The 113,469-nt window shown below is 71.5% G+C and carries 101 protein-coding genes, 1 tRNA gene and 1 riboswitch (1 of these 103 running past the window's edge); of the genes, 54 read left to right on the top strand and 48 right to left on the bottom strand.

Annotated elements, in window-relative coordinates:
* Both ABZV42_RS19010 and ABZV42_RS19005 read left to right on the top strand, forming a co-directional pair.
* Positions 1-1,457, top strand: partial view of a tetratricopeptide repeat protein gene (locus ABZV42_RS19010; protein ID WP_355985313.1) — the 3' portion only. The gene continues 394 nt to the left of window position 1, outside the view; the window shows 1,457 of its 1,851 coding nt (coding positions 395-1,851); its start codon lies beyond the left edge, outside the window; it ends in the stop codon at positions 1,455-1,457.
* Positions 1,458-1,815: 358 nt separating this feature from the next.
* Positions 1,816-1,889, top strand: a tRNA-Met gene (locus ABZV42_RS19005).
* Between the two features lie 226 nt (positions 1,890-2,115).
* On the opposite strand, the gene ABZV42_RS19000 is transcribed toward ABZV42_RS19005, so the two are convergent.
* From ABZV42_RS19000 to hisN, 3 genes are all read right to left on the bottom strand, one after another.
* Positions 2,116-2,538 carry a Fur family transcriptional regulator gene (locus ABZV42_RS19000; protein ID WP_355985315.1) on the bottom strand — a complete coding sequence of 141 codons (423 nt, stop codon included), beginning with the start codon at positions 2,536-2,538 and terminating at the stop codon, positions 2,116-2,118.
* A 211-nt stretch (positions 2,539-2,749) separates the two neighbouring features.
* Positions 2,750-3,142, bottom strand: a complete 393-nt coding sequence (locus ABZV42_RS18995; protein WP_355985317.1) for a CBS domain-containing protein — start codon at positions 3,140-3,142, stop codon at positions 2,750-2,752.
* A 353-nt stretch (positions 3,143-3,495) separates the two neighbouring features.
* Positions 3,496-4,296: a histidinol-phosphatase gene (gene hisN / locus ABZV42_RS18990; RefSeq protein ID WP_355985319.1), complete on the bottom strand. Its 801-nt coding sequence runs from the start codon at positions 4,294-4,296 to the stop codon at positions 3,496-3,498.
* A 227-nt stretch (positions 4,297-4,523) separates the two neighbouring features.
* Here hisN and ABZV42_RS18985 point away from each other — a divergent pair, with 227 nt between their 5' ends.
* The gene (locus tag ABZV42_RS18985) at positions 4,524-5,129 is read left to right on the top strand and encodes a TetR/AcrR family transcriptional regulator (RefSeq protein WP_356052789.1); all 606 of its coding nucleotides are present in this window, start codon (positions 4,524-4,526) and stop codon (positions 5,127-5,129) included.
* 39 nt (positions 5,130-5,168) lie between these two features.
* On the opposite strand, the gene ABZV42_RS18980 is transcribed toward ABZV42_RS18985, so the two are convergent.
* The 4 genes from ABZV42_RS18980 to ABZV42_RS18965 form a co-directional block, all read right to left on the bottom strand.
* On the bottom strand, positions 5,169-5,492 hold the full coding sequence (locus ABZV42_RS18980; RefSeq protein WP_355985323.1) for a multidrug efflux SMR transporter: 324 nt from the start codon (positions 5,490-5,492) through the stop codon (positions 5,169-5,171).
* Between the two features lie 123 nt (positions 5,493-5,615).
* Positions 5,616-6,629, bottom strand: coding sequence for a ribosome small subunit-dependent GTPase A (gene rsgA, locus ABZV42_RS18975; RefSeq protein ID WP_355985325.1), 1,014 nt, complete (start codon positions 6,627-6,629; stop codon positions 5,616-5,618).
* Positions 6,630-6,645: 16 nt separating this feature from the next.
* A complete protein-coding gene (gene aroA, locus ABZV42_RS18970; RefSeq protein ID WP_356052787.1) occupies positions 6,646-7,986 on the bottom strand; it encodes a 3-phosphoshikimate 1-carboxyvinyltransferase in 1,341 nt (446 codons plus the stop codon).
* A gap of 201 nt (positions 7,987-8,187) precedes the next feature.
* Complete coding sequence (locus ABZV42_RS18965; protein WP_355985329.1) at positions 8,188-8,919, bottom strand: M50 family metallopeptidase; 732 nt, start codon at positions 8,917-8,919, stop codon at positions 8,188-8,190.
* 50 nt (positions 8,920-8,969) lie between these two features.
* On the opposite strand from ABZV42_RS18965, the gene ABZV42_RS18960 reads away from it, so the two are divergent.
* The 10 genes from ABZV42_RS18960 (at position 8,970) to ABZV42_RS18915 (ending at position 19,191) form a co-directional block, all read left to right on the top strand.
* Entirely contained in the window at positions 8,970-9,785 is an 816-nt protein-coding gene (locus ABZV42_RS18960; protein WP_355985330.1) for an SOS response-associated peptidase, read from the top strand.
* Between the two features lies 1 nt (position 9,786).
* Positions 9,787-10,440, top strand: coding sequence for an alpha/beta family hydrolase (locus ABZV42_RS18955; RefSeq protein WP_355985332.1), 654 nt, complete (start codon positions 9,787-9,789; stop codon positions 10,438-10,440).
* 255 nt (positions 10,441-10,695) lie between these two features.
* Positions 10,696-11,388 (top strand): RNA polymerase sigma factor SigR, encoded by a 693-nt coding sequence (gene sigR / locus ABZV42_RS18950; protein ID WP_339131371.1) that lies wholly within the window; start codon positions 10,696-10,698, stop codon positions 11,386-11,388.
* Positions 11,385-11,687, top strand: coding sequence for a mycothiol system anti-sigma-R factor (rsrA, locus tag ABZV42_RS18945; RefSeq protein WP_328448430.1), 303 nt, complete (start codon positions 11,385-11,387; stop codon positions 11,685-11,687). The genes sigR and rsrA overlap by 4 nt, the downstream gene beginning before the upstream one ends.
* Before the next feature lie 216 nt (positions 11,688-11,903).
* Complete coding sequence (locus ABZV42_RS18940; RefSeq protein ID WP_355985334.1) at positions 11,904-13,262, top strand: HD-GYP domain-containing protein; 1,359 nt, start codon at positions 11,904-11,906, stop codon at positions 13,260-13,262.
* Positions 13,259-14,557, top strand: coding sequence for an HD domain-containing protein (locus ABZV42_RS18935; protein ID WP_355985337.1), 1,299 nt, complete (start codon positions 13,259-13,261; stop codon positions 14,555-14,557). The genes ABZV42_RS18940 and ABZV42_RS18935 overlap by 4 nt, the downstream gene beginning before the upstream one ends.
* Positions 14,558-14,710: 153 nt before the next feature.
* On the top strand, positions 14,711-15,691 hold the full coding sequence (locus ABZV42_RS18930; protein ID WP_356052785.1) for a hypothetical protein: 981 nt from the start codon (positions 14,711-14,713) through the stop codon (positions 15,689-15,691).
* A 59-nt stretch (positions 15,692-15,750) separates the two neighbouring features.
* A complete protein-coding gene (gene def / locus ABZV42_RS18925; RefSeq protein WP_356052783.1) occupies positions 15,751-16,401 on the top strand; it encodes a peptide deformylase in 651 nt (216 codons plus the stop codon).
* A gap of 343 nt (positions 16,402-16,744) precedes the next feature.
* Complete coding sequence (gene cyc1 / locus ABZV42_RS18920; RefSeq protein ID WP_356052781.1) at positions 16,745-17,824, top strand: epi-isozizaene synthase; 1,080 nt, start codon at positions 16,745-16,747, stop codon at positions 17,822-17,824.
* Positions 17,821-19,191 (top strand): cytochrome P450, encoded by a 1,371-nt coding sequence (locus ABZV42_RS18915; RefSeq protein WP_356052779.1) that lies wholly within the window; start codon positions 17,821-17,823, stop codon positions 19,189-19,191. The genes cyc1 and ABZV42_RS18915 overlap by 4 nt, the downstream gene beginning before the upstream one ends.
* A gap of 134 nt (positions 19,192-19,325) precedes the next feature.
* Here the strand turns inward: ABZV42_RS18915 and ABZV42_RS18910 are convergent, their stop codons facing one another.
* The 8 genes from ABZV42_RS18910 to ABZV42_RS18875 form a co-directional block, all read right to left on the bottom strand.
* Positions 19,326-19,784 carry a hypothetical protein gene (locus ABZV42_RS18910; protein ID WP_356052777.1) on the bottom strand — a complete coding sequence of 153 codons (459 nt, stop codon included), beginning with the start codon at positions 19,782-19,784 and terminating at the stop codon, positions 19,326-19,328.
* Positions 19,785-19,887: 103 nt separating this feature from the next.
* Positions 19,888-21,978, bottom strand: coding sequence for a putative Ig domain-containing protein (locus ABZV42_RS18905; protein WP_356052775.1), 2,091 nt, complete (start codon positions 21,976-21,978; stop codon positions 19,888-19,890).
* Between the two features lie 378 nt (positions 21,979-22,356).
* Positions 22,357-23,391 (bottom strand): ribonucleotide-diphosphate reductase subunit beta, encoded by a 1,035-nt coding sequence (locus ABZV42_RS18900; protein WP_356052773.1) that lies wholly within the window; start codon positions 23,389-23,391, stop codon positions 22,357-22,359.
* Positions 23,391-25,772, bottom strand: coding sequence for a ribonucleoside-diphosphate reductase subunit alpha (locus ABZV42_RS18895; protein WP_355985352.1), 2,382 nt, complete (start codon positions 25,770-25,772; stop codon positions 23,391-23,393). The genes ABZV42_RS18900 and ABZV42_RS18895 overlap by 1 nt, the downstream gene beginning before the upstream one ends.
* Positions 25,773-25,903: 131 nt before the next feature.
* A riboswitch (cobalamin riboswitch) is annotated at positions 25,904-26,060 on the bottom strand.
* A gap of 45 nt (positions 26,061-26,105) precedes the next feature.
* Positions 26,106-26,624 (bottom strand): GNAT family N-acetyltransferase, encoded by a 519-nt coding sequence (locus ABZV42_RS18890; protein WP_356052771.1) that lies wholly within the window; start codon positions 26,622-26,624, stop codon positions 26,106-26,108.
* A 152-nt stretch (positions 26,625-26,776) separates the two neighbouring features.
* The gene (gene mctP / locus ABZV42_RS18885; RefSeq protein WP_355985356.1) at positions 26,777-28,387 is read right to left on the bottom strand and encodes a monocarboxylate uptake permease MctP; all 1,611 of its coding nucleotides are present in this window, start codon (positions 28,385-28,387) and stop codon (positions 26,777-26,779) included.
* The gene (locus ABZV42_RS18880; protein WP_355985358.1) at positions 28,384-28,647 is read right to left on the bottom strand and encodes a DUF3311 domain-containing protein; all 264 of its coding nucleotides are present in this window, start codon (positions 28,645-28,647) and stop codon (positions 28,384-28,386) included. The genes mctP and ABZV42_RS18880 overlap by 4 nt, the downstream gene beginning before the upstream one ends.
* 252 nt (positions 28,648-28,899) lie before the next feature.
* Positions 28,900-29,664, bottom strand: coding sequence for a GntR family transcriptional regulator (locus tag ABZV42_RS18875; protein ID WP_355985360.1), 765 nt, complete (start codon positions 29,662-29,664; stop codon positions 28,900-28,902).
* 437 nt (positions 29,665-30,101) lie between these two features.
* Here ABZV42_RS18875 and ABZV42_RS18870 point away from each other — a divergent pair, with 437 nt between their 5' ends.
* The 4 genes from ABZV42_RS18870 to ABZV42_RS18855 all read left to right on the top strand — a co-directional run bounded on the left by ABZV42_RS18870 (position 30,102) and on the right by ABZV42_RS18855 (position 35,058).
* Entirely contained in the window at positions 30,102-31,385 is a 1,284-nt protein-coding gene (locus tag ABZV42_RS18870) for an extracellular solute-binding protein (protein ID WP_356052768.1), read from the top strand.
* Between the two features lie 143 nt (positions 31,386-31,528).
* On the top strand, positions 31,529-32,518 hold the full coding sequence (locus tag ABZV42_RS18865) for a sugar ABC transporter permease (protein ID WP_355985365.1): 990 nt from the start codon (positions 31,529-31,531) through the stop codon (positions 32,516-32,518).
* Positions 32,515-33,390, top strand: coding sequence for a carbohydrate ABC transporter permease (locus tag ABZV42_RS18860; protein WP_355985367.1), 876 nt, complete (start codon positions 32,515-32,517; stop codon positions 33,388-33,390). Before ABZV42_RS18865 ends, ABZV42_RS18860 begins: the two co-directional genes overlap by 4 nt.
* A 9-nt stretch (positions 33,391-33,399) precedes the next feature.
* Complete coding sequence (locus ABZV42_RS18855) at positions 33,400-35,058, top strand: glycoside hydrolase family 3 protein (RefSeq protein WP_356052766.1); 1,659 nt, start codon at positions 33,400-33,402, stop codon at positions 35,056-35,058.
* 110 nt (positions 35,059-35,168) lie between these two features.
* Here ABZV42_RS18855 and nagB read toward each other — a convergent pair whose 3' ends face one another.
* A complete protein-coding gene (gene nagB / locus ABZV42_RS18850) occupies positions 35,169-35,954 on the bottom strand; it encodes a glucosamine-6-phosphate deaminase (RefSeq protein WP_356052763.1) in 786 nt (261 codons plus the stop codon).
* Between the two features lie 663 nt (positions 35,955-36,617).
* On the opposite strand from nagB, the gene ABZV42_RS18845 reads away from it, so the two are divergent.
* Entirely contained in the window at positions 36,618-38,084 is a 1,467-nt protein-coding gene (locus tag ABZV42_RS18845; RefSeq protein ID WP_355985396.1) for a PAS domain-containing sensor histidine kinase, read from the top strand.
* 256 nt (positions 38,085-38,340) lie between these two features.
* Here the strand turns inward: ABZV42_RS18845 and ABZV42_RS18840 are convergent, their stop codons facing one another.
* Together ABZV42_RS18840 and ABZV42_RS18835 are read right to left on the bottom strand one after the other, a co-directional pair.
* Positions 38,341-38,598 (bottom strand): WhiB family transcriptional regulator, encoded by a 258-nt coding sequence (locus ABZV42_RS18840; RefSeq protein ID WP_006380970.1) that lies wholly within the window; start codon positions 38,596-38,598, stop codon positions 38,341-38,343.
* Between the two features lie 317 nt (positions 38,599-38,915).
* The gene (locus tag ABZV42_RS18835) at positions 38,916-39,884 is read right to left on the bottom strand and encodes a diacylglycerol kinase family protein (protein ID WP_356052762.1); all 969 of its coding nucleotides are present in this window, start codon (positions 39,882-39,884) and stop codon (positions 38,916-38,918) included.
* 170 nt (positions 39,885-40,054) lie between these two features.
* Between ABZV42_RS18835 and ABZV42_RS18830 the strand changes: the two genes are divergently transcribed.
* Complete coding sequence (locus ABZV42_RS18830; RefSeq protein ID WP_355985379.1) at positions 40,055-40,507, top strand: hypothetical protein; 453 nt, start codon at positions 40,055-40,057, stop codon at positions 40,505-40,507.
* A 33-nt stretch (positions 40,508-40,540) separates the two neighbouring features.
* Here ABZV42_RS18830 and ABZV42_RS18825 read toward each other — a convergent pair whose 3' ends face one another.
* The 3 genes from ABZV42_RS18825 to ABZV42_RS18815 form a co-directional block, all read right to left on the bottom strand.
* On the bottom strand, positions 40,541-41,743 hold the full coding sequence (locus ABZV42_RS18825) for a SigB/SigF/SigG family RNA polymerase sigma factor (RefSeq protein WP_355985381.1): 1,203 nt from the start codon (positions 41,741-41,743) through the stop codon (positions 40,541-40,543).
* On the bottom strand, positions 41,740-42,153 hold the full coding sequence (locus ABZV42_RS18820; protein ID WP_054228129.1) for an anti-sigma regulatory factor: 414 nt from the start codon (positions 42,151-42,153) through the stop codon (positions 41,740-41,742). The genes ABZV42_RS18825 and ABZV42_RS18820 overlap by 4 nt, the downstream gene beginning before the upstream one ends.
* A gap of 284 nt (positions 42,154-42,437) precedes the next feature.
* Entirely contained in the window at positions 42,438-42,698 is a 261-nt protein-coding gene (locus tag ABZV42_RS18815) for a UBP-type zinc finger domain-containing protein (protein ID WP_355985383.1), read from the bottom strand.
* Positions 42,699-42,760: 62 nt separating this feature from the next.
* Between ABZV42_RS18815 and ABZV42_RS18810 the strand changes: the two genes are divergently transcribed.
* Complete coding sequence (locus ABZV42_RS18810; RefSeq protein ID WP_355985385.1) at positions 42,761-44,356, top strand: Na+/H+ antiporter; 1,596 nt, start codon at positions 42,761-42,763, stop codon at positions 44,354-44,356.
* A gap of 4 nt (positions 44,357-44,360) precedes the next feature.
* Here ABZV42_RS18810 and ABZV42_RS18805 read toward each other — a convergent pair whose 3' ends face one another.
* Both ABZV42_RS18805 and ABZV42_RS18800 read right to left on the bottom strand, forming a co-directional pair.
* The gene (locus ABZV42_RS18805; RefSeq protein ID WP_355985398.1) at positions 44,361-45,308 is read right to left on the bottom strand and encodes a pyridoxal-phosphate dependent enzyme; all 948 of its coding nucleotides are present in this window, start codon (positions 45,306-45,308) and stop codon (positions 44,361-44,363) included.
* A gap of 209 nt (positions 45,309-45,517) precedes the next feature.
* Positions 45,518-46,108: an N-acetylmuramoyl-L-alanine amidase gene (locus ABZV42_RS18800; protein ID WP_355985387.1), complete on the bottom strand. Its 591-nt coding sequence runs from the start codon at positions 46,106-46,108 to the stop codon at positions 45,518-45,520.
* Positions 46,109-46,367: 259 nt separating this feature from the next.
* Here ABZV42_RS18800 and ABZV42_RS18795 point away from each other — a divergent pair, with 259 nt between their 5' ends.
* The 8 genes from ABZV42_RS18795 to ABZV42_RS18760 all read left to right on the top strand — a co-directional run bounded on the left by ABZV42_RS18795 (position 46,368) and on the right by ABZV42_RS18760 (position 52,721).
* On the top strand, positions 46,368-47,774 hold the full coding sequence (locus ABZV42_RS18795) for a family 2B encapsulin nanocompartment shell protein (RefSeq protein ID WP_355985389.1): 1,407 nt from the start codon (positions 46,368-46,370) through the stop codon (positions 47,772-47,774).
* Between the two features lie 220 nt (positions 47,775-47,994).
* Complete coding sequence (locus ABZV42_RS18790; RefSeq protein ID WP_355991705.1) at positions 47,995-49,041, top strand: family 2 encapsulin nanocompartment cargo protein polyprenyl transferase; 1,047 nt, start codon at positions 47,995-47,997, stop codon at positions 49,039-49,041.
* A 211-nt stretch (positions 49,042-49,252) separates the two neighbouring features.
* Positions 49,253-49,912, top strand: coding sequence for a GNAT family N-acetyltransferase (locus tag ABZV42_RS18785; RefSeq protein ID WP_355991684.1), 660 nt, complete (start codon positions 49,253-49,255; stop codon positions 49,910-49,912).
* Between the two features lie 180 nt (positions 49,913-50,092).
* Positions 50,093-50,305, top strand: a complete 213-nt coding sequence (locus ABZV42_RS18780; protein ID WP_355991686.1) for a hypothetical protein — start codon at positions 50,093-50,095, stop codon at positions 50,303-50,305.
* A 158-nt stretch (positions 50,306-50,463) separates the two neighbouring features.
* Positions 50,464-50,877, top strand: coding sequence for a YciI family protein (locus tag ABZV42_RS18775; RefSeq protein WP_355991688.1), 414 nt, complete (start codon positions 50,464-50,466; stop codon positions 50,875-50,877).
* A gap of 5 nt (positions 50,878-50,882) precedes the next feature.
* The gene (locus tag ABZV42_RS18770; protein WP_356052760.1) at positions 50,883-52,109 is read left to right on the top strand and encodes a DUF6596 domain-containing protein; all 1,227 of its coding nucleotides are present in this window, start codon (positions 50,883-50,885) and stop codon (positions 52,107-52,109) included.
* A gap of 10 nt (positions 52,110-52,119) precedes the next feature.
* Positions 52,120-52,467 (top strand): DUF952 domain-containing protein, encoded by a 348-nt coding sequence (locus ABZV42_RS18765; RefSeq protein WP_355991692.1) that lies wholly within the window; start codon positions 52,120-52,122, stop codon positions 52,465-52,467.
* Positions 52,464-52,721, top strand: a complete 258-nt coding sequence (locus tag ABZV42_RS18760; protein WP_355991694.1) for a hypothetical protein — start codon at positions 52,464-52,466, stop codon at positions 52,719-52,721. Before ABZV42_RS18765 ends, ABZV42_RS18760 begins: the two co-directional genes overlap by 4 nt.
* Here the strand turns inward: ABZV42_RS18760 and ABZV42_RS18755 are convergent.
* The 5 genes from ABZV42_RS18755 to ABZV42_RS18735 all read right to left on the bottom strand — a co-directional run bounded on the left by ABZV42_RS18755 (position 52,718) and on the right by ABZV42_RS18735 (position 56,156).
* Entirely contained in the window at positions 52,718-53,509 is a 792-nt protein-coding gene (locus ABZV42_RS18755) for a VOC family protein (RefSeq protein ID WP_356052758.1), read from the bottom strand. The genes ABZV42_RS18760 and ABZV42_RS18755 overlap by 4 nt on opposite strands.
* Entirely contained in the window at positions 53,506-54,342 is an 837-nt protein-coding gene (locus ABZV42_RS18750) for a hypothetical protein (RefSeq protein ID WP_356052756.1), read from the bottom strand. The genes ABZV42_RS18755 and ABZV42_RS18750 overlap by 4 nt, the downstream gene beginning before the upstream one ends.
* Before the next feature lie 183 nt (positions 54,343-54,525).
* The gene (locus tag ABZV42_RS18745; RefSeq protein WP_355991703.1) at positions 54,526-54,945 is read right to left on the bottom strand and encodes a VOC family protein; all 420 of its coding nucleotides are present in this window, start codon (positions 54,943-54,945) and stop codon (positions 54,526-54,528) included.
* A 257-nt stretch (positions 54,946-55,202) separates the two neighbouring features.
* The gene (locus tag ABZV42_RS18740; protein ID WP_339135756.1) at positions 55,203-55,583 is read right to left on the bottom strand and encodes a helix-turn-helix transcriptional regulator; all 381 of its coding nucleotides are present in this window, start codon (positions 55,581-55,583) and stop codon (positions 55,203-55,205) included.
* A 150-nt stretch (positions 55,584-55,733) separates the two neighbouring features.
* A complete protein-coding gene (locus tag ABZV42_RS18735; RefSeq protein WP_355981326.1) occupies positions 55,734-56,156 on the bottom strand; it encodes an SHOCT domain-containing protein in 423 nt (140 codons plus the stop codon).
* 267 nt (positions 56,157-56,423) lie between these two features.
* On the opposite strand from ABZV42_RS18735, the gene ABZV42_RS18730 reads away from it, so the two are divergent.
* Positions 56,424-56,660 (top strand): hypothetical protein, encoded by a 237-nt coding sequence (locus tag ABZV42_RS18730; protein WP_355981328.1) that lies wholly within the window; start codon positions 56,424-56,426, stop codon positions 56,658-56,660.
* Positions 56,661-56,860: 200 nt separating this feature from the next.
* On the opposite strand, the gene ABZV42_RS18725 is transcribed toward ABZV42_RS18730, so the two are convergent.
* Positions 56,861-58,189: a DUF2254 family protein gene (locus ABZV42_RS18725; protein ID WP_356052754.1), complete on the bottom strand. Its 1,329-nt coding sequence runs from the start codon at positions 58,187-58,189 to the stop codon at positions 56,861-56,863.
* Positions 58,190-58,661: 472 nt separating this feature from the next.
* Here ABZV42_RS18725 and ABZV42_RS18720 point away from each other — a divergent pair, with 472 nt between their 5' ends.
* Positions 58,662-58,859, top strand: a complete 198-nt coding sequence (locus ABZV42_RS18720; RefSeq protein WP_328671357.1) for a hypothetical protein — start codon at positions 58,662-58,664, stop codon at positions 58,857-58,859.
* Positions 58,860-58,999: 140 nt separating this feature from the next.
* Here ABZV42_RS18720 and sodN read toward each other — a convergent pair whose 3' ends face one another.
* A complete protein-coding gene (gene sodN, locus ABZV42_RS18715; protein WP_053662116.1) occupies positions 59,000-59,395 on the bottom strand; it encodes a superoxide dismutase, Ni in 396 nt (131 codons plus the stop codon).
* Between the two features lie 145 nt (positions 59,396-59,540).
* Here sodN and sodX point away from each other — a divergent pair, with 145 nt between their 5' ends.
* Positions 59,541-59,975, top strand: coding sequence for a nickel-type superoxide dismutase maturation protease (gene sodX, locus ABZV42_RS18710; RefSeq protein ID WP_356052752.1), 435 nt, complete (start codon positions 59,541-59,543; stop codon positions 59,973-59,975).
* On the opposite strand, the gene ABZV42_RS18705 is transcribed toward sodX, so the two are convergent.
* Positions 59,879-60,508: a CGNR zinc finger domain-containing protein gene (locus tag ABZV42_RS18705; protein ID WP_355981338.1), complete on the bottom strand. Its 630-nt coding sequence runs from the start codon at positions 60,506-60,508 to the stop codon at positions 59,879-59,881. The two genes, sodX and ABZV42_RS18705, sit on opposite strands and share 97 nt — an antisense overlap.
* A 100-nt stretch (positions 60,509-60,608) precedes the next feature.
* Here ABZV42_RS18705 and ABZV42_RS18700 point away from each other — a divergent pair, with 100 nt between their 5' ends.
* Positions 60,609-61,367 (top strand): class I SAM-dependent methyltransferase, encoded by a 759-nt coding sequence (locus tag ABZV42_RS18700; RefSeq protein ID WP_355981341.1) that lies wholly within the window; start codon positions 60,609-60,611, stop codon positions 61,365-61,367.
* Between the two features lie 445 nt (positions 61,368-61,812).
* On the opposite strand, the gene ABZV42_RS18695 is transcribed toward ABZV42_RS18700, so the two are convergent.
* The 3 genes from ABZV42_RS18695 to ABZV42_RS18685 are packed head-to-tail and all read right to left on the bottom strand — an operon-like array spanning position 61,813 to position 64,518.
* Positions 61,813-62,574 (bottom strand): amino acid ABC transporter ATP-binding protein, encoded by a 762-nt coding sequence (locus ABZV42_RS18695; protein ID WP_356052750.1) that lies wholly within the window; start codon positions 62,572-62,574, stop codon positions 61,813-61,815.
* Positions 62,571-63,536 carry an amino acid ABC transporter permease gene (locus ABZV42_RS18690; RefSeq protein WP_356052748.1) on the bottom strand — a complete coding sequence of 322 codons (966 nt, stop codon included), beginning with the start codon at positions 63,534-63,536 and terminating at the stop codon, positions 62,571-62,573. Before ABZV42_RS18690 ends, ABZV42_RS18695 begins: the two co-directional genes overlap by 4 nt.
* Positions 63,537-63,564: 28 nt before the next feature.
* Positions 63,565-64,518 (bottom strand): ABC transporter substrate-binding protein, encoded by a 954-nt coding sequence (locus tag ABZV42_RS18685; RefSeq protein ID WP_356052746.1) that lies wholly within the window; start codon positions 64,516-64,518, stop codon positions 63,565-63,567.
* Between the two features lie 539 nt (positions 64,519-65,057).
* Here ABZV42_RS18685 and ABZV42_RS18680 point away from each other — a divergent pair.
* The 4 genes from ABZV42_RS18680 (at position 65,058) to ABZV42_RS18665 (ending at position 68,592) form a co-directional block, all read left to right on the top strand.
* The gene (locus ABZV42_RS18680; RefSeq protein ID WP_355981350.1) at positions 65,058-66,281 is read left to right on the top strand and encodes an NADP-dependent malic enzyme; all 1,224 of its coding nucleotides are present in this window, start codon (positions 65,058-65,060) and stop codon (positions 66,279-66,281) included.
* Between the two features lie 392 nt (positions 66,282-66,673).
* On the top strand, positions 66,674-67,639 hold the full coding sequence (locus tag ABZV42_RS18675; protein WP_355981353.1) for a zinc-binding dehydrogenase: 966 nt from the start codon (positions 66,674-66,676) through the stop codon (positions 67,637-67,639).
* A 147-nt stretch (positions 67,640-67,786) separates the two neighbouring features.
* Positions 67,787-67,996 (top strand): helix-turn-helix domain-containing protein, encoded by a 210-nt coding sequence (locus ABZV42_RS18670; RefSeq protein ID WP_010984411.1) that lies wholly within the window; start codon positions 67,787-67,789, stop codon positions 67,994-67,996.
* On the top strand, positions 67,996-68,592 hold the full coding sequence (locus ABZV42_RS18665; protein ID WP_356052745.1) for a Clp protease N-terminal domain-containing protein: 597 nt from the start codon (positions 67,996-67,998) through the stop codon (positions 68,590-68,592). Before ABZV42_RS18670 ends, ABZV42_RS18665 begins: the two co-directional genes overlap by 1 nt.
* A 102-nt stretch (positions 68,593-68,694) precedes the next feature.
* Here ABZV42_RS18665 and ABZV42_RS18660 read toward each other — a convergent pair whose 3' ends face one another.
* Positions 68,695-69,771, bottom strand: coding sequence for a helix-turn-helix transcriptional regulator (locus ABZV42_RS18660; protein WP_356052744.1), 1,077 nt, complete (start codon positions 69,769-69,771; stop codon positions 68,695-68,697).
* A 1-nt stretch (position 69,772) separates the two neighbouring features.
* On the bottom strand, positions 69,773-70,837 hold the full coding sequence (locus tag ABZV42_RS18655) for a DUF4097 family beta strand repeat-containing protein (protein WP_356052742.1): 1,065 nt from the start codon (positions 70,835-70,837) through the stop codon (positions 69,773-69,775).
* A gap of 164 nt (positions 70,838-71,001) precedes the next feature.
* On the opposite strand from ABZV42_RS18655, the gene ABZV42_RS18650 reads away from it, so the two are divergent.
* Positions 71,002-71,835: a hypothetical protein gene (locus ABZV42_RS18650; RefSeq protein ID WP_356052740.1), complete on the top strand. Its 834-nt coding sequence runs from the start codon at positions 71,002-71,004 to the stop codon at positions 71,833-71,835.
* A gap of 36 nt (positions 71,836-71,871) precedes the next feature.
* Here the strand turns inward: ABZV42_RS18650 and ABZV42_RS18645 are convergent, their stop codons facing one another.
* On the bottom strand, positions 71,872-72,057 hold the full coding sequence (locus ABZV42_RS18645) for a DUF6104 family protein (RefSeq protein ID WP_007266501.1): 186 nt from the start codon (positions 72,055-72,057) through the stop codon (positions 71,872-71,874).
* 154 nt (positions 72,058-72,211) lie between these two features.
* Here ABZV42_RS18645 and ABZV42_RS18640 point away from each other — a divergent pair, with 154 nt between their 5' ends.
* From ABZV42_RS18640 to fxsT, 8 genes are all read left to right on the top strand, one after another.
* Positions 72,212-72,658: a CU044_2847 family protein gene (locus tag ABZV42_RS18640; RefSeq protein ID WP_355981368.1), complete on the top strand. Its 447-nt coding sequence runs from the start codon at positions 72,212-72,214 to the stop codon at positions 72,656-72,658.
* The gene (locus ABZV42_RS18635) at positions 72,655-74,778 is read left to right on the top strand and encodes a trypsin-like peptidase domain-containing protein (protein ID WP_356052737.1); all 2,124 of its coding nucleotides are present in this window, start codon (positions 72,655-72,657) and stop codon (positions 74,776-74,778) included. The genes ABZV42_RS18640 and ABZV42_RS18635 overlap by 4 nt, the downstream gene beginning before the upstream one ends.
* 157 nt (positions 74,779-74,935) lie before the next feature.
* Positions 74,936-75,964: a MoxR family ATPase gene (locus ABZV42_RS18630; RefSeq protein ID WP_355981373.1), complete on the top strand. Its 1,029-nt coding sequence runs from the start codon at positions 74,936-74,938 to the stop codon at positions 75,962-75,964.
* A gap of 7 nt (positions 75,965-75,971) precedes the next feature.
* Entirely contained in the window at positions 75,972-79,277 is a 3,306-nt protein-coding gene (locus ABZV42_RS18625; RefSeq protein WP_356052735.1) for an SAV_2336 N-terminal domain-related protein, read from the top strand.
* 216 nt (positions 79,278-79,493) lie between these two features.
* Positions 79,494-79,889 (top strand): FxSxx-COOH cyclophane-containing RiPP peptide, encoded by a 396-nt coding sequence (fxsA, locus tag ABZV42_RS18620; RefSeq protein ID WP_356052733.1) that lies wholly within the window; start codon positions 79,494-79,496, stop codon positions 79,887-79,889.
* A gap of 423 nt (positions 79,890-80,312) precedes the next feature.
* The gene (locus tag ABZV42_RS18615; protein WP_356052840.1) at positions 80,313-81,485 is read left to right on the top strand and encodes an FxsB family cyclophane-forming radical SAM/SPASM peptide maturase; all 1,173 of its coding nucleotides are present in this window, start codon (positions 80,313-80,315) and stop codon (positions 81,483-81,485) included.
* Entirely contained in the window at positions 81,485-82,963 is a 1,479-nt protein-coding gene (locus ABZV42_RS18610) for an HEXXH motif-containing putative peptide modification protein (protein ID WP_355981720.1), read from the top strand. The genes ABZV42_RS18615 and ABZV42_RS18610 overlap by 1 nt, the downstream gene beginning before the upstream one ends.
* A 273-nt stretch (positions 82,964-83,236) precedes the next feature.
* Positions 83,237-86,248, top strand: coding sequence for an FxSxx-COOH system tetratricopeptide repeat protein (gene fxsT / locus ABZV42_RS18605; protein WP_356052731.1), 3,012 nt, complete (start codon positions 83,237-83,239; stop codon positions 86,246-86,248).
* A 102-nt stretch (positions 86,249-86,350) separates the two neighbouring features.
* On the opposite strand, the gene ABZV42_RS18600 is transcribed toward fxsT, so the two are convergent.
* The 4 genes from ABZV42_RS18600 to ABZV42_RS18585 form a co-directional block, all read right to left on the bottom strand.
* The gene (locus ABZV42_RS18600) at positions 86,351-90,157 is read right to left on the bottom strand and encodes a multifunctional oxoglutarate decarboxylase/oxoglutarate dehydrogenase thiamine pyrophosphate-binding subunit/dihydrolipoyllysine-residue succinyltransferase subunit (protein WP_355981385.1); all 3,807 of its coding nucleotides are present in this window, start codon (positions 90,155-90,157) and stop codon (positions 86,351-86,353) included.
* A 281-nt stretch (positions 90,158-90,438) separates the two neighbouring features.
* Positions 90,439-91,590 carry a HAMP domain-containing sensor histidine kinase gene (locus ABZV42_RS18595; RefSeq protein WP_355981388.1) on the bottom strand — a complete coding sequence of 384 codons (1,152 nt, stop codon included), beginning with the start codon at positions 91,588-91,590 and terminating at the stop codon, positions 90,439-90,441.
* Between the two features lie 63 nt (positions 91,591-91,653).
* Complete coding sequence (locus ABZV42_RS18590; RefSeq protein ID WP_339131445.1) at positions 91,654-92,391, bottom strand: response regulator transcription factor; 738 nt, start codon at positions 92,389-92,391, stop codon at positions 91,654-91,656.
* A gap of 113 nt (positions 92,392-92,504) precedes the next feature.
* Positions 92,505-93,182 (bottom strand): spermidine synthase, encoded by a 678-nt coding sequence (locus ABZV42_RS18585; protein WP_355981723.1) that lies wholly within the window; start codon positions 93,180-93,182, stop codon positions 92,505-92,507.
* Positions 93,183-93,676: 494 nt separating this feature from the next.
* Between ABZV42_RS18585 and ABZV42_RS18580 the strand changes: the two genes are divergently transcribed.
* Entirely contained in the window at positions 93,677-94,471 is a 795-nt protein-coding gene (locus tag ABZV42_RS18580) for a rhomboid-like protein (RefSeq protein ID WP_356052729.1), read from the top strand.
* 267 nt (positions 94,472-94,738) lie between these two features.
* On the opposite strand, the gene ABZV42_RS18575 is transcribed toward ABZV42_RS18580, so the two are convergent.
* The gene (locus ABZV42_RS18575) at positions 94,739-95,017 is read right to left on the bottom strand and encodes a hypothetical protein (RefSeq protein ID WP_355981393.1); all 279 of its coding nucleotides are present in this window, start codon (positions 95,015-95,017) and stop codon (positions 94,739-94,741) included.
* A gap of 179 nt (positions 95,018-95,196) precedes the next feature.
* On the opposite strand from ABZV42_RS18575, the gene lon reads away from it, so the two are divergent.
* Entirely contained in the window at positions 95,197-97,611 is a 2,415-nt protein-coding gene (gene lon, locus ABZV42_RS18570; protein ID WP_355981396.1) for an endopeptidase La, read from the top strand.
* 284 nt (positions 97,612-97,895) lie between these two features.
* Here the strand turns inward: lon and ABZV42_RS18565 are convergent, their stop codons facing one another.
* On the bottom strand, positions 97,896-98,894 hold the full coding sequence (locus ABZV42_RS18565; protein ID WP_355981399.1) for a LuxR C-terminal-related transcriptional regulator: 999 nt from the start codon (positions 98,892-98,894) through the stop codon (positions 97,896-97,898).
* A gap of 257 nt (positions 98,895-99,151) precedes the next feature.
* Between ABZV42_RS18565 and ABZV42_RS18560 the strand changes: the two genes are divergently transcribed.
* Positions 99,152-101,902, top strand: coding sequence for a M4 family metallopeptidase (locus ABZV42_RS18560; protein ID WP_356052838.1), 2,751 nt, complete (start codon positions 99,152-99,154; stop codon positions 101,900-101,902).
* A gap of 87 nt (positions 101,903-101,989) precedes the next feature.
* On the opposite strand, the gene ABZV42_RS18555 is transcribed toward ABZV42_RS18560, so the two are convergent.
* Positions 101,990-102,808, bottom strand: a complete 819-nt coding sequence (locus tag ABZV42_RS18555; protein ID WP_356052727.1) for a lysozyme — start codon at positions 102,806-102,808, stop codon at positions 101,990-101,992.
* A 301-nt stretch (positions 102,809-103,109) separates the two neighbouring features.
* Here ABZV42_RS18555 and ABZV42_RS18550 point away from each other — a divergent pair, with 301 nt between their 5' ends.
* Positions 103,110-103,628, top strand: a complete 519-nt coding sequence (locus tag ABZV42_RS18550; protein WP_355981404.1) for a MarR family transcriptional regulator — start codon at positions 103,110-103,112, stop codon at positions 103,626-103,628.
* A 26-nt stretch (positions 103,629-103,654) separates the two neighbouring features.
* Here ABZV42_RS18550 and ABZV42_RS18545 read toward each other — a convergent pair whose 3' ends face one another.
* Positions 103,655-104,443, bottom strand: coding sequence for a protein phosphatase 2C domain-containing protein (locus tag ABZV42_RS18545; protein ID WP_356052725.1), 789 nt, complete (start codon positions 104,441-104,443; stop codon positions 103,655-103,657).
* 369 nt (positions 104,444-104,812) lie between these two features.
* On the opposite strand from ABZV42_RS18545, the gene ABZV42_RS18540 reads away from it, so the two are divergent.
* From ABZV42_RS18540 to ABZV42_RS18520, 5 genes are read left to right on the top strand one after another with little or no spacing between them, the layout of a single operon-like run.
* Positions 104,813-108,133: a nitrate- and nitrite sensing domain-containing protein gene (locus tag ABZV42_RS18540; RefSeq protein ID WP_356052722.1), complete on the top strand. Its 3,321-nt coding sequence runs from the start codon at positions 104,813-104,815 to the stop codon at positions 108,131-108,133.
* Complete coding sequence (locus ABZV42_RS18535; protein WP_355981413.1) at positions 108,130-108,630, top strand: roadblock/LC7 domain-containing protein; 501 nt, start codon at positions 108,130-108,132, stop codon at positions 108,628-108,630. The genes ABZV42_RS18540 and ABZV42_RS18535 overlap by 4 nt, the downstream gene beginning before the upstream one ends.
* Positions 108,630-109,040 carry a DUF742 domain-containing protein gene (locus tag ABZV42_RS18530; RefSeq protein WP_355981416.1) on the top strand — a complete coding sequence of 137 codons (411 nt, stop codon included), beginning with the start codon at positions 108,630-108,632 and terminating at the stop codon, positions 109,038-109,040. The genes ABZV42_RS18535 and ABZV42_RS18530 overlap by 1 nt, the downstream gene beginning before the upstream one ends.
* Positions 109,021-109,659: an ATP/GTP-binding protein gene (locus tag ABZV42_RS18525; protein ID WP_355981419.1), complete on the top strand. Its 639-nt coding sequence runs from the start codon at positions 109,021-109,023 to the stop codon at positions 109,657-109,659. Before ABZV42_RS18530 ends, ABZV42_RS18525 begins: the two co-directional genes overlap by 20 nt.
* A 29-nt stretch (positions 109,660-109,688) precedes the next feature.
* Positions 109,689-110,951, top strand: coding sequence for a styrene monooxygenase/indole monooxygenase family protein (locus ABZV42_RS18520; RefSeq protein WP_355981422.1), 1,263 nt, complete (start codon positions 109,689-109,691; stop codon positions 110,949-110,951).
* Here ABZV42_RS18520 and ABZV42_RS18515 read toward each other — a convergent pair.
* From ABZV42_RS18515 to ABZV42_RS18505, 3 genes are all read right to left on the bottom strand, one after another.
* Positions 110,915-112,072 (bottom strand): C40 family peptidase, encoded by a 1,158-nt coding sequence (locus ABZV42_RS18515; RefSeq protein WP_356052720.1) that lies wholly within the window; start codon positions 112,070-112,072, stop codon positions 110,915-110,917. The genes ABZV42_RS18520 and ABZV42_RS18515 overlap by 37 nt on opposite strands.
* A 109-nt stretch (positions 112,073-112,181) precedes the next feature.
* Positions 112,182-112,502 (bottom strand): hypothetical protein, encoded by a 321-nt coding sequence (locus ABZV42_RS18510; protein WP_355981428.1) that lies wholly within the window; start codon positions 112,500-112,502, stop codon positions 112,182-112,184.
* Positions 112,503-112,512: 10 nt separating this feature from the next.
* Positions 112,513-113,238: a TetR/AcrR family transcriptional regulator gene (locus tag ABZV42_RS18505; RefSeq protein WP_355981431.1), complete on the bottom strand. Its 726-nt coding sequence runs from the start codon at positions 113,236-113,238 to the stop codon at positions 112,513-112,515.
* Between the last annotated feature and the right edge of the window lie 231 nt (positions 113,239-113,469).

Here is a 113,469-nt window from a genome sequence, read left to right as displayed (position 1 = left end):
GCGGTGACGAGCCCGCCGCCGAGTACTGGCTGCGCCAGTCCGCCGAGCAGGGCCACCCCCTGGGTGCCTACGCGCTCGCCGATCTGCTGGAGCATCGTAGCGACGTGGGTGCCGAGCAGTGGATGCGGGCCGCCGCGGAGCGAGGGCACCGCGAGGCCGCGTACCGGCTGGCGCGCACGCTCGACCGCAAGGCCCTGGACTCGGGCGAGGCCGTGGGCGACAACGGTGTCATCGGCGCCGCCGGGCAGGCCGCCGAGCAGTGGTACCGGCAGGCCGCCGCGCGCGGGCACCGAAGGGCCGCGCTGCATCTCGGGGCGATCCTGGAGAAGCGCGGCGATCTCAAGGAGGCCGGGCGCTGGTATCTGACGTCCGCCAAGGACGGGGAGGCGCGCGCCGCGTGCGCCCTCGGGTTCCTGCTGCGCGACGCCGGGGACCCCGACAGCGCCGCCGTCTGGTGGCTGCGGGCCGCCCAGGACGGGGACGGGAACGCCGCCAACGCGCTGGGCGCGCTGCATGCCGAGCGGGGCGAGACCCAGACCGCGGAGCGGTGGTACCGGGCCGCGATGGACGCCGGCGACGTGAACGGCGCGTACAACCTCGGGCTGCTCTGTGCCGAGCAGGGACGGACCGCGCAGGCCGAGCAGTGGTACCGCAGGGCCGCGTACGCCGGTCACCGCGAGGCCGCCAACGCCCTGGCGATCCTGCTGCTCCAGGTCGGCGACGCGGCCGGAGCCGAGCCGTGGTTCTCCAAGGCCGCGGAGGCCGGGAGCGTGGACGCCGCGTTCAACCTCGGCATCCTGCACGCAGGACGCGCCACCGAGGGCGACGACGCCGCCGCGCTGCGGTGGTACGAGCGCGCGGCCGCCGCCGGGCACACGGAGGCGGCGCTTCAGGTGGGCATCGCGCGGCTGCGGGAGGGCGACGAGCCGGCGGCCGAGCGGCATCTGCGGTGCGCCGCGGGAGGGGGCAGCGCCGAGGCCGCGTACCGCCTCGCCGCCGTGCTCGACGCCCGGCGGCCCCCGGCGCCCGCGCATGAACTCGGGGAGCCGGCGCAGGAGAAGAGCGAGTGCGAGGAGTGGTACGAGCGGGCCGCGTCCCAGGGGCACCGGCGTGCGCAGGTACGGGTCGGGATGCTGGCCGCGGCGCGGGGCGACGTGGTGGAGGCGGCGCGTTGGTACCGCGAGGCCGCCGAGGCCGGGTCGCGCAACGGTGCCTTCAACCTCGGGCTGCTGCTGGCCCGCGAGGGGAGCGAGCCGGAGGCGGCGCTCTGGTGGACCCGCGCGGCCGACGCGGGCCACGGCCGGGCGGCGCTTCGGCTGGCGCTCGTGTACGCGCGGCGCGGGGAACTCGCGGAGGGCCAGGGGTGGGCCGACCGGGCCGTGTCGCTGGGGCCCGCGGAGGTCTCCGAGCGGGCAGCGCGACTGCGGGACGCCTTGCGGGAGGAACTGTCCGCGTGAGGGGCCGGCGGCGGGAGTGAGGCTGGGCAGGGGGCGGCCGGGTGACTTCTCGTCCGGGTCGGCCCCTGTGTGGGCTTGCCGGGGCTCGGGCCTGTACGGGGCACAGAGTCCAGTCCGGGACCGGCTCCGTTCGACGCACCGTCCGGGTAGGGGATGGTCGGACAGCGGGTGGTCGGACAGGGGGTGGCCCGGTGCCGTCACCGTTCGGGGGTCGCTTCCGGGGCCCTGTGCGGGCAGTCCTGCCGGGGGAACCGTGTCGCCGGACGGTCGGGCTCGAAGGGCTGCCGGGGCCGCATCGGGGCGTGTGGTCAATGGATTTGCGCGAGCCACCGTCTTGACGTACTGTTCAGTTCATCGACGCGGGGTGGAGCAGCTCGGTAGCTCGCTGGGCTCATAACCCAGAGGTCGCAGGTTCAAATCCTGTCCCCGCTACTGAAGGCCGAGGGCCGGAATCCGAAAGGGTTCCGGCCCTCGGTTCGTTTGCGGCCCCGACGCGGAAGCGTTGCAGCGAACGGTGAATCGTGAACGGCGAACAGGGAACGTCGAACGGCGTTCGTCTGCGGGCCGGTCGTCCCTGATCGCGGGAGAGCCCCGGCGCGCGCGGCGTGCCGGGGCTCTCGTGTCCGTTCATATGCGTTTCACGTGCGTTCGCGGGGCTCTACGCCGCCATGGCCGCGCAGTCCGGGCAGACGCCCCGGTAGGTCACTACGACGTCGGAGACGGCGAAACCGAAGCGCTCCGAGTCGGGGAGGTCGCCGAGCGGGTTGCCGACGGGGTGGACGTCGCGGATCGCCCCGCATCGGGCGCAGACCAGGTGGTGGTGCGGACGGTGCGCGTTCGGGTCGTAGCGCTTGGCGCGCTTGTCCGTGGCGACTTCCAGCACCTCGCCGAGCGAGACCAGCTCGCCCAGCGTGTTGTAGACCGTCGCCCGGGAGATCTCGGGCAGCTTGGCCACGGCGCGGGCGTGCACCTCGTCGGCCGTCAGATGGACGTGGTCGCCGTCGAGGACCTCGGCCACGACACGTCGCTGCGCGGTCATCCGCCATCCACGTCCGCGCAGTCGTTCCAACAGGTCACTCATACAGGTCAGCGTAACAGCAGGTGAACCAGATCCCGAATGGGTGTGATTTTAGATTGAACCTTGATTTGGACAAGATCCATCATGAATCGAGTCCGGCACGGGGTCAGGGAGCCGCGCCTCTCGGGGGCGGGCCGGGGGCGGGCGTGAACCCCCGGGATCGATCCGGGAGTTCACGCCCGCCGACGTGCTGGGGCCGGGGTGACCGGCCCGCTCAGGCCGGTACGTGCTGTCGGGCAGGTGCCCAGCAGCGGATGATGTCGCGGACCGAGACGATGCCCACCGGGCCGCCGCCGTCGAGCACGATCAGGTGCCGGAAGCCGCCGTGCGACATCGCGGCCGCGGCTTCCTCCAGGGTCCAGGTGGGTGCCGCGAAGACGACGTCGGTCGTGGTGTGGCTGCCTGCGGTCTCCGAGTCCGGGTTCTGGCCGTGGGCGAGGGAGTTGAGGATGTCGCGCTCGGTGAGAATGCCGAGGCCGGAGGAGTCCTCGTCGAGGACCACCGCCGCGCCGACGTGGCGCGCGGACATCAGGCGGGCCGCCTGCCGGAGGGTGTGTGCCGGGCCGATGGTGAGGACCACCGTGCTCATGGCGTCGCGGACGAGCATGGGCTGGAGCCACCTCCTCGGTGAGCCGTGTGCTCCCCGGCCCCTGATCGGAGCGCAAAGAGAAACGGTTCACAAGTTCACAAGTGGGGGAGCTCTCAGAGTCGCAGTTAAAGAGAGGGTCAACAAGGGGGCGCGTGCCGTGAGTTCGGGGGCGCCCGGGGTTGCTCACCAGTCCCGGGCCCGGCAGGACTGCTCAGCGGTCCCGGCGGTACTGCCGGTGCCGCCGGTGCCGAGCTCCACGACCGGGTTCCGGTTCGGGCCTCCACCACGGCATGGCGCCGGGCGGCAGCCGGGTGGGCCACAGTCACGCCGCAGCCGCAGCCGCAGCCGCAGCCGCAGCCGCAATCCGCACCTCAGTAGCGCTGGTTCAAATAACCCAGCATCTCGTCATGGAGAAGACCGTTGGACGCGGCCGCGTTGCCACTGTGCGGGCCGGGGCGGCCCTCGAGGCCGGTGAACGTGCCGCCCGCCTCGGTCACGATGATCGCGTTCGCGGCCATGTCCCAGAGCGACAGCTCGGGTTCGGCGCAGATGTCGACCGAGCCCTCGGCGACCATCATGTACGGCCAGAAGTCGCCGTAGCCACGGGTGCGCCAGACCGCCTTCGTGAGGTCGAGGAAACCGTCGAGGCGGCCCTGGTCCTCCCAGCCGGACAGCGAGGAGTACGCGAAGGACGCGTCGGTCATCCGGGAGACGCTGGACACCCGCAGCCGGGTCGCGGAGGACAGGCTGCGGCCGGTGAAGGCGCCGTGTCCCTTCGCCGCCCACCAACGACGGCCCAGCGCCGGCGCGGAGACGACACCGACGACCGGCTGGTAGCCGCCCTCGCCCGCCTCCATCAGGGAGATCAGCGTGGCCCACACGGGCACGCCCCGGACGTAGTTCTTGGTGCCGTCGATCGGGTCGACGACCCAGCGGCGCGGGCCTGTGCCCTCGATGCCGTACTCCTCGCCGAGGACCGCGTCCCGCGGCCTGGCCCGCTGGAGATGCCCGCGGATGAGTTCCTCGGCGGCCTTGTCCGCCTCACTCACCGGTGTCATGTCCGGCTTCGTCTCGACCTTCAGGTCGAGCGCCTTGAAGCGGTCCATCGTCGCGGCGTCGGCGGCGTCCGCCAGGACATGGGCGAGGCGCAGGTCATCGCGGTAGTCGGGCATGGGTGAACCGTATCTGCCCGCGTCGGGACGGGGCTACAACAGGGCGAGGGAGATCGCCGGACCGGACCGCGCCGGGTACGCCCGCCGGGACCGGCCCCGGGGCTCATGCCCGCTCAGGGCGCGCACAGCCGTGAGTTCGCGCCCCCTCGGAGCCGCCGCGAACCCTTGACAGTGCTCCCGCACGCGTCAAATCTGGCTCCAGAGCCGCTCGCCCCAGGGAGGCTAAGATGCCCGCAGCGCGCGAATCGCTCTTGGACGCCGCCTATACGGCACTCGCGCGCAGGCCGTGGTCCGCGGTGCGGATGGTCGATGTGGCCGCGGTGGCCGGGGTGTCACGCCAGACGCTCTACAACGAGTTCGGCAGCAAGGAAGGGCTCGCGCGTGCTCTCGTACGGCGGGAGGCCGACGCCTATCTCGCGGGCATCGACCGGGCACTGGCCGCTCACACGGACGCCCGGGAGCGGCTGGCCGCGACCGCCGAGTGGACCACCTCGACGGCTCGCAGCAACGCGCTGGTGCGGGCGATGCTGACCGGATCCTGGAGCGAGCGGCTGCCCTCGCTCGCGCTGTCCGCCGTGCCTTCGTCGTCCGCGGTGCCGGCGCAACGGCGGGCCGACGGACCGCTGCCCTCGCCCGCCGACTTCGTGGCGCTGGTCCGCGACCGCGCGGTCGCCGCGCTCGCCGTGTCCCGGCCGGACACCCCCGAAGTCGCCCGGGTCTGCGAACTGGTGGCCCGGCTCGCGATGTCGTGCGTGGTCGCTCCGCCCGCCCGGGGCGGTGTCACGGAGCTGGTCAGGACCGCGCTGGCACCGGCCCACCGGCTCGGGGCGTGAGACGCGGAAGGCGCGTCAGGGCTCAGTGGGTTCGGGGGCTCAGTGGGCCGACCCCGACAGCTGGAGTCCGATGACGCCGAGGATGACCAGGCTGATCGAGACGATCTTGAGGATCGAGACCAGGTCGTCCAGGAAGATCATCCCGTAGATGGCGGTGCCGGCCGCGCCGATGCCGGTCCACACCGCGTAGGCGGGACCGACGTCGAGCTTCTTCAGGGACAGGGTCAGCAGACCGAAGCTGCCGAGGGCGAAGACGCAGAAGGCGACGGTTGGCCAGAATCTGCTGAAGCCGTGCGAGAGCTTCAGACAGACGGCGAAGCCGGTTTCGAGCAGTCCCGCCACAACGACCAGCAGCCACGCCATGTCTTGTCCTCCCACATCGCACGTCGACTGCTTCGGCCGGCCCGGATCCGGCTCGGTGCGATTATGCATTCACCGGCCCGCAGAAGCCCTTACCGACGGCGGGCGCACGCAAACACGGAGACGTCAGTCGCCCTCGCGGCGCTCGCGCGTGGCGAGCAGACGGCGCAGCGAGTACAGCCGCTGGGGGTCCGCGTGGCCGTCGGCCACCCATCCGTCGAGCGCACAGTCCGGTTCGTCGTGACTGCACGCCCGGGGGCAGCCCTCGGTGCCGGGTTCGAGATCGGGGAAGGCGTGGATGACCCGGGACGGATCGACGTGGTTGAGGCCGAAGGAACGTACACCCGGCGTGTCGATCACCCAGCCTCCGGCGCTGCCCGCCAGGGGCAGCGCCAGCGCAGAGGTGGTCGTGTGCCGGCCGCGGCCCGTGACCGCGTTGACATGGCCGGTCGTCCGCCGCCGCTCGGGCGGTACCAGCGCGTTCACCAGGGTCGTCTTGCCGACGCCCGAATGGCCGACGAACGCCGTGACCCTGCCGTTCAGTTGTTCGCGCACCCGGTCGGCGGCGGCCTCGCTGCGCAGCTCCTCACGGCTGGTCACCACGTACGGGATGTCCAGCGCGCCGTACAGCTCCAGGAACTTGTCCGGCGGCGCCAGGTCCGACTTCGTCAGTACGAGGAGCGGGGTCAGACCGCCGTCGAAGGCCGCGACCAGACAGCGGTCGATCAGCCGGGGGCGGGGCTCGGGGTCCGCGAGGGCCGTGACGATGGCGAGCTGGTCGGCGTTGGCGACGACCACGCGCTCGTACGGGTCGTCGTCGTCGGCCGTGCGGCGCAGCACCGAGTCGCGCGGCTCGATGCGGACGATGCGGGCGAGGGTGTCCTTCTCGCCGGACAGGTCGCCGACGATGGCCACCCGGTCTCCGACGACAGCGGCCTTGCGGCCCAGTTCGCGGGCCTTCATCGCCATCACGACGCGGTCCTCGACGAGGCAGGTCAGCCGGCCGCGGTCGACCGTGAGGATCATGCCCTCGACGGCTTCCTCGTGCTTGGGGCGGATGTTCGTACGCGGACGGTTGCCCTTGCGGTTCGGCCGCTGGCGGATGTCGTCCTCGTCGGTGTTCTTGTTGTAACGGCGCATGATCCAGGTCCGCCCGTCAGTTCCCGAGCATTCCGGTCCACAGATCGGGGAAATCGGGCAGGGTTTTCGCCGTCGTCGCCACGTTCTCGATCTCGACGCCCTCCACCGCCAGCCCGATGATCGCCCCGGCCGTCGCCATGCGGTGGTCGTCGTACGTGTGGAAGATGCCGCCGTGCAGCCGGCGGGGCCGGATGTGCAGGCCGTCGGCGGTCTCGGTGACGTCGCCGCCGAGTTCGTTGATCTCCTTGGTGAGCGCGGCCAGCCGGTCCGTCTCGTGCAGCCGCAGATGGGCCACGCCCCGCAGGGTGGAGGGGGAGTCCGCGAGCGCCGCGACCGCCGCGATGCCCGGGGTCAGCTCACCGACCTCGCCCAGGTCCACATCGATACCGTGAATGGCACCCGAACCGGTGAACTGAAGTCCGCTCTCGGTCAGTTCGCAGGAGCCACCCATCTCGGTGAAGATCTCCCGGAGCCGGTCACCGGGCTGGGTGGTGCGGGCCGGCCAGTCAGGGATCACGACCGTGCCGCCGGTCACGAGCGCCGCCGCCAGGAACGGCTGGGCGTTCGACAGGTCGGGCTCGATGATCAGGTCGCGGCCGAGCAGCGCGCCGGGCGTCACCCGCCAGACGTTCGGCTCGCCGCCCGACTCCGGGGTGTCCACCTGGGCGCCCACCGCGCGCAGCATGTCCACGGTCATCCGGATGTGCGGCATGGACGGGAGCGTGGAGCCGGTGTGCCGGACCTCGACGCCCTGGTTGAAGCGGGGGGCGGAGAGCAGCAGGGCGGACACGAACTGGGAGGACGACGAGGCGTCGATCTCCACCGGGCCGCCGTCCAGCGCGCCGCCGCCGTGCACCGTCAGCGGCAGCGCGCCGCGGGAGTCGTCGTCGATCCGGGCGCCGAGCAGGCGCAGCGCGTCGATCACGCCGTGCAGCGGACGTTCGTACGAGCGCAGGTCGCCGTCGAAACGGATGGGGCCGTCCGCGAGCGCGGCGACGGGCGGCAGGAAGCGCATGACGGTGCCGGCGTTGCCGACGTCGACCGTGGCCGGGCCGCGCAGGCCCGAGGGGATGACCCGCCAGGCCTCGCCGGAGGCGTCCGGGCCCGCCGCGACCGTCGAGCTGGAGGCGACCGTCTCCTCGATGCCCACGCCCATCGCGCGCAGCGCGCCGGCCATCAGCAGGGTGTCGCGGGAACGCAGCGGGCGGCGCAGCCAGCCCGGCTCCGAGGCCAGCGCGGCAAGGACGAGGGCGCGGTTGGTGACCGACTTGGACCCCGGCACGTGAACCGTCGCGTCGACGGCTCCGCTTGCGTGCGGGGCTGGCCAGAGGGCGGTGTGGGCGGGGTTCACGGTCATGCGCCCCACTTTAGTGGCAGGGCACCGGGCGACCGCGGCTCCGTCACCGCCGGTGCCGCCCGCGCGGGTGAGCCTGACCGGTGCGTTCCGCGGACCCCGCATGCCCGGCCGCGGCCCGGCTCAGGGCTCTGCGGGCGGCGGCTCGGGGATGGTCCAAGCAACCCAGGTCCAAGCAACCCCGGCCCGGGCGGCAGCCCCCGCTCACAGCCCCAGCAGCCACCGTCCGCCGCCCATCAGCGAGCACAGCGACACGGCGTGGAAGAGGAACAGCCACAGGCCGGCCGGTACGTGCGTCAGCCGCGACAGCTGGTCCGCGTCGGAGTCGCCCGCGTTGCCCCGGGTCCGCTTCGCCTGGAGTTCGAAGGCCGGGCGGACGCCGCCGAGGAGCAGGAACCACACCACGGCGTAGGCGAACGCGGCCTGCACCTGGGGTCCGGCGAGCCAGGACACCAGCAGGAAGGTGCCGCCGGTGAGGATCACGGTCAGCGCGCCGTACGCGTTGCGGATCATCACCAGCATGGCTATGAGCAGGGCCGTGGCGACCCACAGCAGCAGGGTGATGTGGCCCGCGCCGAGCAGTGCGGCGCCGCCGAGGCCGAGCAGCGGGGGCGCGGTGTAGCCCGCCGCCGCCGTGAGGATCATGCCGAGGCCGGTCGGCTTGCCGCGGCTGACCGTGAGGCCGCTGGTGTCGGAGTGCAGCCGGATGCCGCTGAGGCTGCGCCCGGTGAGCAGGGCGACCAGACCGTGGCCGCCCTCGTGGGCGATGGTGATGGCGTTGCGGGAGAGGCGCCAGACCCCTTGCGGGACGATCGCCGCGAGGGCCGCGACCATGGTGGCGATCACCACCCACAGATCGGGGTCCGGCTGCGTGCCGAAGACCTCGTCCCACAGGGAGCTGAGCGAGGCCAGCGAGGTGGATGCGGTGCTGTCCATTGTCGGCGGTGGCTCCCTTTCGTGGCGCGGAATCTGGCAGTGTTGCACGTATGTGCGGACGGTATGCAGCCAGTCGTGGACCCGAGGATCTCGCAGCAACCTTTGAGGTCGAGAAGTGGGACGCGGAGGAGACTCTGGCTCCCGACTACAACGTGGCCCCGACCAAGGAGGTCTACGTCGTCCTCGACCGTCCTGTGAAGGACGCGGACAGCCCGAGGCCGGTTCGCCAGCTGCGCAAGCTCAAGTGGGGGCTGGTCCCGTCCTGGGCCAAGACGCCCGAGGGCGCCGCCCGGATGATCAACGCGCGCGCCGAGACGGTGCACGAGAAGCCCTCGTACCGCCGCGCCTTCACCACCCGGCGCTGTGTCGTCCCCGCCGACGGCTACTACGAGTGGGTCACCTCCGGCGCCGAACGCGAGCTGGAGGTCGAGGGCAGGAAGAAGCGGCCGCGCAAGCAGCCGTACTTCGTGACGCCGGCGGACGGCTCGGTCTTCGCGATGGCGGGGCTGTACGAGTTCTGGCGGGACCGGACACTGCCGGAGGAGCATCCGCTGGCCTGGTGGGTGACCTGCTCGGTCATCACCACCGAGGCGGAGACGGCACCCCTCGCGGTGGCCCCGGCCGAGGGCCCGCGCGCGCTGGCCGACATCCACCCCCGGATGCCCCTGATGCTCACCCCCGACCGCTGGGACGGCTGGCTCGACCCGTCCCGTACGGACCCGGCCGAACTGCGCGACCTGCTCGCGCCGCCGCCCACCGGGCTGATGCGCGCGTACCCCGTCTCCGTCGCGGTCAGCAACGTCCGCAACAACGGGGCGGAGCTGCTGAAGGAGTTGGAGGGGCCCGAGGAGGGCACACTCTTCTGACGTGAGGGAGATCAGCGACGCGAGCGAGACCATCGAGACGGACGCCGGGACCGCCCGGGTTACCTGGCACCGGGCGGAGCAGGCGCGGCTCGTCCTCGCCGTGAGCCATGGCGCGGGCGGCGGCATCGAGGCCCGGGACCTGCGGGCGCTGGCCGGGACGCTTCCCGCCCACGGGGTGAGTGTGGCCCTCGTCGAACAGCCCTGGCGGGTGGCCGGGAAGAAGGTGGCACCCGCGCCGAAGACGCTGGACGTGGGATGGCGGGGCGTGTGGCCCGTGCTGGCGGAGCCGGGGCTGCCCGTGGTCTCCGGCGGGCGCAGCGCCGGAGCCCGGGTCGCGTGCAGGACCGCGGTGGAGCTGGGCGCCGCCGGAGTCCTCGCGCTGAGCTTTCCGCTGCACCCCCCGGGCAGGCCGGAGAAGTCCCGAAAGGAGGAACTGTTCGCGGCGGCCCTCGGCGGTGTGCCGCTACTGATCGTCCAGGGCGGCCATGACCCGTTCGGGCGCCCGGAGGAATTCCCCGAGGGATACGAGCCGCACGTCGTCGTGCCGTACGGGGACCACGGTTTCGCCGTCCCGAAGCGGGCTCCGCTCGGCCAGGACGAGGCGCTGAAGATCATCACGGACGGTGTCGTGCGGTGGGCCGCGTCACTCGGGTGACAGCCGGGAATGCCGAGTGGCGGACTTCTGTTGTCGCGATCAGACAGCACGCAGCGTGCTGCACCGTTCGTACGAGAGGAAGTCCGCCGCATGGGTTCGACCTTCTGCCCGAGCCGCAGCAGCCGCGCTGACCTGGACTGGACGGTGCTGCACGCGGGCAAGAACGCCCCGATTCGGGCGGCGGGCGGACATGATGTTCGTCTATCCTCCGATTCCAGTGGGACCGGTCTCGGTCTCGCTACGTCGCTGGAGGAGGTGGGTCCGGTCACTGGGACCGACGCAGGGACCGAAAACGGCCAGGCGGAGCAGCCCGAGGGCCAGGGCACGAGCGACGCGTCGGCGGAGACCTCCGCCGAGCGCACCGCGCGCTTCGAGCGGGACGCGCTCGAATTCCTCGACCAGATGTACTCGGCCGCCCTGCGCATGACGCGCAACCCGGCCGACGCCGAGGACCTGGTGCAGGAGACGTACGCCAAGGCGTACGCGTCCTTCCATCAGTTCCGCGAGGGCACGAATCTCAAGGCGTGGCTGTATCGCATTCTCACCAACACCTTCATCAACTCGTACCGCAAGAAGCAGCGCGAACCCCAGCGCAGCGCGGCCGAGGAGATCGAGGACTGGCAGCTGGCGCGTGCCGAGTCGCACATGTCGACAGGCCTTCGTTCCGCCGAGTCGCAGGCGCTGGACCACCTGCCCGACTCGGACGTCAAGGAAGCGCTTCAGGCGATCCCCGAGGAATTCCGCATCGCCGTGTATCTCGCGGACGTAGAGGGCTTTGCGTACAAGGAGATCGCGGACATCATGGGGACACCCATCGGTACGGTGATGTCCCGGCTGCACCGGGGCCGTCGCCAACTGCGCGGCATGCTGGAGGACTACGCCCGTGACCGCGGGCTGGTCCCCGCCGGCGCGGGCGAGTCGAACGAAGCGAAAGGCTCGGGCTCATGAGCTGCGGAGAGCCGCACGAGACGGATTGCAGTGAGGTACTCGATCATCTCTACGAGTTCCTCGATCATGAGATGCCGGACGCGGACTGCACCAAGTTCGAGGTCCATTTCGAAGAGTGCTCCCCGTGTCTTGAGAAGTACGGCCTCGAACAGGCCGTCAAGAAGCTGGTCAAGCGTTGCTGCGGCCACGACGACGTGCCCACCGACCTGCGGGCCAAGGTCATGGGCCGCATCGACCTGATCCGCTCCGGACAGGCCGTGCCGGAACACGACGTGACCGCGACGGCACAGGAGTCCTGACCGGCCCGGGAGTCCCGACCGGCGAGGGAGTACCGACTCGGGCCGGCCCTGCGCCGCGCGGACCGGGCTGCGGCCTCCGAGCCCCTCGTTTATCACCCGAACGTGCTAATCCGCGGGCCCTGAGCCCGCGGATTCGCACATACCCGCCCCTGTCCCCGTCCTCCCGCCCTAGGCTCCGAGCCTGAAATCGGGGGAGGTACGGGGGAGGTATCGGGGATGGGTTCGGTTCCGGCGTGGGCCCGTGCGTACGTGGCCGGTGTCGTCCTCGTGGCTCTCGCCTGCCTCGCCCCCCTGCCGCACCTGCGCGTCCCCTGGGAGATCGTCACCCTCCTCGCCGTGCTGTACGCGGGCTGCGAGCACGTCACGCTGCCGCTCCGGCCCGGCGCCGCAGGCGCGCCCGGCGGCGACAATGCCCAGGGGATGGGCACCTTCCTCCCCGTCCTGCTGGCCGGCGCCTTTCTGCTGCCCCCGCCCGCCGCCGCCCTCGTCGTACTGCCCGGGGTCCTGCTCGCCCGGGTCGAACAGCGCCCGCGCGCCCCGCGCCGGATCTGGCGCGCGGCCCAGCTCGCCGTCACCGTCTGGGCGGCCTCCCGGGTGTACGGGACGCTCGGCGGCCGGGAAGCGCTCGTCACACCCGACTTCCCCTACGCGCTCGTGCCCGCCGGAGCCGCGGTGCTCACCTTCTGCGCCGCGCTCGCCGTCCTCGACGGCGGGATCCTCGCCCTGGCCGAGCGCGCCCCGGTGCGCGGCGCCTGGCACGGACTGTTCGCGCGCTCGCTGGCACCGGTCGCCGTGCACGGACTCGCCGGGCTGATGATGGCGGTCCTGTGGCGCAGCCCGTACGGGCCGGTCGCCGCGCTGCTCGTTCTCCTGCCGATGTACGTGTCCTGCTGGGTCTTCGCCCAGTACCACCGCGAGCGGGCCGCCCACCAGGCCACCATCCGCGCCCTCGTCCAGGCCGTCGACATCAAGGACGGCTACACCCGCGGGCACAGCGAGCGGGTCGGCCGGGCGTCCGTGATGATCGCCCGTGAGCTGGGCATGCACGACGAGCGCGTCGAGGTGCTCCGGTTCGCCGGAATCCTGCACGACGTCGGCAAGCTCGGGGTCCCCACCCGGCTGCTGCGCAAGGACGGACCGCTCACCCCCGAGGAACGGCGGGTCATCGAACTGCATCCCGAGTACGGGCACGAGATGGTCCGCGGGATCGGGTTCCTCGGCGAGGCCCGCTCCGCGATCCTGCACCACCACGAGCGGCTGGACGGGAGCGGATATCCCTACGGACTGGCCGGGACCCAGATCCCGGAGTTCGCCCGTGTGGTGGCCGTCGCCGACTCGTTCGACGCCATGACCTCGACCCGGTCCTACCGCAGGGCCCGCCCGGTGCCGGCGGCCCTGGACGAACTGGGGCGGTGCGCGGGGACGCAGTTCGACCCCCGGATGGTGGCGGCGCTGGTGCGCGCCCTCGACCGGCACGGCTGGCACCCCGCGGTGACCGCGGACCTCCCCCCGGCCGCCGTACCGGGCATGCCGCCGGCCCATCCGTCCGACACCGTCGGACGGAGCGCGCCATGAGCACCGCCGCCTCCCGGCACGGGACCCATGCCCGTCCCGCCCGCCCCGCTTCGGCCGTGAGGACCCCGGCCCTGCTCGCCGCGGTGCGCGCCCTCGCCCTGCTCCTCGCGGTACTCGCCCTGGGCGCCACCCTCTGGGACGGAGTCGCGGAACGCGGGACCGCGCTGGCCTTCGGCCTGCTCATAGCCGTCGGCGAGCTCGCCCGCTGGAGCGGGGCGCAGGAACGGGAGTCCGCACCCCTCGGGGCCGCCGGGGCCCTCGCGTACGCGCTGCTCGGCGAGAACGCCGGCCACCGCACCGACCACGGCGTCCTCCAGGTCGTCGCCGTCGTCGTGGCGGCGGCGCTCGTCGGCTGCGTACCGCACGTCGCGCGGGGAAACGCGCCGACGCTCGACCATCTCGCCCGCCGCGTCCTGACCGTCGCCTTCGCCGCCGTCTGCTTCCAACCCCTCTACGACCAGGGCAGGTTGCTGCAATGGGGTGGTCAGGCCCAGGCCCTGCTGCTGGTCGCGCTGCTGGTCCTGACCACGCTGTGGGACGCCGTGCTCGCGGCGGCCACGGCCCACGCGCGGACCCGGTGGCCGTTCGGCCCGCTGCTGCGCGACGAGCTGCGGGCCACCCTCGGGATCGGTTCGGCCGTGTGCGCGACCGGGGCCGTGATGGCCCTCGCGGTCGCGGTGGTCGGACTGTGGGCGCTGCCCGTCTTCTCGCTGCCGCTGCTGCTCACCCAGCTGTCCTTCAGGCGCTACGCGGCCGTGCGGGTCACCTACCGGCAGACGATCGCCTCCCTGGCTCGCGCGACCGAGATCGCGGGGTACACGCCGGCCGGGCACGCCCGGCGGGTGGCCGCGCTCAGCCGGGCCGTGGGCCGCGAGCTGGGCCTGTCCGAGCCGGACCTCACGGTCCTGGAGTACGCGGCGCTGATGCACGACATCGGGCAGCTCAGCCTGGTCGACCCCGTGCCGGCGGGTGCCACCGCCGTGCTCCCGGCGGCCGAGCAGCGGCGGATCGCGCTGCTCGGCGGCGCCGTCGTCCGGCAGACCGGGGTGGAGGCCGAGGTCGCCGTCGTGGTGGAGCGGCAGGCGGACCCGTACCGGGACCAGCCAGTCAGCGCGCGCATCGTACGGACCGTGAACGCATACGAGGAGATGGCCAGGGAAGCAGGGCCCACGGGGCCGCTGACGGCGCTGGAGAAGCTGCGGCTGGCCACCGCCCGCGACCACCAGCCGGAGGTCGTGGAGTCACTGGCGCGGGTCCTGTCCCGAGCCGGTCTGACCTTGCCCTGGGCTGGGTAACCCATGGGTAATGAGCGGCCGTCCGAAGGTACGTGGTTGGATGCGAGGGAGAGGGTGTCAGGGGGCGCGGGCCGGCCCGGGGCTGCACTGCCTCCCTGGGACTCTTCGAAGGACCGGCAGGCGGGATACGCAAGAAACTGGCAGGCGGGAATCGTGAGGATCTTCGGCAAGGGACGGCACCGGCCCTCCGCCTCATGGCGGCAGGCCACCGACCGTGCGTTCACGCTGATCGGCGACGGCCGGTACGAGGACGCGGGAGCGCTGCTGACGCGCGCCGCGGACCTGGAGCCCTGGCTGTCCGAGTCCTGGTTCAACCTGGCTCTGCTGCACAAGTTCCGGCACGACTGGGAGCAGGCGCGGGCAGCGGGTCTGCGGGCCGTCGCCCTGCTCGACCGGGAGACCGGCGCACCTGACTGGTGGAACGTGGGCATCGCGGCCACCGCCCTCCAGGACTGGCCGCTGGCCCGGCGTTCCTGGCAGGCCTACGGGCTGCGGGTGCCCGGCGGCGCCGCCGTGTCCGGTGAGCCGACGGGCATGGACCTCGGCAGCGCGGCCGTCCGGCTGTCGCCCGAGGGCGAGGCCGAGGTGGTGTGGGGGCGCCGGCTGGACCCCGCCCGCGTCGAGGTCCTGTCGATCCCGCTGCCTTCCTCCGGACGCCGCTGGGGCGAGGTCGTGCTGCACGACGGGGTTCCGCACGGCGAGCGGACCACGGCCGCCGGGCACGCCTACCCGGTCTTCGACGAGATCGAGCTGTGGGCGCCCTCGCCGGTGCCCACCTGGGTCGTCCTGCTCGAAGCGGCCGCCGAGGAGGACCGGGACGCGCTGGAGCGGCTCGCCGCCGACGCCGGTTTCGCCGCCGAGGACTGGTCGTCGTCCGTGCGGCTGCTGTGCCGGATGTGCTCCGAGTCCCGGATGCCCTCCGACGAGGGCGACGAGGAACACCTCGACCCGCACGACCACAGTGAGCCGGGGCACCCGGGTCCGCTCGGCCATCGCACCGACGGGCAGCTCTGGGTGCCCGAGCGGGAGTGCGGGCTCGCGGCGCCTGCCTCGCTGGTGCGCGGCCTGCTCGACGGCTGGGTCGCCGACAGTCCGGACTCCCGTGACTGGCGGGATCTGGAAGAGGTCTGCTGAGCGCACCTTTAGGCTGTAGTCGCAGAAAAATACAAGGTCTGAGGAAGGCGTACGTCGTCATGGCGCAGCAGGACACCGATCAGCAGCACGTGGGCGTGCTCCCCGTGGACGAGGACGGCTTCGTCATCGACACCGAGAACGCCGAGGAGCGTGAGACGGCCCTTCGCGAGCGGGGCACCTCGCGGCCGATCACGGTGGTCGGGAACCCGGTGCTGCACAAGGAGTGCAAGGACGTCACCGAGTTCGGGGACGAGCTGGACCGGTTGGTCGCCGACATGTTCGCGAGCCAGCGCGCCGCCGAGGGCGTGGGTCTGGCGGCCAATCAGATCGGTGTCGACCTGAAGGTCTTCGTCTACGACTGCCAGGACGACCAGGGCGACCGGCACGTCGGCGTGGTCTGCAACCCGAAGCTGGTCGACCTGCCCGCCGACCGGCGTCAGCTGGACGAGAGCAACGAGGGCTGCCTGTCGGTGCCGACCGCCTACGCGCCGCTCGCCCGCCCCGACTACGCCGAGGTCACCGGGCAGGACGAGAAGGGCAACCCGATCCGGGTGCGCGGTACGGGCTACTTCGCGCGCTGCCTCCAGCACGAGACGGACCACCTGTACGGCTACCTGTACATCGACCGGCTCTCCAAGCGCGACCGCAAGGACGCGCTGCGGCAGATGGCCGAGAACGAGCCGCGCTACGCGATCGTGGCGAACGACTGAGCCGTCGCCCCGGCGGGCGCCCCGCGCCGCTGTGACATAAATTGACCGGCGTGACGCGCGGTCTCTCGTGGGCCCACTCGAACGGTGCCTGGACAGGTGATCCTCCTGACCAGGCACCGTTCGCATGTACGTCGCATGTTCGGTCCCTTGTGCTCCTTCAGTGATCCAGATTCAGTCACACAAGGGGAGATTCTCGGCATGGTCCTGTAGTCAGTGGGCCAAATCCGTTCCCAGAACGGTCAGTTGTGGTGCTGAATGGGAAGTGCGGGGATACGCAACGGCGCGCGCCCGGCACAGGTGTGGAGGGGTGTGACGTCAACAGGCGGCTGAGAGGGGTTTGTTCGTGCATGCTTTCTCATACGGCTCTTCATCGACAGTGCTCGCGGTACCACCGGCGCTCTCTCTCCCGGTGATCGAGTCCGAGTTTCCCCGTCAACTGCACCCGTATTGGCCGAAGCTCCAGGAGAACACCAGGACCTGGCTCCTCGAAAAACGGCTGATGCCCGCGGGCAAGGTCGAGGAGTATGCCGATGGCTTGTGCTACACGGACCTCATGGCGGGCTACTACATAGGCGCTCCCGACGAGGTGCTCCAGGCGATAGCGGACTACAGCGCGTGGTTCTTCGTCTGGGACGACCGGCACGACCGTGACGTCGTCCACGGCCGGGCGAACGCCTGGCGGAAGCTCAGGCTCCGGCTCCATGCGGCCCTCGATGCCCCCAGGGACCATCTGCACCACCAGGATCCCCTGGTCGCGGGGTTCGCGGACAGCATGGTGCGGCTGTACTCGTTCCTCGGCGACAACTGGAACGAACGGTTCGCACTCCACTTCCACGCGGTCATCGACGCATACGACCGGGAGTTCCGGAACCGGACCTCCGGAACCGTTCCCACGGTCGCGGAATACCTTGAACTCCGTCGGCTCACATTCGCGCACCGGATCTGGACCGACCTTCTGGAGCCGAGCGCCGGCCAGGAACTCCCCGCCGAAGTGCGGCTGCATCCCGCATTCCAGCGGGCGGCATTACTCAGTCAGGAATTCGCCGCCTGGTACAACGACCTCTGCTCACTCCCCAAAGAAATAGCGGGCGACGAGCTCCACAATCTCGGAATCAGTCTCATTCACCATCAGGGGCTGACACTCGAAGAAGCCGTCACCGAATTGAGGCGGCGGGTCGAGGACTGCGTGGAACAATTCCTAGTCGCCGAGAAGGACGTTTCCCGGCTCGCCGGATCACTCGCGGACGGCACGGTCCGGGGAAAAGAGACGAGCGTCGCCGTCATGGCGTGTCTCGGAAACATGCGGAACTGGTTCAGCTCCGTGTACTGGTTCCACCACGAGTCGGGCCGGTACATGGTCGACAGCTGGGACGACCGCTCCACACCCCCGTACGTCAACAATGAAGCGGCAGGTGGGAAATGACCGTCGATTCGGTACGACCCGAGGTGCCCGAGGTACGGGAGCCGGCCGTCCCGCCCCTCGCCGGAGGCGGGGTGCCCGTGCTCGGGCACGGCTGGAAACTGGTCCGCGATCCGCTGGGGTTCCTGGCCGGACTGCGCGACCACGGCGACGTCGTCAGGCTCAGGATGGGCCCCAAGACGGTGTACGCCGTCACCACCCCCGCGCTCACGGGCGCACTGGCGCTCAGTCCCGACTACGAGATCGGCGGCCCCCTGTGGGAGTCGCTCGAAGGGCTGCTGGGCCGGCAGGGTGTCGCCACGGCCAACGGATCGCAGCACCGGCGCCAGCGCCGGACGATTCAGCCCGCGTTCCGGGCCGACATCATCCCCGAGTACGGCCCGATCATGGAGGAGGAGGCGCGGGCGTTCGCGGAGCGCTGGGATGGCGGCGGCGCGGTCGAGTGCACCTCCGAGTCGTTCCGCGTCGCGGTCCGTGTCGCCGCCCGCTGTCTGCTGCGCGGCCGGTTCATGGACGAGCGCGCCGAGCGGCTCAGTCTCGCGCTCGCCACCGTGTTCCGCGGTATGTACCGCCGCATGGTCATACCCGCGGGGCCGCTCTACCGGCTCCCGCTTCCCTCTATACGCGCATTCGACCGCGCATTGGCCGATCTGCACGCGCTTGTCGACGAGATCATCGACGAGCGGCGGGCATCTGGTCAAAAGCCGGACGATTTGCTGACGGCATTGCTGGAAGCGAAGAACGACGACGGCGACCCCATAGACGAACAGGAGATCCACGACCAAGTCGTCGCCATACTGACCCCCGGCAGCGAAACCATCGCGTCCACGATCATGTGGTTGCTCCAAGTGCTGACGGAACATCCGGAACAGGCGGACAAAGTGGCCGCAGAGGTCCGATCCGTCACGGGGGACCAGCCCGTGGGATTCGGCGACGTCCGGAAGCTGTCGCACACGAACAATGTCGTCGTCGAGGCGATGCGTTTACGCCCCGCCGTATGGATATTGACGCGGCGCGCGGTGGCCGAAACCGAGCTGGGCGGCTATCGGATTCCGGCCGGTGCCGACATCGTCTACAGCCCGTACGCGATCCAGCGCGACCCCCGGTCGTACCAGGAGCACCTGGATTTCGATCCCGACCGCTGGCTTCCGGAACGCTCCGAGGGCATTCCGAAGTACGCGATGCGCCCCTTCAGCGTGGGCAACCGCAAGTGCCCGAGTGACCACTTCTCGATGGCACTGCTCTCCCTGATCACCGCGACCGTGGCGTCGCGGTGGCGCTTCGAGGCGGTGTCCGGGTCCAGCGACGCGACCCGCGTCGGCATCACCCTGCGTCCCCACGATCTGCGCCTGAAGGCCCGTCCCCGCTAGGCCGGCCGCCGAGCCTCCGGCCTCCGGCCTCTGAGCCGCCGCGCCTCCGGCCCCCGGCCGGCGGACGTCCGGCTCCGCACGTCCATCGGCGCACGTCCAGCCGCCCCGAGGGGTCCTGGACGTGCGCCGCGGTCCTACTCCTTCTGCACGACCACGGTGACCGTCCACGCCTGAAGGCCTTTGCAGGACACCCGGGCCGGATCGCTCGGGCACAGGGGGCGGGACGAGGTCAGCCGGACCGTTCCGGCCGAGACCGCCCGGTAGGCGGCGGAGGCGTCGCCCGGCTGGAGGACGATCCCGCTGTTGGTGGCCTCCAGTCCGCTTCCTTCGGTCTTCACCGGTTTCCAGGGCCGGATGCTGGTGCCGTCCAGGGAGACGCGGATCGTCCCGCCGGGTGCCACACAGTACGTATGGCCCGTGTCGGCGGCGCCGAGCTCGCCCTTGGCCGTCGCGCAGCCTGGGTGGGAGGGGCTCGGGGACGGCGACACGGTGCCGCCGGTGCCCGCGTCGCCTCCGCTCTGTGTGCCGCAGCCCGCGAGGAGCAGGGTCAGGGCGGCGAGGGCGATGGTCCGGATGTGAGTCGTTCGACGCATGGGGTGGCCTCCTTGGGGGTTGGACGTGCCACCGGCGGATCAGGATCCGTCCCCGCGCACGACAGGGCCCCGGCCGCCGAGGCGGCCGGGGCCCCGGCGTGGGTCAGCTGGTCGTCAGGGCGGTGTCGTCCACGACGAAGCTGGTCTGGAGCGAGGAGTCCTCGACGCCGCTGAACTTCAGCGTGACGGTCGAACCGGCGAAGGAGGACAGGTCGAAGGACTTCTGGGCGTACCCGGAGGCCTTGTTGAGGTTGGAGTAGGTCGCGAGCGTGGTGGAGCCCGCGGTGACGGTGAGCTTGTCGTAGGCCGTGCTGGTGCTCGTCTCGGCCGTGTCGATGTGCAGGTAGAAGGTGAACGTGGCCTTGCAGCCGGACGGGACGGTCACCGACTGGGACAGCGTGTCGGTGTGGGTCGAGCCGTATCCGTCGAGCCAGGCGTCGTACGAGCCGCCGTGCGTGGCCTCGCCGGTGTCATTGGTGATGACCCCGCTGGTCTCGCTCCACACGGTGGCGCCCGACTCGAAGCCCTGGTTGCCGAGCAGCTGCGCCGAGGTGCAGGTGCCGCCGCCCGAGGTGCTGACGGTCCAGGTGAACGAGGCGGAACCGGAGGCGCCCGTGCTGTCCTTCGCGGTGACGGTGACCGAGTAGGTGCCCGCGGCGCTCGCCGTACCGGAGATCAGACCGGTCGAGCTGCTGATCGACAGGCCGGTCGGCAGCCCGGTCGCGCTGTAGGTGAGGGTCGCGCCCGCGCTGTCGCTCGCCGAGATCTGAAGGCTCGCCGTGCCGCCGGTGGCCGTGGACTGGCTGCCCGGGTTGGTGACGGTCACCGTGTTGCCGGTGCTGGTGCCCGAGGTGAAGGCGGCGGTGCCGTTGGGGGTGCCCCAGCCGGTCGGGCCGTCGTAGCCGGTGCCCGCGGTGCAGAAGTAGGACGTGGAGCAGGAGCCGTTGTTGCCGCTGGTCACGTCGTACAGGTTCGAGGTGTGGGAGTAGGGGTACTTCGCCGGGTAGTCGCTGGAGCCCGGGGTGCCGGCCAGCGCGTACACGCCCGCGATGATGGGCGACGAGGCGCTCGTGCCGCCGTAGACCGCCCAGCCGGAGCCGCCGTAGGTGTCGTAGACCGCCACGCCGGTGGCGGGGTCGGCGACCGCGGAGACGTCGGCCTCCATGCGCTTGGTGCAGCCGGTGTCGGTCTGCCAGGTGGGCTTGGCGTCGTAGGCGGAGCAGCCGGAGCCGGTGCCCTCGGTGCTGCTGGTCTTCCAGACCGACTCGCTCCAGCCGCGGGTGCTGGAGGACGTGCTCAGCGCGGTACCGCCGACGGCGGTCACGTACTGGGAGGTCGCCGGGTACTCGGCGCCGTAGGCGGAGTCACCGGAGGAGACGGTGATGGCGACACCCGGGTGCTTGAAGTACGAGGTGTCCTCGCCGGTCTGGGAGGAGGACTCGGAGCCGCCCCAGCTGTTGGAGACGAACTTCGCGCCCAGCGCGACCGCTTCGTTCTCCGCGATGCCGAGATCGGAGTCGTTCGCGGAGGTCGCCTCGACGAGGATGATGTTGCAGTTGGGGCAGACGGCGCTGACCATGTCGATGTCGAGCGCCTCCTCACCCGCCCAGCCGGTGTCGTTCGTCGGCAGCGAGGTGGTCGAGCCGGTCTGGCTGACCTGCTTGAAGCAGCCGCTGGCCACGGTGCAGGCGGACAGGCCGAACTGCGAGCGGTAGGTGGCCAGGTCGGAGGCGGCGTTGGGGTCGTTGTAGGCGTCGACCACGGCGACCGTCAGGCCGGAGCCGCCCGTCGAGGGCAGGTTGTAGGCGCTGTGCAGGTTGGCCGGGCTGAGGCCGGACACCGCGGCGGCGGCGTCGGGGGAGACCTTCGCCGCGAGCTTCTGCGCGATGTCGGTGCGGCGCTGGGCGAAGCACGACATCCGGCCCGGCTTCGTCGCCTCGGCGCACAGGTGCTTGGTCGCGACCTTCTGGCCGGCCCTGCCGGTCGAGTGGACCGTCTGCCGGGCCGGGTCGGTCAGGGCCCGGGAGTTCTGGGTGGTCCGGGAGATGTGGGGGGCCGGCGCGGGCTGCGCGCTCGCGGGCGGGGCCGCGGTGAACCCGGCGAGGCCGAGCGCCAGGGCGGGGAGGGCGGTGGTGAGGAGTCTTCGCATGCTCCGGGCCGGTCTGCCGGCGGGTATCGGGCGCTGGGAACGCATGGGGGTGTCGCCTCCATCGGTTCGAGGCCGGTGCCGCTCGGGCCCGGGTGGGGCCGTTCGCGGTGCCATGGCCGGAAGTGGGGTTCTCGGCGCTCTGAGACGGCGGGCCCGTGACGCGCGTAGCGTGAACGTGGAGAGACGCGTCATGGGCATGCCAAATCAGTCGTCCCGGTGTGCCGCGGTGCGTGGCGTGACGGGACGGCCAGAACGTAGCCGGGAAGAACGACGTGCGAACAGCGGTGCCGGAAGAACTTTGCCGCTCCATGGACGGGGATTGGCACGGCGATTGGAGGCACGGGGGCAGTACGTGACGAAAGCCGGGCCGCACGGGGCGGCCCGGCTCTCAGCGGTGACGAACGGTCAGAACGACCGGAACGGTCAGAAGTCCTCGTCGAAGTCGACGGTGCCCTCCACCGCGACCTGGTACGCCGACGGCCGGCGCTCGAAGAAGTTGGTCAGCTCCTGGACGCCCTGGAGCTCCATGAAGGAGAACGGGTTCTCGGAGCCGTACACCGGCGCGAAGCCCAGCCGCTGAAGGCGCTGGTCCGCCACGCACTCCAGGTACTGCCGCATCGACTCGGTGTTCATGCCCGGCAGACCCTCGCCGCACAGGTCACGGCCGAACTGGAGCTCCGCCTCGACGGCCTCGCGCAGCATGTCCGTCACCTGCTCCTGGAGCCGGTCGTCGAAGAGCTCCGGCTCCTCCTTGCGGACGGTGTCGACGACCTCGAACGCGAAGCTCATGTGCATCGTCTCGTCGCGGAACACCCAGTTGGTGCCGGTCGCCAGGCCGTGCAGCAGACCCCGGCTGCGGAACCAGTAGACGTACGCGAAGGCCCCGTAGAAGAAGAGTCCCTCGATGCACGCGGCGAAGCAGATCAGGTTCAGCAGGAAGCGGCGGCGGTCGGCCTGCGTCTCCAGCCGGTCCATCTTCTCGACCGAGTCCATCCACTTGAAGCAGAACTGCGCCTTCTCGCGGATGGAGGGGATGCTCTCGACCGCCGCGAACGCCGCCGTCCGGTCGTCCGGGTTGGGCAGGTAGGTGTCGAGCAGCGTCAGATAGAACTGGACGTGCACGGCCTCCTCGAAGAGCTGACGGCTCAGATACAGCCGCGCCTCGGGGGAGTTGATGTGCTTGTACAGCGTCAGCACCAGGTTGTTCGCGACGATCGAGTCGCCCGTCGCGAAGAACGCGACCAGCCGGCCGATCATGTGCTGCTCACCCGGCGTCAGCTTCGCCAGGTCGGCGACGTCCGAGTGGAGGTCGACCTCCTCGACGGTCCAGGTGTTCTTGATCGCGTCCCGGTAGCGCTCGTAGAAGTCCGGGTAGCGCATGGGACGGAGAGTCAGTTCGAAGCCCGGGTCGAGCAGGTTCTTCTCGGACACAGTCTTCTCGGTGTTCGTGTCGGTCATTACTGGCAGGCCTCGCAGGACTCGGGGTTCTCAAGGGAGCAGGCGACGGCGTCGGGGTCGGCGGCCTGCTGGACGGGGATGGTCGCCTCGGGCCGCGCCTGTGCCTGGGCCGCGCGGGCGATGCGGGTCGCCGGGCGCGAGCGCAGGTAGTACGTCGTCTTCAGGCCCGCCTTCCAGGCGTACGCGTACATCGAGGAGAGCTTGCCGATGGTCGGCGTCTCCAGGAACAGGTTCAGCGACTGGGCCTGGTCGAGGAACGGCGTACGGGCGGCGGCCATGTCGATCAGGCCGCGCTGCGGGATCTCCCACGCCGTGCGGTACAGGTCGCGGACGTCCTGCGGGACCCAGGTGAAGCCCTGGACCGAGCCGTTGGACTCGCGCAGCGCCTCGCGGGTCTGCGCGTCCCACACGCCGAGCTCCTTCAGCTCGTTCACCAGATACGAGTTGACCTGGAGGAACTCGCCGGACAGCGTCTCGCGCTTGAACAGGTTCGACACCTGCGGCTCGATGCACTCGTACACGCCCGCGATGGACGCGATGGTGGCGGTGGGTGCGATGGCCAGCAGCAGCGAGTTGCGCATGCCGACCGCCGCGATCCGCTGCCGCAGCGCGGCCCAGCGCTCCGGCCAGTTCAGCTCGACGTCGAAGTGGTCCGGGTGCAGCACGCCACGGGCGGTACGGGTCTTCTCCCAGGCCGGGAGCGGTCCGTTGCGCTCCGCCAGGTCCGCGGAGGCCTCGTAGGAGGCGAGCATGATCCGCTCGGCGATCCGGGTGGACAGGGCGCGGGCCTCGGGCGAGTCGAAGGGGATCCGCAGCTTGAAGAAGACGTCCTGGAGACCCATCGCGCCGAGGCCGACCGGGCGCCACTTGGCGTTGGAGCGGCCCGCCTGCTCGGTCGGGTAGAAGTTGATGTCCACCACGCGGTCGAGGAAGGTGACCGCGGTGCGCACGGTCTCGTCGAGCCGCTCCCAGTCGATGTCTTCACCGACGACGAACGCGCCCAGGTTGACCGAGCCCAGGTTGCAGACCGCCGTCTCCCCGTCGTCCGTGACCTCCAGGATCTCGGTGCACAGGTTCGAGGAGTGGACGGTGTGGCCCGGCTCCGCCGTCTGGTTGGCGGTGCGGTTGGCGGCGTCCTTGAAGGTCATCCAGCCGTTGCCGGTCTGCGCGAGGGTGCGCATCATGCGGCCGTACAGGTCCCGGGCCGGGATGGTCTTCCTGGCCAGGCCCGCCTCCTCGGCCTTGCGGTAGGCCGCGTCGAACGCGTCGCCCCACAGGTCGACCAGTTCCGGCACGTCGGCGGGGGAGAAGAGCGACCAGACGCCGTCCTCGTTCACCCGGCGCATGAACTCGTCCGGGATCCAGTGCGCGAGGTTCAGGTTGTGCGTACGCCGGGCGTCCTCACCGGTGTTGTCGCGCAGTTCCAGGAACTCCTCGATGTCGGAGTGCCAGGTCTCCAGGTAGACCGCGGCCGCGCCCTTGCGCCGGCCGCCCTGGTTCACCGCGGCGACCGAGGCGTCGAGCGTCTTCAGGAACGGGACGATGCCGTTCGAGTGCCCGTTGGTGCCACGGATCAGCGAACCGCGCGAGCGGATGCGGGAGTACGACAGCCCGATGCCGCCCGCGTGCTTCGACAGGCGTGCCACCTGGTGATAGCGGTCGTAGATGGAGTCCAGCTCGTCCAGCGGGGAGTCGAGGAGGTAGCAGGACGACATCTGGGGGTGCCGCGTACCGGAGTTGAAGAGCGTCGGGGAGGACGGGAGATAGTCGAGGCGGCTCATGAGCCGGTAGAGCGCGGTGACTTCGTCCACGGAGCGGGCCGTGTCGTCCTCGGCGAGGCCGCAGGCCACCCGGAGCATGAAGTGCTGGGGCGTCTCGACGACCTTGCGGGTGATCGGGTGCCGGAGCAGATAGCGGCTGTGCAGCGTGCGCAGCCCGAAGTAGCCGAAGCGGTCGTCGCCCTCGGCGTCGATGAGCGCGTCGAGGCGGGCCGTGTGCAACTGGACGAACGCGGCCGTGCGGTCGGCGATCAGGCCCTCGCGGTGGCCGACGGCGACCGACTCGGAGAAGATCGTGACGCCCTGGGAGGCGGCCTCGACGGCGATGGTGACCGCGAGCAGGCGGGCCGCCAGCCGGGAGTAGGCGGGGTCCTCGGAGATGAGACCCGCGGCCGCCTCGGTGGCCAGTTCGCGCAGCTCGGCCTCGTCGGCGCGGGCGGACCGGCCGCGCAGCGCCGCGGCGGCGACCCGGCCGGGGTCGGCGTCGGGGAGGTCGGCGGTGAGATCCGTCAGGGTCCGCAGCAGCACGGTTCCGGGACCGTCGGTCTCCACCGGGGCCTGCTGCGCGGTCACTGAAGCCGGATCGGCTGGCGCGATGGTCACGTGTGGCTCTCCTCGCTCGGCACGGGGCCTCGCGGGCGGGCGGGGGCACACGGGAGCGCTTTCGGGCAGCAGCGCACCGCGTCCACCGGCCCATTCCGCGAGGCCCGGACGTCGTCGGCACCCGGGCCGGACGGCCGGGGCGCGCTGTCGGCAGGTCCTCGGACTGACGCGAGTACGGGCACACGCAGACGCGAACACGCACAAGTACACCGTTGCGGGACAGTTCCGGATTTGCACCGGATTCCCCTGCGACGACAGCGATCACGAGCATACATCTTGTGCCGGGCTTCGGGACTGCCCCCACATGTTGTGTCCGCTTGGTGTCCGAGAGCGCTACGGAGCGTGCCGGAGCGTCAACTCGTAGGTGAGCAGCCGGATGTCGTCGAGCTCCGGAAGGGGGTTCCAGTCGCGGTCCGGGGTGCGGGTGAAGCCGAGGCGTTCGTAGAGGCGCCGGGCGCTCAGCATGGCGCGCTGGGTGGACAGCACGAGGTGCGTGCAGCCCTCCAGGGACCGTGCGCGTTCGGCACAGGCGCGTACGAGGGCCTCGCCCGCACCCCGGCCGCGCGCCTCCCGCGCGACCGCGAGCATCCGGATCTCGGCCTCCCCGGCGCGCGCGAAGTCGGCCATGGGGCTGCCCTGCGCCACGAAGGTCACGCTGCCGAGCACCCGGTCCCCCTCGACGGCCACCAGCACCTCGGCGACGGCCGCCCGCCCCTCGACGTCCCGCAGTCTCGCGAGGTACCCGTCGCTCTCCCCGAAGTCGAGCAGCCCGTCCCCGAGATAGGCCCGGGCCGCGATCTCGCCGACGACGGGGTACTCCTCGGGCAGGGCGGGCCTGATGACGATGTCCATGCGGGTGAGTGTGCCCGGCCGGCACGGCGACGGGCCGCCGGTTTTCCTCCGGCGGTCCGTCGTCCACGGCAGTCGCGGGGGAGGCGTCCCGCCCGGGCCCTGGCTGGGCCCTGCCTCCCCGGCCCGTGGCTGGGCCCTGCCCGCGGTGCGGCCTAGTGGCTAGCGTCCGCCGTGGCCGGCGGAAGCTCCGTCTCGACCCCGGGATCCCCCGAGTCGGCCGTGTAGTCCCCGGGTGAGGTCTCGTCGACACCCTCCGGGGCCTTGAACGCCCTGAGGGCGAAGGTGAGGACCACGGCCACGGCCGCGTTCAGGACGAACGCCGTCAGGCCGATGTAGCCGATCTCCCCGATGCCGGGGATCGCCTTCGAGCTGCCGCCGAAGTGCTTCTGGGTCGGGGAGGCCACCCCGTAGGCGGCGATCGTGCCGTAGAGCATGCCGACCGCCCAGCCGCCCAGCAGTGCCCAGCGGTGGAACCAGCGGGTGAACAGCCCTCCGACCAGCGAGGGGAAGGTCTGAAGGATCCAGATGCCGCCCAGCAGCTGGAAGTTGATCGCCACGGTCTTGTCCATGGTCAGGACGAAGACCAGCGCGCCCACCTTCACCAGGAGCGAGACCAGTTTGGAGACCCTGGTCTCCTGCCGCGGGGTCGCGGCCGGGTTGATGAAGTCCTTGTAGATGTTGCGGGTGAAAAGGTTCGCGGCCGCGATCGACATGATGGCCGCGGGCACGAGCGCGCCGATGCCGATGGCGGCGAAGGCGACGCCCGCGAACCAGTCGGGGAACATGTTCTCGAAGAGCTGCGGGATGGCGAGCTGGCCGTTGGTGACCTTCACCCCGGCCGCGATCGCCATGAACCCGAGCAGGGCGAGCAGGCCCAGCATCAGCGAGTACAGCGGCAGGATCGTGGTGTTGCGGCGGATCACCTCCCGGCTGCGGCCGGACAGCGTCGCGGTGACCGAGTGCGGATACATGAACAGCGCCAGCGCCGAGCCGAGCGCGAGCGTGGCGTACGTCCACTGGCCCGCCTCGGCGGGGACGAGCCCGCCGGCGCCGGCGGCCGTGTACTTGGCGCTCGCCGCCTTGAAGATCTCGTCGAAGCCGCCCAGCTTGATCGGGATGTAGATGACGGCCACCGCGATCACGATGTAGATCAGGGTGTCCTTCACGAACGCGATCAGTGCGGGGGCCCGCAGCCCCGAGGAGTAGGTGTACGCGGCCAGCACGCCGAAGGCGATGAGGAGCGGCAGGTCCTTGACGAACCAGTTGGAGGACGCGCTGCCGCCCACGCCCATCACGTCCAGGACTGCCTGGATGCCGACGAGCTGGAGCGCGATGTAGGGCATGGTCGCGAGGATGCCGGTGACGGCCACGGCGAGCGACAGGCCCTTGGAGCCGAAGCGGCCGCGCACGAAGTCCGAGGTCGTCACATAGCCGTGCCGGTGGGAGACCGACCACAGGCGGGGCAGGAAGGTGAAGATCAGCGGATAGACCAGGATCGTGTACGGCACGGCGAAGAAGCCGGCCGCGCCCGCCGCGTAGATCAGCGCGGGTACGGCGACGAAGGTGTACGCCGTGTAGAGGTCGCCGCCGAGCAGGAACCACGTGACCCAGGTGCCGAAGGACCGTCCGCCCAGGCCCCATTCGTCGAGGCTGTGTTCGTCGGCGGCCCGGCGCCAGCGGGCGGCCAGGAAGCCCAGGACCGTGACGGCCAGGAAGAAGAAGATGAAGACGCCGAGAGCGACGCCGTTCACACCGTCCTTCATGCGTCCACACCCTCCTTCGTGAGGGTGCGGGCCCGCTGGTCACGCCGCCACAGCTGGTGCGCGGTCACGGTCAGCAGCGTGGACAGGGGTACCCACAGTATTTGGTACCAGTAGAAGAACGGGATACCGATGAACGCCGGGTCGGTCTTCGTGTAGGAGCCGACCCACAGCAGCGCCACGAAGGGCGCGAGCAGGCACAGGCCGATCACCACACGTACCGGTGTCACCACCGGTGGTTTCACTTCGGGCAGGTCTGACACAGGTCGTCTCCGTCCCCTCATCGATCACCTGGGTAACGCGCAGGCAATCTAGGGGATGGTTCCGCTTTGGGGAACCCCTGCTCGGGCGGCTCGTGTGGAGGGTTCGTGACGCCGCGCCGCACGCCCCGGCGGGGGCGGAACCCCCGCAGCGGGTACGGCGCCTGACGGTCCGTCCGGATCCGGCCGGCTGCTCGGGCGCGGCGCGCGCGGGTACGGGAGTGATCCCCGTTCGCGCGCGCTGCTCCGAACGGCTCAGTCCTGCGGGCGCTTGAGGCGGGCGACGAACTTGTACCGGTCGCCCCGGTACACCGACCGCACCCATTCCACCGGCTCGCCCTGCCGGTCCAGCGAGTGCCGGGAGAGCATCAGCATCGGCAGGCCCACGTCGGTGCCGAGCAGTCCGGCCTCCCGCGGGGTGGCCAGCGAGGTCTCGATGGTCTCCTCGGCCTCGGCGAGGTGGACGTCGTACACCTCGGCGAGCGCGGTGTAGAGGGAGGTGTACTTGGCCAGCGACCTGCGCAGCGCGGGAAAACGCTTGGCGGAGAGATGGGTCGTCTCGATGGCCATCGGCTCGCCGCTCGCGAGACGCAGCCGCTCGATGCGCAGCACCCGGCCGCCGGTGGAGATGTCGAGCAGGCCGGCGAGGGCGTCGTCCGCGGTGATGTAGCCGATGTCCAGCAGCTGCGAGGTGGGTTCGAGGCCCTGGGCGCGCATGTCCTCGGTGTACGAGGTCAGTTGGAGCGCCTGGGAGACCTTCGGCTTGGCGACGAAGGTGCCCTTGCCCTGGATGCGTTCGAGGCGGCCCTCGACGACCAGCTCCTGAAGGGCCTGCCGCACCGTGGTGCGTGAGGTGTCGAACTCGGCGGCGAGGGTCCGCTCCGGCGGCACCGGCGTACCGGGCGGCAGCGTCTCCGTCATGTCGAGGAGGTGCTTCTTGAGGCGGTAGTACTTGGGCACGCGCGCGGTACGGATGGGCGCCCCACCCTCGTTCTCCGCACTGCTGACGTCGGTGCTCATGCTCTGCCTTCCCGGCTCCGGATGCCGCAGCGGCCGCCATGTCGTCGGCCACGGCTCACATCGTGGCACGGCTTTTTGTGCGCGTGTTCCCCGCACGCTCCGTGATCCCCCCTATATACCGTCGTCGTACCTGTTGGTCTAGTCCATCGCGCGCAGACGGTGACACCCGAGCCGGTGCGGACGGTGCCGGGGTGGTTCCCCCGCAGGCCGTGAACTCGACCGTAATTTGTGCCGCTTGGCTACTTAAAGGTTCTTGCATATGTAGGTCCCATAACGGCCGACTGGACGGGCTTACACACCCTTGACACCCCCCTAGGTCTAGGCCAAGCTCCCGGTACTGGTCTACACCATTGGTCCAGTCCCGGCCCCACGGGCGGTACACGGCGTTTGTCACCGCGGGGAGCAGGGGGGTTTGTGGCATCCCTGAGGAGGGTGGCGTGAAGCGCAAGCTGATAGCCGCGATCGGTATCGCGGGCATGATGTTCTCCGTCGCGGCGTGCGGCAACGACAACAAGTCCGGGGGGTCGGACAAGGGCGCGGACGCCAAGGAGCTGACGGTCTGGCTCACGGTCGACGCGCAGAACAACTGGCCCGAGCTGGTCAAGCAGGCCGACACGGCGATCGAGGCGAAGCACCCCGGCATCAAGATCAAGCACGAGTACTACGGCTGGCCGGACAAGAACACCAAGCTCGACGCGGTCCTCGCCACCGACAAGGCGCCGGACGTGGTCGAGATGGGCAACACTGAGATGCTCGGCTACATGGTCAAGGGTGCCTTCGCCCCCCTCGACGCGTCGAAGTTCGACAACTCGGCCGCCTGGCTCGACGGACTCAAGGAGTCCGTGACCTACGACGGCAAGACCTACGGCGTGCCGTACTACGCCGGTGGCCGCGTGGGCAACTGGCGCAAGGACATCGCCGCCTCGGCCGGCGTGAAGAGCACCCCGAAGACGTACGCGGAACTCACCTCCGACCTGGACAAGATCCAGAAGAAGGAGGGATCCAAGTTCAGCGCCTGGTACCAGCCCACCCGTGACTGGTACGCGGCCATGTCCTTCGTCTACGACGCCGGCGGCTCCATCGCGAAGGAGGAGGGCGGCACCTGGAAGGCCAACCTCTCCTCGCCCGAGTCGGTCAAGGGCCTCACCGAGTTCAAGAACATCGTCGGCAAGTACATGCACGGCGACAAGACCAAGGACGAGTCCGACCGTTACATCGTCTACGGCCAGGGCAAGTCCGGCATGATCTTCGGCGCCGCCTGGGAGGGTGCGACCGCCGAGGACCCGAAGAGCGACAAGACCGGCAAGCTCAAGGGCAACCTCGAGAACTTCGTGATGCCCGGCCCGTCCGGCAAGAACATCCCGGTCTTCCTGGGCGGCTCCGACCTCGCCGTCCCGGTGAAGTCGAAGGCGCAGGCCGTCGCCGCCGAGTGGATCAACGCGTTCACCGGCGCCAAGGGCCAGAAGGTCCTGATGGGCAAGGGCAACCTGCCCAACAACAAGACCGACCTGGTCGGCCTCCAGAGCGACCCGAAGACGGCCGTTCCGGCGACCGCGGCCGAGTCCAGCTGGTTCGTCCCGATGGCGCCGGGCTGGGGCCAGGTCGAGAAGGCCCAGGTCCTGCAGACCATGCTGCAGAACATCGGCACCGGCAAGAAGTCGGTCGCGGACGCCGCGAAGGAAGCGGACGCCGCGATCGACAAGGTCATCAACACCAAGTGACCTGAGAGCAGGGCCCCGTCGGTCCTCCTTCATGGAGGGGCGGGGCCCTGCCTCCCGTACGGCCGGCCCAGGGGCTCGCCCCGGCGCCCGGCCGTACGGGCCTTCGCTTTCGTACGACCTGAGGGACCGCTGAGGAGCGCGCGATGAGTGCCGCAGACACGACCACCCCTGCCAAGGTGCCGCCACCGCGGCAGGCGCCGCCGCCGACGGCCGTCGCGAAAGCGCCACGCGCCAGGCGGACCACGGGTGCGGCGGCGGCCCCATGGGCCCTGCTCGCGCCCTGCCTGCTGATCCTCGCGCTGGTCCTCGGCTATCCGCTGGTGCGCCTGGTCACGCTCTCCTTCCAGAAGTTCGGCCAGTCCCAGCTCTGGGGCTTCCAGCCGGCCGAGTCGGTCGGCCTCGCCAACTTCAAGGGCGTGCTCTCGGACAGCGAGTTCTGGGCGGTGGTCGTCCGGACCATCCTCTTCGCCGGCGGGGCCGTCGTCTTCACGATGGTCGCCGGCATGCTGATCGCGCTGCTCCTCCAGCGGGTCTCCGGCTGGGTGAAGACGCTCATCAACATCGTGCTCGTGGCCAGCTGGGGCATGCCCATCATCGTGGCCACCACCGTCTTCAAGTGGCTCTTCGACTCCGACTACGGCGTCTTCAACGCGCTGCTCAGCAAGGTTCCGGGCGTCGACATGATCGGCCACAACTGGTTCGCCAGCGGAACGCAGGGCCTGAGCGTGATCATGCTCCTGGTCGTCTGGGGTGCGGTGCCCTTCGTGGTCATCACGCTCAGCGCGGGACTCACCCAGGTCCCCGCCGAGCTGGAGGAGGCCGCACGGCTCGACGGCGCGGGTTCCTGGGGTGTCTTCCGCCATGTCACGCTGCCGATCCTCAAGCCGATCATCGTCATGCTGACGACGCTCTCCGTCATCTGGGACATGGGCGTCTTCCCGCAGGTCTTCGTCATGCGGGGCGGCCACCCGGAGGCGGAGTTCCAGCTGCTCACGACCTACTCGTACGACCGGGCCTTCGTCGTCAACGACTACGCGCAGGGGTCGGCGATCGCCGTGCTGACGGTGCTGCTGCTCCTGGGCGTGGTCGCCGTGTACATGCGTCAGATGCTCCAGATCGGAGAGGTCGAATGAGTTCCCTCGCCACCTCCGGGCGTACGTCCGCCAAGGGGCGGAAGTCCTCCGGGCCCCGCAAGTCCAAGCTCGGCTGGAACCTGCTCGGCCTGCTCGTCTTCCTCACCGCGGGCTTCCCCGTCTACTGGATGCTCAACACGGCGATCAAGCCGGCCAAGGACGCCATCGACTCGGATCCGAGCCTGCTCCCCACCGGCTTCACGCTCGACAACTTCCGCCGCGCGCTGGCCATCGCCGACTTCTGGGGCCCGGTGGGCCGCAGTCTGATCGTGTCGCTCTCGGTGGTCGTGATCGGCATCGTGGTCGGGATGCTGGCCGCCCTGGCCATCTCCCGCTTCGCCTTCCGCGGCCGCAAGGTCGTGATCGTCGCCATCCTCGCGGTCCAGATGGTCCCGCTGGTCGCCATGATCATCCCGGTCTTCCTGCTGCTGAACGACCTTCATCAGTACGACAAGCTCTCCGGTCTGATCCTCACGTATCTGACCTTCATCCTCCCCTTCACGGTGTGGACGCTGCGCGGCTTCATCGTCAACATCCCGAAGGAGCTGGAGGAGGCGGCCATGGTCGACGGATGCAGCCGCACCGGCGCCTTCATCCGCGTGGTCTTCCCGCTGCTGGCCCCCGGCATGGTCGCGACGTCCGTCTACGCCTTCATCCAGGCCTGGAACGAGTACCTCTACGCCCTCATGCTGCTGAGCCAGCAGAACCAGACCGCCACGGTCTGGCTCGGCAACTTCACCACCAAGCACGGCACCGAGTACGCCCCGATGATGGCCGGAGCCACCATGATGGCCGTGCCGATCGTCGTCCTGTTCCTCATCGTCCAGCGCAAGATGGCCGCGGGTCTGACCGCGGGCGCCGTGAAGGGATAACGCCACCCGATGACGACATTCGCCAGCGGTACCGCCGCGTCCAACTCCAAGGACGGTCTGACGCGCGACGCCCTCACCGTGCTCCAGCCCGGTTTCACCGGGACCACGGCTCCTGACTGGCTGCTGCGCCGACTCGGTGAGGGCCTCGCCTCCGTCGGCCTGTTCGGCCGCAATATCGCCTCGCCCGAGCAACTGACCGCCCTGACCGCCCAGTTGCGCGCCGAACGTGACGACGTACTCGTCGCCATCGACGAGGAGGGCGGTGACGTCACCCGTCTGGAGGTGCGCACCGGTTCGTCCTTCCCCGGCAACCACGCGCTGGGCGCCGTCGACGACGTGACGCTCACCGAGCAGGTCGCCCTCGAACTCGGCCGCAGACTGGCCGCGTGCGGGGTGAACCTCAACTGGGCGCCGTCCGCCGACGTGAACTCCAACCCCGCCAACCCGGTCATCGGCGTGCGGTCCTTCGGCGCCGACACCGGCCTGGTGGCGCGGCACACGGCCGCCTACGTCACCGGCCTCCAGACCGCCGGCGTCGCCGCCTGCACCAAGCACTTCCCGGGCCACGGGGACACCGCGGTGGACTCCCACCACGCCCTGCCGCGCATCGACGCGGACCTGTCGGTCCTCCAGTCCCGCGAGCTGGTCCCCTTCCGGGCCGCCATCGCCGCGGGCAGCCGCGCCGTGATGAGCGCGCACATCCTCGTCCCGGCCCTGGACCCGGACCGCCCGGCCACCCTCTCCCGCCGCATCCTCACGGGCCTGCTGCGCGAGGAACTCGGCTACGACGGCCTCATCGTCACCGACGGCATGGAGATGCAGGCCATCGCGGCGACGTACGGCATCGAGCGGGGCAGCGTGCTGGCCATCGCGGCCGGCGCCGACGCCATCTGCGTCGGCGGCGGACTGGCGGACGACGAGACCGTGCGCCGTCTGCGCGACGCCCTGGTCGCCGCCGTGCGGGCCGGCGAGCTCTCCGAGGAGCGCCTCGCGGACGCGGCGAACCGGGTCCGGGCGCTGGCCGGGTGGACGGCCGCGGCCGCCTCGGCCAGGAAGGCCTCCCCGGCCGCCTCGGGTCCGGTGGCCGTCTCTCACACGAATGGCTTGAACAGCTCGAACGGTTCGAACAGCTCGGACGGTACGGGCGGTGCGAGCGGTACGAGTGGCGTGAGCGGTACGGACGGTACGGGTGTCGCCGGTGGTGCGGGCGGTACGGACGGTGCCACCGATGTGGGCCTGGTCGCCGCCCGGCGCGCGCTGACCGTGACCCGCTCGGCGTCCCACGCCCCGCTCACCGAGGCCCCGTACGTCGCCGCGCTCACCCCGGTCGCGAACATCGCCGTCGGTGACGAGACCCCCTGGGGCGTGGCGGCGGAGCTGGCCCGGCTGCTTCCCGGTACCGAGACCGGCAGCTTCACCGGCGAGGACGCGGGTGCCTCGGCCCTCGCGGCGGCCGCCGGGCGGCCCCTCGTCGCGGTGGTCCGCGACGAACACCGTCACCCCTGGATGGCGGCCGCCCTCGACACCCTGCTCGCCTCCCGCCCCGACACGGTCGTGGTCGAGATGGGCGTCCCCCGGTCGGCGCCCCGCGGCGCCCTGCACATCGCCACCCACGGCGCGGCACGGGTGTGCGGCCGGGCGGCGGCGGAGGTCATCGCGGGCTCGTAGCGGACCGGGCCCGGTCCCGGGCCACCACGCACCGGTGCCGGGCACTCCCTCGGGAGTGCCCGGCACCGGCGTGTGTCCGCGGGTCGGCGGCGCCGGGCCCGGACCCGGTCCTAGATGCCCTGCCACTCCGGCTTGGCGGCGAACGTCTGGCGGAAGTAGTCCGCGAGCTTCAGCTTGGACGCGGCGGCGTCGTCGACGACCACCGTCGCGTGCGGGTGCAGTTGCAGCGCCGACGCCGGGCAGACCGCCGCGACCGGCCCCTCGACCGTCGCCGCCACGGCGTCCGCCTTGCCCTCGCCGGTCGCGAGCAGCACCAGGTGCCGTGCCTCCAGGATCGTGCCGATGCCCTGGGTGATGACGTGGTGCGGCACCTGCCCGATGTCACCGTCGAAGAACCGCGCGTTGTCCACCCGGGTCTGCTCGGTCAGCGTCTTGATCCGGGTCCGCGAGGCGAGCGAGGAGCACGGTTCGTTGAACCCGATGTGCCCGTCCGTCCCGATCCCCAGCAGCTGGAGGTCGACCCCGCCGGCCGCCGCCAGCGCCCTGTCGTAGGCCTCGCAGGCGGCCTGGACGTCCGCCGCCGTGCCGTCGGGCCCCATGAACGCGTCCATGCCGATGCCCAGCGGTTCCAGCACCTCGCGCCGCAGCACGGAGCGGTATGACTCGGGGTGCTCGGCCGGCAGCCCCACGTACTCGTCGAGCTGTGCGATGCGCGCGCCCGAGGCGTCCACGGCACCGGAACGCACCCGGGCCGCCAGCGCCGCGTAGATGGGCAGCGGTGTCGAGCCGGTGGCCACGCCGAGGAGCGCGCCGGGCTTGCCCACGAGCAGCTGCGCCATGGCCTCGGCGATCAGCTCGCCGCCCGCCTTGGCGTCCGGGACGATGACAACTTCCACGCTGGGCCTGCCGATCTGGAGAGGGGACTCAGGAACGCAACCGAATCCGAAGGGGGACACATGTGGTATAGACCAATCTAGCAGAGGGTCACCCTCTCGTCGCCTGCCGCCTGCCGCCTGCCGCCTGCCGCCTGCCGCCTGCCGCCTGCCGCCTGCCGCCGGGCGCGTCGTCGCGTCGATCGCCGGACCCTGGCCCGAACCGCCCGCTCCGGTCGTCCGGCACCCCCGTCCCGTGTTCCTCCCGTTCGAGAGCCGAGGCGGGATAGTCTGACGGGCGCTCCTGGTGTTGGATGTGTGGACGGCGGGGAGCATGACCGCAACACCCGGGCCGCGTACGTGAACGCGGCCGCGGACGCATGGACGCGGAACCATGGTCTAGTCCACAATGCTCTGAGAAACTGAACAAACCTCCGTCTTCCCCGCACAGGAAGACGGACCGAGGAACCGGCGCTCTCTGCCCTGACTGCACCGGCTCCTCTCTTCGGCCGACCGGGACCGCACACCCCACGGCCGTTGTTGCTCCGGGCTGCGGTGCCGGGAGGGCTGAGGGTCCCTCTCAGGCGCCGCGGCCCGCGGGTGTTTCCGGGGCCTCCGGAGCCCCGGGCGCGTGGCCGATTTCGGGACCTGTCGGATCCGCCGGGTACGCTCGCACACGTGCCCTCCATGAACGACCTCGTACGCCAGCACACAGCCCTCGACGACTCCGACCTCGAGTGGCTGCATCTGCTGGTCTCGGAGTGGCAGCTGCTCTCCGACCTCTCCTTCGCCGACCTCGTGCTGTGGGTCCCCACCCGCGACGGCACCCGCTACGTCTCGGTCGCCCAGATGCGCCCCAACACCGGGCCCACCTCGTACCAGGACGACATGGTCGGCCATCTCGTCCCGCGCGGCCGCCGCCCCCTGCTGGACGCGGCCCTCGACGAGGGCCGGATCGTGCGCGAGGGCGACCCCGAGTGGCGCGAGGAGGTGCCGGTCCGCGTCGAGTCCATTCCCGTACGACGGGAGGGGCGCGTCCTCGGTGTCATCGCGCGCAACACCAACCTGCTCACCGTGCGCACGCCGAGCCGCCTCGAACTGACGTATCTGCAGAGCGCCTCCGACCTCGCGCAGATGATCGCGGCGGGCACCTTCCCGTTCCCCGACCAGCAGGTCGACATGGACGCCTCGCCCCGGGTCGGCGACGGGCTGATCCGCCTCGACGCCGACGGGATCGTCCAGTACGCCTCACCGAACGCGCTCTCCGCGTACCACCGCATCGGTCTGGCCTCCGACCTGGTGGGCCACAACCTCGGCACCACGACCGCCGAACTCGCCCCGTCCCGGGGCCCGGTGGACGAGGCGCTGGCGAAGGTCGCGAGCGGCTGGGCGCCCCGCGAGTTCGAGATCGAGAGCGCCGACGGGGTGATCCAGCTGCGGGCGATCCCGCTCAAGCCCAAGGGCACCCGCGTCGGCTCCCTCGTCCTGCTCCGCGATGTCACCGAACTGCGCCGTCGCGAGCGCGAATTGATCACCAAGGACGCCACCATCCGGGAGATCCACCACCGGGTGAAGAACAACCTCCAGACGGTGGCCGCCCTGTTGCGGCTCCAGGCCCGCCGCATCGACTCGGACCGGGGCCGTGAGGCACTGGAGGAGGCCGTGCGCCGGGTCGGCTCGATCGCGATCGTGCACGAGACGCTCTCCCAGAACCTGGACGAGCGGGTGGAGTTCGACGAGATCGCCGACCGGGTGCTCGCCATGGTCGCCGAGATCTCGCCCGGCAAGGTCATCGGCCGGCGCACCGGGCGCTTCGGCATCCTGGACGCCGAGGTCGCGACCCCGCTCTCCATGGTGCTCACCGAAGTCCTCCAGAACGCGCTGGAGCACGGCTTCCGCGAGGGCGACCGGGGAACCGTCGAGGTCTCCGCGGTGCGCGGCGGCACCTCCAAGGACGCCCGGCTGCTGGTCACCGTCCAGGACGACGGGGTCGGACTGCCCGAGGGCTTCGACCCGCACCGCTCGGGCAACCTCGGCCTCCAGATCGTACGGACGCTGGTCGAGGGCGAGTTGGGCGGCAGCTTCGACATGGTGCCCGCCCCGGAGCGCGGCACCCAGGTGCTCCTGGACATCCCGGTGGTCGTGCCCAAGTGACGGACCCGCCTCCCCCGAAAGGCGTACGGGTCGCACAAGTGACCGGTGAGGGGCGGCAGTCGGGGCTCACCGGGACTCGTCACTCATCGTGACCGGTCCCGGACGTGAACAGCAATGAGCCCCGGACCACCAAGTGGTCCGGGGCTGAAAGCTCGTTGCATCAAGCGCATCGGGGTACTGCGCGCTGCGGCTCGGGGGCGGGAGTTGCGTACTCGCTGTACGCGCCGCCAAGCTCAGGCTCGTGCGGGGTGGAACGTCAGGCGGTGGCCTGACGAGCTCGGTTGCGGGCGGCACGGCGCTTCATTGCGCGGCGCTCGTCCTCGCTGAGGCCACCCCAGACGCCGGAGTCCTGGCCGGACTCGAGCGCCCACTGCAAGCACTGCTCCATGACGGGGCAGCGGCGGCAGACGGCCTTGGCTTCCTCGATCTGCAGCAGCGCAGGACCGGTGTTGCCGATGGGGAAGAAGAGCTCGGGGTCTTCCTCGCGGCAAACGGCGTTGTGACGCCAGTCCATGGCTGCTACCTCTCCTTGGTATTACATGCACGTTGCTTGTGAATGTGAACGCTTTCACGAATCCCTCAACAAGTGAAGGGCCGACAACCAGACGGACTGGTGTGGTCCTTGAAGTGAGGAGGGGTTCCGGTGCTCAATGGGGCCGATGTTGCGGGCCGTCCCGAGCGCCACGTAGAGACTCGCAAACCTCAGCGGCGGATACAACCCCTTCCGGAAAGTTTTTTTTGATTCCTCGGTGTCGGCTGAGTCACAGCCGTACTTCCATGGGGTGGACCGTGGTCTAAACGTTCGAGTGAAAGGAGTTTGGCCCCTTCCGCTCACACAATCACACGCAGTGCACGGCGTACGCCTGTGAACGTCACGCTCGTACGCAGTCCCAGATGGTCACCGTCCATCTGAAGGGGGAGCGGCACCTTCGAATGCAAGGTGAAGTCGGTCAGGTCATGCAGAGTGACGGCATGCTTGCCCTGGGGTCCGCGCTCGGGGGACGAAGTGAGCAACTGAGTGGCATACCGGGCGGCAGAGGGCGTCGACATGCGGCTGAGCGCGAGTACGTCGAGTCCGGTATCGAACGAGGCCTTAGGCGTCGCGTACACCGGACGATTGCCGAGAAACGTCCACGGCGAGGTGTTGCAGATGATGGACAGGACCAGATCGGTGACCGGGTCCGTGCCGGGACGCTCCAGGGTGATCGTTCCGCGCCGACGGTGAGGATCGTCCAGAAACTGACGCAGCACTTGGCGGAGATACAGCGCATGCGTGGAGCGCCGGCCGAGCTCGCGCTGCTGTTCGACGCGGCCCACCACTCCGGCGTCGAAGCCGAGCCCGGCGCAGAAGGTGAACCAGCGGGAGGGGACGGACTCGTCCTCGGTGCCGGGAGTACCCGCGGCCAGACCGAGGCCGACCGTGCGCTCGCGCTCCTCGCGCAGCGCGTCCAGCAGGGCGCCGGTCGCCTCCACGGGGTCGTTCGGCAGGCCGAGGGCGCGGGCGAAGACATTGGTGGAGCCGCCGGGGACCACCGCGAGGCCCGGAAGACGCCCGAGGTCGGGGCCCCGGTGCAGAAGACCGTTCACGACCTCGTTGACCGTGCCGTCCCCGCCGAGGGCCACGACCAGGTCTATGTCGTCGCTGTCGGCGGCCTGCCTGCCGAGGTCCCGGGCGTGCCCGCGGTACTCGGTCGTGACCACTTCCAGTTTCATCTCACTGGCCAGTGCGTGGATCAGCACGTCACGCGTGCGCGCGCTTGTGGTGGTTGCCGCCGGATTGACCACGAGAAGTGCACGCATGCGATGCAGCGTACCTACTGGGTGGTACTCGTCCCAGACCGAGGTAGGGATCAAGTAAGAGTTCGCAGGTGGCGCCGGGGTGCGGAATCGGATCGGCGCGACGTCCGTGACGGTGCGGTTCCCGGCCCCGGGGCACTCGGGCGTCCAAAGCCGGCGGCTACTCTTCCGGGGTGAGCCGTGAGCAGAATCCCACCCCCGATGCCCTCCGCCCCGACCCCCGCCCCGGCCGGCTGACCGCCGCGGCGGCGCTGGCCGCGCTGGAGGGGACCGCCCTCGTGGCGGGCGGCGTCTGCGTCCTCGTCCTCGGTCTCACCGGCGATCCCGACAGCCGGCAGCAGGCCGTCACCGGCGGCGTCACGCTGATCGTGCTCGCACTGCTGCCGCTGCTCGCCGCGCGCGGACTGCTGCTGCGCCGCTCCTGGAGCCGGGGCCCTGCCCTCGTCACCCAGATCCTGGCACTGCCCGTCGCCTACACCCTGCTCCAGGCCGACAGCGTCGCGATCCCCGCCGGGATCGCCCTCGGGGTGGTCGCGCTGGTGGCCTTCGTCCTGCTGGTGAACCCGGAAACGACACGGGCCCTCGGAATCCGAGGGCCCGGCGGCGACGCACAGGACGAGAAGTAGGCGGGCTCACCCCGGGGGAGATCACCCCGGGACTCACTCCTCCACGAGGAGCTTCTCCCGCAGCTGCGCCAGGGTGCGGGCCAGCAGCCGCGAGACATGCATCTGCGAGATGCCGACCTCCTGCGCGATCTGCGACTGCGTCATGTTGCCGAAGAAGCGCAGAAGCAGGATCCGCTTCTCCCGCGGCGGCAGGTCCTCCAGCAGCGGCTTGAGCGACTCGCGGTACTCGACGCCCTCCAGCGCCTCGTCCTCGGCGCCCAGGGTGTCCGCCACCGCCGGGGACTCGTCGTCCGTGTCAGGGACGTCCAGGGACAGCGTGGAGTACGCGTTCGCGGACTCCAGGCCCTCCAGGACCTCCTCCTCCGAGATGCCCAGCTTCTCGGCCAGCTCGTGGACGGTCGGGGAGCGGCCGTGCAGCTGCGACAGCTCGGCGGTCGCCGTGGTCAGCGCCAGCCGGAGCTCCTGGAGGCGGCGCGGCACGCGCACCGCCCAGCCCTTGTCGCGGAAGTGCCGCTTGATCTCGCCGACCACCGTCGGCGTCGCGTACGTCGAGAACTCGACACCGCGCTCCGGGTCGAACCGGTCGACCGACTTGATCAGCCCGATCGTCGCGACCTGGGTCAGGTCGTCCAGCGGCTCGCCGCGGTTGCGGAAGCGGCGGGCCAGGTGCTCGACGAGCGGCAGATGCATGCGGACCAGCTGGTTGCGCAGCTCCGCGTACTCGGCGCTGCCGTCCTGGAGCTTGCGCAGCTCGATGAACATCGCCCGCGCCCCGCTGCGGTCGTGCGGGTCGTGCCGGATGTGCTGGGCGCTCGGCCCGTGCTGCTGGATCTGCTGGGCGTCCTGTACACCCTGCGCGCCCTGCACACCCTGGGCGTCCTGTACACCCTGCGCGCCCTGCTCGGGCTCTCGCTCGTGCTGCGCGCCCTGCACGCTCTGCTCCGCGTTTCGCTCGTGCTCGCTCATAGTCCCGCCCGTCACCATTTCCCGAGCCCGAGGCTCTTCCCCCGTGTCCTCGGCCGCGCTCGAACCGGGGGGACCTCCCAGGACGGGGAAGGCTCCCGGCTGCGCCGCCGCCGAGGAGACGCCGACCTCCGGATGCGGCCGGGCCTGTTCGGGAATGCCGTCGACGCCGTCCGCCGCGTGCCGGGGCCCGCCCGGACCGTCGGCGCGCCCCGCGGGAGGCTCCCGTGTGCCGCGCTCTTCTTCCCGCACCGGCCCGTCCCCGTTCCTCACGCCGGCCCGGGTCCCGCGCCGCGTTGTTTGTAGAGGCTGATCGAAACGGTCTTGTCCTCGGCGACGGTGGAGTCGACCTTGCCCGCGAGAGCCGACAGGACGGTCCACGCGAAAGTGTCACGTGACGGAGCGTGACCGTCGGTGGTCGGCGCCGAGACCGTGACCTCCAATGAGTCGTCGATCAGCCGGAAGACACAGCTGAGCACCGAACCGGGGACGGCCTGCTGAAGCAGGATCGCGCAGGCCTCGTCCACCGCGATGCGCAGGTCCTCGATCTCGTCGAGGGTGAAGTCCAAACGGGCTGCCAGCCCGGCCGTGGCCGTGCGCAGTACCGACAGGTAGGCACCCGCGGCCGGCAGCCGGACTTCCACGAAGTCCTTCGTCGCGGGCTCGCCTGCGATCTGGGACACCCTCACCTCCATGGTGGTACAAGCTCATTCGAGCTCTTTCGGGGGCCGAGGGTCGCCCCCCGGGGTAACGCGCTACGTCGTTCAGCGGTGACGCTACCGCGCTCCCGACTTTCCTGTCCTGGGGACCCCGCCCCTTGCTGTCACTCATAGTAAGCCCATGAGTACGCACAGTGGCTAGAGGTCTGCGGCCCCAAATAGGAAGAGCGCGCGCCGGGTTGACGTACCCAGACGTCAGACGGTCGAACCGTCCGGATCGGGAGTCACGCGCGTACGTGATCCACGGCTCAGACGAGGACGTGGTCCACGAAACACCAACGCCAGTTCTCCCCATGCTCGAACGTGCGCATGATCGGATGTCCGGTGTCGTCGTGGTGCGCCGAGGCGTGCCGCAGCGGTGAGGAGTCGCAACAGGCGAGATGCCCGCACTCCAGACACAGCCGGAGCTGCACGGGGTGGGTACCGGCGGCCTCGCACTCCAGGCAGGTCTCGCTCCCGGGGCCGGGTTCGGGCTGCGGCAGCGCGTCGGCGTGCGTGCACTGTTTCATGATTGCCAGGTTACGTCGGGCGTGCGGGTTGCCGCGCGGAAAAAGAGGGTGGGCGGAAGACGATGGATGTGCTGCCACTGCTGTTGCTGGTCGCGGGGAGCGCGGCGGTCGCCGGGGCCGCCCGCCGCACCCCGGTCCCGGCACCCCTGCTGATCGTCGCCGTGAGCCTGCTGGTCTCGTACGTCCCCGGGGTGCCCGCGTACGAACTCGACCCCGACGTCGTGCTCCCGCTGGTGCTGCCCCCGCTGCTGTACACGGCGGCCACCGACAGCTCCTACCTCGACCTGAGGGCCCAGTTGAGGCCCGTCGCGCTGCTGTCGGTCGGGTACGTCCTCTTCGCGACCCTCATGGTCGGCTGGGCCGCCTATCTGCTCGTCCCGAGCCTGCCGCTGCCCGCGGCCCTCGTCCTCGGCGCCGTGGTCGCGCCCCCGGACGCGGTGGCCGCGACGGCCGTCGCGCGCCGGGTGGGACTGCCCTCGCGGATCACCACGATCCTCCAGGGCGAGTCCCTCGTGAACGACGCGACCGCGATCACCGCCTACAAGGTGGCCCTCGCCGCGGCGGTCGGCGAGGGCGCGACCTGGGCCGGCGGCATCGGCGAGTTCCTGCTCGCGGCGGTCGGCGGTGTGGTCGTCGGGCTCGTTCTGATGATCCCCATCCACTGGCTGCGCACGCACATGAACGAGGCACTCCTCCAGAACACCCTCTCCCTGCTGATCCCCTTCGTCGCCTACGGGATCGCCGAGCAGCTGAACGCCTCCGGCGTGCTCGCGGTGGTCGTCGTCGCGCTCTACCTCGGACACCGCTCCTGGGAGGTGGACTTCGCGACCCGGCTCCAGGAGGAGGCGGTGTGGAAGATGGTCGCGTTCGTCCTGGAGTCCGCGGTGTTCGCGCTCATCGGACTCCAGCTGCCGGTCGTCCTCAAGGGCCTCGGCGCCTACGAGGGCACGAGCGCCGCCTGGTACGCCGTCGCCCTCTTCCTCGTCGTCGTCGCGACCCGCTTCGTGTGGGTGTACCCCGCCACCTTCCTGCCCCGCCTCCTGTCGGCGCGCATCCGTGAACGCGAGGCCAACCCCACCTGGAAGGGTCCGTTCGTCATCGGCTGGGCCGGCATGCGCGGTGTCGTCTCCCTCGCCATCGCCTTCTCCATCCCGCTCACCGTGCACGGCGGCGAAGCCTTCCCCGACCGCAACCTGATCCTCTTCCTGACCTTCACCACCGTCATCGGCACCCTGGTCGTGCAGGGACTGACCCTGCCCCCGCTCATCCGGCTGCTGAAACTGCCCGGACGCGACACACAGGCCGAGACCCTCGCCGAGGCGAACGCCCAGGCGCAGGCGTCCCGCGCCGCCGAGGAGCGCCTCGACGAACTCCTCGCCGACGAGCGCAACGCCCTGCCCCCGCCGCTCGCCGAGCGGCTGCGCACGGTCATGGAACGGCGCCGCAACGCCGTCTGGGAGCGGCTCGGCGCGGTCAACCCCGTCACCGGCGAGACCGCGGACGACACCTACCGCCGTCTCTCCCGCGAGATGATCGGCACCGAGCGCGACGTCTTCGTGAAGCTGCGCGACCACCGCTACATCGACGACGAGATGCTGCGCACGCTGCTGCGCCGGCTGGACCTGGAGGAGGCGGCCGCCTACCGGGAGGCGGCCTGAGCGGTCAGCGCCCGTTCCCCTCGGCCGGGAACGGCGCTCCGGTGATCACCGCCGCCACCGTCGTACCGCGCGGGAACGCCCCTTCCCCGGCGAGAGCGACAAGTCCGTAGAGCATCTTGGCGACATAGAGACGTTCGACGGGCAGCCCGTGCCGCTGCTCGAAGTCCTCGGCGAAGGCGTCGAGTTCGGGGGCGGTGCGGGCGTAGCCGCCGAAGTGGAAGCGGTCGTCGAGGGACCAGTTCCCGCGCCGGGCGCCGAACGCGGCCGTCTGGAGGGCCGTCGTGTCGGCGTCGAGGAAGCCGCCGCGCAGGACAGGGAAGCCCAGGGCGCGTTGATCCGGACCGAGGCCCGCGGCCGTCCCGGCGAGGGTGCCGCCGGTGCCGCAGGCGAGGGCGGCCACGTCGACGCCGTCCGCGTCCCGCAGTTCCTCACCGAGCGCCCGGCAGCCGCGTACGGCCGGGGCGTTGCTGCCGCCCTCGGGCACCACGTACGCGTCCTCGGTGCCCGTGGCGCGCAGGATCCCCGCCAGCGTCCGGGGTTCCGACTTGTGCCGGTAGGTCGATCTGTCGACGAAGTGAAGACGCATGCCGTCGGCGGCGCAGCGGGCCAGCGAGGGATTGAGGGGGCGGTCGGCCAGTTCCTGGCCGCGGACCACGCCCAGGGTGGCCAGACCCGTCAGCCGGCCCGCGGCGGCGGTGGCGCGCAGATGGTTCGAATAGGCCCCGCCGAAGGTGACCAGTGTGCGGCCCGCCGCCGCTTCGAGGTTCGGCGTCAGCTTGCGCCACTTGTTGCCGATCAGGTCCGGGTGGATCAGATCGTCCCGCTTCAGCACGAGCCTGACCCCGCACCGCTCGAACCGGCTGTCCACGACCTCGCGCAAGGGGGACGGCAGCCGTGGCGGCGGGCCGGGGACGCGCGGCTCCGAGGGACCGGCCGTGGTGCCCCGGCCCACGGCTCCCGGCGCGCCGGCAGAGGTGCGCGGGTCCGAGGGGCCGGCCGTCGCGGCGCGGGCCGGGGTGTCGTCGGGGGCGGTGCCGTCCGGGGTGTCGGGGCTGGTCACGGCCCCATTGTCGGACATCTGTCCGGGGACGGCCGGACGCGGGGGCCCGCGAGGCCGGCCGTCCGCGCCGGACCTCCGCGGCTCAGCTCACTTCGGCAGCTTCACTTCAGCAGCTCGCGGACGCGCGCCCGCAGGGCGTTCATCGTGAAGCCCCTCGGGTCCACCTTTCCCGGCTGCCACTCCAGGTGGCCGATGACCGAGCGCTCCGTCCAGCCGTGGAACCGGCAGATGGCGGCGGAGACCTTGCCGATGGCGTCCAGCTGGACCTCGGGCCACGGGTCCTTGCCGTCGCCGAGGTTCTCGCACTCGAAGCCGTAGAAGTGGCGGTTGCCGTCGGTGTTCGCCTCGTTGTCGTGCGGCAGCGCCTTCTCGGCGATCACCGCGCGCAGCACGTCGTCGTCGCCGAGGCCCGCGTGGTTGGCCCGGCCGTAGCCGACCAGATGGACGACGCCGTCCTTGGTGATGACCCCGTGGCACAGCGGTCCCGGCAGGTCCTCGCGGCCCTCGCGGCACAGTCCGACCGTGAGCGTGCTGCCCGAGGTCACCGTGTGGTGGATCATCACCCCGTGCACCGGCCCCCACGGGCCCTTGTGATTGCGGTTGTGATGCTCCCAGTCGCCGACCTCGACGACATGGACGCCTTCGTCCCTGATCCGGTCCAGGAAACTGCCCGCGGACATGGGCGATGCCATGGCCGACTCCTTCGCGCTGTACGCCGGCCACCCTGCCGTGGCCGTCTCGTACCGCAGCTTCTATCGGCGGCCGGCCCGCCGGGCCCACCCGTTCGTACGGCGTGCGAGCCGATCCGGTCAGCCCGGCGGGAACGGAATCGCCCCTCCATGCCCAGGTCCGGAGTGATCCATTCCCCCTCATTCGTGTAATGGCATCAGCACACTCCGTGATGAAAGGCTTGGCCACGAAGATCAGTGCACGACCGGGAGGGCAATTTTCATGTCGGTAGGCGAAGAGGTCCGCGCGGAGCAGAACCGTCCGCAGCAGAGTCTCGGCACATCCGCCGCGCGGAACCTGGCCACCACCACCAAGTCCGCGCCACAGATGCAGGAGATCAGCTCGCGCTGGCTGCTGCGCATGCTTCCGTGGGTGAACGTGCAGGGTGGCACGTACCGCGTGAACCGGCGGCTCAGCTACTCCGTGGGCGACGGCCGGGTGACGTTCGTCAAGACGGGCGACCGCGTCGAGGTCATCCCCGCGGAGCTCGGAGAACTGTCCGTGCTGCGGTCGTACGAGGATCACGACGTGCTGGGCGAACTCGCCCGGCGGTGCCAGCAGCGGGAGTTCGCCCCGGGCGAGGTGCTCGCCTCGTTCGGCAGCCGGGCCGAGGAGGTGTTCCTGCTGGCGCACGGCAAGGTCGAGAAGATCGGCACCGGCCCCTACGGGGGCGACGCGGTGCTCGGAGTCCTCGCCGACGGCGCGTACTTCGGCGAACAGTCGCTCATCGACCCGGAGGCCATCTGGGAGTACACGGCCCGCGCGGTGACGGCGGTCACCGTGCTCGTCCTGCCCCGCCAGGACCTCGAACAGGTCGCCGAGCGCTCGGAGTCCCTGAACGAACATCTCCAGGAGCTGCGCGCGATTCCGTCGCAGCGCACCAACAAGTACGGCGAGAAGGAGATCGACCTCGCGGCCGGCCACACCGGTGAGCAGGACATCCCGGGCACCTTCGTGGACTACGACGCGTCCCCGCGCGAGTACGAACTGAGCATCGCCCAGACCGTCCTGCGGCTGCACACCCGTGTGGCCGACCTCTACAACCAGCCGATGAACCAGACCGAGCAGCAGTTGCGGCTCACCGTGGAGGCGCTGAAGGAGCGCCAGGAGCACGAACTCATCAACAACCGCGAGTTCGGCCTTCTCAACAACTGCGAGTACGACCAGCGGCTCCAGCCGCACGACGGCGTACCGAGCCCGGACGACCTGGACGAACTGCTCAGCCGCCGCCGCGGCACCAAGCTGTTCCTCGCCCACCCTCGCGCGATCTCCGCGTTCGGCCGCGAACTGAACAAGCGCGGGCTCGTCCCCGAGAGCATCGAGGTGGCAGGCAACCGCATCCCGACCTGGCGCGGGATCCCGCTCTTCCCGTGCAACAAGATCCCGGTCAGCGACGCCCGTACGACCTCGATCATCGCCCTGCGTACCGGCGAGGCCGAACAGGGAGTGGTCGGCCTACAGCAGGCGGGCATCCCGGACGAGATCGAGCCGAGCCTGTCGGTGCGCTTCATGGGCATCAACGAACAGGCGATCATCTCCTACCTGGTGACGGCGTACTACTCGGCCGCGGTCCTCGTGCCGGACGCCCTCGGCATCCTGGAGAACGTCGAGATCGGCCGCTGGCGGTGACGATCCGCGAAGCGCGGCCCGTCGTGGTCCCGCCCCGGAAGGCGGGACCACGACGGGGGCGCGCGCCCGGCGGCCTTCCCGGTGCCACCTCCGGCGGACGGGGCGGCGCGACCGGGCGGGTGAGGACGTGACGACCCGGACCCGGCAGGGACCGGCCGCGATCCCCGGCGGACGGCGCCCGGCGGGGACCGCGGACCGGCACGGCAGCGGCGGGAGGCCCATGAAGGGACGGGACACGCCGGGCCCGCCCGACGTGCAGGAGGCCTCGGTCGTCCTGGAACGGGCACGGGCGTTGGTCGACCCCGAACTGCGCCGGGCCGTCGACTCGCTGCCGGGCTCGATGCGCCGGATCGCGCTGTACCACTTCGGCTGGGAGCAGGCGGACGGCACTCCCGGGGCCGGGAACGCGGGCAAGGCCATCCGGCCCGCGCTCGTGCTGAGCGCGGCCTGGGCGCTCGGCGGACAGCGCACGGCGGCCGTACGGGCGGCCGCGGCGGTGGAGCTGATCCACAACTTCAGCCTGCTGCACGACGACCTGATGGACCGGGACACCACCCGAAGACACCGGGCCACCGCGTGGACCGTGTTCGGCGACGCCGACGCGATTCTCGCCGGGGACGCCCTGCACGCGCTGGCCCTGCGGATGCTGGCCGAGGACCCGCACCCCGCGTCCCCGGCGGCCGCCGCGCGACTCGCGGGCTGCGTGGTCGAACTGTGCGCCGGACAGCACACGGACACCGCCATGGAGAAGCTCGGCCCGGACGAGGTCACCCTCGACGAGTGCCTCGCCATGGCCGAGGCGAAGACGGGAGCACTGCTCGGCAGCGCCTGTGCCATCGGCGGCCTGTACGCGGGGGCGGACACCGAGGAGGTCGAGGCGCTGGACGCGTTCGGCCGGGAGGCGGGGCTCGCGTTCCAGCTGATCGACGACGTGATCGGGATCTGGGGGGACCCCGTCCGTACCGGCAAAGCGGCCGGGGCGGACCTCGCCGCCCGCAAGAAGTCGCTGCCCGTGGTGGCCGCGCTCACCTCGGGCACCCCGGCGGCCGCCGAGCTGGCCGAGCTGTACGCGGCGCCGTACCGGGAAGGGGAGCTGGAGCGCACGGTGCTGGCCGTCGAGCGGGCGGGAGGGCGTGACTGGGCGCAGGTCCAGGCGGCCGACCGGATGTCCCGGGCGATGCACGAACTGTCCCGCGCGATCCCCGACCCCGAGGCGGCGGGCGGGCTCCTCGCGCTGGCCGAGTTCGTCACCCGGCGCAGCAACTGAGCTCCGCGACCCTGGAACCCCGGCACCGCATGGCACCTGACAGCCGTACGGTGTCCGGCTTCGGAAGGCGGCCCCGCGCGTCCCCACGGAGCGCGGGGCCCGCACCCCCTCCGCCTTCCGGTACCCCCGGCGGGCGTGAGCCGGCACCACGCCGTAATAGGCTCAACCGCCGTACGGTCGAGGCGGGTTGGGGCGAAGGGCGGGACTGGTCATGGGTGTGGCGATCCGGGTGGCGGGCGAGGCGGACCGGGAGCTGGTCGTGCGGCTGCTGGACGAGGCCTTCCAGGACGATCCGGTGAGCAACTGGGTCTTCCCCGACCGGGCGCACCGCCGCGCGAAGCACCCCGGGCTGATGGCGGCCTTCACCGATGTCGTGCTCGCCGAAGGGCGTATCGATCTCGCCGAGGACGGCTCGGCCTGCGCCCTGTGGCTGTCCGTTCCCGCGGCCGGGAACCACGACGGCGGGGGTGAGGACGACGCCGAGGGCGATGCGGCGGACGAGGACGGTCCCGCCCTGTTGCGCGCGGCCGTCGACCCGGACAACGAACGGATCGAGCTGATAGGTCGGCTGACGGCCGGCATCCATCCTGAGGGGCGGGCCCACGCGTACCTGTGGATGATCGGGGTGGCGCCGGAGCGCCAGGGCGAGGGGCTCGGCGGCGCGCTGATCGAGTCGGTCCTCGACCGCTGCGACCGCGAGGGGCTGGCTGCCTATCTGGAGGCGAGCAACGCCCGCAGCCGCGCACTGTACGAACGGCTCGGCTTCGCGCTCACGGGCAGCCCCCTCGATCTGCCGGACGGGCCGCGGATGTGGCCGATGTGGCGCGAGCCGCGTCCGGCCGGGCAGGCGCGGATGCGGGCACAGGGGTAGTCGCAGGGGCAGGCGCACGGGTAGTCGCAGGCACAGTGGCAGTGGCAGTGGCAGTGGCAGTGGCAGGCGCAGGCGCAGGCCCGGGCCCGGCCGGTCCGGGACCCAGGTGGCGGGCCCAGGTCCCGGCCGGTCACGGACATACGACAGGAAGCGGCCGGTCCGCCGTCCTACCCTGAAGACATGGGCACCGATGAGCATGTATGTCCCGAATGCGGGCAGCCGGTCGCCACGATCGTGCACCGGTACAAGACCCTGGGCGCCTGGGTACCCCGATGGGGTCCCGGACCCTGCCACAACCCGGACTGCGCCGCCTGCGCGGACGAGCCCGGACCCGTACGAGGACAGGCGCACGGGCACGGTCTGCCGGAGGAGGCCGCGGCGGAGAAACCCTGACCCGCACCGGACACCGCCGCGCGACGCCGCGTGACACCGGGAAAGACGGGAAAAGAGCACGCGGAGACGTGTAGAGAAACGCCGGCCGGCTCCGACGTCCCCTGTGAGAGCCGCCCACCACGGGCGGTCCGAGCCGAGGAAGCCGAAGGAGCGGACTCATGAAGTACCTGGTGATGGTGCAGGGCACACAGGCCGACTACGAGGGCATGCGGGGCAACGCCTCCGAGCACGCGCCGGCCTGGAGCGAGCAGGAACTCCAGGCGATGTACGCCTACATGGGCGCGATCGGCGACGACCTCTCCGAATCCGGCGAGCTCGTCGACGCCCAGGGGCTGACCGATCCCGCGCGGGCCCGTCAGGTGTCCCTGGGCCCCGACGGCAAGGCCGTGATCACCGACGGCCCGTACAGCGAGACCAAGGAGCTGATGGCCGGCTACTGGGTGGTCGATTGCGCGAGCCTGGAGCGGGTCACCGAGATCGCCGAGCGGGTCACCCACTGCCCGGGCCCCGCGGGCGGCACCGGACGCCCGGTGGTCATCCGGCCCATCCAGGACGGTGCCGGGGACATCTGAGCGGGATGAGGGACACGACCGACGTCGAGGATCTGCTGCGCCGCCACGCGCCGCAGGTCCTCGGCGCACTCGTCCGCCGCTACGGGCACTTCGACGCGGCCGAGGACGCCGCCCAGGAGGCGCTGCTCGCGGCAGCCGGGCAGTGGCCCGCGAAAGGCGTGCCCGACAACCCGCGCGGATGGCTGATCAAGGTCGCCTCGCGGCGGCTCGTCGACGCCCTGCGCGCCGAGGAGGCACGGCGGCTGCGTGAGGAGAAGGCCGCGGCGCTTACCCCGCGGGACGCCTTCACGGCCCCGCCGCCGGGCGTGGACCGCGCCCCGTCACTGGACGACACCCTCTCCCTCCTGTTCCTGTGCTGCCAACCCGCCCTGTCCCCGGCCGCGCAGATCGCCCTCACCCTGCGCGCGGTCGGCGGTCTGACCACGGCGGAGATCGCGCGGGCGTACCTGGTGCCCGAGGCGACCATGGCCCAGCGGATCAGCCGGGCCAAGCAACGGGTGCGAGACGTCGGTCTCGGTCGCCCCGACCACTGGGAGGAACGGCTCCCCGCCGTCCTGCACACCCTCTACCTGATCTTCAACGAGGGCTACACGGCGACCTCGGGCACGGCGCTCCAGCGGGCCGAACTCGCCCAGGAAGCAGTCCGGTTGACCCGCACCGTCCGGCAACTGCTGCCCGAGGAGGGTGAGGTGGCCGGCCTGCTCGCGCTGATGCTGCTCACCGACGCCCGGCGTGCCGCGCGGACCGGGCCGCACGGAGAACTCGTCCCCCTCGACGAACAGGACCGCACGCGCTGGGACAGGCAGGCGATCGAGGAGGGAGTGGCGCTGGTGACCGGGGCGCTGGCACTGGGGCCGGCCGGCCCCTACGCGCTCCGGGCCGCGATCGCCGCGGTCCACGACGAGGCACCCACGCCGGAGGCGACGGACTGGACCGAGATCCTCGGCCTGTACGACCACCTCGTCCGCCGGGTCCCGGGCCCCGTCGAACGCCTCAACCGCGCGGTCGCGGTGGCCATGGTGCACGGACCGCGCGCCGCCCTCACCGAACTCGACCGGCTGGAGGGCGAGTCGGCCGGCGGGCACCGGCTGGACGCGGTCAGGGGGCATCTGCTGGAGCGCGCTGGCGACCCGGACGCGGCGCGGAACGCCTACGCGTCGGCGGCCGCCAAGACCCTCAGCCTGCCCGAGCGCCGCTATCTGGAGGTGCGGGCGGCCCGGCTGCGGTCGTAGCGTGGTCCGCATGTCCGAACCTCTCCTGCATCTGACCGAACGTTCCCTGTGGGACGCGGCCCGCGCGTCAGGCACCTTCGAGATCTCCACCCGCGGCCGGACCCTCGCGGAGGAGGGCTTCATCCACTGCTCGCTGCGCCGCCAACTCCCCGCCGTGGCCGCCATGGTGTACGGCTCCTGGAGCGGGCCCGACGAGCTCGTGGTCCTCGTGATCGACGCCGGACGGCTCACGGCGCCGGTCCGCTTCGAGGCCATGGAGCCCGGCGGGGAGGAGTTCCCGCACATCTACGGGCCGATCGCGGTCGAGGCGGTCGTGGACGTGGAGGTCTGGAAGCGGGGCGGGGCGGCCTCGGCGTGACGGCTTCGGGGGAACGACGCCGGGTGTGGCGCCGGATCCTGGTGGTGTGGGCGATCGCCGTGATCGGCGGCGGTGTCTTCACACTGGGGCTCCAGGCCTCGGCGGCGCCGCCACCGCCCACCGGTTGGTACAACTCCGAGCATGGTGGCGGGGAGTCCCCGACACCGTCGCTCTCCTCCGGACCTCCGGCGCTCCCCTGCCCGAGCGCGGGCGACGGCAGCGCCGTCATCTGTGTCTACGCGACCGGTCCCTAGGGCAGGCTGCCCGTCTCCGGGTCGCGGCCGGTCAGGCAGTAGACGCCGCCGACGGGGTCCCGCATCACCGTCCAGCGCGCCCCCCGGCCGACCGCCGTCGCCCCCAGGGCCTCGTGACGGGCCCGGACCGCGTCGACGTCCGAGCAGGCGAGGTCCAGGTGGGCCGAGGTGGGGCGCTCGGTGCCGAGGCGTTGCAGCAGGATGCGCAGCGGCAGCCCGGCGGGCGGCCTGACCAGATGGAACTCCGGGAACGCTCCGGGGAGGGACTCCCACCCCGTGAGCTCGCTCCAGAAGACGGTCTCGGCGTCGAACACGCCCGGCGCCAGGTCGATGCTCACCTGGTCGAGCCGGCTCGTCGCCCCGTCGGGCCCCTCGGTGACCGGCGGCCGCGCCGACTCCCCGTTCCAGGGCACCGCGCAGAACGACTGCCCTGCGGGAGAGCTCAGTACGGCCCACCCGTCGTGGTCCGCGACGAGCTCGGCACCCAGCCGCAGCGCCCACCCCACCAGTGCCGGTACGTCCTCCACGGACAGGCAGAGATGCGCGCCCCCGGCGCCGTCCCGGACGCCCTGCGCCTTCACGTACGCGTCGCCCTCGACGGGCTGCAGCGTCACGAACTCGCCTCTCTCGCCCCGGGGTTCGGACGATCCGGTGCCGGTGACCGCCGTCCAGAAGCCGAGCGCGGGTCCGAGATCCGCCGCGGGCCGGTCGACGAAGACATGGGTCCACCGGATGGCCGGGCCCGTGGCCGCCGCGGTGTTCTCCGCCGGACCGCCGCCCTCGCTCATACCGTCTCCTGCGCGATCAGGGCGCGCAGCGACGTCTTCATCCGCGCGACGAAGGCGTCCCGGACCTCGGGGGAGAGGACGTCGAGGGAGAGATACGGGTTGAGGTCCTCCAGTTCGACGAGGAGCAGTTCGCCGCCGGGGGCGCGGCAGGCGTCCACGCGCTGGATGCCGTACCCGATGTCGTTCCACGCGACGAACCGCTGCGCGAACTCCCGGTCCTCGTCGGTCGGTTCGTAGGGCTCCAGGGCCCAGCGCCGTTCCGGGTCGGGCGCGTACAGGGCGTACTGAAGGGTGTGGTCGACGAAGTAGAACGACACCTCGTAACGGAACTCGACGCGCGGCTGCACGAGGATGTCGCCGAACGCCAGGCCGGCGAGGCGCTCGCGCGGTACGAACTCCAGGCCGATGGAGTCGGCCCCCTGCTTCGGCTTCACCACGTACATGCCGGCCTCGGGCAGCAGTCCGAGATCCTCCGCCCGGTCGACGGTCGGGATGACGGGGAACCCGGCCGCGGTCAGCTCCAGCAGGTAGCCCTTGCCGGCCATGTCCCCCTTGCCCGACAGCTGGTTGTAGACGCGGACGCCCGCCGCGAGCGCCCGCTCGCGGAACGCGTCGTAGGCGGCCTGGTAGTGCAGGACAGGACCGCTGTTGCGTACGACCACGGCGTCGAAGCCGGTCATCAGCGCGGCCGCGTCCAGCGGGTGGCAGACGGCGATGTCGAAGTCCTCGCGCAGCCGCGAGGTCAGGGCGATGTCCTCGTCGCAGTACCGCCGCCCCTTGGCCGGATAGGCCAGGTCGCTGACGAACAGGACACGGGGGCGCGCGGACGGCACGGGTGGCTCCTCGGGGCGTGCGGACGGTTCGTTCCACGGGCGGATCGTGCCCGCGGAACACGTAGTGTCTCTCCCGGGTGATCCCGGCCGCCCGTCGCCCCCGGCGGATGTCCGCGTGCACCCGGGAACGACGGCCGGTCCCGCGGCCCCGAAGGAGCGCCGCCCGGCCGTGCCCCGACCCGGTCAGCCCCTGGCGGGCTTCTCCGCGAAGCGCAGCAGGTTGCCCGCCGGGTCGCGGAAGGCGCAGTCGCGCAGACCGTACGGCTGGTCCTCGGGTTCCTGGACGACATCGGCGCCCGAGGCGCGAACCCGTTCGAAGAGCTCGTCGCAGTCGGTCGTCGAGAAGATCACTCCGCGCAGCATCCCCTTGGCCAGCAGCTCGGCCATGGCCTGCTTGTCAGCGGCGGAGGCGTCCGGGTCGGCGGCCGGGGGTTCCAGGACGATCTCCACGTCCGGCTGGAGCGGTGAGCCCACGGTGACCCACCGCATCCCCTCGAACCCGACGTCGCCCCTGACCTCGAGGCCCAGCACGTCACGGTAGAAGGCGAGCGCCTTGTCGTGGTCGTCGACGGAGATGAAGCACTGGGACAGTTTCAGATCCATGCGTCCAACCTAAGGGCTGTCCCGTAATCCCCGGCGGGCGCACGACGACAGCTACGGCTCCCCCAAGCTCTTCGAGCAGGGGGTACCCCCACGCCGCGTTGTCGGATCGCCCGAATACGCCCGGTATGAGGACGACCCTCCGCATTGCGATGCACCGCATCTGACGCCGCGCGCTGATCCACCGGGGATTACGGGACAGCCCTTAGTGCCGTGGCAAGTACCCGGCCCGGGGCCCGGCGCCCGCCACGGCGCCGGGCTCAGAGCCGCGTGCCCGGTTCCGCCTCCGGGTTGCGGTGACGGGCGGGGCGGGTCAGCCGGCGGGACACGCAGGACGGAATGGGGGCGCCGTGGTCGTGCGGACGGGCCCGGTACGCGCTCGGGGTCTCGCCGACCAGCTCCGTGAACCGTGAGCTGAAGGAACCGAGCGAGGTGCAGCCCACCGCGAAGCACACCTCGGTCACCGTCATGTCGCCGCGCCGCAGCAGAGCCTTCGCGCGCTCGATCCGGCGGGTCATCAGATAGGTGTACGGCGTCTCGCCGAACGCCTCCCGGAAACTCCGCTGGAAGTGCCCGGGCGACATCAGCGCGGTGCGCGCGAGTGTGGCCATGTCCCACGGCTCCGCGTACTCGCGGTTCATCCGGTCGCGCGCCTGCCGCAGCCGGACCAGGTCTTCGAGCGGTCTGGGATTCGCCACCTCCCCAGAATGGCACAACGGACCGCCGCCCCCAGGGGGATCACTGGTCCGGGGGACGGCGGTGGCCGTTCGTGCGCGGGGGTGTCCGTGCCGTCAGGCGGCGAGGACCTTCGCCTTGGCCTTCTCGAACTCCTCGGCCGTGATGTGGCCGTGGTTCTTGAGGTCCGCGAGCTTCGCCAGTTCGTCGGCCTTGCCGGTGCCGCCGGAGGAGCCGGCGGTCTCACGGATGTAGGTGTTCATGTCCTCCTGGCTCTTCTGGATGCGCCGCATCTCGCGCTCGCCCATGCCGCGGCCCCGCGCGATCAGGTACACGAAGATGCCCAGGAAGGGCAGGATGACGACGAAGACGCACCAGCCCGCCTTGCCCCAGCCGTTCAGCTCGTCGTCGCGGAAGATGTCCCCGATGACACGGAAGAGCAGCATGAACCAGAGGATCCAGAGGAAGAACCACATCGTGGTCCAGAAGACCTGCAGCAGGGGGTAGTCCGCTGCCAGATTGACCGTCGAGCCGTTCATGGTCGAACTCCTGTCGGTTGTGCGACATCTCCGCGAGCGTTGCCTTGGTGTCGGGCGGATCGAACTGTCGCCGGGCGCCGGGTCGCGATCTCGGGGATTCCGCCCAGGCCCGGCCGCCATGGGGTTGCGGCCGGTCGGCAGGGCCTGGCGGGTCAGTGCGCGGAGCGCGGTGGTGGGGCGGACGGTGAAGGTGCCGCGGTGTCCGCCGCCGGACAGACGCTCGAAGGCGGGGGGCGAGCGGGACCCCCCGGACACACCGGACGGGCCGTGACGACGTCTTCCGGTGTGATCGGCGTGATCGGTGCGACGTTCGGGGCGTCGTCCGGGGGCGGCAGCGGCCGCGTCGACGGCGTGCGCCTCGGGGGTCCCGGCAGCCGCGGCGGGGCGAAGGACCGTTCAGGCTCCTTCGGGCCGTGGCGTACGGGCCCGGGGCACGGCACACCCGGCACGGGCCGGATCTGCCGCTGGGTGCAGGCCATGAGCGGTGCCCTCTCTGACGCGTGACGTCTTGCTCCGGCTCCAGAGTGCGGTGGCTCCCCGTGTCTGCGGATCACCCTCCGCGGGTGAGCTCGCGGATCCGCCGGCACGGGCTGCCGGACGGCCCTTTCGTACGGTCGGGGCCCCTTCCGGGTGTCCGCTCGTGTGCAACGGCGGGGGACCGGTCCGGACCTCCGCGCTCCCCGGCGCCCCGCTCCCCGGCCGCCTCACCGGCCGTCCGGATACTCCGGGCCGTCCTCGTGCTCCTCCGCAAGGGCGTCCCGCAGCCGGGGAAATCCGGTATCGAGCTCCTCGTCCACCCAGGCCCGGCGCCTGGTGAGGGGGCCGTCGGGCCGGCCCTGGCCCGTGCCGCGCAGGTCCTCCAGGAGCGTGCGGAGGCGCATGAGGACCATCGGCGAGTTCCGGGCCGCCGGGATCACGTCGTCGAGCGCCGTCCGCAGGAAGTCCTCCCACCCGGGCAGCGGGACCAGAACGCGGACGGTGCCCGCCCGGTCGGCGATCTCGCGCGGCCCGCCCCGCGCCGGGACCGGCCGGGACAGCAGATCCTCCACGGCGTCCAGTGCCTGCACCGCCGTGGCGGGGTCGTTGACCGCCGGGGACAGGGCCCTGAGCGCGATGTCGGCGAGCAGCCTGAACGCGAGTCCGGTGTCCTGGTCGAAGACCCGCTCGACGCCGGTCTCCAGGCCACGCAGGACGGCGGAGTCGGGGAGCTCGCCGTCGTACACCTCGGCGACCGTGGTGCCGTACCGCAAGGCGGTGCCCGGGCTCACCCGCAGGACGACGACCGCGTTCGCCGCCCGCGCGGCATCCGCCAGCCGGCCGGTGTCCACGCGTTGCAGCACCGCGCCGGCCCCCGGCCAGCCGACCGTCGACCGCAGCCGGTCCGTACCGGCGGGACAGTTCGGATCCCCGGGATCTCCCGTGCCTCCCGCGCCTGCCGGGCCTCCGGCACCGACCGGACCGGTGCCTTCCGGGGCGCCCGCGCAGAGGACGTCGAGGTTGTGCCGGCCGCGTTCCGAGATGGAGCGGAGCACCGGTGCCAGCTGGATCGCGGCGACCGCCTGGAGCAGAAGACCGCGCAGCAGCGCCAGCAGCAGGAGCAGCAGGACGCCCGCGCCGGCCGGCACGATCACCGAGACCTCGTCCCGGCCGGCGACGGTCAGGGCCGCGGTGGCGCAGAAGACGGTCAGTCCGACGACGAAGGCGAAGGTCCGCCACACGATCGGGGCGTCCCGGAACAGGGTGAGCCGGGGGGTGAAGGTGGTGGCCGCCCACTGCACCACCAGGAACAGCACCGAGAAGATGACCGTGGCCGCGCCGAGCACCCCGAAGCCGGTCGCGAGCAGCAGCTCGGCCACCTGGCGGGACGGCAGCAGGGGTCCGCGGCGAATCTCCGGGACGATCAGGCCGAGGCCGAGGCCGACGCCGATGGACGCGAGTTGGAGCAGGCCCGCGCGCAGCCGCCGCCGGCGGCGGAACGCGGCGCGGCCGGTGCGCACGGAGGCGTTCCGGCCGGCTGCCGCGAGAGCGTTCATCGGGCATCCTCCGAGGCGGTCCCGGGACCGGTGGAACGCGGACCCGCCCCTCAAGGTTCACCGCCCGCGCGGCCCTCCGCATCACCGCTCACCGCCCGCGCGGCCCGCGGCTCACCCGCCGGGGCGGCCATCACGCCGCCTCACCCGCCGCAGGTGACCACCCGCCGCCTCACCCCTCGAAGGTGAGCGCCGCAGCGGGGGAGCACCGGGTCCGGGGAGTACGGCGTCCGGGGAGTACCGGGTCCGGGGAGCGCCGCGGGCTCACCCGTTTCGGATTTCCGGGCCTTTTCCCGCCGCCGGAGAGCGCGCCGCCGGGGCACGGGTGGAAGGTGGAGTGGCGAGGGTGTGAGCGGGAGCGCTCCGAGGTGGGCGGATGTCGCCCGCACCGGGGGATGCCACATCGGTTCGGGCGACCGACGATGGCAGGGCATCGCAGCGGACCCCGCGCCCCGGCCCCGAGGGAAGTGCTCGTATGCGCTACGAATTCCGCATCGCCGGCATTGTTTCGGACACGCTCGCCTCGGCCTTTTCCGAACTCGACAAGGTTCGTACGAAGGAGCAGACGCTGTTCTTCGGCACCGTGATCGACGACGCCCATCTGTACGGGCTGCTCACCCGGTTCCAGGCACTGGGCCTGCGGGTGATCGAGATGCGCCAGCTGCCCGTGTGAAAAGGCAGCCCGCGTGGCCCCGGGAAAGCAGTACGCACCCGGACCGTCGGGGACGCCGGGATCGGCGGCCCCGCGGACCGGGTGCGGACGAGCGGGCGGCGCGAGCCGCGCGGACGCGGTTCGGACGGCCCGGACGAAGGTCAGGCCTTCTTGGTCTCCCAGAAGATCTTGTCGATCTGGGCGATGTAGTCCAGCGCCTTCTGGCCCGTCGCCGGGTCGGTGGACGCCTTCGCGGCCGAGAGGGCCTTGAGGGTGTCGTTCACCAGCTGGTGCAGCTCCGGGTACTTCTCGAAGTGCGGGGGCTTGAAGTAGTCGCTCCAGAGCACCGACACGTGGTGCTTCGCGAGCTCGGCGCGCTGCTCCTTGATGACCGTGGCGCGAGCCTGGAAGTGCGGGTCGTCGTTGCCGGCCATCTTGTCCTGGACGGCCTTGACCGACTCCGCCTCGATGCGGGCCTGGGCCGGGTCGTACACACCGCAGGGCAGGTCGCAGTGCGCGCTGACCTTCACCTTGGGGGCAAACAGGCGGGAGAGCATTGAGCTGTCCTTCCTCGTGATCGTCTTCTCAGGTGGGACATTACTCCGTGGGAGAAGGTATTTCGCGAGTGCCCCCATGGGCTTAGGACAAAAGTCCGGGGTGAAACTGGGACTGGTGGAGGATAGGACCGGGGAGGTGCCGTCGATGCCGGAGCTGTCGCAGGAGACCGAGCGGGGGAGGGCTCTGCTGCCGTTCGGGGCGGCGGAGGTGACGGGCCCTTCGATGGTGCCCACGCTCCAGCACGGGGATCGGCTCGTCGTTCACTGGGGGGCGAGGGTGCGGCCCGGCGATGTCGTCGTCCTGCGTCATCCGTTCCAGCAGGACCTGCTCGTCGTGAAGCGGATCGCGGAGCGGCGCGAGGGCGGCTGGTGGGTGCTCGGGGACAACACGTTCGCGGGCGGGGACAGCACCGACTACGGAACCGTTCCCGAGGAACTCGTCCTAGGGAAGGTGCGGTTCCGTTTCCGGCCGCCGAAGGCGGGTCAGCGTTCGCCGTTCGCCGTCGTGCGCTGGGTGCTGGTGGCGGCCAGGCCCGTGCTCCCCGCGCGGTCCGCCTCCAGGCGCTTGCGGGCGCGGTAGGCCGCGACATTGGCGCGGGTCGCGCAGCGGTCCGAGCAGTAGCGCCGGGACCGGTTGGTCGAGGTGTCCAGGTAGGCGTTGCGGCAGGGGGCCGCCTCGCACAGGCCGAGACGGTCGACGCCGTACTCGGTCAGATGGAAGGCGAGGCCCATCGCCGCGATCGCCGCGTAGCCCGCGGTCGCGTTCGACGGGTGGTCCGCCAGGTGCATGTGCCACAGCGGGCGGCCGTCGTCGTCGCGGTGGTCGTGCCCCGAGATCTGCGGGCTCACCGGGAATTCGAGGAGCAGGGAGTTCAGCAGGTCCACGGCGAGGGTCTCCTCGCCGCCGGCCGCTGCCTCGAAGACCGCGCGCAGTCGTCCCCGTACCGAACGGAAGCGGGTGACGTCCGCCTCCGCGGCCCGGCGGGCCGCCGAGGAGTTCCCCCCGAACAGGTCACGGACGGCTTCGACGGAGGTCAGCGAGTCCTTGCCGCGGGCCGGTTCCTCGGTGTTGACGAGGCGGACGGCGTAATCCGAGTAATAGGCCAGTTCCACTTGTAGTCCTTACGAAGGCGCTCTATCGTCGTGCCGGCGGTCAGGTAACAGCTGATCGCGCTTACAGGGTATTACGTGGTCGACTGGAGGAGGGGCTTTCATGGCCATCGGCACCGGAACGGACTGGCATGCCTGGCAGCGGAGCTGGGACCGGCAGCAGGAGTGGTACATGCCGGACCGCGAGGACCGCTTCCGGGTGATGCTCGACATGACCGAGGCGCTCGTCGGACCCGAGCCCCGCGTCCTCGACCTCGCCTGTGGCACCGGCACCATCACCGCCCGGCTGCTCGCCCGCCTCCCCGGAGCCACCAGCACCGGAGTCGACCTCGACCCCGCCCTCCTCGCCATCGCCGAGGGCACCTTCGCCGGCGACGACCGGGTCTCCCTCGTCACCGCCGACCTCAAGGACCCCGGGTGGCGCGCCCGGCTGCCGTACGACACGTACGACGCCGTCCTGACCGCCACGGCCCTGCACTGGCTGCACAGCGGACCCCTCACCGCCCTCTACGGCCAGATCGCCGAACTCGTCCGTGACGGCGGGGTGTTCATGAACGCCGACCACATGATCGACGGGACGACCCCCCGGATCAACGCCGCCGAACGCACCCAGCGGCACGCCCGTATGGACGGGGCCAGGCGGGACGGCGCCCTCGACTGGGCGGAATGGTGGAAGGTCGCCGCCCAGGACCCCGTCCTCGCCGGACCCACCGCCCGCCGCTTCGAGATCTACGGCGAGCACGCCGACGGCGACACGCCCTCCGCCGGCTGGCACGCGCGCGTGCTGCGCGAACAGGGCTTCGGCGAGGCCCGGCCGGTCTGGAGCTCCCCCTCGGACGCGCTGGTGCTCGCGGTCAAGTAGCCCGCCCGCGGGCCCTGCCGGAGGCGGTACGGAAAATCCGTACCGCCTCTCCCGCGTCCCGCGGCACCACTCGCCGCACTGGAAGGGTGAGACGGTCCGCGAGCGCGGGCCGGGGAAGGGGGGCGGGATGACGCGCGGCGAGGAAGCCGCTCTGCACGCTTTCGTGGAGGGCGGACGATCGGCGCGGTCCTCGCGCTCAAGAACGGCAGTGCGCTGCACGTGCGGGACAGCGCCGGCTTCCAGGGCAAGGGCCGGCTCGGCCCGCTGCTCAAGACCCCGCCGCTGACCCGGGCCCAGCTCACCAAGCTGATCCAGAACCCGGCCCTGCTGAAGTAGCGGGCAGGACATGACAACGGGGGGCCGGGAACCGGGGGTATGAGGAAGGGGCGGTACGGGAGACCCGTACCGCCCCTTGTTCCTGCGCCCTGGAGCGCCGGTGTTCCGGTCAGAGGACCTTCGACAGGAACGACTTCGTGCGCTCGTGCTGCGGGTCCGTCAGGACGTCGCGCGGGTTGCCGGACTCGACGACCACACCGCCGTCCATGAAGACCAGGCTGTCGCCGACCTCACGGGCGAAGCCCATCTCGTGCGTGACGACGACCATCGTCATACCGGACTCGGCGAGGTCGCGCATGACGTCGAGGACGTCACCGACCAGCTCCGGGTCCAGCGCCGAGGTCGGCTCGTCGAAGAGCATCAGCTTCGGGTCCATCGCCAGCGCGCGGGCGATCGCCACGCGCTGCTGCTGACCGCCGGAGAGCTGCGAGGGGTAGTTCTTCGCCTTGTCGGACAGGCCGACGCGATCGAGCAGCTCCATCGCGCGGTCCCGGGCCTCCGACTTCTTCGCGCCCTTCACCTGGATCGGCGCTTCCATGACGTTCTCGACGGCCGTCATGTGCGGGAACAGGTTGAAGCGCTGGAAGACCATGCCGATGTCCCGGCGCTTCAGGGCGACCTCGCTGTCCTTGAGCTCGTAGAGCTTGTCGCCCTTCTGGCGGTAGCCGACCAGGTCGCCGTCCACGTACAGCCGGCCGGCGTTGATCTTCTCAAGGTGGTTGATGCACCTGAGAAACGTCGACTTGCCGGAGCCGGACGGGCCGATCAGGCAGAACACCTCACCGGTGTTCACCTCCAGGTCGATGCCCTTGAGGACCTCCAGCGGACCGAAGGACTTGTGGACGCCCTCCGACTTCACCATCGCGGTCATGCCTTGCCCCTCTCACTGCCGAGCCCGAGCATGTTCGCCTTGATCTTCTGGAAGACGGTCGGCGGCAGGCTGCGGCTGGAACCGCGTGCGTAGTAGCGCTCCAGGTAGTACTGGAAGACGCTGAACACGCTGGTCATGGCCAGGTACCAGATGGAGGCGACAAACAGCATCTCCATGACGGCGTACGACGTGGAGCCGATCGCCGAGGTGGAGCGCAGCAACTCGTTGTACGTGACCGCGTACACCAGCGACGAGGTCTTCAGCATGTTGATGAACTCGTTGCCGGTCGGCGGCACGATCACCCGCATCGCCTGCGGGATCACGATCCGGAACAGCGTCTTGGTGTGGCTCATGCCCAGCGCCTGCGCGGCCTCCGTCTGGCCCTCGTCGACGGCCAGCAGGCCGGCGCGGCAGATCTCGGCCATGTACGCGGCCTCGTTCAGACCGAGACCCAGCAGGGCGCACATGAACGGGGTCATGACGTCCGTCATGTTGTTCTTGTAGATCGGCCCGAGATTCAGAACGGGGAAGATCAGCGCCAGGTTGAACCAGAGCAGCAGCTGGACGTACACCGGCGTGCCGCGGAAGAACCAGATGTACAGCCAGGCGACCGTGCTGGTCACCGGGTTCTTCGAGAGCCGCATCACCGCGAGGACGATGCCGAGCACCACACCCACGATCATGGCGAGGATGCTGATCAGCAGCGTGCGGCCGGCGCCCTGGACGACACTGGACACGAAGAGCTGGTCGCCGACCGTGTGCCACTGGATGTTGCCCTGCGAGAACGCGATGCCGAGCGCCACCAGCAGCGCCACGACTATGACGCCGCTGACCCACCGGCCGTAGTGCCGGACGGGGATCGCCTTGATGGTCTCCGGGTCCGGCCCGGATGTCCCGCTCTGGGACACCGTGTCGCCCGGGGGCGGGGTGTCCGAGGCGGACTTGTCGAGATTGTCAGTCACGTGACTGCCCTTCAGTGGTGCGCTCGGCTTACTTGCCGCCGTTGATCGCGGACTGCTCGATCGCGCCGGACTGGGCGCCCCACTTCTCAAGGACCTTCTGGTAAGAACCGTCCTTGATGATCGCGTCGACGGCGTCCTTCAGCGCGTCACGGAGCTGGGTGTTGTTCTTGTTCAGGATGATGCCGAACGGTCCGGCGTCGTACTGCTTGTTGATGACCTCGAACGCCTTGCCGCCGTCGGCCTTGTTGGACAGGTCGACCGCGACCGGGTAGTCGTTGATGCCGGCCACCGCGCCGCCGGACTTCACGCGGGTCTGGGCCTCGGTGTCGTTCTGGAACGACTCGATGTTGATGGCCTTCTTGCCGGCGTCCGTGCACTTCTTGGACTGGTCCTTCAGGGCCGCCTCGTACGTGGTGCCCTGCTGCACGGCGGCCGTCTTGCCGCAGAGGTCCTCGATGCCCTTGATGCCCTCAGGGTTGCCCTTCTTCACGTAGATGGCCGTACCGGCCGTGAAGTAGTCCACGAAGTCGACGCCCTGGCCGAGCTTCTTGCCCTTGTCGTCCAGGCCTTCCTGGCGCTGCTTGTTGTCCGTGATGGACGACATGCCGATGTCGTAGCGGCCGGAGTTGACGGCGGTGATCAGGCCGTCGAAGGAGCCCGAGGTGAACTCGAACTTCACGCCGAGCTGCTTGGCCAGCGCGTCGGCCAGGTCCGGGTCGACGCCGACGATCTTGCCGCCCTCGGTCGACTCCATGGGCGCGTACTCGGCGTTCGTGCCGACCTTGATGACGCCCGCGTCCTGGATCTTCTTGGGCAGCTTGGAGAACAGGGGGGCGCTGTTGGAGGCCGTGTCGCTGGAGCTGCCCTTCTTGGTCTGGTCACCGCAACCGGTGAGGACCAGTGCGCCGGCGACCGCGATCGCGCCGACCGCTGCTATCCGGGACTGCGCGGCCTTGGTACGACGGGTGGTGCGTGCGGTCATGAGGGTTCCTCCGGCAGATCAGGGACTAGCCGATAGGTCGACGGAAACACACACCTTCGAGTGTCGCGACCTCGTGTAATGACGGCATCTTGCCATTCGGACCGCGAGATTCATGGTGACCGCTATGTCAAAATCGGATAACGGGTGACCCCCGAACCGTCACTGAGTGGTCCAGCACAACCGGATCTTGTGCGGAAATCCTTTCTTCCGGCAGGAAGATCTCCGGTGCATCGCGGCAGGCGGAAGACCGCTACGCGGCACTAGTGTCCGAACGGGGACATGTCGGTATGTGTCAATGGATCAGGGCATGAGTCATCTCACCGGCGTGTGATCTTGGCTCTATGGACTCGTCCTCGACACCGTTCGTCCGGTAAGAAGGTTCTTTACACCCCTCATCCGGGGCTCAGGGCGCGTGTGCGGCGCGCCCGTCGCGCAGCGGCCCGTACGCAATCACGGCGGCAGGGCCTGCGCGGTGCCCGCCCACCCCTCAACCAGGAGTGGTCACCCTCAAACATTGAAGACTTAAGGGGTAAAACAAAGTGGCAGCGGAGATCGTCAATCCTCGCAGCGACAGCAGTACGGATCAGGAAGGCGGGGCCGAGCCCCTCGATTCCTTCGACCCGGCTTTCGCGCTGCACCGCGGCGGCAAGATGGCTGTGCAGGCCACCGTGCCCATCCGCGACAAGGACGACCTGTCCCTGGCTTACACGCCCGGCGTCGCGAAGGTGTGCAGCGCGATCGCCGAGCAGCCGGAACTCGTCCACGACTACACGTGGAAGTCGTCCGTGGTCGCCGTGGTGACCGACGGCACGGCAGTGCTCGGGCTCGGTGACATCGGCCCGGAGGCCTCGCTCCCCGTCATGGAGGGCAAGGCCATCCTCTTCAAGCAGTTCGGCGGGGTCGACGCGGTGCCGATCGCGCTCGCCTGCACCGGCGTCGACGAGATCGTCGAGACCGTGGTCCGGCTCGCTCCCTCCTTCGGGGGCGTCAATCTGGAGGACATCTCGGCACCGCGGTGCTTCGAGATCGAGCGCAAGCTCCAGGAGCGACTGGACATTCCGGTCTTCCACGACGACCAGCACGGGACCGCCGTCGTGACCCTCGCGGCCCTGCGGAACGCCGCCAGGCTCACCGGGCGCTCGCTCGGCGACCTGCGCGCGGTGATCTCCGGAGCGGGCGCGGCCGGTATCGCCATCGCCAAGTTCCTGCTGGAGGCCGGCCTCGGCGATGTCGCGGTCGCCGACCGCAGGGGCGTCGTGTCGCGGGACCGGGACGACCTGACGGACGTCAAGCGGGAGCTCGCGGAGATCACCAACAAGGCGGGGATCTCCGGTTCGCTGGAGGCGGCGCTCGCGGGCGCCGACGTCTTCATCGGAGTCTCCGGCGGTACGGTGCCGGAGCCGGCGGTCGCCTCCATGGCTCCGGGCGCCTTCGTCTTCGCGATGGCCAACCCGAACCCCGAGGTGCACCCCGACATCGCCCACAAGTACGCGGCCGTCGTCGCGACCGGGCGGTCGGACTTCCCGAACCAGATCAACAACGTGCTGGCCTTCCCCGGCATCTTCGCCGGTGCGCTCCAGGTCCGGGCCTCCCGGATCACCGAGGGCATGAAGATCGCCGCGGCCGACGCGCTCGCCGCGGTCGTCGGTGACGACCTCGCCGCGGACTACGTCATCCCCTCGCCGTTCGACGAGCGGGTGGCTCCAGCGGTGACGGCCGCGGTGGCCGCCGCCGCCCGTGCGGAGGGCGTCGCCCGCCGTTGACCCACGCGTCCGTTGCGACCCCGTCGGAGGTTCCCCCGACGGGGTCGTCGCGTTTTCGCCTCCACCTCCGCCTCCACCTCCGCCTCCGCCCCCGTCCCTTCCCCATGTCCGGGGCGCAGTCGCCGTACCCGGGGGCGCCGCCCCCCGGATCCCCGCTCCTCAATCGCCGGAGGGGCTGGATTCTTTCCGGCGTCGGAAAGTTCCAGTCCGTCCGGCGATTGAGGGCGAGGCCGTCAGGCCGAAGCGGTCGTCCGGGGGCGGCGCCCGCGCTACGGGACGGGCAGGGCGGAAGGGGCGAAGAAGGGCTGTGCGCGGGGCCACCCGGTCGGTGGGGGACGTGTCACAGCGGAAGGCGGTTCCCCAGGCCGGGGGCGGGACCTATCGTCAAGGTCATGTTCGCTGCCTATGCCGCCCGAATCGACCGTGACCAGCCGCTGAACGGCCTGGAGTTGGGGGAGCGCCCGGCCCCCGGACAGAGGCCGGGCTGGACGACCGTGAACGTACGGGCCGCCTCCCTCAATCACCATGATCTGTGGTCGCTGCGCGGGGTCGGCCTCGCCGAGGACAAGCTGCCGATGATCCTCGGCTGCGACGCCGCCGGAATCGACGAGGACGGCAACGAGGTCGTCCTGCACTCCGTCATCGGCCAGAGCGGGCACGGGGTCGGCCCCGACGAGCCCCGCTCCATCCTCACCGAGCGCTACCAGGGCACCTTCGCCGAGCAGGTCTCCGTACCGTCGTGGAACGTTCTGCCGAAGCCGAAGGAACTGTCCTTCGAGGAGGCCGCCTGTCTGCCGACCGCGTGGCTGACGGCGTACCGCATGCTCTTCACCAACGCCGGGGTGCGGCCCGGCGACTCCGTGCTCGTCCAGGGTGCGGGCGGGGGCGTGGCCACCGCCGCGATCGTGCTCGGGAAGGCCGCCGGGCTGCGGGTCTTCGCCACCAGCCGTGACGAGGCCAAGCGGAAGCGGGCGCGCGAACTCGGAGCCGTCGAGGCGCTGGAGCCCGGGGCGCGGCTGCCGCAGCGGGTGGACGCCGTCATCGAGACGGTCGGCGCCGCCACCTGGTCGCACTCGGTCAAGTCGCTGCGTCCCGGCGGAACCGTCGTCATCTCGGGCGCCACCAGCGGCGACCGGCCCTCGCACGCCGAGCTGACGCGGATCTTCTTCCTCGAGCTCAAGGTGGTCGGCTCGACCATGGGCACGAAGGACGAGCTGGAGGATCTGCTGGCCTTCTGCGCGGCCACCGGTGTGCGGCCCGTCGTCGACGAGGTGCTGCCGCTCGACCGGGCCCGCGAGGGGTTCGAGCGGCTGGAGTCCGGCGATCTGTTCGGCAAGATCGTGCTGACCGCGGGCTGAAACCCGGGGTCGCGGGACGGGTGAACGGCGGGTCCGGGTTCTCCGGGCCCGCCGTTCGCATGTCCGGGGGCGTGGACCGGCCGGGCGCGGCGTCCCCGCGTGTCAATTTTGGTTGACACCGGGGAGCCGTCAACGTAGGTTGACGTCATGACCGAAGCAACGGATCTTGCCGAGCGCGCGGGTGATCGCGATCCGCGGATCGGGCTGCGGGCGGTCTCCGCGCTGCGGAGGCTGCTGGAGCAGTTGGAGGCGGTACAGGTGCGCAGTGCGCGCAATCAGGGCTGGTCGTGGCAGGAGATCGCCGCGGAGCTCGGAGTCAGCAGGCAGGCCGTGCACAAGAAGTACGGGAGGCAGTGATGTTCGAGCGCTTCACGAAGGACGCGCGGGCCGTGGTCGAGGGCGCGGTGTCGCACTCCGAGCGGGTGGGGGCCGGGACCGTCGAGGAGGAGCACATGCTGCTGGCCCTCCTGGACCGGGAGGGCAGCCGGGGTTCCTTCGCCCTGGCCTCGCTGGGGGCGCCCGGCTTCCGGGAGCCACTGGAGCGGGATCTCGCCGAGGCGCGGCGCAGGGGCGGGCTCTCGCGTGCCGACGCGGACGCCCTCTCCGGCCTCGGTATCGACCTGTCCGAGATCGTCTCCCGGATCGAGGAGGCTCACGGAGAAGGGGCGCTGGAGTCGGGCGGGCGGGGCGGGAACGGCAGGCGCGTCCGGCGCCGGCCCTTCGGACAGGAGGCGAAGGACGTACTCGTACGGGCTCTGCGGATCGCCGCCGCCCGAGGGGACCGGCACATCGGCGACGAGCACCTGCTGCTGGCGATCACTCTGCGGGGCGGTGTCGCCGCCGAGGCACTGGCCGACCACGGCGTCACCCACGAATCGGTGACACGGGTGCTATACGGCGGGACCGGGGCGGACGGCGCGGACGGCGCGGACGGCGCGGCGCAGGCGGGGTGAGGCGCGAGTCGCCGGGTGTTCGGCCGGTGACGACCGGGGCGGCGGGGCCAGGTGCGCGGCCCCGCCGACCCGGGCGGCCGGGGTGTGAGAACCGCAGGGGGACTACGGTCGCCCGCTCCGCAGTGCCGAGCCGATGTGGGCCGCCGCCGTCGACAAGTGGCTCCGGATGTCGCGGAGTTGATCCTCGGTCACGCCGTGGTCGCGGGACGCGTCGCGAATGTCGTCGCGGAAGCGGTCCAGCAGCCGGTCTAGGTCCCGGGCGGGGTTGCCCGTGGAGTCCTCGTGGGCCCAGGCCGGTTCGTACTCGGCGGGGAAATCCTCGGGCGTCGTCGAGTACTCCGGTTCCACGGGCGCTCCGGACGGCGTACGGCCGAAGCCGAACTCCTTGCCGAGGTCCTTCCCCAGGTCCTTGCCGAAGTTCTTCCCGAAGTCGCCGAACTCCTTGGCCAGTTCGGTCAGCCCCTCACGCACCCCGGTCGGCCAGTCCCCGCGCGCGAAGTGGTCCTGCACCTGGTCCTGGACGCGCTTGGCCATGCGCTGCATCTCCTCCTGGGCCTGCGCGCGGGCCTTCTCCTGCGCCTCCTTGGCCTGGCGGCGGGCGCGCTGTGCCTCGTCGCGGGCACGGCGGCTCTCGTCCTTCGCGCGGCGGGCCTGCTCCTTCCACTCATGGCGGACGCGCCGCATCTCCTCCTTCGCCGCCCGCCACGACTCCCTGTCCTGGAAGTCGTCAGGACCGCCGGACCCGCCCGCCGGATCGTCGTGCTTCGGCCGGGGGCCGGACGAGGGGCCGCGGCGCGCCTCCGTGGCCGCCGCCAGCATCTCGCGGCGCAGATCGCCTGCCGCGCCCCGGACATCCGCGCGGATCTCCGCCGCGAGCTCGGCGACGGACTCGCGGATCTCCAGCTCCAGATCGGCCAGTTCGCCGCTGCGGTCGGCCAGTTCGGCGCGGCCCGCGTCGGTGATCGCGTACACCTTGCGGCCGCCCTCGGAGGTGTGCGTGACGAGTCCCTCGGCCTCCAGCTTCGCCAGCCGGGGGTAGACGGTGCCCGCCGAGGGCGCGTACAGGCCCTGGAACCGCTCCTCCAGGAGCCGGATCACCTCGTATCCGTGGCGCGGGGCCTCGTCCAGCAGCTTGAGGAGATACAGGCGCAGTCGGCCGTGGGCGAAGACGGGGGCCATGTCAGAGCACCTTCTTGTCGGTCGAGGAGTCGGCCGGCCGGCCCTCGGTGGCATCCCCGTCGGCGGTCTCGTCCGGAGCCGCGTCAGCCGTGCCGCCGGATGTGGCGTCCGCCGCGCCGCTCGCCGTGCCCTTCGCCAAGTCGCTCGCCGTGGCGTCCGCGGTGTCGCGCGCTGTGGTGTCCGCGGTCGTGTCGGGGCCGGCCGGAGGGGCCGTGGCCGTGTCCCGGGGTTCGGGAGCGTCCTCGTACGGCTCGTCCTCCGCCGGGGGCCTGCGCAGCAGGGCGATGGAGCCGGAGACGGTCATCGCCCTCAGCCTGCCGTTGCCCGCGCCGAGACGGCCGGTGATCTTCTTGGCGCCCCACTGGCCGGTGACCCGCAGGTCCTCGAAGGCGCTGGAGACGCTGCCGCTCGCGGTGTTGGCCTCCACCTCGGCGTCCGCGGGGTGGGGGAGCCGGATCGCGATCTCGCCCGAGACGTTCGACAGCCGGACGTCGGTGGGCGAACCCGTGGCGTCGAGGTCCACGATCATCGAGCCGCTCACCGACTCGGCCCGCACGGAGGAGCCGGATCCCTCGACGACGGTCAGGTCGCCGGAGACCGAGTTGAAGCGGAGGTCGCCGGTGACGGCCTGGGCCTCCAGGTTCCCCGAGACGGTCTCCACGCGCACGGGGCCGGAGACGCGGACGAGCGTGGTGTCGCCGGTGACGCCCTTCACCTGGACCCTGCCGTCCGTCCCCGAGACGACGGCGGCGGCGCCGACCACGCCCACCTCGACGTGCGTGCCCGCCGGGACCGCCAGGGAGACCACGGCCGCACGGCGCCAGCCCTTGCGGTCCAGCCACTTGAGGAAGCCCTTCCAGGGAAGGTCCTCGTAGGCCACCGTGAGCGTGCCGCCCTCCTGGGTCACCTGGAGCGGGGGGCCGTCCAACTCGGACACTTCCAGCCGGGCGGAACCCTCGTCGGTCCCCACGACGTTCACTGTTCCGTTGACGATGCGTACGTGCAGCGTCTGCACTGGGCCGTCGAAGGCGAGCTTCTTCGGCTCTGTCACGGACCACTCGGACATGGTGCAGACCTCCTCGACCGGGCCGGACCCTCGTGCGAGCCCGAGCTCGACGCGCCATATCGCGTCTCACGTATTCACGATATATCGCGGATACGGAAAGTCAAGACACCCGTTCTGGGGATCATTGGTGCATCGAAATGGGCAAATCGCCCTAAAGTGGGGCTATGTCGACTACCTCCGGCGCGCCCCGGGACGACCGTCCGCCCCCGGGCGCCCTGCTGTTGTGCCGGGCCCGTCCCGAGTCGGTCGGTCCCGCCGTCCAGCTGCTGCGCGAGCGGATGCTGCTCGCCGGGGCGGGACCCGACTGGAGCGTGCTGGTCCCTGAGGGCAAGCCCTGGCAGGACGGCGCGGAACCCGTCGACCGCGTGCTCACCGGCTGGGCCGCGGCACTCGCCGTCGGCGCGCCCTGGCCCGTCCTCGCGCTCTGGTGGGACACCGACCGCAGTGGCTTCACCCTGGCCTCGGGCTTCCGCCGCACCGTGGGCTACGAATGGCTGGCGAACGGCACCCCGGTCGGAGAGGACGAGGCGATGCACACCTTCGCCTCCCGGCTGGGCCTCGACCCGGTGCTCGACATGCAGTCGCTGGAACCGCTGACACAGCCCGACCCGGTGGCCGACGCGCACGCGCGCGTGAGCGGGTTGCTCGCCGTCCTCACGCGCGCGGGAGTGCTTCTCCCGGCGGGTGTCGAACCCGGCGAGCCCGCCGACCGGCTCCGTGACGTGGTCCGGATCCTGCCGGACGCCGAGCAGATCGAGTGGACCGGCTGGCGTGCCGCCGTGGGCGCCGAACTCGACGTCGTGGAGAGCGGCGGTCTCGGGCCCTGGCTGCGCGGCCCGAGGGCCCGCGGTCTCGCCGGGGCCCAGCTGGCCGTCGGCCTCCCGCTGACCGCCTGGGGGATAAGGCGTCGCAGCGGCGGCTGGATCGTCGTCGGCGCGGTCCTGACGCTGCGCGGCGCCCTCGGCCTGGCGTACGACCACCTGCGCGCCTACGACTGAGCGGCTCCGGGCGGGAACCGCCCCGGGCTCCCGCTCCTACTCGTCGTCCTCGTCCTCGTCGTCGAGCCGGGCCAGCCAGGTCGCCAGCCGCTCCACCGGCACCTCGAAGTCCGGGTTGAGGTCGACGAACGTACGCAACTGCTCGGCGAGCCACTCGAAGGTGACCTCTTCCTCGCCGCGCCGCTTCTCAAGTTCCTCGATGCCGCGGTCGGTGAAGTACATGGATGGTGCTCCGTGGGTGAAAGGGAAGTGGAACGCTGGGAAAAGGATAGGCGGGGGCGAGGGGCCCGTGGAGGGCCCCTGTCGTGCTCGGGCCCCGGCCGCTAGCCTGCAAGGTCGGCTCGAACCACGGGGGCGTGGGGGAACGGGGGATGCCATGAGCGACGCGGTGACGCGCATCGCACGGATCGAGATGCCCGACGGAACACCGGTGTGGGCCAGGATCTCGGGCGCGGACGAACTGGAGGATCCCGGCGGCGAGCTGTCGCTGACGGACGTCGGGTTCGCGGAGCGCGTCGAGGCGCAGGTCGAGAGCCTTCAGTCGGTGATCACCGGCGTAGCCCGCTCGCTCGCCGCCCCGCTGCGCGCGGTACGGCCCGACGAGGTCAGCGTCGAGTTCGGCATCGAGCTCACGGCCAAGGCAGGCAAGGTCGTCGGACTGCTCGCGGACGGCGAGGCCAAGGCTGCCATCACGGTGACGCTCACCTGGAACGGCGGTCCGCCCGACCTGGGCGGGGACGGGGCCGCCCCACACGCGGGCGCGCCCTCCGGCGCCCCGGCGCACGGCGGCGCCACCGACCCCTCCGGCGGGGCCGGAGCATGACGGACGGGCACGCCCCGGGCGCACCGGGCGGCCCCGGGAACGCTCACCGTGCGCTGCGTGAACTCGTCATGGCCGCCACCGTGCGCATCCATCGCGCGGACCCCGGGTATGCCCTCGACGAACCCGGCACGTTCCTCGGGAGCGGCTTCTTCATCGCTCCGAACTGGGTTCTGACCTGCGCGCATGTGGTCCGGAGCGGGGAGGGGAACGAGGTGAGGGTGGTGTACGAGAGGGGGCCGGGCCGCGGCACGTCCGCCGTCACCGGCGAGGTCGCCACGGTCCTCCCGGACCGCGCCGGGCTTCCCGCGCGGGGCACCTGGCCGTCCCCCGACCTCGCCCTGGTACGGCTGCGCGAGCCGGTGGACCACGACTGCGCGTACGTGACCGAACGCCCGGCCGGCTACTACGAGGAGTCGGTCGTCCTCTACTCCGGCTGGTCCGTGGTCGGCGGGGAGCTGCGCCGGCTGAGCGGCACCTGTACGGTCCAGGGCACGCTCGGCGGCTGGTCCGACGACGAGCAGATCCGCCTCGGCGGCGACGTGCTGCCGCCCGGCGTCTCGGGCGGGCCGGTCGTCGACCCCGTACGCGGTGAGGTCGTCGGCGTCCTGAAGTCGCGCACCGACCGGGGGCTCGGCGGCACCTGCACGGGCGTGGAGCAGCTGCGGTCCCTGCCGGTGCCGGCCGAGGAGACGGCCGCCGAGCACCACGACCCGTACCACGCCGTCTTCCACGCCCACGACCGCTACCACCGGGACCGGCAGCGCCACCCGGACACCGACCGCAGCACCTGGGCCGACGTCCAGAACCAGCTCGGCGCCCGGCCCGGCCGGGCCCTCAGCCCCGAGGAGCGGACCCAGCTGCTCGGCCGGCTCGCCGATCTGCCGCCGCCGGTCAGCACCCGCGCCCTGCTCGGCCTGCTCGAATCCCTGCTGGGCGACCGGGCGGCGATCCCGCACCCGGCACCGCGCGGCTGGCGGGACGGACTCGGCGCGCTGTACGAGAGCTCGCGCCAGGACGCCGCCCTCGACCTCGTGCTCGACTACGCCATGCGGGCGATGTCCGCGGAACGCCCCTTCGTCACGCCGGGCACCCGGGCCGCCGAACGGGCGCTGTGGGAGTGGGTGCGGCAGACCGCCGAGGGCCGTCCGGGCCCCGCCTACCGGCGCCGTCTCGGCCAGCAGTGGATCGAACGGCTCCAGCTGGCGCCCCGCGTCCCCCCGGTGGCGGAAGCAGAGGCGGCGCATGCCGCCGCGCACGGCGCCGACCGTGCGCCCCGTCTCTTCGTCCTGCTAGAACTGGAGCAGCTCGGCTGGGAGCCGGGCCGCTGCGACTGGCACGTCTCGGTGGGCCGGCCGACCGGGGAGGTGGTGCGGCTGCGCGACGGCGAGCGGACCCCGCTGGAGGAGCTGCCGGCCGTGCTCGCGACGCCCCTGACGGAGGCCTTCCGGCAGTGCGACGAACCCGGAGGGCCCGCCGACCTCCAGGTGGCGCTGCCCCATCTGCTGCTCGGACTCGACGTCGACGCCTGGCGGCTCGGACCCGACGAGGCGCCGCTCGGCGCCCAACGGCCCGTCGTCGTGCGCTGCGCCGACCGGGAACAGCTGCCCGAACCGGCCGACACGGCCGCCCGGGGCGCGAAGCCGCTCCCCGCCGACGAGGAGCAGCACGAGCGGGAGGCCCGCTGGCGGTGGATCCACGCGCACGGCGCCCAGGCCGAAGTCCTCGACTGCGAGGACGGATTGCGGGTACCGGTACCGGCGGCGGAGTCGCTGCGCGGCCTGCCGCACAAGACGGTTCCGGTGCTCTGCCGCTACGGCGACCACCGCTTCGAGGACGACCCGGTCGCCATCGTCCGGATCGTGCACGGCGGATACGGCGTCGCGCTGTGGCGGCGCTGGCGCGGCCAGTCCGACGCGGTCTGCGGAGAGTTCCACCGAAGAGCCGGTGACACGGTGGCGGGCGCGGGCGGCGCGGACCGACTGCCCGGACTGGTGCACGCCCTGCGGGCCGGACTGAGCGAGGGCCGGCCCGAGACCTACTGGGCCCACGGGATCGCCCTGTTCTACGACGATCCGCGCCGCCCCCTGCCCGGAACCGGAGACCTGCTGGAGGCGCCATGACCGCAACGGTGGACCCGCTGTCGCATGATGCCGGGAACAGGCCGAAGTGGGCTGCCGCGAGCCCCTCTTGGGACCTTACGGGGTCACCCGCGGATCGATACGGTGAGGCGACGATCGACGGTTGCCGGGGTGGACGAGTGACGACGAGGACTGGGCAATGACCGATTCCAGCGAGTGGCTCATCTACCGAGGCGCAGGCGAACCCCACGACGGCCTGGACCGGCTTCCGGCCCCGCCGCCTTGGCGCGACTTCGCGTCCCGGCACGCCGCCGGGGCCGACGCGGACGGTTCCGAGGACCGCAGGCTGGGCGCGCACCGGCATCTGGCCGAACTGCACAGGCCCGGCGCCGAGGAACTCGAAATGATCAACGCGGCGCTCTATCTGCGCCGGCCCCTGCTGGTCACCGGCAGCCCCGGCGCGGGCAAGAGCACGCTCGCGCACTCGGTGGCGTACGAACTCGGCCTCGGCAACGTGCTGCGCTGGCCGATCGTCAGCCGGTCCACGCTCCAGGACGGGCTCTACCACTACGACGCGATCGCCCGGCTCCAGGACGTGCAGCTCGCCGCGCCGCACGGAGGCGACCCGGCCGCTCCCGGTGCCCCCGGTTCCGTCGAGGGCATCGGCGGCTACATCCGGCTCGGCCCGCTCGGCACCGCGCTGCTGCCCTCCGAGACCCCGCGGGTGCTGCTCATCGACGAGCTGGACAAGAGCGACATCGACCTGCCCAACGACCTGCTGAACGTCCTGGAGGAGGGCGAGTTCGCGATCCCCGAACTGGAACGCGTCGCCGACCGGCTGCCCGGCGGTGAGGCCGCGGTGCTCACCGCCGACGGCACCAAGGCGCGGGTGCGCGACGGCCGGGTGCGCTGCCGGGCCTTCCCCTTCGTGGTGCTCACCAGCAACGGCGAGCGCGACTTCCCCGCCCCGCTGATGCGCCGCTGCATCCACCTGGAACTGGGCCGCCCCGACCACAAGCGGCTCGCCACCTTCGTACGCGCCCACCTGGGCGACGAGGCGGCGCGGGCCGGGGACGATCTGATCACCCACTTCCTGGAGCGCTCGCGCAGCGAACTCGTCGCCGCCGACCAGCTGTTGAACGCCATCTACCTCACCGACGCCGCGGCCCCGCCCAGCCGCGACCGGCTCGCGGACCTGCTCATCCAGCGACTCGACCGCCCGAGGTGACGCGCTGATGCCCGGCGGCGACCCGATCGCCGAACTCATCGCCCGGATACGGCGGACCGGGCTGGATCCCGATGCCCGGCAACTGGCCGACGCGCTGTGGCTGGCGCGCTGGTCGCGCCCGACGGACCCGGCCGAGAACGGGCCGGGGAGCGTCCCGCCGCCCGGCCGCGGGACGACGGCCGAGGACCCCGCGGCCGTGCGCCCGGACGCGCGGGGAGACGAACGGCCACCGCCCGGCGACGGGCCGGGACCGGCCTGGCGGGACACCGAGACGGACCGGCGCGTCGCGCTGTACCCGTTGCCGCGCGACGGCGCGGCGCGCGGCTACGGGCAGGGCCGGTCGGCGGTGCTGCCGGTCGGCGTACCGGCCGCGCCCGCCTTCCCTTCCCCCCTCGAACTCCAGCGCGCATTACGCCCGTTGCAGGGCTACCGCGCCGCCGCGCCACCCCTGCGCACCGTCCTCGACGAGACCGCGACCGCCGAACGGACCGCCCGCGCCGGCGGGCTGGTCCTCCCGGTGTTCCGCGGGGTGACCCGCGCCGACGCCGCGCTCCAGCTGGTCATGGACGCCTCCTCGTCCATGCGCGTGTGGGACCGCATGTTCGCCGAACTGGAGCAGGTCTTCGGCCGGCTGGGCGCCTTCCGTGACATCCAGGTCAGCCACCTCCACCAGGGCCCGGACGGCGAGTGCGCCGTCAGCCGCAGCCCCGACCCCGGCGTGGCCCCCCTGCACTCCGCCGACCGGCTGAGCGACCCCACCGGCCGCCGCGTCACCCTCCTCGTCAGCGACTGCGCGGGCCCCCTGTGGCACAGCGGCCACGCACACCGGCTCCTGCACCGCCTGTCCCGCCTCGGCCCCGCCGCCGTGCTCCAGCCGCTGCCGCAGCGCATGTGGAACCGCACCCGGCTTCCGGTGTCGTACGGCGAACTGACGCGCGGCGAGGCACTCGCGGGCGCCGCCACCCTGAAGGTCAGGCTGCCCGCGGGCACCCCGCCGGAGGCACACGGCGGCGCGCTCCCGGTGCCCGTCCTGCCGCCCGAGCCCGTCGCGCTCGGCGCCTGGGCGCGACTGCTGTCCGGAGCAGGCGCGGGACCCGTGGCCGGCGCCGTCGGCTGGGTACGCGGACACCACGAGCCCGCCCCGAGCACCCGGCCCGGACGCCGCGTGTCCGGCCTCGAACTGGTCAGCCGCTTCCGCTCCAACGCCTCCAAGACCGCAGGGCGGCTCGCCGGCTATCTCGCCGCCGCCCCGCTCAGCCTCCCCGTCATGCAGCTCGTCCAGCGCACCATGCTCCCCGGCTCCGGGCCGTCCGAACTGGCCGAAGTCCTGCTCAGCGGCCTCGTCTCCCGCACCAGGACCGAGGAGTACGGCGCCGACGGCACCCAGTGGTACGAGTTCGCGCCCGGCGCGCAGGAAGCCCTGCTGTCCCCGCTGGGTCTCGACGAGGCCATGCTGGTGCTCAAGCACTGCTCCGAGTACATCGAGCACCGCTTCGGCAAGGGCGGCCCCAACTTCCCCGCCCTGGCCCTCGCACAGCTCGGCGAGAGCGGCTCGGGACCGCCGTTCTCACCCGGCGCCGGATACCCGGGCGAGAACGGCGACAACGGCGGCGCCACCCTCGTACCCCAGCCCTTCGCCGAGGTCGCGGCACGGGTGCTGGAGCGGTTCATGCCGCTGCCGGAACACTTCGCCGGCTACGCGCCCGCCCGCGGCCCCGACGACCAGGCCGACCGGCGGCCCGCCCACCCCGCGGTGCTCCGGGCCCGCTCGCTGGCCGGCCAGTTCGGCAGCGACCGCATGGTGCAGGACCTCATCGACGCCGTACAACTGCTGCGCGGCGCGACCGAACACGAACCGCTCCCCGGCGCCGACCCGGAACTGTGGGCCGAGTACGCCAACTGCGTACTGCTGCTGTGGGAGGTGCAGGGCGGCGCCGACCTGCTGCGCGAGGCCGAGACCGCCGCCGAACGCGCCGTCGCGCACCCCCGGGCCCTGCGCGAGCGGGCCGTCCTGGCCAGGGTCCTGCACGCCGCCGCCACCGACCGCAGGCGGCGCGGCGACCGGCGCGGCGCCCTCGACCTGCTGCAACGCGCCGACCGCGAGTACGCGGTGGCCTGCGCCGCGCCCGACCTGGACGCCACCGAGGCGCTGCGGCTGACGCTGGAACGGGTACGGGCGCTGGAGGCGCAGTGGCGCCTCGGCGGCGACAGCGCGCTCCTCCAGGGCGCGGTCGGCATGCTGGAGGCGTTCGCCGACGCCTGGCCCGACCCGCGAAGCCGCCCCTCGGAACTCCCGCTCGCCCACGGCCGCGTCCTGCTGCGCCTGTCGGGCGCCACGGCCGACCACGAACAGGCCAAGGTGTACGCCGAACAGGGCGCGCACTCCCTGCGCGCCGCCCTGGAGACCGGCTCCGAGAACGCGGACGCCGAGTCCTCGCGCGTCCGCATCCTCCTCGACCTCGTCGACGCGCTCCTGAGGTCGGGCGGCTCGCTGGACGACGCCCGGGCCCATGTCGACGAGGCGCTCGGCCTGACCCGCGAACAGGGACTGCGCTCCGCCCTGCTGGTGCGCGCCGGACGCATCCACGTCGCCCGGTACGCCGACTCGGGCGACCCACGCGAACTCCAGGACGCCGCAGCCCGGTTCGAGCAGGCCTCCCGCGGAGTGCCCAGGGACGCCCCCGCACACGCGGACGTGCTCGCGGAATGGGGCGAGGCCCTGCTGCGGCACGCCGTGCTCGACAGCGGACGCGCCCCGGGCGAATCCCTGTACCGGGCGATCCGGGTGCTGCGGGACTGCCGTACGGAGACGCCCACGGGCAGTACCGAACTCGGATACCGCCTGCTGCTGCTCGGCCGTGCGCTGATGCTGCGTTACCGCGCCCGCGGCGACCGGGTCGACCTGCGGGAGGCCGAGCACCTCCTCGGCCTCGCGGCCCTGGAGAACGGCCCGCCGCTCACCACAGCCCGCTGCTGGCTGGAGCTCGGACAGGCGCAGTTCGAGGCGTACCAGAGCCTCGGCCGCAAGGCACGGCTCGACGAGGCCATCGACGCCTTCCGGGCCGCGGCCGAGTCGGCCCGCGAGGCCGAGGACGAGGCCGCGACGGAACGCACGCGCCAGGAGGCCGTGGAACTGGCCGCTCGGGCACAGCACTGGCGGGGTATGTCCTACGAAGCGGCGGCGCGCCCGCGTGCCGCGCGCGAGGCCTACCGGGCCGCACGGACCGAGTGGTCCAGGCTGCCGGACGGTGTCGCGAGCACGGGCGAGCCCACGGCCCGGCAGACGGCACAGCGGCTGGCCGAACTGGAGTGAGGAGCGCCCGCCGGCGGCCGCCGGGGCGGAGGCAGGAAAGCGGAGGAAGAAGACATGGGCCGACGCGACGACATACGGAACGGCAGCACACAGGACCGCGACGCACCGGGGAACCGCTCCCAGACCCCGCCTCCGGGTACCGATCCGGACGGGTCACGGACTCCGGGTCCGGAAACCGGCGCGGACCGCTCGCAGACACCGGGTCCGGGGACCGGCGTGGACTGGTCGCAGACTTCGGGGCCGGGGATCGACGCGGACGGCTTGCAGAACCCGGGGCCGGGAATCGACGCGGACAGCTCGCAGACCCTGGGGCCTGGTATCGACGAGGGCCGCTCGCAGACCCATGGTCCCGCACGGGCGCCGGAGTTCGGAGCCGCGTGGTCCGGCCCGGCCATGACACCGACCCCCGCGTCCCCGGCCGGCACACCGGACCCCGTCTCTCTGACCGGCACACCGGACCTCGCGGATCTCCCCGCCCCCGATTTGCTGGACCTCGACCTCGCGCGGTTGCGGACCGTCCAACACCCGGTGTTGGAAGCGGTCTTGGCCGATCTGCGAACTCGTTCCGAGGAGTCGAGCGAGATTCTGTGGGGGTTCAACAACGCTTTCTGAAGCGCGATCCGGCCCCACCGGACCCTGTTTCGTACCGGTGCCGTTCACCGTGCCCTCCGGCCGGGTGCCTTCCGTGGACTCACTTCCGGCCCGCCGTGCGGTTGAACCGGACAACTTCGGACGGCCGGTGTTTGTGGCCGGGGCGGGGCCGGGAATGCCGCCCGGTACGGGCAGGGGGCCGTGGCGCGGTTCGCGGCGTGGGATCGTGCGGCCGTACACCATGGGGGTGCCGGAGTGTCTGCAGAGGCGACCTCCCCGGCACCGGAACCGAACCCCATGACCTCGGCTCCGCACGCCGAACGGCTCGCGTGTGAGGGCCCCGCTTATGAAGGCCCCGCTTATGAAGGCCCCGGTCGGGCAGGCCCCGGTCGGGCAGACCACGCGCGTGTAGCGCCCGATCCGCCTTTTCCCTTCCGGCAGTTCATCGTCAAGATGCACGGCCGCTGCAACCTCGCCTGCCGCTACTGCTACCTCTACGAGGGCCCCGACCGGAGCTGGCGCGAGCGTCCAGCCGCCGCCCCGCCCGGCGTCCTGGAACGCACCGCGACGCGGATCGGCGAACACGCCGCCGCCCACGGCACGAGGGCCCTCTCGCTGGTCCTGCACGGCGGCGAACCGCTGCTGGCCGGAGTGGACACCCTGGCCCGGTTCACCGGCCTCGTGCGCGACCGGGTCCCGGACGACTGCACCGTGCACGCCACCGTCCAGACCAACGCCACCCTGCTCACCGAGCGACGGCTCGCCGTCCTGGCCCGGAACGGCATCCGCGTCGGCATCAGCCTGGACGGCGGCCTGGCCGGGCACAACACGGCGCGCACCGACCACGCCGGCCGCCCGTCCTGGCCCGCCGCCGCGCGCGGCGCACGCCTGATCGCCGAGCGCCGGCCGGAGGCGTACGCCGGGATCCTCACCGTCGTCGACCCCGCGACGGACCCGGTCGAGCTGTACGAGTCACTGCTCGCGCTCCGGCCACCGGCCCTCGACCTGCTCCTCCCGCACGGCAACTGGTCCGCGCGGCCACCGCACCGGGAGGGCCCGGGAACTCCCTACGGCGACTGGCTGTGCGCCGTCTTCGACCGCTGGTGGCGGGCCGGGCGACGTGAGACGCGGGTGCGGCTCTTCGAGGAGTGCGTCGCCCTGCTCCTCGGGCTGCCCGCCGCCACCGAGTCCCTCGGCCTCGCACCCTTCGACGCCGTCGTCGTCGAGACGGACGGCTCCATCGAGCAGGTCGACTCCCTCAAGTCCTGTTACGAGGGGGCGGCCAGGACCGGCCTCGACGTCTTCCGGAACAGTTTCGACCAGGCCCTGAGCCACCCCGGCGTCGCGGCACGCCAGGCGGGCGCCGCCTCGCTGGCCGCGTGCTGCCGGGCCTGCCCCCTCCTCGCCGTGTGCGGCGGCGGACACTACGCGCATCGATACCGGGCCGGACACGGCTTCGCCAACCCGTCCGTGTACTGCGCCGACCTCCAGCGCTTCATCCGCCATGTCGCGCGAAGGCTCACGGAGGCCGTCCCCGCCGTTCCGGCCGACCCCGTCGCCCCCGCCGTACCGGTCGACCCGGCCGTCCCCGCCGCCTCCGAGGGAGATGTCCCGTGATCCTGCCGGCGGTCCCGGAACGGGTCGTGGACGAACTCGGCCGCACCGAAGGCGGCCCCGAGACCCTCGGGCTCCTCGTCCGCGACCAGCACACCCGACGGCTGCTCCTGCTCCGCGCGGTCCTCGACGCCGCCGAGTCGGCCGCCCCTGACGCCTGCCCCGCCGGCGCGCTGACCCGGCTGCGCGAGGACTGGTCCCTCCTGGAGGAGGCCGAACGACTGGAGCGGCACGGGCCCGTCGGCCTCCTGCCGGTGTCCGAGGCGGACGAGGCCCCCGGGAACCGGCCTTCACCGTCCCCTGTCCGGGCCCTTCTTCTCCACCCGTTCATCGGCCCCTGGGCCAGGGACGCCCTGCGCGCGCTCGGGTCCGGAGCGGGCCACTCTCCCGGCCGGGACACCCGTGAACAGGCCCGTGCGCTGGCGCACTTCGGGGCGCTCGCCGCCGTCGCCGCCGCCCGCGCCGGGGTGCCCTACAGGGTACGGCTGACGGCCCACGGCGGCGTGCTGGCGCTGCCCTCGCTCGGCGCGCTGCGCACCGGCGGCTCCGCTTCGCCGGAGGCGGAGGTGACCGTCGTGCACCGGCGCGGGCGCCTGACGCTCCGGCGGCCCGGCGAGGCCGACGTGGCCGTCCACCTCCAGAGCGGCGCCGGTGCCTGGTCGGAGTCGGCGGCCTGGACGTCCGCGTACACGCTGCCAGGTCTGGTGCCGGGCTCCGCCCCCGTGCCGCTCGACGACCTCGACCCGTACCGGACCGCCCGCCGCGGACCCCGTCCCGGGACCCTGAGCGGCCCGGCGTGCCTGGACGAAGCCGACCGCAAGCACTGGCTGCACACCTGGTCGGGCACCGCCGCGGCGCTCGGGGCGGGAGGCGAACACCGGCTCGCGGAAGCGGTGACCCTGCTGCGCTGTCTGGTCCCGCTGGCCGCCCCGCCCGGCTCGGCCGGCGGGGCGGGCGGCAGTTGCAGCGGCACCCGGCGCGAGGCCTTCGGCGCCGTCCTCAGCAGCGCGCCGGCGACGGCGACCGCGTTCGCGGCCACCCTCGTCCACGAGATCCAGCACACCAAACTCGCCGCGCTCAGCGACATGATGACGCTCCATCACGCGACTCCGGCAGCACGGCACTTCGCACCCTGGCGTCCCGATCCGCGCCCGTACGACGGTCTGTTGCAGGGTGCCTACTCCCACCTCGCGCTGGCGGACTTCTTCCAGCGCAGCGCGCTCGCCGCCACCCTTCCCACCCGCCGGGACGCCGCCTGGGAGCGGCACGCGCGGTATCAGGCACAGGTCGGCGCCGTCCTGCCCGCGCTCGTCGGATCGGGTGATCTCACCGTGCGGGGACGCCGGTTCGTCGACCGCATGGTCGAGGTGTACGAACGCCTCGCCGAGCAGCCGCCGCCGCGCGGACACGCGGCGCGCGCCGCGGCGTACGTACAGGCCGCTCGTACGCTGTGGAACCGGCGCCACGCGCCGGGCGAATGAACCGCGCACCCCAAGGGGGGCGTGGCGCATGCCGATCGGGTCGGGCCGGGCTCGCGGCACGCGCCCCGCGCGCCCTTCGAACGCGCCATGCTCCGTCCCGATTGAGCCATCCTCGCCGAAAGCCGTGGGTTCCCGGACGCGAGCCGGACCGTGCGCCAAGATCGTCGCTGAACACCTTTGAGAAGGAACCGTGGAGCAAGCGACTGGTGTGCGTCGGCGCCCTTTCGCCGACCCTCGCGGCGGTTCTAAAATCACGCGCGGGGAGGCCGCTGCATGTCTGGAGCTCGTACGCCGGTCGGGCCAGCCGAGAGGGGGTCCGCGAAGCAGACCGTCACCATCAGCTTCGCCGGTTTCAACCGGGCCTGGGCGGCCTGGATCGGGGACCGTCTGGAGCGGCGTGGACACCGGGTGGTGTACCAGCGCTGGGACTCCCCGGCCGAGGTGCCCCTCGTCGACCTGCTGCGCGACCTGACCCTGGCCAAGGGCCGCATCCTGATCGTCGTCAGCGAGTGGTACTTCCAGCTCGGACCGCGCACCCACGAGGAGTGGAACGCCGCGCTGCGCGAGGTCGTCGCGCCCGACCCGTCCCGCTTCGCGGCCGTCTCCGTCACCAACAGCACGGTGCCGACGGCCACCACCGTGCTCGGCGCGGTCGACCTGAACAACATGGGCGCCGACGAAGCCGAGCGGCGCGTCCTGGAGCGTCTCGACCTGCCCGCCGATCCCCTCCCCGAGTCCGCCGAGGGCGCCCGGCGCGGGCCCCGCTTCCCGGCCGCCATGCCCGAGGTCTGGGGCGGTGTGCCGCGCCGCAACACCCGCTTCACCGGACGCGAGCCGCTCCTGAACGACGCCTACCACCTGCTCCAGGGCGCCGAGGCGGGCGCGGGCGTCGTCACCCTGCACGGCATGTCCGGCGTCGGCAAGACCCAGCTCGCGGCCGAGTACGTCTACCGGTTCGGCTCCGAGTACGACGTCGTGTGGTGGGTCAACGCCGAGAAGCGGGTCACCTACCGGCGCCGACTGGCCGAGCTGGCACCGCAGTTGGGACTGTCGACGGGAGCCGAGTACGGCGAACGGCTACGTGCCGTACGCGACTCGCTGCGCCGGGGCGACCCGTACTCCCGCTGGCTGCTGATCCTGGACGGCGCCGACGAGCCCGACCAGATCTACGACCTCGTCCCCACCGGGCCCGGCCACGTCCTGATCACCTCGCGCAACCCCGAGTGGAGCGAGCACAACAGCAGGCTGCTGGAGGTGCCGGTCTACGCTCGCGACGAGTCCGTCGCCTTCATCCGGCGCCGCGCGCCCCGCCTGACCGAACCCGAGGCCGACCAACTCGCGGACGCACTGGAAGACCTGCCCCTCCTGCTGGACCAGACGGCCGGCTGGCTCAACGACTCGGACCTGTCCGTCCAGGAGTACATCGCCCTCCTGGACGGCGGCATCGACCAGGACGTCGTCAAGATCTCCGCGGACTTCCCGGTCGCCTTCCAGACCGCCTGGTCGATACTGCTGAACAAACTCCGCGACACCGTCCCGGAGTCCGTCGACCTGCTCCGCCTGTGCACCTTCTTCGCGCCGGGCTTCATCCCCGTACGCCTCCTCAAGGAGATGCCGCACGATCAGCTGCCGGAACAGATCGCGGGTCTGCTCAACGACCCGCTGCTGTGGAACAAGGCGATCAACCAGCTCCGCCAGTACTCCGTCGTCCGCCTGGAGTCCCACGAGGCGGCCGGCGACGAGGCGGCGTCCTCCGGCGAGTCGCTGTATCTGCACCGCATGGTCCACCAGATCGTCCACAAGGACATGCCCGACGAGGACCGACGCGAGTTCATCGACGTGGTCCGGCGGGCCCTGGCCGCGGCGGACCCCAGGCGCCCCACGGACACCAGGCTGTGGCCCGGCTACGCGGAGATCGTCCCGCATCTGAAGTACGCCGACGTCCTTCAGAGCAAGGACTCGGCGGTACAGATGCTGGTCTTCAACTGCCTTCGCTACATGTACATTTCGGGCGAGTACAAGTCGGGCATCAGGCTCGGTGAGCGCGCCATGGAGGCCTGGCGGCCCCTGCTGGGCGAGAACCACCCACGCGTCTGGGAGCTGACTCACCACTACGCCAACCTGCTGCGCGCCGTCGGCGACTACCAGCACACCGAGGCCATCGAACGCGCCGCCGTCGAGCACCTGCGCGAGGAACGCGGCTCCCAGGACCTGGAACACCTTCGCGCCGCGACCGGCCTCGCCGCCGACCTGCGCGGCCTCGCCCGCTACGACGAGGCCCTGGAACTCTCCCAGTGGGTCTTCACGGCCTACAGCGACCTCCTGGGCGACGCCGACTCCCGCACCCTGGGCGCCCAGAACAACCTGGCGGTGTCCCTGCGTCTGCTCGGCCGCTTCGACGAAGCCCTGGAGATCGACCGGCGCACCATGGAGTCACGCAGGCTGCTGCTGCGCGGCCGGCACCCGTGGACCCTCTCCTCCCAGATCCACTACGCGGTCGATCTGCGCTACCTGGGGCGGTACACCGAGGCCGAGTCCGTCCAGACGGAGAGCGTGCGCGAACACCGCATCGTCATGGGGCCCGACAACCCGCAGACCCTGGACGCCGAACACAACCTGGCCCTGTGCCAGTACCGCAGCGGCGACCGCCGGGCCGCGGGGGCACTGTTCGCCCGCGTGCTGGAGCGCTGCGAGCGCGTGCTGGGCGAGACCCACCCGCAGACCCTGCGGTTCGCCGCCAACACGAGCTGCTTCGTGCGCGAGCACGGCGACATCGACCAGGCGAGGGAGATCGGCGAGTCCGTCGTCGCCCGCTACGAGGTGATGCTCGCCGAGGGGCACCCCTACATCGCCGGTGTCCGCGCCAACCACGCACTGGTCCTGCGGAGCGTCGGCGAACGCGATCACGCGCATGCCGTCATCGACGAGGCACTGGCCGACATGACCGTGGCGGTCGGCGAGAACCACCCCTGGACGCTCGGCTGCGCCATCAACGCCGCCGCCCTGCGCAACCTCATCGGCGACCCCGAGTCGGCCGCCGCGCTCACCCAGGACACGGTCGCCCGTGCCACCGAGGTCCTCGGCCGTACCCATCCGCTGACACTCTCGGCCCGCATCGCCCTCGCGGCCGACCTGCGCGGCCTGCGGGACCGCCCGCAGGCGGAGAAGGTCGAACAGGCGGCCCTCGACGACCTGGCCGCCACCCTGGGTGCCCAGCACGTCCACACCATCTCCGCCCGCTCCCGCAACCGGCCCTTCTGGGACTTCGAACCCCAGGAGACGTGAGGCCGGTGCCGGGGCCACCGGCACCGCCCGGGACACCGAGGGGCCCGGCCCCGAGTTCGGATGAACTCGGAGCCGGGCCCCTCGTACTGCCGTGCCGGAGGCCTACGCCTCGAACACCTCACGCACCAGCTGATCCTGCTCCGCCTGGTGCCGCTTCGCAGAACCGACGGCGGGGGAGGAGGAGTGCGGACGCGAGATGCGGCGCAGGCGCTCGGCGCCCGGGACGTCCGCGCCGACCGCCAGGTCCAGGTGGTCGATCAGGTTGAGCGCGATGAACGGCCAGGCACCCTGGTTCGCCGGCTCCTCCTGGGCCCACAGGTACTTCTCGGCGTTCGGGTACTTGGCGATCTCGGCCTGGAGCTCGGCACCCGGCAGCGGGTACAGGCGCTCGATGCGGATGATCGCCGTGTCCGTGGAGCCGCGCTTCTTCCGCTCGGCCTCCAGGTCGTAGTACAGCTTGCCGGCGCAGAACACGACCTTGCGCACGGCGGCCGCCTCGACCGAGTCGTCACCGATGACCGGGCGGAACTGACCCGACGTGAACTCCTCCGCCTTCGACGCGGCGGCCTTCAGGCGCAGCATCGACTTCGGGGTGAAGACCACCAGCGGCTTGTGGTGCGGGTTGTGCACCTGCCACCGCAGGAGGTGGAAGTAGTTCGCCGGGGACGTCGGCTGGGCGACCGTCATGTTGTTCTGGGCGCACAGCTGGAGGAAGCGCTCGATACGGGCCGAGGAGTGGTCCGGGCCCTGTCCCTCGTAGCCGTGCGGCAGCAGCAGGGTGACGCCGGACGTCTGGCCCCACTTCTGCTCGGCGGCCGAGATGTACTCGTCGACGACCGTCTGCGCGCCGTTGACGAAGTCACCGAACTGCGCCTCCCACATCACCAGCGCGTCCGGACGGGCCAGCGAGTAGCCGTACTCGAAGCCCATGACCGCGTACTCGGAGAGCAGCGAGTCGTAGACGTTCAGGCGGGCCTGGTCGTCCGAGAGGTACTGGAGCGGGGTGTAGTCCTCGCCCGTGACCCGGTCGATCAGCACCGCGTGGCGCGTACCGAAGGTGCCGCGGCGCGAGTCCTGGCCGGACAGCCGGACCGGCGTGCCCTCCAGGAGCAGCGAACCGATGGCGAGGGTCTCGCCCATGCCCCAGTCGATCGTGCCGTCCTCGATCATCGCCGCGCGGCGCTGGAGCTGCGGGAGCAGCCGCGGGTGCACGGTGACGTTGTCGGGGATGTTGACCTGGGACTCGGCGATCCGCTTGACGATCTCCTGGGAGACCGCGGTGGCCACGGCGACCGGGAACTCGGCCTGGACGTCCGGGACATGAGCCTCGGGTGCCTGCGCGACGGCCTCGCGGACCTCGGTGAAGACCTTCTCCAGCTGGCCCTGGAAGTCCTGAAGCGCCTGCTCGGCCTCTTCGAGGGTGATGTCGCCGCGGCCGATCAGGGACTCGGTGTAGAGCTTGCGCACCGAGCGCTTCTTGTCGATCAGGTCGTACATCAGCGGCTGCGTGAACGCCGGGTTGTCGGACTCGTTGTGTCCGCGGCGGCGGTAGCAGATGAGGTCGATCACGACGTCCTTGTTGAACGCCTGACGGAACTCGAACGCGAGCCGTGCGACACGGACGACGGCCTCGGGGTCGTCGCCGTTCACGTGGAAGATCGGCGCCTCGATCATGCGGGCCACGTCGGTGGCGTACATGGAGGAGCGCGACGACTCCGGGGCGGCGGTGAAGCCGACCTGGTTGTTGATGACGATGTGGACCGTGCCGCCCGTGCGGTAGCCGCGCAGCTGCGACATGTTGAGCGTCTCGGCGACCACACCCTGGCCGGCGAAGGCCGCGTCACCGTGCAGGGCGACGGGCAGGACCGTGAAGTCCGTGCCGCCCTTGTTGATGATGTCCTGGCGGGCGCGGACGATGCCCTCGATGATCGGGTCGACCGTCTCCAGGTGGGACGGGTTGGCGGCCAGCGAGACCTTGATCTGCTCGCCGTCCAGGCCGGTGAAGGTGCCCTGGGCGCCCAGGTGGTACTTCACGTCGCCGGAGCCGTGCATCGACTTCGGGTCGAGGTTGCCCTCGAACTCGCGGAAGATCTGCGCGTACGACTTGCCGACGATGTTCGCGAGGACGTTCAGCCGGCCGCGGTGGGCCATGCCGATGACGACCTCGTCCAGGCGGGACTCCGCGGCGCTGTCGATGACGGCGTCGAGGAGCGGGATGACGGACTCGCCGCCCTCCAGCGAGAAGCGCTTCTGGCCGACGTACTTCGTCTGCAGGAAGGTCTCGAACGCCTCGGCGGAGTTCAGACGGCGCAGGATGCGCAGCTGCTCCTCGCGCTCCGGCTTGGTGTGCGGGCGCTCGATGCGGTCCTGGATCCACTTGCGCTGCTTCGGGTCCTGGATGTGCATGAACTCGATGCCGGTGGTGCGGCAGTACGAGTCGCGCAGCACGCCGAGGATGTCGCGCAGCTTCATCAGGGACTTGCCGGAGAAGCCGCCGACCGCGAACTCGCGCTCCAGGTCCCACAGGGTGAGACCGTGCTCGGTGATGTCCAGGTCGGGGTGCTTGCGCTGCTTGTACTCCAGCGGGTCGGTGTCGGCCATGACGTGGCCGCGGACCCGGTAGGAGTGGATCAGCTCGAAGACGCGGGCGGCCTTGGTGACGTCGTCGTCGTGGCTGGCGTCGATGTCCTTGAGCCAGCGGACCGGCTCGTAGGGAATCCGCAGCGACTCGAAGATCTCGTCGTAGAAGCCGGTCTCGCCGAGCAGGTGGTTCGCGACGACGCGCAGGAACTCGCCGGAGGCGGCGCCCTGGATGACCCGGTGGTCGTAGGTCGACGTGAGCGTCATGACCTTCGCGATGCCGAGCTTGTTCAGGGTGTCCTGGGAGGTGCCCTGGAACTCCGCGGGGTAGTCCATCGAGCCGACGCCCATGATGACCGACTGTCCGGGCATCAGACGCGGGACCGAGTGGACGGTGCCGAGGCCGCCGGGGTTGGTCAGCGAGACCGTGACGCCGGTGAAGTCGTCCATCGTCAGCTTGCCGTCACGGGCCCGGCGGACGATGTCCTCGTAGGCCTGCCAGAACTCGAAGAAGTTCAGCGTCTCGGCCTTCTTGATGCCCGCGACGACCAGCTGGCGGTCGCCGTTCGGCTTCACCAGGTCGATGGCGAGGCCGAAGTTGACGTGCGCGGGCTTGACGAGGGTGGGCTTCCCGTCCTTCTCCACGAAGTGCCAGTTCATCGACGGCATGGCCTTGATGGCCTGCACCATCGCGTACCCGATGAGGTGGGTGAAGGAGATCTTCCCGCCCCGGGCGCGCTTCAGGTGGTTGTTGATGACGATGCGGTTGTCGAAGAGCAGCTTCACCGGGACCGCGCGCACGGACGTGGCCGTGGGCAGCTCCAGGGAGGCGTTCATGTTCTTCGCGACGGCACCGGCGGGACCGCGCAGGGTCACGTACTCGGGGCCCTCGGGCGCCTCGGCGGCCGGCGCGACCGGAGCGGCCTTCGGCTTCGCGGCGGCCGGAGCGGCAGCGACGGGAGCCGGGGCGGCGGCAGCGGGCTTCGGAGCCGCGGGAGCGGCGGCCGGAGCGGGCGCGGGCGCGGCCGGGGCCTGGGGAGGAGCCTGGCGCGCCGCCGGCGGCACGGGTGCGGCCGGCGCGGACGTAGTGGTGGTCCCTGCGGCCCCCGCGGCCGCAGTACCCGCCGGAGCCGAGGCGGCGGGCGCCCCGGGCTTGTAATCGGCGAAGAAGTCCCACCAGGCGCGGTCTACCGAATTCGGGTCCTGGAGGTACTGCTGATAGATCTCGTCGACGAGCCACTCGTTGGCACCGAAGGCGGCCGCGGGGTTCTTCCCGGCGGCTTGGTCATCGGTCGAGATACTCGAGTTACTGGGGGACTGTGGCGACACGGCGCTAACCGCCCTCTTCCGCTTCGCAAGGTGATGGACAGCGGGAATAAAGGCTACGCCTCCCTGGCCGGGAAGGTCAGGCCGGGCCCGTCCAACGTCGCGTAAGTCACATCGGAATCGGTGTTTCGCCCATGGAAATGGCGGGAAACAAGCGGGGTTCCGCTTCGGGATGGGTACGTCGACCCGGGGTCGCGGCATACCTCACGCGGCCCTGTGCCTGATCACACGTGTACGCCGGCGGCGACAGCGGTGGATCTTGCGGCTCCGGTTCGAACTTTACGTCAACTTGGCAGTGAGGGGAGGCCCGGAAGGATGACCTGGATCCGGCAGCCCCGCTGAGATTCGGCCACACCGATGCGTCCGCCGTGCAGATCCACCGCCCAGCGGGCGATCGCGAGCCCGAGGCCCGTACCGCCGTCGCTGCCCGGACCGTGCGGCGCGGCCACCCCGCCGCGGTTGAACCGCTCGAAGACACGGTGCCACTCCGACTTCGGAATGCCGGGCCCCTCGTCCAGGACCTCCAGGGCCAGTGACTCCGGGTGGTCGCCCTGCCGGGCCCGCACCGTCACCCGGCCGTGCGGCGGGCTGTGCTTGACCGCGTTGTCGATGAGATTCGCCACGACCTGGTGGATCCGCTCCGGGTCCGCGTGCGCGGTCAGCTCCGGCGGGGACACGTCGAGGTGCAGATGGACGTCCGTGCGGGTGTGGCCGCCGCCGGAGCCCGAGGCGAGGTCCGCGCGCGCGGAGGCGACCATGTTGGCCTCCTTCAGCACCCCGGACAGATAGGGCCACACCTCGAAGCGCCGCCTGCGCAGCGGTACGACGCCGTTGTCCAGCCGGGACAGGTCGAGAAGGGTCTCCACCAGCCGGCCGAGGCGCTCCGTCTGTTTCAGCGCGGTGCGCATCGTCTCGGGATCGGCGGCCGAGACACCGTCCACGACGTTCTCCAGGACCGCGCGCAGACCCGCGATGGGGGTGCGCAGCTCGTGCGAGACATTCGCCACGAGCTCCTTGCGCTGACGGTTCTGGGCCTCCAGCTCGTCGGCCATGAGGTTGATCGTCTGGGCCAGGTCGCCCAGCTCGTCCCGCCGGTCGTCCCGCACCCTGCGGGTGTAGTCGCCGTGCCAGATCGAGCGGGCCACCGCGTTCATCTCGTCCAGCGGCGCGGTGAGCGAGTGCGCCACGAACTGGGTGATCAGCAGGGTGGCGATCATCGAGAAGACCGTGATGAAGCGGAGCTCCGTCTTGGTGTGCACCGCGATCATCGACAGACCGGTCGTGATGAGCACGGAGATGACGACCAGCGCGCCCAGCTTGGTCTTGATCGAGAAGGGCCGCACCTCGCCCCAGGAGCCCGAGCTCCGGCGCTCCGTGGACGCGCGCTCGCGCCCCCGCTCGCCGGGCCCGCGTTCCCGTTCTGTGAATCCGCTCATCACATCAGCCCCTCACACGGATACCGGTCTCCCGGGTCCCGACGTCTCCTGCGAAGGCCCGGCTCAGGGAGTCGGGGTCTCCAGCGCGTAGCCGACACCGTGCACCGTACGGATCCGCTCGGCACCGATCTTGCGGCGCAGCGCCTTGATGTGGCTGTCCACGGTCCGGGTACCGGAGGCGTCCGCCCAGTCCCACACCTCGGCGAGCAACTGCTCGCGCGAGAGTACGGCACGCGGGGTGTTCGCCAGGCAGACGAGGAGGTCGAACTCGGTCGGCGTGAGGTGAACGTCCTCGCTGCGGACCCGCACCCGGCGCTGCGCGTGGTCCACCTCCAGCTCGCCGAGCCGCAGGATGCCGCTGCGCGGGGTGGAGGCCGCGACGACCGCGCGCTCGACCCTGCGGAGCAGGACGTGCACCCGGGCGGCCAGCTCGCGCATCGAGAACGGCTTGGTCATGTAGTCGTCGGCGCCGACCCCGAGCCCGACCAGCATGTCGGTCTCGTCGTCGCGCGCGGTGAGCATCAGCACCGGCACCGGGCGGGCGGCCTGCACACGACGGCAGACCTCCAGACCGTCGAAGCCGGGCAGCATGATGTCGAGGATCAGCAGATCGGGCTGCCAAGCCTCGGCGGTGTCGACGGCGGCAGGGCCGTCGCCCGCGGTTTGCACGAGGAATCCCTCGGCTCGCAGACGGGCCGCGATGGCGTCGACGATCGTGGGGTCGTCCTCGACGACCAAAACCCGGCGCTGAGCGCCCGGAGTCGCCGCCGTGCCGTTCTGGGAGGTGTGTGTCTGCTCCATCGCCCGCCCCTGAAGTGTGCTTTCCGGAATCCGTGGGGTGATCCCATGACTGCGCTTGACGCTTGAATGATCCGCGTCAGGCAAGCAGGGTACGGGCAGTGGGTGCGCCTCGGCTATCCAGGTCTTACCGCGAGATGCACCACGTCGGGAACGCCCCGGGCAACGGGGACCACTTCGGTGCGAACCTGCCGGAATCCGGCATTCCGCAAGGTTCCTTCAAATTCCGGAGAGGGCTGCGCCGACCATACGGCCAGGACGCCGCCGGGCCTCAACGCCCTTGCGCAGCTTGCCAGTCCGGACCCTTCGTACAGTCCCGCGTTGCCTTCGGTGACCATCCAGCCGGGCCCGTTGTCGATGTCGAGACACAGGGCGTCGAACGTGTCGGAGATCTCATTGACGTAATCGAGGAGATCCCTCTCGACGATGTCGGTACGCGGATCGGCGAGAGCCCGGGCCGAGAGCGCGGCGAGGGGGCCGTTCCGGTGCCAGTCGATGATCGCCCGTTCGCGCTCGACAACTGTGACGCGCCCCCAGCGGTGATCGGCCGCGGCGTGCGCCAGCGAGAACCCGACGCCGAGTCCGCCGATCAGCACACTCGGCTCCGGGCGCCCGTCGAGGGCGTCGTACGCCGCGTCCATGAGCAGCCGCTCGGAACGTCCGTCGGAGGTGTCCATCAGGAAGCATCCGTTGGCGATGATCTGGAGCAGGGCGCCGTGGCGCCGTAGTACGACCTCGCCGTACGGGCCCTGGCGGCGGTCGATGACCTCGGGAGTCTCGTACGAGGCAGTCATGGCCGCCATCCTGGCATTTTCACCTGTACGGGTCGCGCGAATTGCCGGGGACGGCCCCGCGGCCCGGGTCCCGGGCGGGTTCGGGGGCCCGGGGGTGACGGCGGGCCCTGCCGGGTTGACGCGCCGTCGGGCCGGAAGCCCCGGTGCGGCCCTGGGCGTCCCGTCCCCTTTGTTGAGGAGTTGCTGAGAATCCTCGCGTGCGTGGCGCCGGTCATAGACAGCGGCGGAGGGGAATGCGAAGGGTGGGACGCGACGGAAGGAGCGCTGTGGATCTGAGTATCACCGACCGGACCGACACACTCCCCGGCGACGCCTCCCCACCCCCCGACAACCCGGCCACACCCGCTGCCTCGGGCTCCGCCGCCCGCGTTGCCGGGTCCGCCGACGGCGCTTCCGCTTCCACCGGCGTTGCCTCGGCATCCTCCGGCGGCCCCTTCTTGCCCTCCGGCAGCGAATCGGCGCCGGGTGCGTCTCCTTCGGACGGTCTCCCCGCGGTGCCTCAGCAGTGGGGCGGTTCCGCGTCGGTGGGTGCTCCAGGGCCGGAGGTCACGGTCGCCGGCACCGGCCCGTCCGCCGAACGGGCCCGCGGAACCGGTCCATGTCCCGGTGCGGACGCGTCCGGCCGGCTGGGCGTGTTCCGGGTGCTGCGGCTCGTACCCACCCCGCTGGGTACGCCCTTCACCTTCGGATACGCGGCCGTCCTCGCCGTCACCTCGTACCTGGCCGACCACGCGCACCCCGCGTTCGTCCGCGCCCTGCACCAGGCGTCCAGTACGGACGTCGCCCACCTCGTACGGCATCCCGTGCTGGTGCTGATCGCGAGCGCGCTGTGGATCGTCGGCGGGATCACGTCGCCCTACGCCGCAGGCTTCCTGCTCGTGCTGACCGCGCTGGAGCGCCGCACCGGCACCGCGTGTGCCGCCGGCGTCTTCCTGCTCGGGCATGTGGTGGCCACACTCGTCACGGAAGTGCCGGTCGGTGCGGCGGTGCTGACGGGCGTCCTGCCGGTCGGCGCCATGCACCGGCTCGACTACGGCATCAGCTTCGGCGTCGCCGCGAGCGTCGGTTCGCTCGCGGGGCTCCTCTCGCCCTGGCTGCGCCGGCCGCTGCTGATCGCCTTCGGCTCGGTCCTGGTCCAGGACCTGATCCTCCTGGACGACCCGGTGACGGACATGGGACACCTCATCGCGCTGGCGATCGGCGTCGCGACCTGGCCGCTCGTACGGCGACAGCACCGGCACCGGCACCCGCACGGACATCACCTCACCGGACCGGTCGCGCGCGTCTGAGGCGTGGCCGGATCAGTGCTGCCCGGATCGGCCCCCGCCCAGGCGTCCTCCCCCGGCGAGGGCGCGCCGGGGGGCGGGGAGCGGCCCGGTTGAGCCGTCCGGGTGGCGGCCGAGGCGCTCGGCCGGGAAACGCGTCCCCCGGTACGGGTCCACATCCGGTACGGAACCGCGCCCGGTGCGGCGCTCGCGTGCGTGATCCAGGCGGGCCGCCGGGCGTACGACCGGCCCCCGGGACGGAGCCGGGGGTGGAAGCCGTCTCCCGGGGATCTAGAGGGTGGGCGAGCGGTACTGGGCGTCGGGCGCGGACTGCCATGCCTGAAGGCCCGCGAGGGAGGCCTCCTTCGCCCGCCGCCACTGCTGGACCGCCTGCTGGGACGGGGGCACGTCCATGGCTCGGACCATACGCCGGCCCGCGGCGAGCAGGGCGCCCGCCGCGATGACCATGCCGGTGCAGGCCACCACGGTGCCGGCCACGGTGAGCACGGCCCCGGCGGTGACGAGCCGGGTGTCGATGTCGATCTTGCGCTGGGGGAGGTGATGGTTCATGAACCCACCATCGGAGCCCGGAGGCCGGCCCGCATCCCGGGCACCCCGAATCCCGGCGGCCGGGACGCCCGCGCCGGGATCGCAAAGCGATCGCTCACAGCGAACAACCCCTGGGGAACATTGCGGGGCTCCCGTGCATTGAGTCGACATAGCTCAACTTGAATGCCGAAGGGGAGATCATGGCTTCGACGTCCGCATCACTCACTTTGCCCGTGCTGCCGCTCGACGACGAGGTCGTGCTGCCCGGAATGGTGGTTCCGCTGGATCTGAACGACACCGATGTGCGCGCCGCGGTGGAGGCAGCTCAGGCCGCCGCCCGTTCAACACCGGGAAAGCCTCAGGTACTCCTGGTGCCGCGCGTCGACGGGACGTACGCGAGCACCGGAGTGCTCGGCACCGTCGAGCAGGTCGGCCGGCTGGCCGACGGCGACCCGGGCGCGCTGATCCGGGGGCGTGGGCGCGTGAAGGTGGGCGCGGGGACCACGGGTCCCGGTGCCGCGCTGTGGGTCGAGGGCACCAGGGTCGAGGAGACCGTCCCCGACCCCCTGCCCGGCCGGGTCGCGGACCTGGTGAAGGAATACAAGGCCCTGGCCACCAGCTGGCTGCGCAAGCGCGCCGCCTGGCAGGTCGTGGACCGGGTACAGCAGATCGACGACGTCTCCGCCCTTGCCGACAATTCCGGTTACTCACCGTTCCTCACCGTGGAGCAGAAGGTCGAGCTGCTGGAGACCGCCGACCCGGTGGCCCGGCTCAAGCTCGCCACCGAACAGCTCCGCGAACACCTCGCCGAGCAGGATGTCGCCGAGTCCATCGCCAAGGACGTCCAGGAGGGCGTCGACAAGCAGCAGCGCGAGTTCCTGCTGCGGCGCCAGCTGGAAGCCGTACGCAAGGAACTGCGCGACCTCAAGGGCGAGGGCGGCGAAGAGGAGTCCGACGACTACCGCGCCCGCGTCGAGGCCGCCGACCTCCCGGAGAACGTCCGCGAGGCGGCGCTCAAGGAGGTCGAGAAGCTGGAGCGGTCCAGTGACCAGTCGCCCGAGGGCGGCTGGATCCGGACCTGGCTCGACACCGTCCTGGAACTGCCGTGGAACGAACGGACCGAGGACGCGTACGACATCCAGGGCGCCCAGGCGGTGCTCGACGCCGAGCACGCCGGTCTCGACGACGTGAAGGAGCGCATCACCGAGTACCTGGCCGTGCGCAAGCGGCGCTCGGACCGAGGCCTCGGAGTCGTCGGCGGGCGGCGCGGCGGCGCGGTGCTCGCGCTCGTCGGCCCGCCCGGCGTGGGCAAGACCTCGCTCGGCGAGTCCGTCGCGCACGCCATGGGCCGCAAGTTCGTCCGTGTCGCCCTCGGCGGCGTGCGGGACGAGGCCGAGATCCGCGGACACCGTCGTACGTACGTCGGCGCGCTGCCCGGACGGATCGTCCGCGCCATCAAGGAGGCCGGGTCGATGAACCCGGTGGTCCTGCTCGACGAGATCGACAAGGTCGGCTCCGACTTCCGGGGCGACCCGGCCGCGGCGCTGCTCGAAGTCCTCGACCCGGCGCAGAACCACACCTTCCGCGACCACTACCTGGAGGTCGAACTCGACCTCTCCGACGTCGTGTTCCTGGCCACGGCCAACGTCCTCGAAGCCATCCCGGAGGCCCTGCTCGACCGTATGGAGCTGGTCCGCCTAGACGGCTACACCGAGGACGAGAAGGTCGTCATCGCCCGCGACCACCTGCTGCCGCGCCAGCTGGAGCGGGCCGGTCTGGAGAAGGACGAGGTCGTCCTCGACGAGAGCGCGCTGCGAAGGCTGGCCGGGGAGTACACCCGGGAAGCGGGCGTGCGGAACCTGGAGCGGGGCATCGCGCGGCTGCTGCGCAAGGTCGCGGCCCAGCACGAACTGGGCCGGCGGGAGCTGCCGTTCACGGTGACCGACGCCGACCTGCGCGGGCTCATCGGGCGCCCGCACCACGTGCCCGAGTCGGCACAGGACCCGGCCGAGCGCCGTACCGCCGTGCCCGGTGTCGCCACGGGGCTCGCGGTCACCGGCGCGGGCGGAGACGTCCTCTACGTGGAGGCGTCGCTGGCCGACCCGGAGACGGGCGCGGCCGGGCTGACCCTCACCGGCCAGCTGGGCGACGTGATGAAGGAGTCGGCGCAGATCGCGCTCTCCTTCCTGCGCTCGCACGGCGCGGAGCTCGAACTCCCGGTCGGCGACCTGAAGGACCGGGGCGCGCACATCCACTTCCCGGCGGGCGCGGTCCCCAAGGACGGTCCGAGCGCGGGCGTCACGATGACGACCGCCCTGGCGTCGCTGCTGTCGGGCCGGCTGGTCCGCACCGATGTGGCCATGACCGGTGAGGTGTCGCTGACCGGCCGTGTGCTGCCGATCGGCGGGGTGAAGCAGAAGCTGCTCGCCGCGCACCGGGCGGGTGTCACGACGGTGATCATCCCCAAGCGCAACGAGGCCGATCTGGACGACGTCCCGGCCGAGGTCCTGGAGAAGCTCGACGTCCACGCCGTCACGGACGTCCGCCAGGTCCTGGAGCTGGCCCTGGCGCCGGCGACGAACGGCGCGAGCCCGCGGGTTCCGCTCGCGGCATGACCCCGGAGGCGCCGGCGGTGGTGTGACGGCCACCGTCGGCACCTCCGGTACGGGAAGGCCCGGGCCCGTGAGGGAGCCCGGGCCTTCTGATGTCCCGGGCCCTCTGACGTCGGGCCTTCTGATGTCCCGGGCCCTCTGACGTCGGGCCTTCTGATGTCCCGGGCCCTCTGACGTCGGGCCCTCTGATGTCCCGGGCCCTCTGATGTCGGGCCCTGTGCTTTCCGGGCTCGGTGGGCCGGCTGTCCTGCCGGGCTTGCCGGGGCGGTGGGCCGGGCTGGGCCGGGTCACACCGTCAGCCAGCCCCTGGCCGTCGCCCGCACCCCCGCCTGGAACCGTGTCTCCGCGTTCAGCAGGCCCATCAGCCGGGTGATCCGGCGCCGCACCGTGTGGACGTGGACGTCCAGCCGCCGGGCTATCGCCTCGTCCTTCAGGCCCGAGGCCAGCAGGGTCAGCAACGCGCGTTCCTCCTGGCTGATCTGCTCGTCGGTGACGGAGCCGACCGGCACGGCCCGCTCCCACACCGCCTCGAACAACGGAACCATCGCGTTGCCGAGCAGGGCGTCGCCGACGACGAGAGCGGAAGCGGTCGGGTCCGCCGCGTCGGTCGGCGGGAGCAGCGTGATCCGCCCGTCCACGATGATCAGCTTGGTGGGCAGACCGGTCCCCACACGGATCCGCACGCCCTGTCCCGACAGGGTGTCAAGACCCCGGGCGCGGCCCTCGAAGCGCAGTCCCTCCCGGTCCACCACGACCCGCACCCGTACCCCGCGCCGCACCGGTTCGGTCACATCCAGGGGTGCGGGCATCCCGTCCGGCTGACTGGCCGCGTACGGCGGCCGGTCGAGCAGGCACACTTCTTCGCGGGCCGAGAGCAGCAGCGCGTCGACGCGCTCGGCGATGGCCCGCCCGCCGCGCACCGTCTCGATGCCGATCACACGGGAGTCGGGTGCCGTACTCAGGAGCTGGGCGGCGATCCGGTCAACCGAGCCCGTCAGCTCCTCCAACTCGGCTGATCTGCGCAGCAGATGGGCCTGTCGCCGGTGCAGCAGCCCGCGCAGCGCGGTGGCCGGGGCCACCGGTACGGGCAGGGCGGCGGAACCCCCGCCGGGCCGGGTGAAGCCCGTCTCGGCGAGCTGCGCGAGGGCGGCCGTGACCCGGCGCACCGGCATGCCCACCGAACGGGCCAACGCGGTACGGGAGGTGAGCTCGGGCAGGTTCAACAAGCCCTCGTACACCCGGAATCCGTCGGCTCCGAGCCCGAAGGCCTGCCAGTGCGTGTCCATGTGGGCCAACTGTACGAGCCGGACTCGGGTCCGTTCCCGCAGGCCACACAAGTGTGCACGTACACAACTCGACGCCTGGAACTCATTGTTCGCGGGTCCGTTCCGGTATTTGCATGTCCGCATCCGAAATCCGTTCACCCGCCCAGGGCAGCGAAGGGAAGACCGTGCGGACCTCAGCGCGCTCCAGAACAGACAGAGCCGGTGGCATAGCCGTCGGCCGGGGAGTGGCGGCACTGCTCGCCGCCGCCGGACTCCTGATGACCGGTACGACGGACGCCCACGCGGACACCGCGTCGCCGGCGGGCGCCTCCGCCCCGGGCGGTGACACCGACACGCCGTCCCTGGTGACAGGCCTGCACGAGGAGGTCTCCGCCACGCAGAGCGCCGCCGACGCGGCCCGTGGGCACCTCAGGGCGAAGCGGGGCCGCTACCACATCGCGGACACCTCGGCGAAGGACCTGACCTCGCTCGGCACCGCGACCGTGAAGGGCGGCAAGGAGACCGTCCGGCTCCAGCAGAAGTACAAGGGCGTCGAGGTGCTGGGCGGCCAGTACGTCGTGCGGATGACGAAGAAGGACGGCAGGCGCGCCGTCACCGGCACCTCCGGCAGCTACTTCACCAGGCTGAAGCTCGACTCGGTCACCCCGAAGGTCTCCGAGAAGGTGGCGGTCCGGCGCGCGGTCGCCGCCGTCACCTCGCAGCTCGGCGCCGGCCCGCTGCACAAGCCCGCCGCCGGGAAGAAGGCGACCGGCGAGGCGGGCCTGAGCGGCGCCGCCGACGGCGTCACCATCCTCCCGCGGGGCACCGGTGTGCTCACCCGGCACATCACCGTCACCGGCGTCAGCCCGGCCGACGGCTCGCCGGTGAAGCAGGAGGTCTACATCGACGGCCACTCCGGCTACCCGGTCATGCAGTACAGCGGGATCGCCACGTTCGCGGCGACGGCCACCGCGACCGGCGGCACAGAGGCCGCGGCCACGGCCGCCGACGCCTCCGCCGCGGTCGCCCAGCAACTGGTCGTCAAGGGCTCCGGTGTCCGCTACAACGGCGCGAAGACCGAGGTGAACCTGTACCAGGGCACCGACGGGGTCTACCAGATGATCGACTACAGCAAGCGCGACGCCTCCAGCCCGTTCAACGGTCCCATGCTGGCGACCTACGACGCCCGCGGGATCGACGTCTCCGCCGCCTCCGGCCGCTGGCCGAGCGGCATCAAGACCTTCCGTTCGACCACGACCGACCTCGGCGCGGACTTCACCGACTCCGGCGCGGTCGACGCCCACTGGGCGGCCGGGAAGGTCTACGACTACTACAAGAACCACTTCGGCCGGGACGGCCTCGACGGGAACGGCGGCTTCGTCTACTCCCTGGTCGGGGTCACCGACGGGGGCCGGCCGTACGACAACGCCTTCTGGGACGGCTCCAAGATGGTGTACGGCCAGGGCGGCGACGGCTACCGCACGTTCTCCGCCGACGCGGACGTCGTCGGCCACGAGATGACCCACGGCGTCGTCGAGCACACCGCGAACCTGGTGTACGCGGGCCAGTCCGGCGCGATGAACGAGGCGCTCGCCGACTACTTCGGCAACGCCATCGACCTCGAGGCCAACCACATCTCGATGGACGACCCGGACTCGGGCCTGCTGGGCGAGGACCTGTGCACCGACCGCGCCCCGCGCGACTGCGCGCTGCGCGACCTGGACAACGGCCTCACCACGTCCAAGGACTTCGTCGGTGTCAGCTACCGCGGTGACAACGGCGGCGTGCACGAGAACTCGCCGATCTTCTCGGGCGCGCTGTGGGACATCCGCCACGACCTCGGCGGCGACCTCGCCGACCGGATCGTCTACCGCGCCCTGTCGGCGTACATGACGCCGCTGGACGGCTTCACCGAGGGCCGTAACGCGGTCGTCGCCGCCGCTCAGGAACTGGGTGCCACCAAGGCCCAGATCAAGGTGGTCAAGCGGGACTTCGACGCCCATGGCATCGTGACCGGCTGGGAGAAGGCGCTCGGCGTCGACACCGACACCCTGATCGCCAAGGACAACATCGCCGGGACCGGCGTCGGCGCCGGAGGCGGCAAGTACGCGGTCTCCCGCTCCGACGAGGACGGCAGCGAGCCGTACTCGGTGTGGGCCGGCAACACCGACGGCAAGGGCCGGCCGCGGCTGATGAGCGGCAACAACGGTGACTACAACGTCTACGCCGACACCGACGGCAGGACGGTCGTGTGGGTGGACTTCTCCGCGACTGCCACCGTGATCAAGGCGCGCCCGGTCAGCGGCAGTATCGAGAAGACCGTCGGCAGCGCGAACAGCAGCGTCTCCTCGCTCGCGGTCGACGGCGACTACGTCGTGTACACCACGTACGACCCGTACATGGGCAATCCGCACATCGGCTTCATCAACATGAAGACGGGTGTCTCCGGGATGGTCGACGGCCGCCCCTCGACGGCCACGGCCCTGCCGTCGGTGAAGGACGGAAAGATCGCCTACGCCAAGATGTGGCCCGAGACCGACGGCTACAAGCTCGGCGTCGAGGTCTACGACACCGCCACCGGCAAGACGCGGCTGATGCCGGTCGATCCCACGGGTGTCGTGGGTGTCGGCCAGACCGCGATCACCGACGACGGCGTCTTCTGGGTGGAGGACGGCGACGGCACCGACTCCGGTCAGGCGGGGGTCGTGCGTGCCGCGCTCGACGGTACGGATCGCACCACGGTCGTCCCCGAGTCCGCGGACTCGGACCTGTACGCCTACCAGATCACCGCGTCCGACGACGCGGTCACCCTGCTGTCGCTGCCGCCGGGCGGCGCGTGGACCAACGAGGCGCTGCCGAAGCTCTACCAGGTCGCGCCCGACGGCGAGGGCGACGTCCAGCGTGTGTCCTGCGACCGCGGCGACCAGGTCTACCCGGCCGCCGACGAGGGCACGCGCGTGGTGTGGCTGGACGGCACCACCGGCTACACGAACCTGGTCACCCGGGAGCACCCGGCCGGCACCTGCTGAGCCGACCGCCGAGAAGCGGCAGCGGCCGGACTCCCGTACGGGGGGAGCCCGGCCGCTGTCCCGTTCACCGCCCGCGTGCGGCCCGGATCAGCCGTTCGCGAGCGCCTGGACGCGGTCGAGGGCGCCGTTGAACCTGTCGTGGTCGCCGACCGTCGGTCCTGACGACGTGTACTGCCACATCGTGTAGTACCCCCAGCCCGCCGGGAGCGCCCCCGGGTCGGAGGCGTAGCGCGCGATCCACAGCGGGTTGGCCGAGGCGAATCCGCTGTAGTCGCCGGTGCACTGGGTCCACCAGCTCGCGGCCGTGTAGATCACCGCGTCACGGCCGGTACGCGCCTTGTACTGGGTGAGGAAGCTGCTGATCCAGCTCACCATCGCGCTCTGCGTCTTGCCGTAGCAGGCGGCCCCGTACGGGTTCCACTCGATGTCGAGGACGCCGGGCAGGGTCTTGCCGTCGCCCGACCAGCCGCCGCCGTGGTCGACGAAGTAGTTGGCCTGGGTGGCACCGGTCGTGGTGTCCGGGGTCGCGAAGTGGTACGAACCGCGGATCATGCCGATGTCGTAGGCGCCGTTGTACTGCTGGGCGAAGTAGGGGTTCGTGTAGTACGTCCCCTCGGTCGCCTTGGTGTAGGCCCACCTGACCCCGCTGTTCCACAGCGTCGACCAGGCGACGTTGCCCTGGTAGCCGGCGACGTCCACGCCTTCGGTCTGGGTGGCGTCACCGGTGGTCGGCGTGCCGCCCCGGCCGTCGTGGGCGATCACCCCCATGCCCATCCGGGCGGATCCCCGGGCGGGGATGTCGGCGGCGGAGGAGGGGAGGGTGGAGAGGAGGGAGAAGGCGGTGAGCAGGGTTCCCACCGCGAGTGCTCGCAGGCGGCGGGCCTTTCCGGATCTGTGCACGGGCATGTGCGTGCCTCCGAAGGGCGATGGAGCTCCGGGAGCCCGAGGGAGCCCGAGGGAGCTCGGTGGGGGGAGAGCGCGGGCACGCGTGCCGAGTAGGGGGATCAGGCCGTCCTTGACCTGGGGGTGGCGTGCGCATGCCAGCAGATAAGTGTCTGATAAAGAAGCTACGCACGTAGACGACGACGTGGGAAGAGGGGCCGGAGGCTGCCGTTGGTCTACGCCTGCGAAATACTGGCGGAGCTGCGGCAACGGCGAGTTCCGGCAGAAACTTTCAGGATCGGGAAACCGGGTCAGGGGTGCTGACGTGCACGAGGGCGGAAACGACGGTGGACGTCCGGTCGAATCCGGCGTGTCGGGAAATGGTATGGACCGGCCCGCGGTGAGCGGCGGAGTGGAACGCGAGTTCCTCTCCCTGGAACGCGAGTTGACGGTCTTCCTGCGCCGCGCCCGCGCCAGCCAGGGGGAGATGGCCCGCGAGGTCCATCCCGACCTGGAGTCCGCCGCGTACGGACTCCTCGTCCGCCTCGAGGAGTGCGGCCGCCAGCGCGCCACGGAACTCGCCGCCTACATCGGCGTCGGAAAGGCCACGATGTCCCGGCAGTTGCGCGCACTGGAGGAGCTGGGCCTGGTCGCCCGCGAACCCGACCCCGCCGACGGCCGCGCCTGGCTCGTCCACCTCACCGAGGAGGGCCGCGGCCGGGTCTCCAGCGTCCGCGAGGCGCGCCGGGCCCGCTATGTCCGCCAGCTCGCCCACTGGGACCAGAACGAGGTCGCGGAGCTCGCCCGGCTGCTGAACCAGCTGAACCGCGGCATGGAGAAGTAGCCCGCCGGATCGCGGTCCGCCTCTCCTCACAGCTCCGCGAACACCACCGTCGCGTCGTCGTGCGTCTTGCCCCGCCGGGACCCCGGCCGCTCCGCCGCGTCCGAGCGCTCCAGACGTCGTACGCGCTCGACGAGTGAGGCGGAGCCCTCGGCGCGCACGAGGGCGAACAACTCGGTCCAGTCGCCCGCGTGGAACCTCTCCACCCAGCGGGCGGCACCGTCGGTGAGGGCCGCCAGGGCGCGCACCGAGGACCGGGGGAGCACACCCGTCACCGCCCGCGAGGCCACCGAGGGGTCCGCGGCCGCCGTGAAGAAGCCGCCCTCCTTGTTGCGGACGGTGGCGTCGGCGACGGCGTCCGTGGCGAGGGCGGTGCGAGGTAGCCGGGAGAGGCGGTCGTCCAGCAGCGCGGTGACCTCGCCGGCGGGGGACTCCACCAGCAGGACCGAGTCCGAGAGGATCAGGTACTCGACCTGCGACAGGGACCACCGCGCGAGGACCACGGTTGCCTGAGGTGTGCGCGGGTGAGAAAGGTCACAGGTGCCCGCGTGTGCGTCGGCGACGCGGCGGATCGCCCGCGCGAGGACCTCCGGCAGGGGCAAATCCCCCTGCGAAACGGACAGTTCGGTCAGTGCTCCGCCGAGCCGCGCGGAGAACCAGGGGACCGAGTGCAGACAGCCGTCGTCCCCCCGGGGCGGCGTCACCCCATCGAGCGCGACCAGTGAACCGCCCTGTCCCGAGGCGGGAAGCCCGACCGATGCGAAGTCCTCATTGGGGCGGCCCGGGTCTCCGGGCTCCGACACGAGTTCAGTGCGCATTCCGACAGTCTGCACGAGCCCTTCACAAGGGGCCGAAATGTCGGCCGGAAACGCCCCCACGTGCGATCCAGCAGCTCAGGCGCCAGGTTTGCCATGGAATGATCGACTCCGGCAACACGTGGCGGCGAATACTGTCAAAGCCCGTCCCCGACGTCCAACCGGCCCGCCGTGCGGGCCCGTCGCGAGCGCCCGGAAGACTTGCCCGCCAACTCCCCTCCGATGTTCACTCCTTCGGGTGGCGGGTCAGATGATGCGGGACCACTGCCCACCGGCACTGGGAGGGTCGGGAGCCGTACCGGGCGTACGCCCCGATTGACGGGACGTCACCCGGGCCCCAAATGGGTACACGAGTCAGGAATGCGAGCACCGGTGCAGAAGACGCGGCCGAGGCGCACAGGCAAGAAGACGGCCTCCAACTCCACAGAGGGTGGCGCCGTCGGCGACGCCGCCGACTCCACGGGCCGGGGCAGGACCGCCCACGTACGCAACCGGCTGATCGTGGCCGTGGCGGTCGTCGCGGCCGCCATCGCCGGAGCCGGCGCGCCCATGGTGCTGTCCGCCTCACAGCAACTGAACGATTCCCAGAATCTGGTGACGCTCGCCCAGCGCACCCAGCAGGCGCTGACCCTCGCGCACGCGCTGGCCGACGAGCGCGACGAGGTCACCTCCTACGTCGCCGCCGGCCGGCCCAGGGCCAAGGCGCCCTCCGAGCAGCGCAGCGTGCTGGTCGACCGGCAGGTCGACGAGCTGCGCGCGGACGCGGACGCCCCCGCAGCCCTGATCGAGGACCTCGACGGCGTCGCGGCACTCAGGCGCGCGGCGCTCACCGGGAAGAGCTCCGCCCTCGAGGCGCACCAGGCGTACTCCGGGGCCATCACCGAACTCCACGCCCTCGCCGAGGACCTGGCCGACAGGATGCCGCCGCGCGCGGGCTCGGGCGCGCACGCCCTCGCCGAGCTGGACACCGCCGTCCAGCAGTCCGCCGCGGCCCGCGGACTGCTCCTGGCGGCCCTCGGCATCCCGCACACCACCCAGAGCGTCTACAACCCGCTCACGGGCCTGACGAGCACCACGAACGTCTCCTCGCCCGCCGAGGCCAAGCAGCGCGACGCCCTGAGCGCCGCCGCCCAGCAGGCACGCCTCCGCTCCGACGCGGCCGTCGCGGACTTCCGCGAGACCGCGCCCGAGCAGGCCGTGAACACCTACGACTCCACGGTCACCGGCCCCGACGTCGGCTCCGCGGACAAGTACCTGGAGAACCTCACCGGGCAGCCGAAGCTCTCCGACTCCGCGCTCGGCACCGGCGTCAAGAAACTCGACGCCGCCCTGTCCGCCCGGATCGACCTGATGCGCGGCGCCGAGGCCTCCCTCAACGACCACCGCACCAAGGACCTCGAAAAGCTGCGGGACGACGACGTCACCGCGCTGGAGCTCCGCGTCACCGTCCTCGGCGTCCTGATGCTCGTCGCGGCCGGCACGACGATGGCCATGGCCCGCACGCTCACCCGGCCGCTGGCCGTCCTGCGCCTCGGCTCGGCCCGGCTCGCCGCCGACCCGGCCTCCGGGGAACCGGTCAAGTTCACCGGCCGCAACGACGAGTTCGCCCAGGTCGTCCGCTCCGTCAACGCGCTGCACGCGCACGCCGCCTCCCTGCACGAGCGGATCGCCACCCTCGAAGGCGACCGCAAGCACCTCATCGGTCAGCGCCAGCAGATGGCCGACGAGCGCGACCGGCTGCGCGGCGAACTCGCCGAGGCGGCGGCCCACCTGGAGCAGGTGCGCGGCACCATTCACAGCACCTTCGTCAACCTCGCGCTGCGCACCCTCGGCCTCGTCGAGCGCCAGCTCGGCGTCATCGAGGGCCTGGAGGAGCGCGAGCAGGACCCGGACCGCCTCTCCACCCTCTTCAAGCTCGACCACTTCGCCACGGTCATGCGGCGGCACAGCGAGAACCTCCTCGTCCTCGCGGGCGCCGAGCACGTCCAGCACCACGCGGGCCCGGTCCCGCTCGTCGACGTCGCACGGGCCTCGGTCAGCGAGATCGAGCGCTACGAACGGGTACGGATCGCCGTGCTGCCCCCGCACGCGCACATCGCCGGGTTCGCCGCCGACGACCTGAGCCACCTGGTGGCCGAACTCCTGGAGAACGCCACCTCGTTCTCGCCGCCCGACGTGCCCGTCGAGCTCTCCGGTTGGCTGCTGGAGAGCGGTGACGTGATGCTCTCCGTGCAGGACGAGGGCATCGGCATGACCGACGACCGGATGAGGCACCTCAACGCCCGCCTCTCCGAGTTCGACCCGCAGGACACGTACGACCAGGAGAGCGGCGAGGGACTCGGGCTCGGCCTGTACGTCGTGGCCCGGCTCGCCCACCGGCACGGCGTACGGGTGAAGCTGCGCGAGCAGAAGCAGGGCGGGGTGGCCGCCGTGGTCGTCCTGCCGAAGGCACTGCTCGCCGCCGCTCCGTCGTCCACCGTCCCGTCCTCGGTCCGCCTCGCCGGCGGAGCCCCCCCGGTCGCCCTGCCCGGCGCCGACGCCGAGGCCAACTCCAATGTGCTGCGCGGCCGTTCGATCCTGCGTGCCTCGGTCATGGCCCCGCCCGCCGCCGAGGACCCGCTGATCGCGGCGGCCGAGGCGGCCGTACAGGAGTCCATCGCCGAACCGGCGGCGGAGCCCGAGCCGACGCGGGCCCCCGAGTCCGGGCCGGCCGTACAGGCCCTGGTCATCCCGGCGCCCCGTGAGCCCGAGCCCGAGCTCCCGTCCGAGACGACGATGGAGCTGCTGCTCCCGGAGCTCGCCCCGCAGATCTCCGCCTCGGAGGCACCCGCCTCGGAGGCCCTCGGACCGGAGTCCGCCGACGAGCTTTACGGCGCGACCGGCCCGACCGGCCCGACCGGCGCGACCGGCCCGACCGGCGCGACCGGCCCGACCGGCCCGACCGGCCCGACCGGCCCGACCGGCCCGACCGGTACGACCCGCGCACCCAGCCACGCGTCCTCAGGGACGACCGGGTCCCACGCCGAGCCGGCCCCCGCCGAGCCGGCCCCCGGCACCGACGGGACCCCGGCCCCCGCCGTGGGCGCGACGACCTCCCACGCGGGGGGAACGGCCCCCGGCGTCACGGGAGCCGCCTTCCACCACGGCGAACCGGCCGCGGAGCGCGGACCGGTGACGGAGCACGCACCGGAGACGGACGTGTCCGCGAGAACGGCTGCGGACGCACCCGCGGGAACAGCCGCGGAGGCGCCCGCGGGAACGCCGACGGCGGCGCCCCCAGGAGCCACCACCGGCCGCCCCGCGGCCCCGGCGGCCACCGATCCGTACACCATCGGTCCCGACGACCACGAGCGGGTGCTCGACGAGCACCCCAGGCTCACGGACAAGGGCCTGCCCAAACGCACGCCGAAGATCTCCGCCCCCGCCGCCGCCCCGCGGCCCCGCGCGGGCGGCGTGGACGCCGACGCACTGCGCCGCAGGCTCGGCGGGTTCCACCGGGGCGCGATCGAAGGCCGCCGCGATGTGGAGGCCGAGATCGCCGACCGGACGGGCGAGACCCCCACGCCCGAAGGACGGACCCCGTCGGTCCCCACACCCGCACACGCACCAGCAGGACCCGCGCCCACCGCGCACCAGCCCGGCGCACAGGACGTGGAATCACCGGGGGGCACAGTCGAGGAGGCAAGCAGTTGACCGCGACCAGTACCTTCGGCCTGAGCAGCGAAGCACGCAACCTGCACTGGCTGCTGACCAATCTCGTCGAGGAGGTGCCCGGCCTCCAGTCGGTCGCGGTCGTCTCCTCCGACGGCCTGCTCCTGCTCTCCTCCGACCCCGGCCGCAACGCCGAGGCGAGGACGGCCGACAGCATCAGGCCCACCGGCCCCAAGGGCTCCGCCGCCGACCTCGCCACCATCGTCTCCGGCATCGGCAGCCTCACCCTCGGCGCCGCCAAGCTGATGGACAACGGCGGCGTCAAGCAGACCATGGTCGCGATGGACGAGGGCAGCCTCTTCGTCATGGCGATCAGCGACGGTTCGCTGCTCGGAGCGCACGGCTCCGCGGACTGCGACATGAGCGTGGTGGCGTACCACATGGCGCTCTTCGTCGGCCGGGCCGGACACGTCCTGACCCCCGAACTGCGCATCGAGCTCCGAAAATCCATCGAGGCCGACGCTTCCGGGAGTGCCTGATGACTGCGTCGAACGGCGTCAGGAAGCTCCCGGTGCGCGGCGGCGACCGCAAGCCCGCCCGCGTACGCCCCTATTCGCTCACCGGCGGACGGACACGCTTCGGCCATGTCCTGCTGGTGGAGACGTTCGTGGCGGCGCTGGAAGCCCCCGAGGTGCGCAAGGAGCTGACCAACGGTTCGCTCACCTCCCGGGTCATGCCCGAGATGCGGGCCATCGTCGAACTCTGCCGCCGGATGCGTACGGTGGCCGAGATCGCCGCGCTTCTCAGGATGCCGCTCGGAGTGGTCCGCGTGCTCTTGAGTGATCTGGCGGACCAGGGAAAGATCCGCGTGTACGGAACAGGTCACGGCCCGGGACAGCCCGACCGTGCCCTGCTGGAAAGGGTGCTGAGTGGACTCCGTCGTCTCTGACGCCGAACCTGGCGTCGCTCCCCTCCTCGACGATGAGGAGAATCTTCAGGCCTGGCAGACGGACCGCACGCGCGCGCCGATCGCCACGAAGATCGTGGTGGCCGGCGGCTTCGGCGTCGGCAAGACCACGCTCGTCACGTCCGTCTCGGAGATCACGCCTCTCCAGACGGAGGCGCTGATGACGCGGGCCAGCGAGGAAACCGACGACCTCACGGGGACGCCGGAAAAGCTGACCACCACCGTGGCCATGGACTTCGGGCGCATCACGCTCGACGACGACCTCGTGCTCTACCTCTTCGGTACGCCGGGGCAGCAGCGGTTCTGGTTCATGTGGGACGACCTGGTGCGCGGTGCGATCGGCGCGGTGGTCCTCGCCGACACCCGCCGCCTCTCGGACTGCTTCCCGGCGCTCGACTACTTCGAGAGCTGCGGACTGCCGTACGTCGTCGCGGTCAACCACTTCGACGGCAGCGACGTGTTCGAGCCGGACGATGTGCGCGAAGCCCTCACGGTTCCTCCGCACATACCTGTCATGATCATGGACGCGCGCCGTCGGATCTCGGTCGTCGAGACCCTGCTCGCGCTCGTCGGCCACGCGCTCGAAGTCAGCCCCGAATAGGGACGCCCGTCCTAGGAGAAGCAACCCGCATGCGGAAGATACTCGTCGTCGGAGCCGGCCAGTCCGGACTCCAGCTCGCCCTCGGACTCCAGTCGCACGGGTACGAGGTCACTCTGATGTCGAACCGGACGGCGGACGAGATCCGTTCCGGCCGGGTCATGTCGACGCAGTGCATGTTCGACACGGCGCTCCAGCACGAGCGTGATCTCCAGCTGAACTTCTGGGAGTCCCAGGCCCCGAGGATCGAGGGGCTCGGGGTCTCCGTCGCGGTCCCCGGCTCCTTCGACCCGGGCCCCTCGCAGCGCGCCATCGACTGGGTGGGCAAGCTCGACGGCTACGCCCAGTCGGTCGACCAGCGTGTCAAGATGGCCGGCTGGATGGAGACGTTCGCGCAGCGCGGCGGCCAACTGGTCATCCACGGCGCGGCGGTCTCCGACCTCGACTACTTCTCCCGGGCGTACGACCTGGTGCTCGTCTCGGCGGGCAAGGGCGAACTCGTCTCGATGTTCGGCCGCGACGCCTCCCGCTCCCCGTACACCGAGCCGCAGCGCGCCCTCGCGGTGTCGTACGTGCACGGTCTGGGCCCGCGGCCCGAGCACCCGGACTACGACGCGGTCCGCTGCAACCTGGTCCCCGGTGTCGGCGAGCTCTTCATCATGCCGACCCTCACCACCTCCGGCCGCGCCGACATCCTCTTCTGGGAGGGCATACCCGGCGGCCCGCTCGACGCCTTCAACGGCGTCAAGGACCCCGCCGAGCACCTGTCCCTGACCCTGGAACTCATGGAGCGGTTCACGCCCTGGGAGTACGCGCGGGCCACCAACGTCGAACTGACCGACGCGGGCGGCACGTTGTCCGGGCGGTACGCCCCCACCGTGCGCAACCCGATCGGCCGGCTCCCCGGCGGCGGACTGGTCCTCGGTGTCGCCGACGTCGTCGTCGCCAACGACCCGATCACCGGCCAGGGCTCCAACTCGGCCTCCAAGTGCGCCGCCGCCTACCTCGCCTCGATCGTCGAGCAGGGCGACAAGCCGTTCGACGAGGAGTGGATGCAGGCCACGTTCGACCGTTACTGGGACACCGCGCAGCACGTCACCAAGTGGACCAACGCGATGCTGGGCGTCCCGCCGGAGCACGTCCTCAACCTGATCGGCGCCGCGGGCCAACTCCAGCCCGTGGCCGACCGGTTCGCCAACGGCTTCAACGACCCGGCCGACTTCGAGAACTTCTTCTTCGACCCGGAGAAGACGAACGCCTACCTGGGATCGGTCACCGGGGCGGCGGAGGCGTAGCCGTCGTCGGGGCCTTCTGTGGCGCCCTCGGGGAGCTTCGGCGGTGTGTAGTGCCGCAGGGGCTCCCCGTCCGGGTCCGGGCGTACGGCACCCAGCAGCGGGTTCGCCGCGATGGGGGACACCTTGATCTTCGCTCCGGGCCGCGGCGCCTGGACCACCATCCCGTCGCCGAGGTACAGGGCGACATGCGTGGCCTCGGGGAAGTAGACCACCAGATCGCCGGGGCGCAGCTTGTCCAGCGGGACCCTCGGAAGCTCCGCCCACTGCTCCTGGCTGGTGCGCGGGATGGGCCGGCCGGCCCGCTCCCACGCCTGTGACGTCAGCCCCGAGCAGTCATAGGCCCTGGGCCCCTCCGCCCCCCACTCGTACGGTTTCCCGATCTGCTCGACGGCGTAGCGAAGCGCCTCCTCGCCCTCCCGCGTGGGCGGCCGCACGCTGCTGAGGGCGCCGGACGCCATGATCTTCCTCTGGGCCGTGGCCGTTCCCGACCGCTCGACCTTGTTCAGTTCGGCGATCTGGTCCGCGGTCAGCGAGGCGAGCAGCCGCTGGACGTCGTCGAGCCGCTTGCTCACCTCGTCCCGCTCCTTCTTCTGCCGTGCGGCGAGCGAGAGCTGTCCGTCCAGCGCCTTGCGGGCCGCCCGCGCGAGCCCGTCGGTCCGCCTCTCGCCCCCCGCGACCCGCCGCACGGTCGCGGCCCGCTCCAGCGACAACTGCCCGATCAAGTGCCCCTGGTCGAGGGCGTGCTGAGGATCCCGGGCGAGCAGCAGCCGTACGTACGTGGAGATCTCGTCGCCGCTCTGGTACTGCTGCCGGGCCAGCCGTCCGGCGGCGACCCGGCTGTCCTCCAGTGACAGGCGGGCCCTGGCGAGGCCGGCGTCGAGCCGGTCGACCTCCGCGCGCTGCTTCTTCAGTTTCTCGGCCGTCGCGTTGTACGTCTCGGTGGCGCGCTCGGCGTCCCGGTAAAGCCGCTGAAGGTCCGTCAGCATCGAGGCGACCGACCGAGGGGCGCCGGTGTCCGGACCCTGCCCGGGCTCCGGAACGGCCACCGCGGGCGTGGAGGTGAGCAGCGCCCCGACGGCCACCGCCCCCGTGCAGACCAGACGCAGAAGCCTTCCTGACACTCCATCACCTCCGGAACCGGGGCGGCCCGTACACCACCCGTCTCGCACCGGCAGGATCGGGCCGCCGCACCCCGGCCGCGCGCCGAGTGACCGCTTCGGCCCAAGAACGTCACTCGTCGGCGTTGTCCTCCGGCGTGGCGCCGCCGGTGCCCCCGCTCTTGCGCGTGCCCGGGGACCAGGGCAGCTTGAACCGGCCCCCCGACGCGTCGGCCTCGGGGTCGTACTCGTACTTCCACCCCTGATGGAGCCCGAGCCGCTTGCTCGTCGCGGCCTGGACGCGCCGGTAGACCAGCACGGTGGACGAACCACCGTCGATGCCGGGCACCGGGATCCGGTACGTCTTCGGCGGGTGACCGGTGATCCCGATCAGGACGGGCAGGACGCGTCCGTCCAGGGGGCCGCCGACAAAGGGGGTGTCTTCGCTCTTCACCTGACCAGTGTCACAGCAGGTGGGCCCCATTCCCGACAACGGGCAGCACCCGGCGGACCAGCGCCCCCGCGAGGCCGTCGGGGCGCTCCAGCGCGAGCGCGGCCCGGACCACCGCGGCGGTCTGCGGATCACTGCCCGCGCTCACGGCGAGCGCCGCAGTGAACTGCTCGACGAGCCAGTCCCGCAGCTCGTCCAGCGGCGGTTCCTTGTCCTCGTCGAGCCAGATCAGCGAGGCGGCCTCCACCGCCGTGATCCACATCCGCACCGTCATCCGCAGCCGGGGCCCGGGATCCTTCACGGACAGATGAGTGAGAATGTGCTCCGCCGCCGCCCGGCGCACCCCGTCGACTGTCGCCGTGGTCCGCGAGGTCTCGATGACGCTCCCGCCCTGGAGCAGAGCGCTGAATCCGGCGTCGTGCTGGTCCACGAACGCGAGATACCGGTCGAGGGCCCGGGAGAGCCGCTCGGTCAACGGCCCCTCCGCCGGCTCCGCGAAGCATTGCTCCAGCTCCTCGGCCGCGGACCGCAGCGCGGCCTCGTACAACTGCTGCTTGCCGCCCGGGAAGTACCGGTACACGAGCGGCCGCGACACCCCGGCGGCCTCCGCCACGTCGTCCAGCGAGACCTCCTCGGGCACCCGCTGGGCGAACAGCGACAGCGCGGCCTGGAGCAACTGGCTGCGCCGCTCCTCGACACTGAGCCGACGGTAGGCGGGGGTGGAAGCCTGCGAGGTCATAACGGGCAGCGTAACCGCCCACCCACACACCCTGTCGTACACGAGCAGGACCCCACACCGAGACCAGCTCCCGCGCCCCGAGCCCGAGACCATCCGCGGTCGCCGCACGACGCGCATGCCCTCCAGCCCCTGGCCCCCCGAGCCCGAGACCATCCGCGGTCGCCGCACGACGCGCATGCCCTCCAGCCCCTGGCCCCCCGAGCCCGAGACCATCCGCGGTCGCCGCACGAC

The organism is Streptomyces sp. NPDC005281 (genome assembly GCF_040607495.1).
GTDB lineage: Bacteria > Actinomycetota > Actinomycetes > Streptomycetales > Streptomycetaceae > Streptomyces.
Note: the sequence above shows the minus strand (reverse complement) of the source record. Positions and strands in the feature narration are given on the sequence as shown.

What these genes read in the sequence shown, in the direction of transcription:
- ABZV42_RS19000 (WP_355985315.1), bottom strand. Translation starts at nt 2,538, where the DNA reads ATGAGTGACCTGTTGGAACGACTGCGCGGACGTGGATGGCGGATGACC.
- ABZV42_RS18995 (WP_355985317.1), bottom strand. Translation starts at nt 3,142, where the DNA reads ATGCTCGTCCGCGACGCCATGAGCACGGTGGTCCTCACCATCGGCCCG.
- hisN (WP_355985319.1), bottom strand. Translation starts at nt 4,296, where the DNA reads ATGCCCGACTACCGCGATGACCTGCGCCTCGCCCATGTCCTGGCGGAC.
- ABZV42_RS18985 (WP_356052789.1), top strand. Translation starts at nt 4,524, where the DNA reads ATGCCCGCAGCGCGCGAATCGCTCTTGGACGCCGCCTATACGGCACTC.
- ABZV42_RS18980 (WP_355985323.1), bottom strand. Translation starts at nt 5,492, where the DNA reads ATGGCGTGGCTGCTGGTCGTTGTGGCGGGACTGCTCGAAACCGGCTTC.
- rsgA (WP_355985325.1), bottom strand. Translation starts at nt 6,629, where the DNA reads ATGCGCCGTTACAACAAGAACACCGACGAGGACGACATCCGCCAGCGG.
- aroA (WP_356052787.1), bottom strand. Translation starts at nt 7,986, where the DNA reads ATGACCGTGAACCCCGCCCACACCGCCCTCTGGCCAGCCCCGCACGCA.
- ABZV42_RS18965 (WP_355985329.1), bottom strand. Translation starts at nt 8,919, where the DNA reads ATGGACAGCACCGCATCCACCTCGCTGGCCTCGCTCAGCTCCCTGTGG.
- ABZV42_RS18960 (WP_355985330.1), top strand. Translation starts at nt 8,970, where the DNA reads ATGTGCGGACGGTATGCAGCCAGTCGTGGACCCGAGGATCTCGCAGCA.
- rsrA (WP_328448430.1), top strand. Translation starts at nt 11,385, where the DNA reads ATGAGCTGCGGAGAGCCGCACGAGACGGATTGCAGTGAGGTACTCGAT.
- ABZV42_RS18940 (WP_355985334.1), top strand. Translation starts at nt 11,904, where the DNA reads ATGGGTTCGGTTCCGGCGTGGGCCCGTGCGTACGTGGCCGGTGTCGTC.
- ABZV42_RS18935 (WP_355985337.1), top strand. Translation starts at nt 13,259, where the DNA reads ATGAGCACCGCCGCCTCCCGGCACGGGACCCATGCCCGTCCCGCCCGC.
- def (WP_356052783.1), top strand. Translation starts at nt 15,751, where the DNA reads ATGGCGCAGCAGGACACCGATCAGCAGCACGTGGGCGTGCTCCCCGTG.
- ABZV42_RS18915 (WP_356052779.1), top strand. Translation starts at nt 17,821, where the DNA reads ATGACCGTCGATTCGGTACGACCCGAGGTGCCCGAGGTACGGGAGCCG.
- ABZV42_RS18910 (WP_356052777.1), bottom strand. Translation starts at nt 19,784, where the DNA reads ATGCGTCGAACGACTCACATCCGGACCATCGCCCTCGCCGCCCTGACC.
- ABZV42_RS18905 (WP_356052775.1), bottom strand. Translation starts at nt 21,978, where the DNA reads ATGCGTTCCCAGCGCCCGATACCCGCCGGCAGACCGGCCCGGAGCATG.
- ABZV42_RS18900 (WP_356052773.1), bottom strand. Translation starts at nt 23,391, where the DNA reads ATGACCGACACGAACACCGAGAAGACTGTGTCCGAGAAGAACCTGCTC.
- ABZV42_RS18890 (WP_356052771.1), bottom strand. Translation starts at nt 26,624, where the DNA reads ATGGACATCGTCATCAGGCCCGCCCTGCCCGAGGAGTACCCCGTCGTC.
- mctP (WP_355985356.1), bottom strand. Translation starts at nt 28,387, where the DNA reads ATGAAGGACGGTGTGAACGGCGTCGCTCTCGGCGTCTTCATCTTCTTC.
- ABZV42_RS18875 (WP_355985360.1), bottom strand. Translation starts at nt 29,664, where the DNA reads ATGAGCACCGACGTCAGCAGTGCGGAGAACGAGGGTGGGGCGCCCATC.
- ABZV42_RS18865 (WP_355985365.1), top strand. Translation starts at nt 31,529, where the DNA reads ATGAGTGCCGCAGACACGACCACCCCTGCCAAGGTGCCGCCACCGCGG.
- ABZV42_RS18860 (WP_355985367.1), top strand. Translation starts at nt 32,515, where the DNA reads ATGAGTTCCCTCGCCACCTCCGGGCGTACGTCCGCCAAGGGGCGGAAG.
- ABZV42_RS18855 (WP_356052766.1), top strand. Translation starts at nt 33,400, where the DNA reads ATGACGACATTCGCCAGCGGTACCGCCGCGTCCAACTCCAAGGACGGT.
- ABZV42_RS18845 (WP_355985396.1), top strand. Translation starts at nt 36,618, where the DNA reads ATGAACGACCTCGTACGCCAGCACACAGCCCTCGACGACTCCGACCTC.
- ABZV42_RS18840 (WP_006380970.1), bottom strand. Translation starts at nt 38,598, where the DNA reads ATGGACTGGCGTCACAACGCCGTTTGCCGCGAGGAAGACCCCGAGCTC.
- ABZV42_RS18835 (WP_356052762.1), bottom strand. Translation starts at nt 39,884, where the DNA reads ATGCGTGCACTTCTCGTGGTCAATCCGGCGGCAACCACCACAAGCGCG.
- ABZV42_RS18815 (WP_355985383.1), bottom strand. Translation starts at nt 42,698, where the DNA reads ATGAAACAGTGCACGCACGCCGACGCGCTGCCGCAGCCCGAACCCGGC.
- ABZV42_RS18810 (WP_355985385.1), top strand. Translation starts at nt 42,761, where the DNA reads ATGGATGTGCTGCCACTGCTGTTGCTGGTCGCGGGGAGCGCGGCGGTC.
- ABZV42_RS18800 (WP_355985387.1), bottom strand. Translation starts at nt 46,108, where the DNA reads ATGGCATCGCCCATGTCCGCGGGCAGTTTCCTGGACCGGATCAGGGAC.
- ABZV42_RS18795 (WP_355985389.1), top strand. Translation starts at nt 46,368, where the DNA reads ATGTCGGTAGGCGAAGAGGTCCGCGCGGAGCAGAACCGTCCGCAGCAG.
- ABZV42_RS18790 (WP_355991705.1), top strand. Translation starts at nt 47,995, where the DNA reads ATGAAGGGACGGGACACGCCGGGCCCGCCCGACGTGCAGGAGGCCTCG.
- ABZV42_RS18785 (WP_355991684.1), top strand. Translation starts at nt 49,253, where the DNA reads ATGGGTGTGGCGATCCGGGTGGCGGGCGAGGCGGACCGGGAGCTGGTC.
- ABZV42_RS18780 (WP_355991686.1), top strand. Translation starts at nt 50,093, where the DNA reads ATGGGCACCGATGAGCATGTATGTCCCGAATGCGGGCAGCCGGTCGCC.
- ABZV42_RS18775 (WP_355991688.1), top strand. Translation starts at nt 50,464, where the DNA reads ATGAAGTACCTGGTGATGGTGCAGGGCACACAGGCCGACTACGAGGGC.
- ABZV42_RS18770 (WP_356052760.1), top strand. Translation starts at nt 50,883, where the DNA reads ATGAGGGACACGACCGACGTCGAGGATCTGCTGCGCCGCCACGCGCCG.
- ABZV42_RS18765 (WP_355991692.1), top strand. Translation starts at nt 52,120, where the DNA reads ATGTCCGAACCTCTCCTGCATCTGACCGAACGTTCCCTGTGGGACGCG.
- ABZV42_RS18755 (WP_356052758.1), bottom strand. Translation starts at nt 53,509, where the DNA reads ATGAGCGAGGGCGGCGGTCCGGCGGAGAACACCGCGGCGGCCACGGGC.
- ABZV42_RS18745 (WP_355991703.1), bottom strand. Translation starts at nt 54,945, where the DNA reads ATGGATCTGAAACTGTCCCAGTGCTTCATCTCCGTCGACGACCACGAC.
- ABZV42_RS18740 (WP_339135756.1), bottom strand. Translation starts at nt 55,583, where the DNA reads ATGAACCGCGAGTACGCGGAGCCGTGGGACATGGCCACACTCGCGCGC.
- ABZV42_RS18735 (WP_355981326.1), bottom strand. Translation starts at nt 56,156, where the DNA reads ATGAACGGCTCGACGGTCAATCTGGCAGCGGACTACCCCCTGCTGCAG.
- ABZV42_RS18725 (WP_356052754.1), bottom strand. Translation starts at nt 58,189, where the DNA reads ATGAACGCTCTCGCGGCAGCCGGCCGGAACGCCTCCGTGCGCACCGGC.
- ABZV42_RS18720 (WP_328671357.1), top strand. Translation starts at nt 58,662, where the DNA reads ATGCGCTACGAATTCCGCATCGCCGGCATTGTTTCGGACACGCTCGCC.
- sodN (WP_053662116.1), bottom strand. Translation starts at nt 59,395, where the DNA reads ATGCTCTCCCGCCTGTTTGCCCCCAAGGTGAAGGTCAGCGCGCACTGC.
- sodX (WP_356052752.1), top strand. Translation starts at nt 59,541, where the DNA reads ATGCCGGAGCTGTCGCAGGAGACCGAGCGGGGGAGGGCTCTGCTGCCG.
- ABZV42_RS18700 (WP_355981341.1), top strand. Translation starts at nt 60,609, where the DNA reads ATGGCCATCGGCACCGGAACGGACTGGCATGCCTGGCAGCGGAGCTGG.
- ABZV42_RS18695 (WP_356052750.1), bottom strand. Translation starts at nt 62,574, where the DNA reads ATGACCGCGATGGTGAAGTCGGAGGGCGTCCACAAGTCCTTCGGTCCG.
- ABZV42_RS18685 (WP_356052746.1), bottom strand. Translation starts at nt 64,518, where the DNA reads ATGACCGCACGCACCACCCGTCGTACCAAGGCCGCGCAGTCCCGGATA.
- ABZV42_RS18675 (WP_355981353.1), top strand. Translation starts at nt 66,674, where the DNA reads ATGTTCGCTGCCTATGCCGCCCGAATCGACCGTGACCAGCCGCTGAAC.
- ABZV42_RS18670 (WP_010984411.1), top strand. Translation starts at nt 67,787, where the DNA reads ATGACCGAAGCAACGGATCTTGCCGAGCGCGCGGGTGATCGCGATCCG.
- ABZV42_RS18665 (WP_356052745.1), top strand. Translation starts at nt 67,996, where the DNA reads ATGTTCGAGCGCTTCACGAAGGACGCGCGGGCCGTGGTCGAGGGCGCG.
- ABZV42_RS18660 (WP_356052744.1), bottom strand. Translation starts at nt 69,771, where the DNA reads ATGGCCCCCGTCTTCGCCCACGGCCGACTGCGCCTGTATCTCCTCAAG.
- ABZV42_RS18655 (WP_356052742.1), bottom strand. Translation starts at nt 70,837, where the DNA reads ATGTCCGAGTGGTCCGTGACAGAGCCGAAGAAGCTCGCCTTCGACGGC.
- ABZV42_RS18650 (WP_356052740.1), top strand. Translation starts at nt 71,002, where the DNA reads ATGTCGACTACCTCCGGCGCGCCCCGGGACGACCGTCCGCCCCCGGGC.
- ABZV42_RS18645 (WP_007266501.1), bottom strand. Translation starts at nt 72,057, where the DNA reads ATGTACTTCACCGACCGCGGCATCGAGGAACTTGAGAAGCGGCGCGGC.
- ABZV42_RS18640 (WP_355981368.1), top strand. Translation starts at nt 72,212, where the DNA reads ATGAGCGACGCGGTGACGCGCATCGCACGGATCGAGATGCCCGACGGA.
- ABZV42_RS18635 (WP_356052737.1), top strand. Translation starts at nt 72,655, where the DNA reads ATGACGGACGGGCACGCCCCGGGCGCACCGGGCGGCCCCGGGAACGCT.
- ABZV42_RS18630 (WP_355981373.1), top strand. Translation starts at nt 74,936, where the DNA reads ATGACCGATTCCAGCGAGTGGCTCATCTACCGAGGCGCAGGCGAACCC.
- ABZV42_RS18625 (WP_356052735.1), top strand. Translation starts at nt 75,972, where the DNA reads ATGCCCGGCGGCGACCCGATCGCCGAACTCATCGCCCGGATACGGCGG.
- fxsT (WP_356052731.1), top strand. Translation starts at nt 83,237, where the DNA reads ATGTCTGGAGCTCGTACGCCGGTCGGGCCAGCCGAGAGGGGGTCCGCG.
- ABZV42_RS18595 (WP_355981388.1), bottom strand. Translation starts at nt 91,590, where the DNA reads ATGAGCGGATTCACAGAACGGGAACGCGGGCCCGGCGAGCGGGGGCGC.
- ABZV42_RS18590 (WP_339131445.1), bottom strand. Translation starts at nt 92,391, where the DNA reads ATGGAGCAGACACACACCTCCCAGAACGGCACGGCGGCGACTCCGGGC.
- ABZV42_RS18585 (WP_355981723.1), bottom strand. Translation starts at nt 93,182, where the DNA reads ATGACTGCCTCGTACGAGACTCCCGAGGTCATCGACCGCCGCCAGGGC.
- ABZV42_RS18575 (WP_355981393.1), bottom strand. Translation starts at nt 95,017, where the DNA reads ATGAACCATCACCTCCCCCAGCGCAAGATCGACATCGACACCCGGCTC.
- lon (WP_355981396.1), top strand. Translation starts at nt 95,197, where the DNA reads ATGGCTTCGACGTCCGCATCACTCACTTTGCCCGTGCTGCCGCTCGAC.
- ABZV42_RS18565 (WP_355981399.1), bottom strand. Translation starts at nt 98,894, where the DNA reads ATGGACACGCACTGGCAGGCCTTCGGGCTCGGAGCCGACGGATTCCGG.
- ABZV42_RS18560 (WP_356052838.1), top strand. Translation starts at nt 99,152, where the DNA reads ATGACCGGTACGACGGACGCCCACGCGGACACCGCGTCGCCGGCGGGC.
- ABZV42_RS18555 (WP_356052727.1), bottom strand. Translation starts at nt 102,808, where the DNA reads ATGCCCGTGCACAGATCCGGAAAGGCCCGCCGCCTGCGAGCACTCGCG.
- ABZV42_RS18545 (WP_356052725.1), bottom strand. Translation starts at nt 104,443, where the DNA reads ATGCGCACTGAACTCGTGTCGGAGCCCGGAGACCCGGGCCGCCCCAAT.
- ABZV42_RS18530 (WP_355981416.1), top strand. Translation starts at nt 108,630, where the DNA reads ATGACTGCGTCGAACGGCGTCAGGAAGCTCCCGGTGCGCGGCGGCGAC.
- ABZV42_RS18520 (WP_355981422.1), top strand. Translation starts at nt 109,689, where the DNA reads ATGCGGAAGATACTCGTCGTCGGAGCCGGCCAGTCCGGACTCCAGCTC.
- ABZV42_RS18505 (WP_355981431.1), bottom strand. Translation starts at nt 113,238, where the DNA reads ATGACCTCGCAGGCTTCCACCCCCGCCTACCGTCGGCTCAGTGTCGAG.